The sequence below is a fragment of the Vibrio sp. Y42_MX_L11 genome (genome assembly GCF_024181785.1).
GTDB lineage: Bacteria > Pseudomonadota > Gammaproteobacteria > Enterobacterales > Vibrionaceae > Vibrio > Vibrio diabolicus.
Map to the genome: position 1 here is coordinate 57,672 of NZ_JAMZAP010000009.1, position 115,343 is coordinate 173,014.

The following is a 115,343-nucleotide window of genomic DNA, read 5'->3' on the forward strand; positions in this document are numbered from 1 at the left end:
GCAACGTCGCCAGCAGGAGTAGATGTACCGTGAGCATTCACATAACCTACTTGGGTGCCTGTGATGTTCGCGTCGCGCATTGCCGCTTCCATCGCAAGTGCACCACCAGAGCCATCTTCGCTTGGAGAAGTCATGTGGTAAGCATCACCAGACATACCAAAACCAACCAGTTCTGCATAAATCTTCGCGCCACGTGCTTTCGCGTGTTCGTACTCTTCAAGCACCATCATGCCAGCACCATCACCTAGAACGAAGCCATCACGGCCTTTATCCCATGGACGAGACGCTTTTTGAGGTTCGTCATTACGAGTAGATAGCGCTTTAGCTGCACCGAAGCCAGCCATACCAAGAGGCGTAGACGCTTTTTCTGCGCCACCAGCAACCATCGCATCTGCATCGCCGTACGCAATCATTCGTGCAGCATGACCGATGTTATGTAGGCCAGTAGTACATGCTGTAGAAATCGCGATATTTGGACCACGAAGACCACGCATGATAGATAGGTTACCTGCAACCATATTTACGATGGTCGAAGGAACAAAAAATGGGCTAACTTTGCGAGGGCCTTTTTCTACTAATGCAGTGTGACCTGTTTCAATCAGATCTAGACCGCCAATGCCTGAGCCGATAGCAACACCAACTCGAGCCGCATTTTCTTCGGTAATTTGTAAGCCAGAGTTATCAAGAGCTTGAATACCCGCTGCAATGCCGTACTGGATGAAAAGATCCATCTTACGAGCATCTTTCTTAGACATGTACTCTGTGCAATCGAAATCTTTAACAAGACCTGCAAAACGAGTTGAGAAGTTCGTAGCATCAAAGTGCTCGATATTCACGATACCACTTTGACCTTCTAGCAGGGCTTTCCAAGATGATTCTACTGTGTTGCCTACCGGTGACAACATACCCATGCCAGTGACAACTACACGACGCTTGGACACGATATAATTCTCCGGGAATTGAATATTTCTATGAGAGGATAGAAGAAGTTAGAAAGAACACAGGCGGTCTAGGAGACCGCCTGGGAGAGCTAATTACTGAGCGCTGTTTACGTAGTCGATTGCAGCTTGAACAGTAGTGATCTTCTCAGCTTCTTCGTCAGGAATCTCAGTGTCGAATTCCTCTTCTAGAGCCATAACTAGTTCTACAGTGTCTAGAGAATCAGCACCTAGATCGTCAACGAAAGAAGCTTCGTTTTTAACTTCTGCTTCGTCTACACCTAGCTGTTCAACAATGATTTTCTTTACGCGTTCTTCGATGTTGCTCATTTTTCTTTTCCTTTACAGATTTCGCCTAATGCGATGATTCCGTAGTTTATTCGAACTATTGAAAGTTGCAAGGGGGTCCTTGCTGGTCAAACCACAAAATTAGCGAATTTAACCGAATTTCAATACATTTTTGACTTAAATCATGCACAAATCTTGCGCATAAGCATGACAAGTTCATGACAGTTAACTGCAACTATAGGCTATTTTTCACAATGTAAAATAGCTTATTTTGCACAAACTGTCGCATTAAACCATGTACATGCCACCATTTACATGCAAAGTTTCACCAGTAATGTACGCTGCTTCAGGAGAAGCAAGGAAAACTACTGCTGATGCAATTTCACGTGGGTCACCTAAACGACCAGCTGGCACGTTCGACAACGTTGCCGCACGTTGCTCATCATTTAGTGCCTTTGTCATGTCAGTTTCGATGAAACCAGGGGCAACAGTGTTCACTGTTACACCACGAGACGCAACTTCACGAGCCATTGATTTAGTAAAACCAATCACGCCCGCTTTCGCTGCTGCGTAGTTAGTTTGACCTGCGTTACCCATGGTACCAACAACAGAGCCTACGTTGATGATACGACCCGCACGTTTTTTCATCATGCCGCGTAAAACCGCTTTAGACATGCGGTAGATAGGCGTTAGGTTGGTATCGATGATGTCGTTCCACTCATCATCTTTCATACGCATCAATAGGTTGTCACGAGTAATACCAGCGTTATTCACCAGAATATCGATCACACCAAATTCTTCGTTGATCGTTTTTAGTGTCGCTTCGATAGACTCGACATCAGTCACGTTCAGTGCCAGACCTTTACCGTTATCACCAAGATACTCGCTGATAGCAGCAGCGCCACTTTCAGAAGTAGCCGTACCGATAACCGTCGCACCGCGCTCTACAAGAAGTTCCGCGATCGCGCGGCCAATACCACGGCTTGCGCCGGTAACTAGCGCGATCTTACCTTCTAGATTCATCATGTTGTGTTTCCTTTTCTTATCGCAAGTTTTATCGCTTGATGGATTACTTCGCCGCGTCTAGCGACGCAACATCATTCACTGCTGCTGCAGTTAGCGTTTTCACGATACGTTTTGTTAGACCTGTTAAAACCTTACCAGGACCAAGCTCAAGAAGCAGTTCTACCCCTTGCTCGTGCATAAGCTCGACTGTTTCAGTCCAGCGAACTGGGCTATGTAGCTGACGAACAAGCGCATCTTTGATTTTTGCAGGATCTGTCTCAGCGACCACATCAACGTTGTTGATAACTGGAAGCTGTGGTGAGTTAAATTCGATAGACTCAAGAGCTACTGCAAGTTTTTCCGCTGCTGGCTTCATAAGCGCACAGTGTGATGGAACTGAAACAGGAAGAGGAAGCGCACGTTTCGCACCAGCTTCTTTACATAGCGCTCCCGCACGCTCTACTGCGTCTTTGCTACCCGCGATAACTACCTGACCAGGCGAGTTAAAGTTTACTGGAGAGACCACTTCACCTTGCGCTGCGTCTTCACACGCTTTTGCAATCGCATCATCAGCCAAACCGATAATCGCGTACATAGCGCCAGTACCTGCTGGTACCGCCTCTTGCATTAGCTTACCGCGTAATTCAACCAGCTTGATTGCTTCTTTAAAGTCAATCACACCCGCACATACAAGTGCTGAGTACTCACCTAGGCTGTGACCGGCTAGGTTTGCTGGTTGCTCTAAACCGAGCTCCTGCCATACACGCCAGATTGCAACAGATGAAGCTAGCAAAGCTGGTTGAGTGCGGAAAGTCTCGTTTAAATCTTCTGCAGGTCCATTTTGAACAAGCGCCCATAGATCGTAACCTAGTGCGTCAGATGCTTCTGCAAATGTTTGTTTTACTACGTCATATTGTTCGCCTAGTTCTGCAAGCATACCTACAGCTTGAGAACCTTGACCTGGAAATACGATAGCAAACTTGCTCATGTTGTTTTCCTTTAAGCAAAGTAAAAAGAAATAAGATGCAACAAGTGCACCTTAAATTTTGAATTCTCGTGAAACTTAGAACTTCACCAGAGCAGAGCCCCAAGTGAAACCGCCACCAAACGCCTCTAGCAATAAATTCTGCCCACGTTTAATGCGACCATCGCGCACAGCTTCATCCAGCGCAGACGGTACTGTCGCCGCAGAAGTGTTCCCGTGTCGGTCTAATGTCACTACGACTTGGTCTAAAGACATTGAAAGCTTTTTCGCTGTTGCCGAAATAATTCGATAGTTCGCTTGATGCGGTACTAGCCAGTCTAGTTCAGACTTATGCATGTTGTTGGCTTCAAGCGTATCTTTAACGAGTTTAGACAGTTGAGTTACCGCAACTTTGAATACTTCGTTACCTGCCATATGAAGCCATTTGTCAGCATCTTGACCACGCTCAGGTACAGGTAGGCTTAGTAGCTCACCGAATTGACCATCCGAGTATATGTGGGTAGAAATAATACCTGGCTCTTGGCTAGCGCCTACGACAACGGCTCCAGCACCATCACCAAATAGGATAATGGTTGAACGGTCTGTCGGATCACACGTTTTAGACAAAGCATCTGAACCAATAACAAGTACGTTTTTACACATACCCGATTTAATATGTTGGTCTGCAACAGATAATGCGTACACAAAACCAGAACAAGCAGCGGCTAAGTCAAAAGCTGGACAACCTTTAATGCCAAGCTTTGCCTGCACCTGACACGCAGATGAAGGGAAAGTATGGCTACTGCTCGTTGTGGCTACGATAATCAGGTCGATATCGTTTTTATCAATACCCGCCATATCGATAGCGTTTTCAGCTGCGTAGAATGCCATGTCCGCTACAGTCTCATTTTCTGCAGCAATTCGACGCTCTTTAATACCCGTGCGAGCAACGATCCACTCATCACTTGTATCTACCATTTTCTCTAGATCTGCGTTTGTACGCACCTGAGATGGCAGGTAGCTGCCAGTACCTAAAATTTTGCTATACATGAAGACTAATAATGCCTCTCGAGTAAAACCGCTTCCAAACGATCGCTAATACGGCTTGGTACTTGTCGTTTGACCTCGTGTACTGCCTCGCCAAGTGCATTGACAATCGCAGATACATCCGCACTTCCATGGCTTTTTATGACAATGCCGCGCAATCCTAGCAAACTTGCGCCGTTATACTGGTCGGGGTTCAGTGTTTTTAGTTCATTAAATAGCCGAGAAAACAACTTTCTAGCAATCCAACCCTTTATCGTTGACGCCATCATACTGGTTTTAATTTTTTCGATAAAAAGTTGAGCTGTTCCCTCACTGGCTTTTAAGCATACGTTGCCGACAAACCCATCACATACAATGACGTCTGCAACATCATGCAAAATTTGATTACCTTCAATATAACCAACAAAGTTAATCGCGTCGGTCTGAGAAAGCATTTCTGCGCAACGTTTGACTAAATCGTTACCTTTAATCTCTTCTGCGCCAATATTGAGTACAGCAACGCGAGGAGGACAACCTAAGTGTTCTTCTGCTAATGCACTGCCCATTACAGCAAATTGGAATAAACTATCAGCATCGCACGATACATTCGCACCTAGATCTAGCATCCAAGTACGCTTTCCAGTAATCGTCGGTAAAGCTGAAACTAAAGCAGGACGTTCAATACCAGGAAGTAACTTAAGAATGAAACGCGATAGTGCCATTAATGCACCGGTGTTGCCACCACTAACACAAGCATCCGCCTTCTGCTCAGAAACCAAATCGATAGCCATACGCATGGAACTATTTTGGCTATTACGTAGTGCCAATGAAGGTTTTTCTGAGTTCGAGATAACTTTCTCACTATGAAGAATAGTCAAGCGGGAACTGGTCGAGGTACCGAGTTGAGATAATTGAGACGTGATCAGAGATTGATCACCTATAAGAATCACTTTTAGCTCTGGGAAATGAGACAGTGCCTGCACGGCGGCAGGCACTGTTACGCGTGGACCGAAATCCCCGCCCATTGCATCAAGTGCAACGGTAATACTTTGCAAAGGTTCAACCTTACTTGTTGATAACCTTTTGACCACGGTAGTAACCTTCAGCAGTTACGTTGTGGCGTAGGTGAGTTTCACCAGAAGTCGCGTCTACAGATAGAGCAGCTGTAGTTAGCGCATCGTGTGAACGACGCATACCGCGCTTAGAACGAGTTTTACGGTTTTTCTGTACGGCCATTGACCCTACTCCTATACTATTGGGTTAAAAACCTGAAGAAGAATCGGTTACCACACCTATTACTTTTTCAGACTTTTCAAAACGTCGAATGGATTCGGTTTTTCTTCCTCAATTTCTTCAGGAATCTCACCAAAAACCATGTTATTTGAATCAACGCTACAATCCGCTTCATCGTGCATCGCAATTTGAGGTAATGCTAAGATGAACTCGTCTTCAACCAGTTGTATAAGGTCTAATTCACCATATTCATTTAGATCTACCAAATCATAAATTTCTGGTGCTTCCTGTTCTGTTTTCTCACCGTAGTAAGGAGTAGAAAGGAACTCAACTTCGCACTCATGTGCGAATACCTCATTACAACGCTGACACTCTAAATCGACTTCGATGTTAGCTTTACCAGAGATAACAACGAGTCGCTGTTCATCCATCCCAAATGACAATGAGACTTCTGCGTCGCGTTTTACGCCTTCAGTTGTTTCCGCTAAGCGCTTGAAAAGACTAGCTTGGATGATGCCATCGTAATCCAATCGTTTCTGTGCAGCTTTAGCTGGGTCAACCGTTCGCGGTATTTTTACCTTTTGCATAGGGCGCGAATATTATCTTCCAAATCAAAATTAGTCAAAGAAAAAGGCAAAAAAGTTGTACTTTTTTACGCTTAACATACAGAGCATTAGCCAGAATCATTTTTGATCGATTATCCTATTGGAAATGCTCCCACGAATTGTAATTCAAAATGAAAAATTACCAACTGGTTTTAGCCTCAACCTCCCCTTTTCGTAAACAACTGCTTGAAAAGCTTTCACTACCGTTCATTTGTTTATCACCTGATTGCGATGAAACACCGTTTGACCAGGAAACGCCTCTTGAACTGGTGCAAAGATTGGCCCAAGAGAAAGCAACATCTTGCCAGACGGATAAAGCAAGTTTAGTTATCGGCAGTGACCAGGTTTGTGTCATTAATGGTGAAATCGTTGGCAAACCTTTAAATAGAGACAACGCAATAAATCAACTTTTGTCTCAAAGTGGAAAAGTCATCACTTTCTATACTGGTCTTGCGGTACATAACACCGTCACAAACCATACAGAAGTCGGCTTTGATTCTTTCGAAGTACACTTTAGAGATTTGACGCTTGAACAAATCGAGCGCTACGTCGACAGGGAAGAACCTTTTTACTGCGCAGGCAGCTTTAAAAGCGAAGGAATGGGAATTTGTTTGTTTAACAAATTAGTGGGGAAAGACCCGAACACACTTGTCGGACTACCATTGATTGATTTGATTGATATGTTGCATGTTCAAGGACTCGATGTCCTTTGATCAAAATATGATAAAAGGGAGCCACAGGCTCCCTTCTTGCATCCGCGAGGAAAACATGGTTACGCGTTTCTTAAACCCGCCAACACTTTTTCTAGCTTCGGTTCCATCGGTGCGTTGATTTCCATCCACTCATCATTTGATGGGTGTTGGAACTTGATGTTTGCCGCGTGTAGGAACAAACGATCTAAACCAACTTGACCTGTGTAAGCATCAAAGCGGCGGTCACCGTAGCGATCATCCCAAGCGATTGGGTGGCCCGTATATTGTGTATGAACTCGGATTTGGTGAGTTCGACCAGTAATCGGACTCGCTTGAATCAATGTTGCTTGTTCAAACTTTTCCAAAATCTTAAAACGCGTTTCAGACGGCTTACCGTTAGGGTTAACACGAACAATACTGTTCACTTCGTTTTTAAGCAGTGGCGCGTTCACAACCTTACAACTGCTTTTCCATTGTCCCATGACAAGAGCTAAGTAAAACTTCTTCACTGTCTTTTCACGAAACTGGGCTTGCAAGTGACGAAGTGCAGAACGCTTCTTAGCAACCAGCAAGATACCTGAAGTATCACGGTCAATACGATGCACAAGTTCAAGAAAGCGAGCTTGAGGACGCAGAGCTCTAAGCGCTTCAATCGCGCCAAACTTTAAGCCACTGCCACCATGCACAGCGGTACCAGATGGTTTGTTTAGAATCAACATATGATCATCTTCGAAGATGATCATATCTTCCAACTCTGCGACTTTGTTTAGTTTCGTACTTGGCGCGACATCGTCATCTTTTTTCTCGACAGTCACCGGTGGAATACGAACGAGATCGCCTGCTTTTAACTTGTACTCTGCTTTTATACGCTTTTTATTTACACGTACTTCGCCCTTACGCACGATTCGGTAAATCATGCTTTTAGGGATGTCTTTTAATTGGTTGCGCAAAAAATTATCAATGCGCTGACCCGCCATATCTTCGTCAATGTCGACGAACTGGACTTTTGTTCTTATTTCGCTCATGGGCGGTATTGTAAACTCAATTTCGCGCGACTTCACATTATTCTTGTCGTAAAAGAAACACTTGATAGTACAAACTGGTCTAAATTTCGCCAACCTTTTGTTTAAATTATTAAAACTCTCAATCGAGTTCTCAATTTGTTTTCTGTCTTGATCAGTTTACACATCTCAATTGCTTATGAAACAGCCAGTTATAAATTAGAAATTTTGAGTTTAGCGGCAAATTTTCTATCGTTTGCGTGAAAGCAGATTGCTGATAGCCACGCGCACTGCTATAGTTCACAGCTGCTAAGGAAGGTTTGGTTACATTTTATTCATTACCAATCATTTATCCTCAAGCAATGTGAGTAGATCGTTGAAGGTCGAGTGCAGCATTGGCGTGAGACACATCGAATTCAACACTCTTGCCACCCTACTCCTCGCATATTCACGTTGAGTACCTACCGCCCAAATAGCGGGTCACAAGTCTACGTTTCCAACAGAAACCACAAGAGGCTTGTGATGACTGAAGTGCCCGAGAGCATCCCCTTCCAGCCGGGAGGCTGCAAAATACAAGCCATGGGATCAGGCACCGTGAAAGAGCGAAAAAACAGTGGCAAGTCGACAAGAAAGATATAAAAGAAAAGACAACGAGAATTTTCAATGAAAAGAATGTTAATTAACGCAACTCAAAAAGAAGAGTTGCGTGTCGCTCTGGTTGATGGCCAGCGACTTTTCGATCTTGATATCGAGAGTCCAGGTCATGAATCTAAAAAAGCGAATATCTACAAAGGACGTATCACACGTATCGAACCAAGCTTAGAAGCCGCATTTGTTGATTACGGCGCCGAGCGTCACGGTTTCCTCCCTCTCAAAGAAATTGCCCGCGAATATTTCCCTGAAGGTTACACCTACCAAGGTCGTCCAAGCATTAAAGAAGTGCTAACGGAAGGCCAAGAAGTTATCGTTCAAGTGGAAAAAGAAGAACGTGGAAGCAAGGGCGCAGCTCTTACTACTTTCATTTCTCTTGCTGGTAGTTACCTTGTTCTGATGCCTAACAACCCTCGTGCTGGCGGTATTTCTCGCCGAATCGAAGGTGACGAGCGTACTCAACTAAAAGCCGCATTAAGTACTTTGGAACTGCCTCAGGGCATGGGCCTAATTGTACGTACTGCTGGCGTTGGCAAGAGTGCTGAAGAACTTGAGTGGGATTTGAATGTACTACTTAACCACTGGGGTGCAATCAAAGGTGCAGCGGACTCTAACCCTGCTCCATTCTTAATCCACCAAGAAAGTAACGTTATCGTTCGTGCAATCCGTGACTATTTGCGTCGTGATATTGGCGAAATCTTAATTGACAGCAACACCATCTACGAACGTGCAAAAGAGCACATTCAATTGGTGCGCCCTGATTTCCTTAACCGCGTTAAGAAATATGAAGGCGAAGTTCCACTATTCAGCCACTACCAAATCGAAAGCCAAATTGAATCAGCTTTCCAACGTGAAGTGCGTCTGCCATCTGGTGGTTCTATTGTTATTGACCCAACCGAAGCACTAACGTCTATCGATATCAACTCTGCTCGTGCAACCAAGGGCGGCGATATTGAAGAAACAGCTCTAAACACGAACCTAGAAGCAGCCGACGAAATTGCTCGCCAGTTACGTCTACGTGACTTGGGTGGCTTAGTGGTTATCGACTTTATCGATATGACACCGGTTCGCCACCAACGAGAAGTAGAAAACCGTCTACGTGAAGCCGTTCGTCTTGATCGCGCTCGTGTACAAATCGGTCGTATTTCTCGCTTTGGTTTGTTGGAGATGTCACGTCAACGTTTAAGCCCTTCTCTAGCAGAAGCAAGCCACCACATCTGTCCTCGCTGTAGCGGTACTGGAGTCGTTCGCGACAACGAATCTCTAGCACTTTCTGTGCTTCGTTTAATCGAAGAGGAAGCACTGAAAGACAATACAGCGCAAGTTCTCGCAGTTGTACCTGTGCCAATCGCTTCTTACTTGTTGAACGAAAAACGTCGTTCAGTTAACCATATCGAACGCATTCAAGAAGTGAAGATTACGGTTGTTCCAAACTCTGGCATGGAAACGCCGCACTTCGAAGTTATCCGTGTTCGTGAAGGTGAAGAGTTCGATCTGATTTCTTATCTACTTCCTAAAAAACTGGAAGCAATGAAAGAAGCGGAAGGTAAAGAGCCAGCGGAAGTTGACGTAAAACCTAAACGAATCGAAGAACCTGTTCTTAAAGGCTTTGCGGCTCCTTCTCAAACGGCACCTGCACCAGCAGCTAAACCTGCCCCTGAGGCGAAGAAGAAAGAACAGAAAGTTGAACAAGAAGAAAAACCTGGACTGTTCAGCCGTTTGTTTAAAGCACTTGGTAGTTTCCTATTCGGCGGTTCTGAAGAAGTAAAAGAAGAACCGAAACCTCAGGAAGAGAAAAAGCCAAATCGCGATAATCGACGTAACAAACGTGATCGCAATGATCGTCGTCGCAATAACAACCAACGCGATAATCGTGAGAACCGCGACAATCGTGATAACCGTGATAACCGACGTCGTCGTAAGCCTCGTGATGAGCAAGCGAATGAGCAAAACGAAGCTCAACAACAAACCAATAAACAGCAAAACCGCAACCAAAAGCGTAAGCCTAAAGCTCAACAAGCAGACAAAGCCCAAGAGCAAAAAGCAAATGCAAAAGTAGCGGAAAAAGGCCTGCAGCTAGCGGCGGAAGCTCGAACTGAAACAAAACCAGAAGAGAGCAAACCAAAGCAACAAAACGCGAAAGCAGAAAAAGTGAAGGAGCGTCGCCAACGTCGCAAACTGAACAAGTCTGTACGCGTTAAAGACCAAGAAGCGGTTGAGAAGAAAGCAGAAGAAACGGCGGTTAAGACTCAAGAAACGGTTGAAACCAAAGTTGAGAAGCCAACAGAAGCAGCGGTAGAAGCACAACAAGACAACAAGCAAGCAGAGTCTAAGCAACGTCGTAACCGTCGTTCGCCACGTCACCTGCGTGCAAGCGGCCAGCGCCGTCGCCGTGGTCGCGATCGCCGTCCTAACCCGTTCCGCCTGCGTAAAGGTGGTGTAGCTTCTCCTGAGATGGCTATGGGTAAAGTAATGCCACGCTACATTCCGAAACCAGCACCTAAGAAAGAAGAGCAAGTTAAGGAAGAAACAGTAGCAGCAGTACCTACAATGCAAGGTGGTTTTGCTTGTCCAGAGATGGCTATGGGTAAAGTGATTATTCGCCGCGAGCAACCTGTTGTAACAGAAGCGCCAGTTGTTGAATCAAAGATTCAAGAAACAGTTGAAGCGAAAGTGGAAGCTCCTGTAGTAGAAGCACCTGTTGTGGAAGCAGTAATCGCAGAAAAAACTGAATCGGCAGTAGTAGAAACAGCTTCGGTAGAGCCTATCGTTGAAACTCCTGCGACTGAACCGGTTGATGCCATTGTAGAAACGGCACCTGCTGAAGAGCCTGTGGTTGAAGCAGCAAAAGAGATTGCAGCCGAAGCGCCAGTAGCTAAACCAGAGCCTAAAGTCGAAGCCATTAAAGTTGCGGCTAAGCTAAACGCTAGCGCACCGATGACGAAAGCACCTGGCCCTCAAGAGCTACGCGAAATCACTGTTGCAGCAGCACCGTTCAAAACCGAACGTTACCAAGCTAAAGGTGCGGGTAGCCAAGTGGCTAAAAACCGCGCATCGGCAGAGATGACAAAGCCTAACTTTAACTAGGCTAAATCATTACGTTCAACAGCTTAACGGCATAAATAAATTAAAGGCTACCATCTGGTAGCCTTTTTTATCTTCATATTTCCCCAATAAATTGTTCATATAAATACCAATTCGTGATCACATTTGTACGCCATTATTCGTATCATTCTTGAACTTAATCACACTTTTCGGTAGCATGCGCCGACTCAAGTTTTCGACACCATTCTGATGCTGCTCTTTTAATACTACGGTTTACACTGCAATGTTTGATTAGAAATCAACCACTCAGTGGCTTGTGCAAATACGAATATGTGTCGGGTTTAACTCATTGCAAAGAGAACTTAAAAACAAACATGTTCGAATTTCCCCAATTTTCTAAGCACTCCGTAAAAAATGATGTGCTATCAGGCTTAACCGTTGCGCTAGCATTGGTTCCTGAAGCTGTCGCATTTGCGTTCGTCGCAGGCGTAGATCCGATGGTCGGTCTTTACGCTGCATTCATCGTTGGTCTTATTACTTCCATTTTCGGTGGTCGTCCCGGCATGATCTCTGGTGCAACAGGTGCCATGGCAGTCGTAATGGTTTCGCTTGTCGCGACTCACGGTGTCCAGTACCTATTCGCAGCCATCATGCTCGCTGGTATACTTCAAATTGCCGCTGGTATGTTTAAATTGGGTAAGTTCATCCGTATCGTGCCTCACCCTGTGATGATTGGTTTTGTGAACGGTCTGGCTATTGTTATCTTCCTAGCTCAGTTGGGTCAGTTTAAAGCGCCAGATATCAACGGCATGCTTACTTGGCTACCACAAGACCAAATGCTGCTAATGCTTGGTTTGGTTGCGCTAACTATGGCAATCATTCACTTTCTACCAAAAATCACAACAGCTGTACCCTCTTCACTTGTTGCGATCGTAACGGTGACTGCTTTAGTGGTTGGCTTGGATCTGGAAACTCGCACTGTTGTTGACTTCCTGCGTACAATGTCTGGTGATGAAGCTGCAACACTCGCAGGTTCACTACCAACCTTCTCTATTCCTGCGGTACCATTTACACTAGAGACACTACAAATCATTCTTCCATACGCGATCATTCTCGCGGCAATTGGTCTAATTGAATCTCTACTAACGCTGACAGTTTTAGATGAGATGACGAACACTCGTGGTCAATCTAACCGCGAATGTATCGGTCAAGGTATGGCAAACATGACTTGTTCTGTGTTTGGGGCTATGGGTGGTTGTGCAATGATTGGTCAGTCGATGATCAACGTAAACTCAGGTGGTCGCGGTCGTCTATCTGGTATCGTTGCTGCTATCGCTCTATTGATGTTTATCTTATTCGCTTCTTCGCTAATTGAAATGATCCCACTCGCTGCTCTGGTTGGTGTGATGTTCATGGTTGTAATTGGTACATTCGAATGGGCAACATTTAAGCTAGCGCGCCGCGTACCGAAGCAAGACTTCTTCGTTATTGTTCTTGTGACCGTTGTTACTGTTCTTACTGACCTTGCTGTTGCCGTAGCAGTTGGTGTTATCGTTTCTGCATTAATGTTTGCATGGCAACACGCTAAGCACATCTATGCCGACACATGCTTAAACGAGGAAGGTTCAAAAGAGTACAAGATTCACGGTCCTATTTTCTTTGGTTCTGCCGCTAACTTCTTGGAGTTGTTTAACGCGCCTGAAGATCCAAAAGATGTGATTGTCGATTTTGCAGACTCTCGCGTGACTGATCACTCTGCAATTGAAGCGATTGAAACACTAGCAGAGCGTTACAATGCTCAAGGTAAAACGCTGCACCTTCGTCACCTAAGCCCAGATTGTCGTAAACTTTTGGACAAAGCTGGCAGCTTGGTTGAAATCAATGTGAAGGAAGACCCAAGCTACAAAGTGGCAACCGACATTTTAGCGGGTTAATACAAATAAAAAGGGATGGGCTCAGCTCATCCCTTTTCCTATTGTCTTTAAGCCCGGCGATTATAGCTTCTTCAAAATCTCCTCTGATGCCTCTTCGATTAAATCAAGCACCAGTTCAAAGCCATCTTTTCCACCGTAATATGGGTCTGGGACTTCATCGTAATCTGACCCAGAATGACTTAAAAATAACGATACTTTGTGTCGATACTTCAACGGACAAATATCCAATAAATCGGCTAAATTTGCTTTATCTGCGGCTAATATCAGGTCAAACTTTTCAAAGTCATCAATGGTAACTTGACGCGCACGCATTCCTTTAAAAGAGTAACCTCGCTGCTTTCCTGCGGCCATTGCCCTTGAATCCGGTGGGTTTCCTGCGTGGTAGCCAATCGTACCTGCCGAATCAACCTCCACGGCAATACCCAACTCTTGAGCTTTCGCTCTTAACACTGCTTCTCCGGTTGGTGACCGACAAATGTTTCCCATACAAACAACAAGTATTTTCTTCATTTTATTCCCTGAATTATCGGTGGTTTTTCTTCACGATATGTTGGTCTATCATAGCGAGATAAATCAATGAACCCAAATTAGCTTGGGCACAGCACGAAAAGGAATTGAGGAAGTATTATGTCTATCGAAGAAAATAAAGAAGCACGCCATAAGGCTCGCCAACAAAAAGTCAAAGAACAGGTAGACGCAAAAATTGCTGCTGCTCAAGAGGAAAAAGGTCTGCTACTGATCATTACCGGAAATGGTAAAGGTAAATCGACATCAGGGTTCGGTACGATAGCACGCGCAGTGGGTCATGGTTTGAATTGTGCTGTCGCGCAGTTTATTAAAGGTACTTGGGATAATGGTGAGCGCAACCTACTTGAGAAACTCGGCGTTGAATTCCAAGTAATGGCGACCGGCTTTACATGGGAAACTCAAAACAAAGCCGCTGATACCGAAGCAGCGCAAGGCGTATGGCAAGAATGTAAGCGCATGCTCAAAGATGAATCTATCGATGTGGTTCTTTTTGACGAGCTGACGTACATGGTGAGCTACGGCTACATTGATTTAGACGAGGTCGTTGAAGCGCTGAACAACCGCCCTAAAATGCAGTCGGTTGTCATTACTGGTCGTGGCGCTCATCGCACTCTGATTGAAATGGCTGATACCGTTTCTGAAGTGAAGAATGTAAAGCATGCATTTGAGTCAGGCATCAAAGCGCTGAAAGGTGTCGACTGGTAAAGCTCACCAGCAGAATTAAAAAAGGGTTGGCTAATGCCAACCCTTTTTGCTTTGGCTCGAATCTAATTGAATAGATTCTTTATCAAACCATCGACTGCTTCTTTGGTTTTTTCGTCTTTGATCTTGTCCGTTAGCTTCTCTACGCCACGATCGATTTCTTTCTGAGCTTTCTGCTTCAGAACATCATCGAATACGAGCTTGAATTTAGGATCCGCCCACTTACCAGACACATTGATTGGAATCGTGATGTCTTTCAGCTCATCTATATCTTTGCCGCCTTGGCCTTCTAGGCTACCTACGACTGATGTGCTGATAGTAAAGTTAACAGTTTCATTGATGTAGTTTGCGGTGCCTTTACCACGAACACGGAGCAATGGAGACTGAGCTTGCATATTATCCGTTGATACGACACCTTTATTGAGCTTCAATGTCGCCGTCATCGCACTAAAATCTGTTTTCTTAACTTCATTGGTGCCTTCGACTTTTTGCCCTTTAAATTTCGCGTAGTTTTCACGAATCAATTGAGCAACGTTGATGCCATTTACCGCACCGTCAGCAAAATTGATAACAACCGTACCAGAAAGATTCTTCTTGATACCGGTAGGCGTTAGACTCTTACCGGTAACATTCACATCAATGTTACCCGTCCCTTCAAGCTTGTCGTTATCAGCGACATCAATAAGTAACGGTTGAACTTTCACGCCTTTGATTGACTTTTTCACACTGTAAGTCGCTGGTGACTTGCGTGCATCTAACTTCGCTGTCGCTGAGATTGAGCCTTGGTACAACTTCGAACTAAATGATGTAAGCTCAAACACGCCACGATTTACAGTGAAGCTCGCTTTTACCGCTTCCATCTTCGCATTTGCCGCTTTGAATTTGTCGATGGTAATGTCACCCTTTACATCTAACGTTTTCAACGCAGACAAATCAGGCTCAACCTCAGGTCCGGCAGGAGCACTCTCGCCACCAGAAGCAGGCTTATTACCTTCAGCAGCTTGCTTATCTAACCCTAAGAACTCATCAAGATCGATATTTGGGCTATGGAGAGCAAAGCGTACTTTAGGAATATCACCGAGTGTCACATCTGCCTTACCATCTAAGGCGATAGCATTCGCTGTTAACTTCTCTAGGACAAAACTCAGGTGGTTTTTCGCTAGGTCGAAAGACAGATCAGACACCATGTCGACTTTCATCGGTGACTGAGGTAATGCATCACCCTCAAAAGTCGATTTAAGAGTTAACTTATCCAACTGCACGTTGCTGATAGCCTTGTCTACACTAAGTTGACCAACACCCTGCAAATCTAACTTCATACCACCAGCGTCGCCCTTCATGGCATAAGTCAGGTTATTTACTTTATCGAATTCAAACGTATCTAAACCGATCGTTGCCGATTCAATCTTATTGGCAGGGTCAGAGTATGTCGCATCAAAGTTGATGTTCTTTAGCGCGTAATTTGCCAAACCTTTTTCTAGCTTAAAGTCGGCCTGACCTTTCGCTGTGAACTTTTGGTCGTTCATTTCGCCCTTCACGCCAAAATCAGCCGTTGTCCAGTTGTCAAAAGCGAATTCGGAAAGGTTTAATGAAATATCATAAAGTTTGGTGTAACTACCGGCTTGCTTATCCTGCATTTCTAATGAACCGTTAGAAACCGTAACGCCAGCAAGATTAATACTCCAATCAGAACCAGAAGTTTGCGTTTCACCATTTTGCGTAGGCGCAGTATTGCTCTCTTGTTCTGCTTGTTGTGTTTGGGCTTTCGTCAATGCATCAATATTCTTGCTGCCATCTTTCTTGGTTTCAATATAGAACTCAGCACCATCAAGCGTGACGTTTCCAATTTCAAGCTGTTGACTAAAAAGTGGCATAACAGAGATGTCTACACCAACGGTATCAACTTTGAATAAATTGGGTTTACTAAAGCCTTGTGGGTTTCGCAATTCTGTATGTCCCAACTCAAAGCCGATCGATGGGAAAAATTGCCAACTGATATCTCCTTCAATCACTAGCTCTAAACCGGTTTGCTTTTGCGCTTGCTCAACAATAAGGGGCTTAAACTGGTTAGGATTGACGAAGATGGTTAACGCTAAAATTGCGACCAAAATGACCACAATAGGTATTGCTAGAATTAAGAGCAGTTTCTTCATTTGTTTTTCCTTGCTCGAGTGTTTTTACAATTATAAGCGCAGACTCCATTTACCGCTGACAGTTCCACAAAAGCGTGAAAAATGTCTGGTTTTAACCTGCAACTGACTAATTTAAAAACAAAAAAAGAAGTGGCACTTAAGGTGCCACTTCTTCTCTCAAAAATAAAGCGATATAGCCGTCTAAAGACTTAAGCTTTCAAAAGTCTTGCAATGTGAGCTTTTAATACATCGATTGCGATACGGTTTTTACCACCGCGAGGAACAATAATGTCCGCATATTGCTTAGAAGGTTCGATAAACTGCATGAACATCGGACGTACTGTTTGTTGGTACTGCTTGAGAACAGATTCCATAGTTCGGCCTCGTTCTTCCACGTCACGCTTAACACGACGAAGCAAACAAATATCTAACGGTGTATCCATAAATACTGTCGCGTGCATCAAATCACGAAGACGAGGGTCAGTAAGAAGAAGGATGCCTTCTAGAATGATCACCTTTTTAGGCGTCATTGTGGTCGTGTTACTTGTTCTTGTGTGCTCAGTGTAGCTGTACTCAGGTACTTCTACTGCTTCACCACGTACCAATTTTTCAAGGTGCTCACACAGTAGGTCGTGGTCCAACGCACTCGGGTGATCGTAGTTCGTCTTTACTCGCTCTTCCATGCTTAGGTGGCTTTGGTCGTTGTAGTAGCAATCTTCCGTGATGACACCGATTTGATGATCGCCTACTTTCGCGCGAAGCTCATTATAAATAGTGCTCGCGATCAGACTTTTTCCAGAAGCAGAAGCGCCAGCAATACCTACGATGACGCATTGATTATTATCAGACATTAGTTTGCACCCGATGATGATTTCTAGTCACATAAAAAGATAAACTGCCTGATTATAGGGAGTTCACCCCATAGTTACTAGCTGGAATTAGGGTTTAGTCATAAGTTTCTGCCTGCTCAGAGGATTAACCTCCGAGCAAACGTTAAAATGTGCAATTATCAACCAACAGGCATAGTAAACTTAGTTCACCATTGTAAAGCTAATCGCATCTGGTTTTGCTTTGCCTTGCCAAAACATCGTGCTACATACACGATCGGCAAGCTGCTTGTAATACCCTGCATGCTCACTTTCTGGGCGCCTTGCTACTGTTGGCACGCCAGCGTCAATATCTTCTCGCATAGAGATATGAAGCGGAATTTGTCCTAGCAGTGCTAAGCCAAACTCTTGCGACATTTTTTCTGCACCACCCATGCCAAAAATATGCTCTTTCGCGCCACATTGGCTACAAATGTGATAACTCATGTTTTCCACAACACCAATAACTGGGACATGGACTTTGTTAAACATTGCCGCTCCCTTTCTTGCATCGGCAAGCGCCAAGTCTTGCGGTGTAGTGACTAACACACTACCTGTCACCGGAATCTGTTGTGACAACGTCAACTGTATATCACCCGTGCCTGGCGGCATATCAATCACCAAATAATCTAAATCGGGCCAGTCTGTTTCCGTTAATAACTGCGACAACGCTTTTGAAGCCATTGGACCGCGCCATATTGCCGCTTCTGATTTGTCCACTAAATAGCCGATAGAGTGAGTATAGATGCCGTGAGCGAAAATGGGCTCCATCCACTTACCATCACGAACTTCTGGTTTTGCATCTTCTTGCCCTAACATCATAGGGACGGAAGGTCCGTAGATATCCGCATCCAACAATCCCACTTTCGCCCCAGATTGAGCAATCGCCAACGCTAAGTTAACCGCAGTCGTTGATTTACCGACCCCACCTTTCGCAGAACTAACGGCAATGATGTTCTTAACACCTTTAACCGGATTGGCCACTTGAGTTTCTAATGCTTTAACTCCAAGGCGAATATTGAATGGGAATTCAGCCACTTTACCTGCGGTTTGTTGCTGTTTAATCCAGTCATGCAATATAATTTGAAGCTCATTACTTGCGAATGGCAACGTTATCTCAACAGAACCTTGTGCCGTAATCGAAATTGCGCCATGAATATCTGCCCAATTTTCCACCAACTGTGGATGCTGGAATTGGTTAAACCAGTGACAAAAATCTTGTTTTGAAGTGAACTGATGCATAAGTCCTCCTTTTAGATGTCATGCTAACACCGTCCTGCCTCAACCAGAACCCCAAAAAAACTAAGGCATTCCGCAGTTTGACACCTTGGAGTTAGTGAGTTCATGGGGTAGTATTATCCATCAAAATTTATTTATACCTATCAAGAAAAGCGAATATTAAGTATGGCAAACGATCCAAGAAACTTTCCGTCAAGGAAAATGCTGGTAACTTGTGCCCTTCCGTACGCTAACGGTTCGATCCACCTTGGCCATATGCTTGAGCATATCCAAGCGGACATTTGGGTTCGTTACCAACGCCTACGCGGCAACACTGTAAACTTCATCTGTGCTGACGATGCTCACGGCACGCCAATCATGCTTAAAGCGCAACAGATGGGTATTACTCCTGAAGAAATGATTGCCGCAGTTAGCGAAGAGCACCAGAAAGACTTTGCTGGCTTTGATATCAGCTTTGATAACTACCACAGCACACACTCAGATGAGAACCGTGAGCTAGCGTCACACATTTATCTTGAGCTGAAGAAAAACGGCTTTATCTCTAGCCGCACTATCTCTCAGCTGTTCGACCCAGAAAAAGAGATGTTCCTACCGGACCGTTTCGTAAAAGGTACGTGTCCAAAATGTAAGTCAGAAGACCAGTACGGTGACAACTGTGACAACTGTGGTGAGACTTACAGCCCAACAGAACTGATCAATCCTAAATCTGCGGTTTCTGGTGCGACGCCAGTAATGAAAGATTCTGAGCACTTCTTCTTCGACCTACCTCAGTTTGAAAGCATGCTAAAAGAGTGGACTCGCTCTGGCTCGCTACAAGCTGAAACCGCGAACAAAATGCAAGAATGGTTCGAATCTGGTTTGCAGCAATGGGATATCTCACGTGATGCGCCATACTTCGGCTTCGAGATCCCAGGTGAGAAGAACAAATTCTTCTACGTATGGCTAGACGCACCTATCGGCTACATGGGCTCTTTCAAAAACCTATGTGACAAGCGCGACGACCTAGATTTCGACGAGTACTGGAAGAAAGACAGCTCAGCAGAACTGTACCACTTCATCGGTAAAGACATCGTTTACTTCCACAGCCTATTCTGGCCAGCAATGCTAGAAGGTTCAGGCTTCCGTAAACCAAACAACGTATTCGTACATGGCTACGTAACGGTAAATGGCGCGAAAATGTCGAAGTCTAAAGGTACTTTCGTCAAGGCAAGCACTTACCTAGAGCACCTAGACCCTGAGTGTCTACGTTACTACTACGCGGCGAAGCTAAACAGCCGTATCGACGATCTAGATCTTAACCTTGAAGACTTCACTCAGCGCGTAAACGCTGATGTTGTTAACAAGATCGTTAACCTGGCATCTCGTAACGCAGGTTTCATCGCGAAACGTTTTGAAGGCAAACTGTCTGACAACTTTGCAGAGCCTGAGCTTTACAACGAATTTGTTGCTGCGGCTGACCGTATCGCTGAGCTTTACGAAACACGTGAATTTGGTCGTGCAATCCGTGAAATCACTGCACTGGCAGACAAAGCTAACCAATACGTTGATGAAAAAGCACCGTGGGTTGTAGCAAAAGAAGAAGGCAAAGATCAGGAGCTACAAGACATCTGTTCTGTCGGTATTAACCTGTTCCGTGTACTGATGACTTACCTGAAACCAGTGATGCCTGCACTTGCTGCACGTACTGAAGCATTCCTAAACCAAGAGCTGACTTGGGAAAACATCGCTGCGCCACTCACAGGCCACGAGATCACTAAGTTCAAAGCACTCTTCAACCGTATCGATCCGAAGAATGTTGAAGCGATGATCGAAGCATCTAAAGAAGATGCGGCGGCAGAAATGGCGGCGAAAGAGAAAGCAGAAGCGGAAAAGAACAAGGCTAGCCAAACTGAGCTAGACAAAGAGCCAATCGCTGAAGAGATTGAGTTCGACGCTTTTGCAGCAGTAGATATGCGTATCGCTCGTATCATCTCTTGTGAAGAAGTGCCAAAAGCAAACAAACTGCTTAAGTTCCAACTGGACATCGGTGGTGAAACTCGTCAAGTGTTCTCTGGCATCAAGTCAGCGTACAAACCTGAAGAGCTAGAAGGCAAACTAACGGTAATGGTAGCAAACCTAAAACCTCGTAAGATGAAGTTTGGTATGTCAGAAGGCATGATCCTAGCCGCTGGCCCTGGTGGTAGCGACCTATGGATTCTTGAACCGCACGAAGGCGCTCAGCCTGGCATGCGCGTAATGTAAGTCGCATTCCAAATATAACACTATAAAATCCCTGCCAATTTGGCAGGGATTTTTTGATCATATTCACAACTTTGGTGAATCCATGCACCAATAACGACCGTCCAAAAAGAACATTTAATATAACCAATTGTTTTAATTTAATTTTTGTTTGGCATCAAAACTGCAAACCTTCCTTGCTAGGTCCAAACACTAACAAGGAGTTGGTTATGTTTGTTTTGATTTCCACATTATTGTCTATCGCTATTTTAGCCGGAATATATCACTTATCTTCTAAACGAGAGCAGCAACACGCGCGTAAATATCAGCTGTTAACATTATTGCGAGATGTTGTTCATCTGCTGAGACGCCATCGAGCTGCGACGCACTACTCACTTCAATTTCAACAAAATAACGAACAAGAATTAGAAGTCCTTCATAACGATCTCACCAACAAACTGCATCTTTTGGTCGAAACCTCACGCTTTGAAAATAAACCCATGTATCGCGTGCTGCAGATCAAAGTAGGAAAACTGCTTGAACAATGGAACGATCACAGTGTTGCAAGGAACCAGATGGAGCATGGTAAGTTAATTCGTCATTGCTTGTTCTTGATGGATGAAGTCACGATTGCTTGGTTAGCGGTAGAACAACGAGATGATCTACATAATGAGTACCACATGAACTGGCAAAACATCATGGATAGCTTAGAAACCCTGACTCAATTGAGAATTAGCATTCAAGACTTGGGAGAGCAAGGGGGGAATGAGCGTTTCAAAAATTACGCATCGGTTATGACACGTAAGCTAAATCAATTAGCAGTTATCGCTCCGCTTAGTATCGTTTCTCCTGCTTCCACACGCTCAATACAGACATTAAATAACTATGTGACAGGAAGTCATGTCGATTTAACAGAAGCAGAGCTTTATGGAGTCACATCAGACTTATCGTTGACCATCTTCAATACTTACGACCACGTCCTTTCAGACATCGTTGAAGCATTGTATCTACCGTTGCCCAAACTCTCTGTAGCAAGATAAGCTCTATACAATGCCGTGCCAATTGTCACAACAGGAACGTAACTGGTATCTATAGGTAAAAACAAAAAACCGCAGACCTTAGGTTCTGCGGTTTTTCATTCATCTAACTTCTCAGCGCTTAGCTGTCATCTTCTGTGAAGTTCGTTGGTAATTGCTTTTTCATCTCGTTCCAGATTAGCGCGCTTTCCATACCATAGTGACGAATCACAACTGGCAGTTGTTCACGCTGACCACTTTCACAAGTTTCTAGCAACTGATGGTAAAACTTCAGCGCTAGCTCACGAGAAGCTGGGTTTGAGAAGTAATAGCTACCAACGCGATCATAGAGCTTCTTCAAGCCATTAAAAATCAAACCGTAAATCTGATTCCCTGAATGGAATGCTAGGCGTTGGAACAACATGTAGTCGTAAAAGTTGAACGTTTTAGCAATCAAGATTTCTTGACGCTTCGCTTCATCTTTCTCGTTGTCTTCTTTCACGTTCTGTAAGACTTTCTCAGCATAAGGTGAAGAAGCGATGAAATCGTCCCAAGAAGCAGCATTCATTAAAGCTTCACAAGATTCAATTACATTCTTGATCGTGCGCTCAGAGTTCTCTTTATTTGCTTTAAATGCATAGCGCATAAAGATAGGGCTGATGTTGGTACGTGCTGCAAGCAAATCTTCTACAATGTTTGTTGCGTTATCTACGTCCAACGTCATCAACGTATCCAAAATATGCAGACCAGAGGTCTCCATAAATTGGTTTACCTTCGTTGGTTTACCGTGTTGGATTGTTAACCAACCATCACGGGCTAGTCGTTGAAGAACCTCTCGTAAAGTCGTTCGAGTAACACCAATTAGCTCAGACAGCTCGCGTTCAGCAGGTAAAATAGAGCCAGGAGGAAAACGGCCGTTCCAAATGCTCTCGATAATATATTTTTCTGCGAATCCCGCAGGGCTTTTCGCCTTTATGACCATTCTACTTTTTATCCAATATTGATTTCTGAGGGTCGATACTACTCATCATACCACTACTTAACGGTTTGAGAAAATTTACGGTCAATAATTGAAACGATTCCACAATATAGAGTTAATACTCTATATGTTATGTCAATCTAGGACGGTCTGACGTGCGAGTGAAAGCGGTAAAATCTGAATTTTCGTTTAATTAAACAGCTCACAAATTGCGGAGAAATAAAGACTACTGCGTCACAATTTTATATTCAAAATATGAAAAATTACTTTGTATATCACAGTTAATATTCTTTCTTAATTTGCCTTTTCTCGTCACTGACCGTCATTTAAAATCCAAGAGGATTTTTTTGAGCCTTTCATGATATAGTAACGCCGTTTTGATCGCGTTATTACATTTAAAAAGTCATTTTAGTCGGTAGCATCACGTTTTGTTATTGACTAATAAATGCCTGAGTGTAGAGTTTGCGGTCGAAAGTGAGCGGTGCTTGAGTTCAGGGGAAGTAACTTGGCAAGACTGCAATAAACAAAGGATTGTTGTTTTACTAAGTTATTGTTTTAAAAGACTAGTTAATAAGTCTAACAAACAGATACTTAAGCACTATTGTAGTGTCTATTCATAATTTTGTTATAAAGAGAATTATCATGCCGATATCGCTCGGAAACGCTTTTATCAAGAACTTTCTTGGTAAAGCGCCTGATTGGTACAAAGTTGCCATTATAGCCTTCTTAATAATTAACCCGATTGTATTCTTCCTAATAAACCCATTTGTTGCTGGGTGGTTGCTGGTTGCTGAATTTATTTTCACGCTTGCAATGGCATTAAAATGCTACCCATTACAACCTGGTGGTTTACTTGCTATTGAAGCCATCGCTATCGGCATGACTAGCCCTGCGCAAGTTAAGCACGAGTTGGTGGCAAATATTGAAGTATTACTGCTGCTGGTATTTATGGTTGCGGGCATCTACTTCATGAAGCATTTATTGCTGTTCATTTTTACCAAAATTTTACTTGGTATTCGCTCCAAAACCCTTCTATCACTTGCGTTTTGCTTTGCCGCTGCATTTTTATCTGCGTTTTTGGATGCTTTGACGGTTATCGCCGTTGTTATCAGTGTTGCGATCGGTTTCTACTCTATCTACCACAAAGTGGCGTCAGGTAACCCGATTGGTGACCATGACCACACACAAGATGACACGATCACTGAGCTAACGCGTGATGACTTAGAAAATTACCGCGCCTTTTTACGCTCATTGTTGATGCACGCTGGTGTAGGTACTGCGCTAGGTGGCGTAACCACTATGGTAGGTGAACCTCAAAACTTAATTATTGCAGACCAAGCGGGTTGGTTATTTGGTGAATTCCTAATCCGTATGTCTCCAGTGACGCTACCCGTATTTTTCTGCGGTCTCATTACTTGTGCTCTAGTCGAAAAGCTTAAAGTGTTTGGCTACGGTGCAAAACTTCCTAACAACGTTCGTCAAATCCTCGTTGACTTTGACAATGAAGAGCGCAAAACGCGTACCAATCAAGACGTTGCAAAGCTATGGGTTCAAGGACTTATTGCTGTTTGGTTGATCGTAGCATTAGCCTTACACTTGGCGGCGGTAGGCTTAATTGGTCTTTCAGTGATCATCTTAGCGACGGCTTTCACTGGCGTTATTGAAGAGCATTCCATGGGTAAAGCGTTTGAAGAGGCTCTGCCTTTCACTGCACTACTTGCGGTATTTTTCTCTATCGTTGCGGTAATCATCGACCAAGAGTTGTTTAAACCAGTTATCGACGCGGTGCTTGCCGTTGAAGATAAAGGCACTCAGTTAGCTTTGTTCTATGTCGCGAATGGCTTACTATCAATGGTGTCAGATAACGTATTCGTCGGTACGGTATACATCAATGAAGTAAAAACAGCACTCATTGAGGGTCTCATTACTCGCGAGCAGTTCGACTTACTGGCAGTTGCTATCAACACTGGTACTAACCTACCATCTGTTGCTACGCCAAACGGTCAAGCGGCATTCCTATTCCTACTCACCTCGGCTCTCGCTCCATTAATTCGTCTGTCTTACGGTCGAATGGTTATCATGGCGCTACCTTACACCATCGTTCTTGCGATTGTCGGGCTGATGGGCATTATGTTCTTCCTAGAGCCTGCAACGGCTTCTTTCTACGATGCAGGCTGGATTTTACCTCATAGTGGTGATCTGACTCCCGTAGTCTCCGGCGGTCACTAAAATTTGAGTTGATTAGGAAACTTATCCACGTTAAAAAGCTCTGAGTATTCAGAGCTTTTTCTATTTCAGACAGGAACAAAAACGTGACTATTTTAAATTCACTTAACCAGTTTTCGAAGGGACGCTTATCGTGGCTGCTGCTTCTGCTATTCGTCGTTTTCTTTGAAGCATGTGCCCTCTATTTTCAGCACGTCATGATGCTTGCTCCATGTGTCATGTGTATCTACGAACGAGTCGCGATGATGGGAGTGGGTGTCGCTGCAATCGTTGGTCTTATGGCACCAAATAACCCAGTTTTCCGTTGGCTAGGTTTGATTGGCTGGGGATTAAGCTCTTACAAAGGACTGTTGCTTGCTCAGCAGCACGTTGATTATCAGTTTAACCCATCACCATTCGCGACTTGTGATTTATTCGTAACATTCCCTAGCTGGGCTCCGCTTAATCAGTGGGTTCCTTGGATGTTCGAAGCATACGGCGATTGCTCGAAGATTGTTTGGCAATTCCTCGATTTATCAATGCCACAATGGTTAGTAGTTATTTTCGCGGGCAATTTAATTGCTTTAGCATTAATTGTGATCGCACAATTCTTCCCAGCAAGACGCACTAATCCGATTCGTTAATCCTTCCGAGAAATGATAACGAAAAAAGCCGACCAGATGGTCGGCTTTTTACTGAGTAAACATCGCGGCTCTTTAACTTAACCACGTTAACTCAACCACGTGATTGACCACAACACTGCTTGAACTTTTTGCCGCTCTCACAAGGACAAGGATCATTGCGCCCGATACCTTTGAATGGGTTTAGGCTTTGAGCCTTATTGCCTACCATCAACTCATCCGCGCCTAACGCCACTTCACCGACCATCAAATCAAGCTGGTCGATCAAGTCTGCTAGAGCAGGAGGCGTTTCAATACCGGCGTCGCGCATCTGTTGCTGCGTTGCCGACTCATCGATAGCCAGCATCAAAGTGGTCAGTAATGCTTGTAGCATACGCTGCAATCCATCATTGAGCTCAACGTCTTGCCATTGTTCTTCAATCATTGGCCAAACAGACATAAAGCCTTCGGCAAAATCAGCAAGTTGTTCAGGTTCTTTGCCTGTTAGCTCTAGCACGGAATATTCGTTTCGTTGAATTCGGTTGTGCTGCTTGTGAATTTGCTCTTCTACTGCCGGTTGAATCGCTTTGAATCCTTCACCTAATAGCGGCTCTAACCACTTTTCAGGAGCGAGTGGTTTTGTCGTCAGATTAGCAGCGAGCACTGCGCCTTCGATAAATAGGCAAGATTCATCGATGTGAATTTCGCCTTTCTCAATCAATGTGTATTGCATGACATCTGGTTTCCCATAAATTTGGCGGCATTATACCTCAGAGCATAAAAGCACGTAACCGGGAGTTGCGAGTTTGACTGTATTGAGTGCTTTGAGTCTTTTAATGACAAACTTAGCTGACATCGCTACAATCGCCCTCCTTTTTATCACCAAACTGTATTAGGCAAACTATGCGAGTTGTACTAGGCCCAATGGAAGGCGTTTTAGACCATTTGATGCGCCAAATCCTGACCGAGATAAACGACTATGACCTATGTGTTACGGAATTTGTTCGAGTCATCGACCAGTTATTGCCCGATCATGTATTTCACCGTTTATGCCCGGAGCTGTTGCAAGGTTCTCAAACCGCATCAGGTGTGCCAGTACATGTGCAATTGTTAGGACAAGAGCCAAACTGGATGGCTGAGAACGCAATTAAAGCGGCGAGCCTAGGCGCCAGAGGCATCGACATAAATTTTGGTTGCCCAGCCAAAATGGTCAATAAAAGTAAGGGTGGTGCTGCTCTACTTCAGCATCCTGAGCTAATTCACCGTGTGGTTAAAGCTTGTCGAGAAGCTGTTCCAGAGGCTATTCCTGTGACCGCAAAAATTCGTCTTGGCTGGGAAAACCCTGAAGATTGCTTTGAAATTGTTGATGCCATTCAATCTGCTGGTGCAAATGAACTCACCGTTCACGCTCGGACTAAGCAGGGTGGTTACAAAGCGTCTGAGATAAAATGGGATTACATCAACCAAATTCGCGAACGTTTTGATATTCCGCTTATTGCGAATGGCGAAATTTGGAATTATGAAGATGGTCAACGTTGCATTGAAACGACTGGCGTTGACTCTTTGATGGTGTGCCGCGGCGCTTTCAATATCCCTAACTTGGGCAACATGGTAAAACACAACCACCAGCCAATGTCATGGCCCGAGGTGGTTGAGCTACTGATCTACTACTCCAAGTTTGAGATGAAAGGCGACAAAGGCTTGTACTATCCAAACCGTGTAAAACAATGGTTCTCTTACTTACGTCAGGCCTATCCTGAAGCAAAAGATCTATTCAGAGAAATCCGAACGTTTAACAAAGCCGCGCCGATTGTTGAGCATATTCAACGTTATCGTGATGAGTTAAATTCTCAGGTTGCATAAAATCTGAGCATTGCAAAGGGCGAACTGCTCGCCCTTTAAGCGCTTAGATCTTCGTAGCAAATCTTATTTTTGCCTGTACTCTTGGCTTGATATAACTTTTCATCCGCCGCTTTAAATAACTCATCAAAGCTTTCCACTCGGTTCTCTTTACTGAACACCACACCGCCAGAGATCGTAAAGCCTTCTTTAGTCACGCGTGTCGAGCGTTCGTCTATGGCTTTTTTTACCCGCTCTAAAATTAGCTTAATGCCTTCCGAGTCTTCGTCGTAAATCGCCAACACAAACTCTTCGCCACCAAATCTTGAGGCGACATCTGTGTGGCGAATATTTTCACGTATACATTTTGCAACTAGCTGAATCGCAGAATCGCCGACATCATGACCATAGGTATCATTGATCTTCTTGAAGTTATCAATATCGAACACTGCTAATGCAACCTGTTTTTTCGTCATCTTATTGCGCCACACGGTTTGCATTCCTCGACGGTTCAACAAGCTCGTCATCGGATCTCTGGCGGCGAGATCTTTAAAATAACGTCGCTCACTATGCATATTCACATAGAACAATACGACTGTGCTCAAAACGTAAATAGAGATCGCAACAATAAGGCTGTATTTTTCGAACACCGCTAGGTTCTTAGCTTCATCCCAAAGGTTGTACTCGTAATACATGCTGTGATTCGCACTCAATCGCTCTAACTCGACTGGTTTGATTCGTGTACTGTTTGAAGGAATGGATTGTAAATTGGAAACCAAATGAAACTTACCAACAAGACCTAGCGACGAAGCCATCAACGCATTGACATCAAAATCAATGGACAGCACACCTTGATGCCTCCCTTTTTCGTAAACAGGCACTGTCAAACTAATGGTTTGACCTTCCATCGAATCCAACGTCGGCCCAGGTCCGGCCAAGGTGATGTTCACTTTATCTTGTGCGGTTTTTTGCCAAAATGGGCGCGCTTTTAGCGTTGACCAAAGCTCTCTAGTGAAGTTTTTCGCGTACGTGTCAGGAGACGAAATAACGTAACCACGCTTATCGATGTAATGAATACCAACGATGTGGGATTCAATATCGTGCAGAAAAGACAATGACGGTGCAAAACCCGCCTTTTGTTCAGCTGATTGGTTAATCGTTGAACCTTGCTGACATAAGCTTTCATCGCCCACTATCATGTAATCAAGATCAACCGCAGGTAACCCCTCACTATAGACACTCTCTAGCAACAAAACATCTATCGGCCAAATATAACAAATCCCCTTTTTGACTAAAGAATTGTGCTCTTCAGACAATGGGTTAGCGTAATTCGTATAATTAGTAAAGCTGTAATCTAAGGCGGTGAGAACTTTAATACCACGGGACATGGCACGATCAATACGTGCATACTCTGAATCAATATAGCGGTTAACCGCATCATAGTAATTTTTCGTTGTAACGAGTAAAATCACTACAAATAGTGCCAGAGGAAAAAAGATGACAAATGAGAGGCTAAATCGCCTTTGGTTTACCATTGAGTACCATGCATATGAAAGGTCAATAGTCTCTTACGACAGCTGTTAAATTGATACTCGTTATCTGGTGACGCATGCAATACAGCACCAGATAACAAGAGACCAAACAAATGAGTGCGCGCTGTTTGAGACCGTTTATATATTAAAGGAGTTTAATCAATATAGAGTGTGGTGTCACTTTAGTCGCCATAATTTGCAGCTCTGTGCCGACATATTGACAGAGATATGACTCTTATAATCAATAAGTTCGCGTCCATCCAGCAATGACGAAAGGTGGGCAGCCTCCAAACCAAGTTGCCACAGAGGCAAGTCAATTGAACACTCATCGCCACTTAGATTCATCACAACAACGATCGCTTCACTTCCAAGTACGCGCGCATAAGCCAGCTCGTTGGTATCGCAATGCAGCCATTGAATACTACCAGACTGTAAAGACTTGTACTGTTTACGTATCGAAATCCATTGCTTGTAAATCGACAGCCATGCTGAGTTTTCAATTTCATTCCAAGGGAAACAGCGACGATTATCCGGGTCCAGTCCTCCCTCTAGTCCGACTTCACTCCCATAGTAAATACAAGGTGTACCGACGTATGTCATGAGCAGAGCAAGTGCGATGTTCATTTTACGCTTATCACCATCAACCAGTGTGATAAAACGAGCAGTATCATGACTATCGAGTTGATTTAGCTGCGATAGCTGATTCGAAAATGGAATTTTTGCTCTGGCTTCGTCCAACCATGCTTTAAACTCCAAACCATCAATGTTGATTGGTTCATACATAATATCTTGCTGCGCGATAAAAGCTCGAACTGGATGAGCAAAACCGTAGTAGTTCATCGCCCCATCCTCTTGATCACCTTGCAGCCACTGTGTTGCTTCAAAAAAGTGCTCACCTAGCACATAGGCATTCGGATTGACTGACTTCGTCGCATGGCGAAACGCTTCAACATAATGAGCATTGTTTTTCGCTCCCTCTCCTTCGCCAAGCATATGAATAACATCAAATCGCCAACCATCGACTGAGTATGGTGGCTTAAGCCAGTGTTTAATGACAGATGCTTCGCTTTGATAGATATAGTCACGCACTTGTTCATTTTCGAAGTTCAGAACCGGTAAGTTACCAATGCCCTTCCAACCAATATAGTGATTGGTTTCGCCTTCAAAAAAGTAGTAATCGCGGAACTTTGACTGCGGATTGCTATACGCCCCTTCTCCTTTTTGTTGGATATCAAACCAAGGATGATGCACTGACGTGTGGTTAAACACCGCGTCTAAGACAATCTTCATATTCTTACCGCGAATCTTCTCACACAGTTCCGCAAACTGAGCATTGGTGCCAAACATAGGATCAACAGTGAAGTAATCCGTAGTGTCGTATTTATGATTACTTGGTGAAGAAAAGATCGGATTGAAATAAAGCGCAGTAACGCCGAGCTGTTCAAGATAGTCCAACTTTTGTTCTACACCTTTGAGGTCGCCGCCAAAGAATTCACGTGCCCCGGTATTTTGGTGAGAGCCTACCGCGTCTCCCCACGGCTTGACGATCGATGCAGAATCATACTGAGCATAAGCGTGGCGAATATCGGACTCACTTTTACTAGCAGAAAAACGGTCAGGAAAGATTTGATAGAAAACTTGCTCTTGCACCCAGCTTGGTGGTTGATGGTTTACATTCAACTTAAAGTGGAACTCTTTGGGTGGAATACGCTTTTGTACGCCTCGTGCATCGAGCCAGTATTGTTGTCCGTCTTTGAGGAGCTTAAACACATAATGTGTGACATCTCGATCTCGATTTGGTCGGAACGATGCTTCCCATAGTAACAATTCCCCAGTTGTTCCAATTTGAGCCATGTCGACCAGATATTCTTCATTGTCCGGCTCAAGACGCACATATACGGAATCAAAATCCAATGTCTCGGTTTTCAGTCTGACTGTGACTTGCTCTTGATTAAAAGCTAAACCATCAATAGTTTGACTATGAAAAATAAATGGCAGGTTCATTATGGGCACTCCTCGTCATCGGATATGCCACTATGTTATTGAAGAATGAGAGACAAGAAATCCTCCTTGCGAGTTGGCATATAAGCCAATTTTCCCAAGGAGGATCACACTTAGTAGGCGTAGTGACTTGTCGGATACCGCTTAGTTCAACAAGAGACTGTCATCTGCAAGCTCTTCACCACGCACTTTGGAGAACATATCCAACAAGTCTGGTACCTGCATGTTAGCGCGCTGCTCTCCAGCCACATCAAGCACAATTTCACCTTGGTGAAGCATTACGGTCCTATCGCCACATGCTAATGCGTCTTTCATCGAATGCGTCACCATCATCACGGTTAAATCGAACTCATCGACAATACGTTTAGTTAAGTCGATAACAAACGCCGCCATACGAGGATCAAGCGCAGCCGTGTGTTCATCAAGCAGTAACAACTGACTCTCCGATAACGTCGCCATCACAAGGCTAACGGCTTGTCGTTGTCCACCGGACAGTAAGCCAATGCTATCGCCCAGACGATCTTCTAAGCCAAGCCCTAGGATGCTAATTCGCTCTTGGAACAGCTTGCGACGTTTAGCTGAAAGCGCCAAACCCCAACTGCGTTTTTTACCACGCATGTACGCTAAAGCCATGTTCTCTTCTATCGTTAGCTCTCCACAGGTTCCGGCCAATGGATCTTGAAACACTCGTGCGCATTGCGTCGCACGCTGGGCTACCGTCTGCTTGGTGACGTCTTTGCCATCAATGATCACCTGACCACCTATCATCGGCGTCTCACCTGTCACCGCACCAAGCAACGTCGATTTTCCTGCGCCATTAGAACCAATCACGGTAAGAAATTGATGCTCTGGAACCTCTAAAGAGACGCCTTTCAATGCACGATTTTCTAAAATCGTCCCTGGGTTGAACGTGACCTGAATGTTATTAAGTTCAATCATAACGCCTCCCCCGAACCATTTTTTGATGCCGCTTGTTTAGCATCGGTAACGCGTTGTTTCGCTCTCATGCTCTGTTTTAGCTTTGGAGCAATAAGCGCCACAGCCACCAATACTGCGGTAACAAGGTTGAGGTCTGAAGCTTGTAAACCAAACATGCCAGAACTCAAAGCGAAAGCCACTGCAAGACGATAAAGTACCGAACCGATGATGACAGCAAATACCGCAACCCAAATTTTTCGCCCGGGAATAAGGGTCTGGCCCAAAATCACAGCAGCCAAACCAACCACAATGGTGCCCACGCCAGAGGTCACATCTGCAAAGCTGTTCGTTTGTGCAAACAACGCGCCTGCGAATCCGACAAAACCGTTGGATAAAGCCAACCCAAAGTAGGTATAAAAACCAGTGCTCGCCCCTTGCGCAGAAACCATACGCGCATTCACGCCCGTGGCTCGTAAACCAAGACCAAAGTCGCTGTTGAGCAAGCGAATCACAAAGAAAGCGGACAAAAGAACTAAGACCCCAACAACCAGAGGACGAATGAACATCGGATCGCCCAAGGCTTCAAACGGAGTGAGAATCGTATCCTCTCCAAGCAACGCCATATTAGGTTTGCCCATAATACGAATATTGATTGAAAATGCCGCGATCATGGTAAGAATGGAAGCCAACAGGTGCAAAATACCACACCGAACAGCCAGAAAAGCGGTTACCCACCCCGTCATACTACCAGCTATCATCGCCATTATTGTCGCAAGCCAAGGATTAATACCTGCGACAATCGCCGTTGCAGCCACCGCAGCTCCCATTGGAAAGCTGCCATCCACACTCAAATCGGGAAAATCGAGAACACGGAACGTAAGATACACACCCAGAGCGACTAGGCCATAAATCAAGCCAATTTCGAGTGCGCCAAAAAAAGCAAATGCAGACATAACTGCTCCTTTCTGCATGCTCAGGCTGGCTAATACCAACCTGAACTTAAGACTTCTAACGTATACTCCCCTTCTTCTCTAGCAGAATGCTCTACACGAGAAATCCGGCGAGTATCAATTTTGGGGCAAGCCTCTACCAACCAACGTGACAGGCTTAACCCCAAAAAGCGTTACTTATTGCATGCTTGTCGCACGTTCAACCACATAACTTGGCAGCTTGATACCGAGCTTAGATGCTGCGCTTTCATTAATTACAAGGTCAGAGCCCGTCGCGACTTTTACATCCAGCTTGCCTGGTTCTTGACCATCAAGAATCGCCGCAACGTAATCCGCGGTTTGTACACCAACCTGGTAGTAGTCAAAACCCAGACCGGCGATCGCACCTTTTTCGACATATGACGTCGCACCACCAAAGACAGGTTTTTTCGCTTGATTCGCTGCCACAATCATCCCTTCAATCGCACTTGCAACTGTATTGTCTGTTGGGGCGTAAAGAATGTCTGATTTCGCTGCAATCGCTTGAGTCGCAGACTGAACATCAGCACTTTTTAGTGCGGTCGCTTCAACCACTTGTATGCCTTTTGCTTCTGCGCTTTCTTTTAGCAGTTCAACCAAAGTCACGGCATTAGCTTCACCGGGATTAAATACAACCCCGATGCTTTTCACCTGAGGGAGAATTTCTTGGATGAGGTCGACATGCTGAGCAACGGGTGAAAGATCAGACAGGCCAGTTACGTTTTTGCCTGGTTGTTCCATCGACTTAACCAATTTCGCACCGACCGGATCTGTTACCGCAGTAAAGACAACAGGAATAGAGCGCGTTGCCGACACCAAGGCTTGTGCCGAAGGCGTCGCGATACCCACTAACACATCAGGATTTTCGCCGACGTACTGACGGGCAATTTGCACCGCAATCGCTGGATTACCCTGTGCGGTCTTATAATCAAATTCTAGATTTTTGCCTTCTTCGTAGCCTTTCGCTTTTAAACCATCAAGCAATCCTTGACGCGTCGCGTCTAACGCCGGGTGTTCGACAATTTGTGAAACTGCAACGGTTGCAGTGGCGGCCAGTACATTGGCAGAAGAGAAAATAGCAGTAGCAGATAGAACGGCTGTGGCTAATAAACGTTTCGTTTTCATCATAACTCCTTGATGTGACTTCGTCCTTGTTTCGCGAGCATTCAACATGAATATCGACTCGTGAATTCAAATGTTTGAAAGGGGTAATGTTGTGTTCGTATAACTGTGCACTTCTTGCGCATCTTGTTTTTATTATTACTACTAAGTCTTAGTAAAGAAAAGAAAGATTTAACACTAAAGCAACATTTGTGATCGGGGGACTTCTTCATCCGGAAAGAATCTTTGGTAAACAAAGCTTCGCTCGCTTCATCAACGACCGTCAAAGTAGGTAATAGAGGCAGGATCAAAAATGGAGCGGCTAGTGCACACTCCATTTCAAACAATTTAAATTAGAACCAACGCTCTAGTGACGATTTATCGAGCTGGCGAAACGCTCGGTTCAGTATTATCGCAAGCTCTTTATAACGAGGGCGAGCTTTAACAGGCTCTAGTGCAAAACCTGTTTCCACAATTTTTTGATGCAGCTCCCGATACCAAGATGCCAGAGAAGGCGGCAGTTTCGTGTTGGATCGAGCACCAAGCCACCAAATCCCTTGGAGTGGCAAGCTAATCGCAAACAAGGCGACAACAATAGACTGAGGTAACGCGTGGTAATTGTTGAATGCCATTTGAGTGAGTACGCTGATCGCAGCGACGGCTGGCATGACTTTAATGCCAAAGCGAGTCGCCTTAATGATACGCTGTTCCGGAAATATGGCGCTTAGCTCTTTACGAACCGGCCAGATCTCCATGTAATTCTGGCCATCTTTCAGGCTATGGATCAATCCGACTTTATTACTCATACCGCTCTCTCACTAAAAAATAGTTGAACATTTCAACTGAAGGTACAAAAAATTGATGAAAGTTAATATTCTTTCAAATTTTTTTTGTTATCATTGCTTATTATCGCTATCCTTTGCAGACCCTCAATCTCATTGTTGCTGTTATTTACAATTTAAGCAACTCCGAGATATCTATCTGCACGGATCGCATCATAGTGATGGATGGGTTCATCACTATTTCTTTATATGGAATTAGAACAATTTTTGACCAGGATTAGTACGCAGCCTTCTGGGTATCGGCTATTCTTGTGATTAATTTTTCATTCTTTAACTGATTTTTTATCAGACGAATAACAGGTAGTCATACATGTCTAAGCTAGTTTTAGTTTTAAACTGCGGTAGTTCTTCTCTTAAATTTGCCGTTGTTGATGCCGAGAACGGCGACGAGCACTTATCAGGTCTTGCTGAGTGTCTTCACCTTCCTGAAGCTCGCATCAAGTGGAAACTTGATGGCAAGCACGAAGCTCAACTAGGCAATGGTGCAGCTCACGAAGAAGCACTAGCGTTTATGGTAGAAACTATTCTTGCTTCTAAGCCAGAGCTTAAAGCTAACCTAGGCGCAATCGGTCACCGTATCGTTCACGGCGGCGAGCAGTTCACTCAATCTGCACTAATCACTGATGAAGTTCTAAAAGGTATTCAAGACGCTGCAACATTTGCACCTCTTCACAACCCTGCTCATATCATCGGTATCGAAGCGGCTAAGAAAAACTTCCCAGAGCTGAAAAACGTTGCTGTATTTGACACTGCGTTCCACCAAACTATGCCTGAAGAGTCTTACCTATACGCTCTTCCATACAACCTATACAAAGAACACGGTATCCGTCGTTACGGCATGCACGGTACTTCTCACTTGTTCATCACTCGTGAAGTTGCTGGCCTACTAAACAAACCAGTTGAAGAAGTAAACATCATCAACTGTCACCTAGGTAACGGCGCGTCTGTATGTGCAATCAAGAACGGTCAATCTGTAGACACTTCTATGGGTCTTACTCCACTTGAAGGTCTAGTAATGGGTACTCGCTGTGGCGACATCGACCCTGCGATCATCTTCCACCTACACGACGCTCTAGGTTACTCTGTTGATCAAATCAACACGATGCTAACTAAAGAGTCTGGTCTTCAAGGTCTAACTGAAGTGACTTCTGACTGTCGTTTCGTTGAAGACAACTACGGTGAGAAAGAAGAAGCAACACGCGCAATGGACGTGTTCTGCCACCGTCTAGCTAAGTACGTAGCTGGCTACACTGCTTCAATGGACGGTCGTCTAGACGCAATCACTTTCACTGGCGGTATCGGCGAGAACTCTGGCCCTATCCGTGAAATGGTTCTAAACCGTCTTGGCATCTTCGGTATCGAAGTAGATAGCGAAGCTAACCTTAAAGCTCGCTTCGGCGGCGAAGGCGTTATCACGACTGAAAACAGCCGTATCCCTGCAATGGTTATCTCTACTAACGAAGAGCTAGTCATCGCTGAAGACACTGCACGCCTGACAGGTCTTTAATTGAATTACTGGCTAGCCACTCGGCTAGCCAGATTTTCATTCAAACGAATTTCTTAGGGGCTCAACTCCTATTCTTCGAGCTTCATGGAATAAGAGTTGAGCTTTTATCCCCCAAATAGCTAAAGGTACTCTACGAATGTCTCGTACTATTATGCTTATCCCTACTAGCGCAGGCGTTGGCCTAACAAGCGTTAGCATGGGTGTTCTTCGCGCTATGGAGCGTAAAGGCGTTAAAGTTTCTTTCTACAAGCCAATCTGTCAGCCACGTTCAGGTGGTGATCAGCCAGATCTGACTTCAACTATCGTTGGCCACAACAGCGATATGAAGATCGGTGAGCCAATGGCGATGTCTGTTGCTGAAAGCCTAATCGGTAACGACAACATGGACGAGCTGCTAGAAACCGTTGTTGAACGTTACAACCAAATCAACAAAGACGCAGACGTTACGCTAATCGAAGGTCTTGTACCTACTCGTAAGCACCCATTTGCAAACCAAGTAAACGCGGAAATCGCGGCAACACTTGGTGCAGAAATCGTGCTAGTTGCGACTCCAGGTACTGATAACCCAGCGCAACTGAAAGAGCGTATCGAAGTAGCATGTTCTAACTTCGGCGGCACTAAGAACAAAAACATCTCTGGCGTTATCATCAACAAGCTAAACGCTCCTGTTGACGAAGCTGGCCGTACTCGCCCTGACCTATCTGAAATCTTTGACGATGCAGATAGCGCGAAACAAAACGAATTGAAAGTGATGGAAATCTTCAACACTTCTCCAATTCGTGTACTAGGTTGCGTGCCATGGAGCATTGATCTGATTGCGACTCGTGCAATCGACATGGCTAAGCACCTGAAAGCAGATATCATCAACGAAGGTGACATCAACACTCGTCGCATCAAGAGCATCACTTTCTGTGCACGTTCTCTGCCAAACATGATTGAGCATTTCAAACCTGGCTCTCTACTTGTTACTTCTGCAGACCGTCCTGATGTTATCGTTGCTGCTTCTCTTGCTGCAATGAACGGTGTGGATATTGGTGCTGTACTGCTAACTGGCGGTTACGACATCCCTCGCGAAATCGAAGGTCTATGTAAACCAGCGTTCGACACTGGTCTACCTATCTTCAAAGCGCAAGGTAACACTTGGCAGACATCTCTAAACCTACAGAGCTTCAGCATCGAAGTACCTGCAGACGATAAAGAGCGTATCGAGTTCATCAACGAGCACGTTGCTGGTCACATCGACGGTAACTGGATCGAGTCAATGACTGAAGGTACTCAGAAGTCTCGTCGTCTAAGCCCACCAGCGTTCCGTTACCAACTAACTGAACTTGCTCGTAAAGCAGGCAAGCGTATCGTTCTTCCAGAAGGTGACGAACCACGTACTGTTAAAGCGGCAGCCATCTGTGCTGAACGCGGCATTGCAGACTGTGTGCTTCTAGGTAACCCAGATGAAATCCGTCGTGTAGCAGCTCAACAAGGCGTTGAGCTAGGTACTGGCGTAACCATCATCGATGCCGATGCTGTTCGTGAAAACTACGTTGCTCGTCTAGTTGAGCTGCGCGGTGCGAAAGGCATGACTGAAGTTGTGGCTCGTGAGAAGCTACAAGATTCAGTATTCCTAGGCACAATGATGCTTGAGAACGACGAAGTTGACGGCCTAGTTTCTGGTGCTGTTCATACTACAGCGAACACTATCGTTCCTCCGTTCCAAATCATCAAGACTGCACCAAATGCGTCTATCGTATCTTCAGTATTCTTCATGCTTCTGCCTGATCAAGTACTGGTTTACGGTGACTGTGCGATCAACCCAGATCCAACCGCTGAACAGCTTGCTGAAATCGCTATCCAATCTGCTGATTCTGCAGCAGCATTCGGTATCGACCCTCGCGTTGCTATGATCTCTTACTCTACTGGTGAATCAGGTAAGGGTGCAGACGTTGATAAAGTACGTGAAGCAACTCGCATCGCGAAAGAGAAGCGTCCTGATCTAGTGATCGACGGTCCTCTGCAGTACGACGCAGCTATCATGGAAAACGTGGCAGCGTCTAAAGCGCCTAACTCTCCAGTAGCAGGTAAAGCGACAGTATTCGTATTCCCAGACCTAAACACGGGTAACACGACTTACAAAGCGGTACAACGTTCAGCTGACCTAGTTTCTATCGGTCCAATGCTGCAAGGTATGCGCAAGCCTGTAAACGACTTGTCTCGTGGCGCGCTAGTAGACGATATCGTGTACACAATCGCTCTAACAGCAATCCAAGCAGACCAAGAAGCTAAATAATCGCTTCTAACATCTAGTTGGACAACTATCCAAAGCCCTCGATTCGTCGAGGGCTTTTTCTATTGTTGGCCACACAGCAAAGAGGCTATGAGCAATAGCACTAATACGCTCTTATCAATATAGCGCCATAAATACCCCAGCCCCAACCACAACACAACCTGTCATCACTGGTGCGATTCGGTGCCAAAGCTTCTTATCCCCTATCGCGATGACCATCCCCATTTTCACAATGGTATTAACCGAAGCGGCAATCAAAATGCCTAACGCAGCAGTGGTCACGCTCAATGTTTGCGTACTTTGACGCCCGAGGGTTAACGAGATCGCATCAACGTCAGTAATCCCTGATAAAGCAGAAAGGATCAACACACCCGCGTTGCCGAACCAGTCAGACAAAGCATGAGCAAGCAGCATAATCACCGCCAACACGAGGCCAAAGAACAGTGCCGACTGCAAAGCAAGAGGGTTCGTTTGCTTATTTGATTGCTCAATCTGCTCAACTTCACTTCTGCGCCAAATCCACCATGCCGGAATGTACAGCGCAACCATCATCGCCATCACAATTGGCCAAAGCAGTTTCACTAATTGTGGATTGATAACAGACAGTACGATAAGTAAACGAGGGAACATGGTTCCGCAGCTCAAAAGAATACCACTAGCGAGTAACGGGCTGATGCTCGCTTGCTCACGAGAAAGATGGGAAAACTGCAATGTTAATGCTGTCGAAGAGCTAAGCCCCGCAAATACAGACGTAAACAAAATACCTCGCTTCGCCCCGCCGATCTTTATCGCAAAATAACCGACAAAAGAGATACTAGCGATCAGCACAACCATCCACCAAATCTCATACGGGTTAAGTGCATTCCAAGGGCCGTAAGATTGATTTGGTAACAGTGGTAACATGACTATCGAGATAAGTAATAAACGCAGTGCTGCGTCTAACTCATACTCTTGCAGTTTTTGTAGTGCTTGATGTAGCTCTCTTTTGTTATCGAGCACCACAGCGGTTATGACGGCCGCTGCTGCAGCTAAAACAGCCTCACCCGACACGGCAAGGTTACCCAGAACAAACACCACCATGATACTAACCACGCCAGTGATGCTCACATCTCCGCTCTTTTTCTGCTGTATAACAAAAGCGATGCAAGTGAGGATGACTAAAGCGATAAGCGCAAAACCAATGAGTAAAGGTGTATAGATGTTGGCGAGAATGCCAACTAAACCACCGAGTAAACCGACTAAAGAAAAAGTACGAATGCCTGCTACACGACTGCCTTCTACGCTATTGCGCATCACCCAGCCACGTTGGGTGCCAACAATTGCCCCCAGTAATAGAGCAATAAGCAGATTCCAAATTAGATGCTCGCCACTGACAAACTCATTGATATCCATGCATCACCCCGTTAAAAAGCGGTTGTTATATCATTAGTTTATTTGAATATGGGTAAGAAGCTGTGACGATGAGAGGATAATCAGAAAATGGCCCCGGTTCCCTGCTTACCATTGCGTCTTATAATTTCATTATTCTTTTACTTACCACCAAAACGTAATAAAACGAAGCGATCCTCCCTGTTCCATTTATCAGCATTATTTACATTTCAACTGAACTTTCTTACTCGAACTACGTAACGAAAATGGACTGCTATTAAGCAAACTCACACATAAGTAAGGAATACATATGAACAACTCCATCAACAACTCACTGCTAAAGCTTGGTTTAGCTGCAATTCTGTTCAGTTTTTCTTCATTCAGCTTTTCAGCCCCAAGCATTAAAGGCGTTGATCAAGATATGTCCGGAGGAACGGTAACCGCAAAAATGGCTCATGCTGACGACAACGGATGGATGGTCGTACACCGAACAGACGAATCAATGAAGCCTGGCCCTGTTATCGGCTATACCCCACTAAAGATGGGACAGAATGAGAACGTGAATGCAATTTTGATGGAACCGGTTGAGTCTGGCGACATGCTGATGCTAATGGTCCACGGAGAAAAAGGTGGAATGAAGACTGGCGTATTTGAATATACACTAGGAGCCAAAGAAGATGGCCCTGTAAAAGTCGACGGAAAACTAGTGATGGACGTCGTACGCGCTAAGTAAGACGTACGCACACTTAAAAGTCACTCTCCTACTCCTAGTATTTAGTTGGCATAAAAGTACTTAACGACATTGCTAACCGTTAAGTACTTTTTTATTTCTGATAGAGGCAGCAAACTAGCCAATTATTTCTCTTCCATGAGGAGAGTTTAAGTCTAAATCAGGCCCTTTGGGTACGACTTGCGTCGGGTTAATACCAGTGTGGCTGAAATAATAGTGACGTTTAATATGGTAGAAATCCGTGGTTTCTTCGACGCCTTCGACTTGATACAACTCTTTTAAGTATCCTTGAATATTTTCGTAGTCTGCGATGCGCTGCTTGTTACATTTGAAGTGACCTACATACACGACATCGAAACGGATCAGAGTCGTAAACAAACGCCAATCAGCCTCAGTAATAGTATTCCCCGCTAAATAACGATGCGTCGCTAGGTGCGAATCGATTTTATCTAGCGCAGCAAATAAAGAATCGAATGCTTCTTCATATGCCTCTTGCGTGGTCGCAAAACCACAGCGATACACTCCATTATTGACGTTTGGATAAACAAAATCGTTCCATTCGTCAATAACATGCTTTAGCTGTTCTGGATAATAGTCATCGTGGTTTCCTGTTAACGCATTGAACTCCGAGTTAAACATACGAATAATTTCTGACGACTCATTCGACACGATCGTATTGGTCTTTTTATCCCAAAGCACAGGCACAGTTACACGGCCTGTGTAATCTGGTTTGGCCTGCGTGTAGATTTGGTGCATACGAGTGTGACCAAATAGTGGCTCAGGAAGCCCCATTTGCCAGCCTTGGCTTAACATATCAGGGCAAACAACCGTGACATCAATATGGGGCTCTAAGCCTTTCAGCTTGCGGAAGATGAGCGTTCGGTGTGCCCAAGGACAAGCAAGAGAGACATACAAATGGTATCGACCAGACTCTGGTTTAAACTCCGCATCAGGTTCGTTTTTAACCCAGTTACGGAATCCTGCATCTTCACGCACAAATTTGCCACCATTTGATTTTGTGTCATACCAGACGTCATGCCAAACACCTTCGACCAACTTACCCATGATTGCGCTCCTCTCATTCTGTTTATGTCTATATTAGCGTTTCCTATCAAACAGAAAATCACTGAACTTAGGACATCATGTTCAAGAAATTCGAATGTATAAATCAGATGCATAAAAAAAGCGCGACCCGATGAAGGTGTCGCGCTTAAGCCCGTCACAGGCTGAATTTATACACTAACGTGCAAACAAGATACCGCGTGAACGTCGTTACCTTGAATCGTTGGCTTCGTCTTCGCACACTCTTCGGTTGCTTGTGGGCAACGAGTGCGGAACACACAACCCGATGGTGGGCTGATCGGCGAAGGAAGGTCGCCTTCCAGCATTTGGATTTTCTTACTGCGTTCAATGTTCGGGTCCGGAATCGGAACCGCTGACATCAATGCGCGTGTATATGGGTGCTTAGGATCAGCAAACAGCGCCTCCGCCTCACCGAGCTCGACAGCATTACCCAAGTACATGACCAAAACACGGTCTGAGATGTGTTTAACCACTGACAAATCATGCGCAATGAATACCAGAGAAAGGCCTAGTTCTTTTTGAATCTCTTTAAGCAGGTTAACAACCTGAGCTTGAATAGATACATCAAGCGCCGATACTGGCTCGTCACAAATGATCATCTTAGGCTTAAGGATAAGCGCACGCGCAATCCCGATACGCTGACACTGACCACCCGAGAACTCGTGTGGGTAACGGTTAATAACGTTAGGTAATAGGCCAACTTTCGCCATCATCTCTTTAACGCGGTCTTTCACTTCCTGCTTAGACAGTTCTGGGTAGAACGTTTCAAGAGGCTCAGCAATAATGTCGCCAACCGTCATACGTGGGTTAAGAGAAGCCAAAGGATCTTGGAAAATCATTTGGATTTCTTTACGCGTTTCACGACGTTGGACGTCTTTCATCTTAGTTAGATCTTGACCCAACCAAACTACTTCTCCATCCGTCGCTTCAACAAGACCGATGATGGCGCGCGCAAACGTCGATTTACCACAACCTGACTCACCTACTACACCAAGCGTTTCCCCTTCGTATAGTCGAACGTTCACCCCATCAACCGCTTTTAGGCTTGAAGGCTTTGACCAAGGCCATGCCGATTTTGACGCAATGCTGAAGTGAACTTTCAGCTCTGAAATGTCCAGAATTAGCTTTTTATCTACTGCGTTCATTTGTTCCAAGCCTCCCATTCAGAAAAACATGCGCGCTGACGGCCATCACCAAATGGAGTCAGAATTGGCGCTTCACGCTTACAACGATCCATCACTCGGTGACAACGCTCTTGATAAGGGCAGCCCGGTGGTAGACGAAGCAAGTTTGGTGGATTACCAGGAATGGTTGGCAGAATTTCACCTTCCGTATCAAGGCGAGGGATCGCTTTCAACAGACCCTCTGCATAAGGGTGGCTTGGATTATAGAAGATTTCGTTTACGTTGCCGTACTCCATCGTACGACCTGCATACATCACCAGCACTTTGTCACACGAACCTGCAACAACACCAAGGTCGTGCGTGATCATGATGATCGCCGTGTTGAACTCGTCTTTAAGCTCATTAAGCAGGTCCATGATCTGTGCTTGAACCGTCACATCAAGTGCTGTTGTTGGCTCATCGGCAATAAGCAGTTTAGGACGACATAACAACGCCATCGCGATCATTACACGTTGACGCATACCGCCTGAAAACTCATGCGGGTACATCGTGATACGCTTACGCGCTTCAGGGATTTTCACCGCTTCCAGCATGCGTACTGATTCTTCAAATGCTTCCGCTTTGCCCATGCCTTTATGCAGCATAAGCACTTCCATCAACTGGTCACTTACCTTCATGTAAGGGTTCAGCGATGTCATTGGGTCTTGGAAGATCATTGCGATCTGTTCAGCGCGAACTTTGTTCAGTTCTTTTTCTGGTAAGTTTAAGATTTCTTTGCCTTCAAACTTTGCGCTACCAGAGATAATACCGTTTTTAGCCAAAAGGCCCATGATTGCGAATACGGTTTGAGATTTACCTGATCCCGATTCTCCAACGATCCCTAAGGTTTCGCCTTGGTTGAGAGAGAAGTTCAAATCGTTTACTGCGGTTACGATACCATCTTGCGTGGTGAATTCGACGCGCAGATCTTTGACATCTAATAAGCTCATCATTGCTTCCTTAATCTTATCTTTTAATTATCTGTCTTTTGGATCCAGCGCATCGCGCAGGCCGTCACCAACGTAGTTGAAGCAGAATAGCGTCACAACCATGAACACGGCTGGGAATGCCAGCTGCCAGATTGCCACTTCCATTGTCTGTGCACCTTCTTGTAGAAGGGCTCCCCAACTTGTCATCGGTTCCTGAACACCAAGACCAAGGAATGATAGGAATGACTCCGTCAGGATCATGCTCGGGATAAGTAGCGTAGAGTAAACCGCTACGATACCCAGTACATTCGGCACGATATGACGAGTGATAATTTTCCAGTTGCTAACACCACACACATGTGCAGCTTCGATGAACTCTTTGCTACGTAAGCTGAGTGTCTGACCACGTACGATACGCGCCATATCTAGCCATGCGATAGCACCAATCGCGACAAAGATCAGCATGATGTTACGACCGAAGAATGTCACAAGTACGATAACTAGGAACATAAACGGTACCGCGTACAAAATCTCTAGAATACGCATCATCACACGGTCAACTTTACCGCCTATAAAACCAGATGCTGCGCCATAGAGCGTACCAATCAGTACGGCTACAAATGCACCCATGACCCCCACCATCAACGAAATACGACCGCCGATTAGCGTGCGTACGTATAAGTCACGACCTAAGCTGTCGGTACCAAACCAATGGTCAGCATTCGGTGCAACGTGCATCGCGTACCAGTCAGTATCATCAAAGGTGTGCGGTGCGACCATTGGCAGAATAATCACCGCCAACGTCATTAGAACAAGAAGGAATAAGCTCACCATTGCCGCTTTGTTGCGCATAAAACGGATACGAGCATCTTGCCAAAGACTGCGACCTTCAATCTCCAAGTTTTCGGAGAACTTCTCAATCGCTTCTAGGTTTTCTTTTTTCGTTAACATAACCAAACGTCCCTGTTAGTAGCGAATTTTCGGGTCAATCATTGCAAGTAGAATATCTACAATCGCATTGAATAAAATGAATAGGAAACCAATCAGGATGGTTACACCCATTACTAGCGAGTAGTCACGGTTAAACGCAGCGTTAACGAATAGCTTACCAATACCTGGTAGACCAAAAATGGTTTCGATAACAACAGAACCGGTGATGATACCTACGAAAGCAGGACCCATGTAAGAAACAACAGGGAGAAGTGCCGGCTTAAGAGCGTGCTTGATGATAATGTAACGGTAGCTTAGACCTTTAGCACGAGCCGTACGAATAAAGTTACTGTTCAGTGTCTCGATCATCGAACCACGCGTAATACGAGCGAAGGTTGCAACATAGAGTAGTGACATACCAATGACAGGAAGCACTAAATACTGCCAGCTACCATCTTGCCAACCGCCCGCAGGGAAGATATTCCAGTGAAGCGAGAACAGATAGATAAGAGCAGGTGCCAATACAAAAGAAGGCATTACCACGCCGAGCATCGCTGTCGACATGATGGTGTAATCAATCCAAGTATTCTGCTTGAGCGCAGCAATGGTACCGACGGTAACCCCCATAATCAGGGTAAAGATAAAGGCGATGAAGCCCACTTTAGCCGAAACCGGTAAGGCAACCGCGATCAGCTCGTTAACCGAGTAATCAAGGTATTTAAATGACGGCCCGAAATCCCCTTGGATAACATTGGTCAAATACGTGGTGTATTGTTCAAATACAGGTTTATCTAAGCCATATTTAGCTTCGATATTTGCCATTACTTCGGGTGGCAATGGACGCTCTGTCGAGAAAGGGTTTCCCGGTGCAAAGCGCATAAGAAAGAAAGATACGGTGATCAAAACCAACATTGTTGGGATCGCCTCAAATATCCTTTTTGCGATGAATTTAAGCATAAACTCACTCTTTCAGTCTGTGACAGTTAAATTAAAGAAGTCGTCCAATTCTTTTGGACTAAAGATAGGCGCTACATGCAATTTCTCACATGTAGAGCCTCATTTTTATAGTTCTATCGAGTTACGAATTACTCTGTGATGTAGAGATCTTTAGAGTAAATCTTGTCTTCCGCGTTATTGACTGGGAAGCCACCAACTTTCGGTGATAGTAGACGTGATTTCACGTACTGGTAGATAGGTGCGATTGGCATATCTTTTGCCATCAACTTCTCTGCTTCTAGGTAAAGCGCTTGACGCTCTTCGTCAGAAGTTGAAGCAAATGCTTTGTCCATGATTGCATCGTACTCTTTGCTGTCGTAGTGAATACCACCAGTAGTGTTATTACTCATCATCAGCGTTAGGAAAGATGAAGCTTCGTTGTAGTCGCCACACCAACCTGCACGAGCAACCTCAAAGTTGCCAGAATCTTTGGTAGATAGGTAAGTTTTCCACTCTTGGTTTTCTAGCGTAACGTCTAGACCAAGCGTCTTCTTCCACATTGAACCCAGTGCAACCGCAAGTTTCTTGTGGTTCTCTGACGTGTTGTATAGAAGGTTAAATTCAAGAGGGTTGTCTGCGCCGTAACCCGCTTCTTCCAATAGACGCGCCGCTTCAGCGTTACGCTCTTCTTGCGTCATTTTGCCGTATGCAGGGATTTCTGGGTTGAAACCCGCCGTGATTTCAGGCGTTAGGAAATAAGCTGGCTTTTGACCCTGTGCTAGGATCGCATCAGTCACGATATTACGGTCAATCGCATAAGAAATCGCTTTACGTACGCGAACATCATCAAACGGCTTTTTCTTCGTGTTGAAGATGTAGTAGTAAGTACACAAGTTACCCGATACAGACACGTCTTCTGGATGCTCTTGCTTCAAACGCTTGAAGTGCTCTGTAGGCAGTTCATTCGTGAAGTCGATTTCACCTGCTAGGAAGCGGTTCATTTCCGCTACTTGGTTTTCGATTGGTAGGAAAGTAACTTGATCAAGCGTCGTGTTTTCGTTGTCCCAGTATTGTTCGTTACGTTTTAGAACTAAACGCTCGTTTACAACCCAGTTGTCAACAACATAAGCACCGTTACCTACAAAGTTCTCAGGCTTCGTCCATTGATCGCCGAACTTTTCAACGGTTGCTTGGTGAACAGGCTTCACTGTTGTGTGGCCCATCATCATCACAAAGTATGGTACAGCAGTGTCTAGCTCAACCACTAACGTGTGGTCGTCAACCGCTTTAACACCCAACTCACTCTTGTCTTTTTTACCCGCAACAATGTCTTTTGCGTTCTTCATCTTGGTGTATTCCATGTACCAAGCGTATGGAGAAGCGGTTGCTGGGTCGACTGCGCGTTGGAAGCTGTATACAAAATCACCTGCAGTAACAGGATCACCGTTAGACCATTTTGCGTCTTCACGTAGGTGGAAAGTGTACGTTTTGTTGTCTTCAGTTTCCCAAGATTTTGCAACACCAGGGATAGTGTTACCGTCCGCATCTTGGTTTACTAGGCCTTCAAGAAGATCGCGAATCACGTGGGACTCTGGAACACCTTGAGATTTATGAGGGTCTATTGTCGCAACTTCTGTACCGTTACCACGCACCAATTCTTGAACAGCAGCAAGTTTTGGCTCTTTAGAATCAGATTTAGCTTCAGGGGCTGGAGCCGGAGCAGGCTCAGCAGCTTGTTTCTCTGCAGGCTTTTCGCCACAACCAGCTAAAGCGAGAGAAAGACCAGCACCAATAAATAAAGCGCGCGTGATTTTATTCTTATACATGCGTAAAACTCCAAATTTTTTCGTTAGCATCCATGACTTCTTTGTAAGGGCCTGGAACGGTCAGAGTTTTAGATTTTTTTAGTGCGTTTTCTGAGCACAAAAGCCTAAAACCTTACAAAGACTGCGGCACACATTAGCAATCATTGAAGTAATTTGCCATAAAAATGTAGCAAAAAAACCAATAATCCTGACTAAACCACACATATCTAGCAGTAAACTCTAATCAAAAAGTATTCACCAGCCAAATGGAGACCAGAAGCGACATTCCACAGACAGAACTTTCGATTAATCTACATTTAAACCATTTGATAGCATCTTATGCTAGATATTTACATATTATTTAACATTTATGACAAATGAAGTCTAACAAATAATTGTTTATATATTGGGCTAAAAACTTTTATTGTGAAGAATATCACCAGAGCGAGTAAGGGTTGTGTTGAAGTCAAATGAGCAGAATTATGAAGATAAGTACAAAAAAAGCTAAGTGCCATTGACACTTAGCTTTTTTCACTAGAATGAGGAGTGGGTTCTATTTTTCCCAACGCTGCGCAGCTTGGTGATCAGTATCGCGCGACTCAATCCAACGATCTTCACTCGTCGTGCGTTCTTTCTTCCAAAATGGTGCTTTGGTTTTCAAGTAATCCATAATGAACTCGCAAGCATCAAATGCTGCTCCACGGTGTGCACTTGAAACACCAACAAAGACGATTTGATCACCGCTATCCATATCACCAACGCGATGAATCACGCGTACGCCCAATAATGGCCAACGTGATTCAGCTTGATCGCAAATGTCGCTCAAGCTCTTCTCAGTCATGCCTGGGTAGTGTTCCAAGTGCAAACCAACAACATTATCGCCAAGGTTCATATCTCGAACTTTACCAATGAATGTTACGACAGCACCAGCAGCCGTACCTTCGGATAAACGTTGATATTCGTGATCAACGGAAAAGTCTTCAACTTGTACAGAGACGCGTGGGTCCATCTTAACCTCCGGTTACCGGTGGGAAAAATGCAACTTCATCCCCCGCTTTTACTTCGGTATCAAGTGGGACAATAGATTGATTAACAGCAGCAAGTAGCTTTCCTGGCTCTAAAGCCAAATCCCACTTACCATTTTTATCAGCGCCCTCTTCCACGAGATGTGCGCGAATCGCTTCAACCGTTTCAAATTGATCATCTAATTCGACACTGTCGATACCAATCAGCTCACGAGTCTGAGCAAAAAAAAGTACTTTAATCATGATTCCGCCTTGAAGTGTCCAGATTTTCCACCCGTCTTTTCTAGGAGACGAACTTGACCGATAACCATGTCTTTTTGCACCGCTTTACACATATCGTAAATCGTCAGTGCAGCAACAGAAGCCGCCGTGAGCGCTTCCATTTCTACGCCCGTTTTACCTGCAAGCTTACAAACAGATTCAATACGAACTTTGTTTTCTGACTCAATAGCCTCCAACTGAACTTCGACTTTAGAAAGCAACAGAGGATGACAAAGTGGAATCAAATCCCACGTTTTCTTTGCAGCTTGGATACCAGCAATTCGAGCCGTCGCGAACACATCACCTTTATGATGCTGACCGGAAACAATCAGTTGCAAGGTTTCTGGGGCCATGTGAACAAATGCTTCTGCACGTGCTTCACGAACCGTTTCAGCTTTTGCAGACACGTCGACCATGTTAGCTTCGCCAGACGCGTTGATATGGGTAAATTGAGTCATTGTTTTTCCTTCGCTTTTAGGAAAGGTTATACAGATAGGTGCGGCATGAAGTTACAAGGGCGATGGCTTGCATCTAACTGCTGCTTGATGATCTTCGTCCAGCCAGTGCGGCACGCGCCTGTTGAACCAGGCATTGCGAAGATAACTGTATGGTTAGCAAAACCTGCAATTGCACGCGATTGGATCGTTGACGTACCAATTTCTTCGTAAGACACCATGCGGAATAACTCACCAAAACCTTCTACTTCTTTATCAAACAGAGGCTTCAGCGCTTCTGGCGTGCTGTCACGTGACGTGAACCCTGTACCACCAGTAATCATGATCGCTTGAACATTGTCGTCCGCAATCCACTGAGAAACAATTGCGCGAATTTTGTACATGTCATCAATAACAATTTGCTTATCGACAACATTGTGACCCGCTTCTTGAGCGTGTTCAACAAGGTAGCGACCAGAGGTATCGTTTTCTTCGGTACGAGTGTCAGATACCGTTAGAACGGCAATATTTGCAGGTTGAAATTTGCTTTCAGCGTGACCCATGTGTTCACCTATTCTCTTTTAACTTTGATACGTTTGGTATCGATTCTAGAAAAGCGAGGGAAAGCTAGCCTATAAATAAGCTTTCCCTACAAAATTTGAGTTGATTTAGCCGCCGATAGACGCCAGATGCGGCGTCATACCCGTATTACCATCGTGCAAGAAGTGGCTCACCGACTTAGTTTGTAACTGCGCTTGGATGCGTTCAATAAGCTCACTTTCTTGCTCATCACGTTCCAGTAGATCACGCAGTTCTACACCGTGGTCTCCAAACAAACACAGATGCAGCTTACCCATCGCAGAGACGCGTAGTCGGTTGCAGCTCTCACAAAAGTCTTTTTCATAAGGCATGATTAGACCAATTTCACCCTTGTAATCTGGATGAACAAACACTTGCGCGGGGCCGTCATTATGAGAGCGCACTTTAAGCAGCCAACCGTTCGCAATCAACTGATTACGAATTGCTACGCCGGACACATGATGCTTATTGAATAAATCATCCATCTCACCCGTTTGCATCAACTCGATGAAGCGCAGTTGGATTGGACGATCTTTTATCCAGTTGAGAAATGCTGGCAGTTCTTGATGGTTAAGATCTTTCATCAAAACCACATTAACTTTGACTTGCTCATAACCAACTTCAAACGCACGCTCGATACCATTCATCACCTCAGTGAACTTATTTTCACCCGTGATTTGATGGAACATGCGCGGATCAAGGCTGTCCACGCTAACGTTGATGTGAGTTAAGCCCGCTTCACGCCAGTCTGCGACTTGCTTCGCCATGCGGTAACCATTGGTCGTCGTTGCAACTTTTTGGATACCAGGCGTCGTCGCCACTGAGTGGATAATGTCGGTAAAATCTTTGCGTAAACTTGGTTCACCGCCAGTAATGCGCACTTTTGACGTGCCACAATCAGCAAACGCTTTTACGACCCGTTTGATTTCAGGAAGAGATAAAAAAGACGAGTTTTTATTGCCCGAAGGCTTATAGCCATCAGGAAGGCAATAGGTACATTTGAAATTACATACGTCGGTCACAGACAGACGCAAGTAATAGAACTTACGATGAAATTTGTCTTCGAATTGTTGCGCCACGGAACACCTTTCCAAACACGGGAGGCATGGCCATTTCCAATCATGCCCTTGTGACAGTACGCCACTGGCTCAAAACGCTTATCCTCGGACTTAGCAATAGTGAGCTCGGAGTTATGGCAACCAGAGATATGAAACCTCTGATAGCTTTGCGGTGTAAAATACTTAATATTTGTACTGGAATCCAGACTTGAGTGATAAAAAACTCTCTAGAGACACAATTTACCGCTAAGTGAGTACCTTTCAAGCACTCCTTAAGATAAATTGTAGCCGTTTTTTAAAAGATTATTAGAAGAACGTAATGAATATCTACACGGATAAAAAAGTGGTCGCTGTTGGCGGTGGTCATGGCTTAGGTCGAATGTTGGCCGCACTACGGGATTTTGGCGGCAATGCAACTGGCATTGTCGCCACAACAGACAATGGTGGCTCAACAGGAAGAATTCGTCACTGCCAAGGTGGAATCGCCTGGGGCGACACACGGAACTGCATTAATCAGCTGATCACAGAGCCGTCGATCAGTTCAATGATGTTTGAATATCGCTTCAAAGGTACTGGCGAGCTTGATGGTCATAACCTCGGTAACTTGATGCTTACGGCGCTCGATAACTTATCGGTCAGACCGTTAGATGCCATCAATCTGATTCGAAACATGTTAAAAGTCGACGTTAACATTCTTCCTATGTCTGAACACCCTTCCGATCTTTCCGCGTTATCCGTGGATGGAAAATGGGTCACGGGAGAAACGAATGTAGACGAGATGGACACCGATTTACGTCGTCTCGATCTATCACCAGAAGTTCCTGCAACTAAAGAAGCAGTGACTGCACTGGCAGAAGCAGACGCTATTATTCTTGGTCCTGGCAGCTTTTTAACCAGCATCATGCCTCCTTTGCTGTTGCCTGAGCTCGGCAAAGCCATTGCCGCCAATGAGAAAGCAAAAGTCATTTTCGTTGCCAACTTGAGCCCGGAGTACGGCCCAGCCGGACGAATGACCATGGCACAAAAATTAGAATGGTGTGAGCGTGCCTGCCAAGGTAGGAAGATAGACGTGGTTCTAGCAGAGGAAACCGAGCAAGAAGTCTTGAGCCAGTGGAATGTAGTGACGGAATCGTTAGCTTCGTCGAACCGAGATTGGCGTCACGACCGAGATAAACTCAAGCTCGCTATTGAAAGCCAGCTAAGGCTTTCGATTTAAAAAAACGCCCTCTAAAGCTAGGGGATAGCTTCAAGTTTACTCGCTGTCAACAATGAAAAAACCCTTCACGTACGTGAAGGGTTTTGTGTAAGAGCCTCATCAGAACAATGCATTACTGCTGCCAATCACGATAAGCGTCGCGTGTTTCGTGCAAAAGATCGAACATCGTTTTTAACTCGTCTGACTCTTCAGCTAACTCACCTGCTTTGGCTTTTTTATCTATCGACATCGCCAATTGACAAAGACGGTCTGCTCCAAAGCTCGCTGCACTGCTTTTTAACGCGTGACTGATTTCTTTTAGGTAACGCAATCGCTCTGTCCCTTGAAACTGAGATAAATTCTCGATGTAGGTATCCATCTCCCCTAAGAAAATATCGAGTAAAACAGGAACATTATCACTGCCAATCTCCATCGACAGTTCATCGATTTTTTGCTGATTTAATACATTCACACTCATACTTTTTGCCGCTCTTCCTTGCCATTCCAAGCCTGTAACTTGCGGTAAATCGTCGACGGACTGACATCAAGGTATCCCGCCGCTCGGGGGATATTGCCATCACACGCTTCAATCGCTTGCTCTATCGCCATTTTTTCTGTCATCCACAACGGCATAATCTCAGACGCAGTCATCACTTTCGGCTCAATGAATTTCGCCACAGAAGACGGACGGTCAAGCGGTTGATTCAGCGGTGGCGGTAACATATCCAACGTGATTTCTTTACCGTTGTTTAGAACAACGATATTGCGCAGCACGTTTTGTAGCTGACGAACGTTGCCTGGCCACTCATAGCTATTAAATCGGTCGATTACATCAGGCGCAAAACGCACGAAGCTTTTTCCTTCTTCGTGCGACATATAGCCTAACAGTGAGTATGCAATTTCAATGACATCTTCACCTCGTTCACGTAAAGGTGGCAAATGCAAAGGAATGACATACAAACGATAGTACAAATCTTCACGGAATCGACCTTCTTGTACCTCTTTCCATGGGTCACGGTTAGTTGCACAAACAAAGCGAACATCCACGCTCTTCATTTTTGAAGAGCCCACTTTTTGGAACGTGCCGGTTTGAATAAATCGTAGCAATTTGGTTTGCAAATCTAAGTCCATCTCACACAGTTCATCAAGGAAAAGTGTGCCACCATCCGCTAATTCCGCTGCACCCTGACGATCATTTGCTGCGCCGGTAAAAGCACCTTTCACGTGACCAAACAGTTCACTCTCAATCAAATCTTTTGGAATTGCAGCACAGTTAATCGCAATAAAAGGCTTGTCACCACGCTTGCTTGCCGCATGGATTGCCTCGGCGCATACCTCTTTACCCGTGCCACTTTCACCAGTGATGAAGATGCTCGCTTTACTGCTCGCTGCTGAATCAATCGTACGGTAGACCTGTTGCATAGTTTGGCTGCTGCCAATAAAGCCTTGATAACTTTGATTACCCGGGTTATCAGCCTCGTTTTTTAACTTAGTCGCTTTACGAATCGCATTGTTAACCGTGACACGTAAGCGGTCAGCTTCACACGGTTTGATCAAAAAGTCTTGAGAGCCATGACGCATTGCTTCTACCGCGGTATCGATAGAACCGTGAGCGGTCATAAAAATAATAGGTACGTCTGGATGACTCTTTTTAACAGCGTGTAAAACGTCCATCCCCGTCATATCTGGCAGACGAAGATCGAGCAGAATAAGATCTGGAATTCTATGGTTAAGACTTTCAATGGCATCCCTACCTGTACCGACAATATTGATATCTATACCAAGTGGTGTCAGGTATGAGCGGTACAGTGCCGCAACAGATGCGGTATCCTCAACCATTAAAAGGTAACGAGATTTAGGACCTTCAGATTTTTGTTGCATAACCTAGCTAATATTTTGTTGTGTTTTAAACAATAATCGCATTACGCTTTGCATTTTGCAAATAACATTAGCTAAATTATGGGTAAAAGAAAGGATTCAAAAATAATATCAATTATTTAAAAAATGGCATAAACCATGCTGATAGTTTAGTGACCCCTCGGGTCACCTAGCCAACTGACGTTGTTAGTGAACGTGATGTTCACAAAACAAGCCAATAGACCCGACTGCCTATTGGCTTCTTTTTTTCTGCAAGCAATCTAAAACACTTGGCTAAGCTAGATCATTAAGCTTACTTTTAACTATTTGCGATGAACTGCGCTCTTAGTTTTTCAATCTCGTCACGCTTTTGCGCCGCCAATTCAAACTCTAAATCTTGCGCGTGCTGATACATTGCCGCCTCAAGTCGACTGATTTCTTTTTCCAACTGTTGAGGAGACATGACCTCGTATGTTTGCGAAGGCTCCGCCACTTTCGACAACGGTACCTGTTTAGTATTACGCTGACGTTTAGACTTGGTAATATCGCCCAATTCCATAATATCTTTGATATTTCGTTTGAGCGCTTGCGGCGAAATGCCCATTTCTTCGTTGTACGCTTTCTGCTTCTCGCGGCGGCGGTTGGTTTCATCCATCGCCTTTTTCATGGAGTTGGTGATTCGGTCAGCATACAAGATCGCCTTACCTTCAAGATTTCGCGCAGCACGACCAATGGTCTGAATCAGTGAACGCTCGGAGCGCAAGAAGCCCTCTTTATCTGCATCCAATATTGCAACCAGCGAAACTTCAGGCATGTCCAAGCCTTCTCGTAGCAAGTTAATTCCCACCAGCACGTCAAACTCGCCAAGACGAAGATCACGGATGATCTCCACACGTTCTACGGTATCAATATCTGAGTGTAAGTAACGTACCCTAACATCATGTTCGTGCAAGTACTCGGTGAGATCTTCGGCCATTCGTTTGGTCAATGTTGTCACTAGAACTCGCTCATCTTTAGCAGAACGGAGGCGAATTTCAGACAACAAGTCGTCTACTTGGGTCGCTACTGGGCGAACTTCCAATTCTGGGTCAAGCAAGCCTGTTGGACGAACAACTTGATCCGCTACATCGCCTGAAGATTTTTCTAGTTCATAATTTCCTGGCGTCGCAGAGACAAAAATCGTCTGCGGTGCTAACGCTTCAAACTCTTCAAACTTGAGCGGACGATTATCTAACGCAGAAGGTAAGCGAAAACCAAACTCCACCAGCGTTTCTTTACGAGAGCGGTCACCTTTATACATGGCACCAATCTGCGGCACAGTCACGTGGGATTCATCGATGATCAACAAACCGTCATGAGGCAAGTAATCAAACAATGTCGGTGGCGGCTCGCCTTCCGATCGTCCGCTGAGATAGCGAGAATAGTTTTCGATACCTGAGCAAAAACCTAACTCATTCATCATCTCGATATCGAATTGAGTCCGCTGGCTAATACGCTGTTCTTCCAGTAGCTTGTTGTTGTCTAGAAGCTGTTTTTTGCGTACTTCTAATTCAACCTTAATATTTTCAATCGCTTCAAGAATACGATCTCTTGGTGTCACGTAGTGCGTCTTAGGATAAATGGTGTAGCGTGGTAAATCTCGCTGTTTCACCACACCAGTCAATGGATCAAAAACACTGATGCAGTCAATTTCATCATCAAACATTTCGACACGAACTGCGTCTTGGTCAGATTCCGCTGGAAAGATATCAATCACTTCGCCACGAACCCGAAACTGTCCTCGCTCAAATGCCACGTCATTTCTTGAATATTGTAGCTCTGCCAAACGTCGTAGCATGTCCCGTTGATCAATCACGTCACCACGACGTAAATGCAACATCATTTGCAAGTAAGATTCTGGGTCACCCAAACCATAGATAGCAGAAACAGACGCAACGATAATCGCGTCTTTACGTTCCAATAGTGCTTTCGTTGCGGAAAGGCGCATTTGCTCTATGTGAGCGTTAACTGATGCGTCTTTTTCAATGAAAGTATCCGTCGTCGGGACATAAGCTTCAGGCTGGTAGTAATCGTAGTAGGAAACAAAGTATTCCACCGCATTATTGGGAAAGAATGATTTCATCTCGCCATATAATTGCGCTGCGAGCGTTTTGTTTGGAGCAAGTAATATTGCAGGTCGCTGGGCTTGAGCGATAACATTCGCTAGTGTGAACGTTTTACCCGATCCCGTTACCCCCAATAGTGTTTGATGTGCCAGTCCAGCATCGAGCCCCTCAAGCAGCTGCTTGATCGCTCCCGGCTGGTCACCCGATGGCTGATAATCGGAGACCAATTCATAGACTTTACTCATACCCTTCCTCAACTTTACTGCGCTTTGGCTGTATATATATACACCTTAGCCAATGAAATCTACGTCTATCGAAAATTTACCCACCATTGTTAATAAATTTTCTTGTTTGTCTAGAATGCTATAGCCATACAAAACCTACTCTGATATAGTACTTCGCCCTAGCTGAAGAGCCACACCCATTCTTCACATTGCAGTTTCCACAACTTTTCCCCAAAAATTGGCCTAAACACTCTTTATCCCCAAAAGCTAGATTTTTATCCACCTTGAATACATTTTGCTTAATATCAATAAATCTATGTTTTAATTGCATATTCTCTGTATAACCCTGATTAAAAATTCACTGAATAAAAACCAGGTTGCATATAAAAGATCTTTACTCAGATCTCATCAACATAGTTATCCACAAAATTAGTGGATAAGTAACCTCACCCCTTTACTGACAAGCAGTACAGAAAAGTAAAGCCCTTCCCCCAATATTTTTTGCTAAAAATGTATTTTTTTACTGTTGACAGTAGTTTGGCTGCTCGGTAAGATTCGTTCCGCTTTCAAGCAAAGCAATTCCTCCTTAGCTCAGTTGGTAGAGCGACGGACTGTTAATCCGCAGGTCGCTGGTTCGAGCCCAGCAGGAGGAGCCAAATTCCAGAAAAGCCGTGTCGCAAGACACGGCTTTTTCGTTTTGAAATCAAAAACTTATTTCACCATCAATATCTCAAGTGACGACTTAAAATTACTCGCTAAATGTAATTCCCGCCTTCTGAGCAAAAGATTCTTTGAGGAAAGACAGCACCGGCGTCTTTGTAAAATCCATTCAGCAAACTGTTCAATTTCTTATTAATTCATCAAAATACCTCACATAGACGACTATTTTTCCATCGTGTATGTAAAACCACATCGTTCACTGGTTGTTATTGGTGTCACAAAACACGATAATATCAAGATCGGATTTTAAGAACGTAATAACTATGACCGAATATGTTTTGTTGTTGGTCGGCACTGTGCTGGTGAACAACTTTGTACTGGTGAAGTTTTTGGGCCTATGTCCTTTTATGGGTGTGTCCAAAAAACTGGAAACAGCAATAGGTATGGGCTTAGCGACAACTTTTGTGCTAACGCTCGCGTCAGTGTGTGCGTATTTAGTGGAAAGCTACATTCTTCGTCCACTGGGTATTGAGTACCTTCGAACCATGAGTTTTATTTTGGTGATAGCCGTTGTGGTGCAGTTCACCGAAATGGTTGTGCACAAAACAAGTCCAACACTTTATCGCTTGCTTGGTATTTTCTTACCGCTGATCACTACAAACTGCGCGGTATTAGGCGTCGCGCTTCTTAATATTAATGAGAACCATAACTTTATCGAATCGATTATCTACGGCTTCGGCGCCGCTGTTGGTTTCTCATTGGTGTTGATACTTTTTGCATCCATGCGTGAGCGCATAGCTGCCGCCGACGTACCAGTGCCTTTTAAAGGTGCATCGATTGCAATGATTACAGCGGGTTTAATGTCACTAGCCTTTATGGGCTTTACAGGTTTGGTGAAGTAAACAATGAGTACGATTTTAATTGCGATCATCGCGTTAGCGGTTCTTGCTGCGATTTTCGGCGCGATACTTGGTTTTGCTTCTATTCGCTTCAAAGTCGAGGCAGACCCAATTGTGGATCAAATCGACGCAATCTTACCTCAAACTCAATGCGGTCAATGTGGCTATCCTGGTTGCCGCCCTTATGCTGAAGCGATTGCAAATGGCGACCACATCAACAAATGTCCGCCAGGCGGTCAGGCAACAATCGAAAAGCTCGCCGACTTAATGGGTGTTGAGCCAGAAGAATCTGCGCACGATCTCGACAGCAAAATTCCAACCGTTGCGTTTATCCATGAAGATATGTGCATTGGCTGTACTAAGTGTATTCAAGCGTGTCCAGTGGATGCAATTGTAGGCGGTACAAAAGCGGTCCATACCGTAATTAAAGACGAATGTACGGGGTGTGACTTATGTGTTGCACCATGTCCAACTGATTGTATTGAAATGATTCCTGTGGCAACCACCACGGAAAGCTGGAAGTGGCAACTTAACTCCATTCCAGTACTCAACATTACGGATGCTGCCGACGATGCAGCGAACGTGAAAGATTCAATTAAGTAAGGTTTCGCATGTTGTCTTTGATTGAACAAATTCGTACAGGCTCGCTTTGGGATTTCCCTGGTGGTGTGCATCCGGCAGAAAACAAAAAGCAGTCCAACAAAACTGAGCTCGTTCACGCGGCTATCCCATCAGAAATTGTATTACCGCTAAAACAGCACATTGGTAAGGCTGGTAACTTATTGGTTGCCGAAGGTGACCACGTATTAAAAGGTCAGCCATTAACGCAATCCGAAACTGGTTTTACCGTTCCAGTGCATGCTCCTACATCGGGTACGATCACCGCAATTGAGCCCAGAACCGTTGCTCACCCTTCAGGTCTGAGTGAACTCTGTGCGGTCATTACCCCTGATGGTAACGATACATGGTGTGACAGAAAACCCGTCGCGGATTACAAACAAGAAACACCTGACGCACTGATCGATATTATTCGTCTCGCAGGCATTTCAGGTATGGGTGGCGCAGGTTTCCCTACCGCAAAAAAAATCCAATCAGGTTTTGCTCGCACAGAGATTCTTATCGTCAACGCGGCTGAGTGTGAGCCATACATCACATCAGATGACAAGCTCATGCAAGAGCATGCCGAAGAGCTCATCCAAGGTATCGAGATTGTCGAACATATCCTGACACCAAAGCTCACGATTATTGGTATTGAAGATAACAAACCAGAGGCAATTAAAGCGTTAGAAGCTGCGGCTCTAAACAAAGATATCGTCATTCGCGTTATCCCGACTAAATACCCTTCTGGTGGTGAAAAACAGCTGATCAAAATTTTGACCAATAAAGAAGTACCAAGCGGCGCAATTCCAGCCGATATTGGTATTTTGGTTCAAAATGTCGGTTCTCTTTACTCAATCAAACGCGCAATCATCGATGGTGAACCGATGATAAAACGCGTGGTGACTCTCACCGGTAAAACATTCAAACAACCACGCAATGTTTGGGCATTATTAGGTACACCAGTACAGGCGTTATTGGATGAGTTTGGCTATAAAGCCGATAAGAAGTTACAACGTTTAATCATGGGTGGACCAATGATGGGCTTCACCCTTCCCCACTCTCAAGTGCCGATTACCAAGACAGCAAACTGTATCCTTGCCCCGACTCGTCGTGAGATCTCTCCACACCAACATGAGATGGAATGTATTCGCTGTAGCCAATGTGCTGAAGCTTGCCCTGCTTCACTGCTACCTCAGCAACTGCAATGGCATGCAAAAGCTGAAGAGTATGACAAACTCGAAGAACTAAACTTAAAGGATTGTATCGAGTGCGGTGCTTGTGCGTTTGTGTGTCCAAGTGAAATTCCTCTCGTACAGTACTACCGCCAAGCAAAAGCGGAAATTCGCACCAGAACACAAGAAGCGGAAGCTGCTGAGCGAGCGAAGCTGCGTTTTGAAGAGAAGAAAGCGCGCATGGAGCGCGAAAAAGCAGAACGTGAAAGTCGCTTTAAGAAAGCAGCCGATCAGCGCCGTAAAGACATGAAATCTTCTGGTGGTGATGATGCGATTGCAGCAGCGATCGCACGAGTGAAAGCTCAGAAGACAGAAACAACAGAAAAAGCAGAGCCAGCCGTGAAACCTGCCGTCGCTGCAGCCATTGCCAAAGCGAAGGCAAAACAGGCCGCAGCCGCTAAAGCAGGCTCTAGTGAACCTGATAACTCAGAAATGGCAAAACTGCGCGAAGAACGCAAACGTCTAGCCCGCGAACGTAAAGCACAAAAAGAACAAGGCGAAACGCCAGATAACAACGCTGATGATAAGAAATCGGCAGTTGCAGCAGCCATCGCCCGAGCTAAAGCGAAAAAAGCACAACAAGAAGATTCAACTGAATCTGTAGAATCAGAAACGTCTGCACAGCAAGACGGCGATCCGAAAAAAGCCGCGGTTGCTGCTGCGATTGCACGTGCCAAAGCGCGTAAAGCGAAGCAAGCAGACTCAACTGAAGCGGAAGAAGCTCAAGCACCTGCTGAGCAAACCGACGATCCGAAGAAAGCCGCGGTTGCTGCTGCCATTGCACGTGCCAAAGCACGTAAAGCGAAACAAGCAGACTCAACTGAAGCGGAAGAAGCTGAAGCACCTGCCGAACAAACCGACGATCCGAAAAAAGCCGCCGTGGCTGCTGCGATTGCACGTGCCAAAGCGCGTAAAGCGAAGCAAGCAGACTCAACTGAAGCGGAAGAAGCTGAAGCACCTGCTGAGCAAACCGACGATCCGAAAAAAGCCGCAGTTGCCGCTGCAATTGCTCGAGCCAAAGCGCGCAAAGCGAAGCAAGCAGACTCAACTGAAGCGGAAAAAGCTGAAGCACCTGCCGAGCAAACCGAAGATCCGAAAAAAGCCGCCGTGGCTGCTGCCATTGCACGTGCCAAAGCGCGTAAAGCGAAACAAGCAGATTCAACTGAAACGGAAGAAGCTGAAACGCCTGCTGAACAAACTGAAGATCCGAAGAAAGCCGCGGTTGCTGCTGCCATTGCGCGTGCCAAAGCGCGTAAAGCTAAGCAAGAAGAACCAGCCGAAACGGTAGAAGCTGAAGCGCCTGCTGAACAAACTGAAGATCCGAAGAAAGCCGCGGTTGCTGCGGCTATTGCGCGTGCCAAAGCGCGTAAAGCTAAGCAAGAAGAACCAGCCGAAACGGTAGAAGCTGAAACGCCTGCTGAACAAACTGAAGATCCGAAAAAAGCGGCTGTCGCTGCTGCTATTGCGCGCGCGAAGGCTCGCAAAGCGCAGCAAGAAGCTAATAAAAATAATACTGAGGAGAACGAGTAGTGTCGTTTTTTATTGCCAGTTCACCGCATACCCACAGCCGTCGTAGTACACCTGACTTAATGAAATGGGTGGCACTTTGTGCTCTCCCAGGTTTAGCGGCTCAGACCTACTTCTTTGGGTGGGGAACGCTTATTCAGCTGATTTTTGCCATCGCAGTCGCTGTATCACTTGAAGCCTTAGTTATGGTCTTCCGTAAACGTTCGCCGATGCGAGCACTACGTGATAACAGTGCGATCGTTACCGCTTGGTTATTAGCCGTGGCTATCCCACCATGGTCTCCGTGGTGGATTATGGTGATCGGACTTATTTTCGCGATCGTAATCGCTAAACACCTATATGGTGGCCTTGGTCAAAACTTATTCAATCCTGCCATGGTCGCTTATGTGGTCTTGTTGATCTCATTCCCAGTGCAAATGACGAGTTGGAGTGCCCCGACGTCACTCATACCTGATCACGTAAATTTTGCAGATACACTCTCTTTAATTTTTACGGGCTATGATTATGACGGCTTATCGCTTCAGCAAGTTCGAACGGGGGTTGACGGCGTGACAATGGCGACGCCACTTGATGCATTTAAAACTGGTATTCATACAGGTGCAACCCCAAGCGAAGTACTGTCGCAGCCAATATTCGATGGCTTAGCTGGCATTGGTTGGCAATGGGTAAATCTTGCCTACTTGCTTGGTGGTTTAGTGATGATCAAAAAACGCATCATCCAGTGGTATATCCCAGCAGGTTTCCTAGTGAGCCTGACGCTATTTAGCCTCGTGTTCAGCTTACTCACCCCAGGGGAAACTGCGTCGCCAATCTTCCACTTGCTATCAGGTGCAACCATGCTTGGCGCATTCTTTATTGCAACCGATCCCGTGTCGGCGTCGACAACCGTTAAAGGACGTTTGATCTTTGGCGCGCTTATTGGTGCTTTGGTCTTTATCATTCGCAGTTGGGGCGGCTTCCCTGATGGTGTTGCATTCGCAGTGTTACTTGCAAATATGTGTGTGCCACTGATCGATTACTACACCAAACCTAGAACTTACGGTCACTGAGGTAAACATGTTAACCGCTATTAGAAAAAATGGTCTGACACTTGCGATCTTTGCCTGTGCAACAACCGGATTAGTCGCCTTTACTCAGTACCTAACAAAAGACCAAATCAAGATACAAGAACAACAACAATTGCTTTCTGTTTTGAATCAAGTCATTCCAGAAAACATGCATGACAACGCACTCACGCAAGCCTGCACTATGGTCACGTCACCAGAACTGGGGACATTACGTGCGATGCCAGCCTACCTCGCCACGAAGAATGGTGAACCGACAGCAATCGCAATAGAATCCATCGCGCCAGATGGCTACAATGGTGAGATAAAAGTTATTACTGGGATTGACAATCAGGGCAATATTTTGGGGACACGCGTCTTAAGCCATCAAGAAACCCCTGGCCTGGGCGATAAAATTGATCTTCGTGTCACCGACTGGATCCTGAGCTTTACGGGCAAACAAGTCACGGAAAGTAACTGGAACTCATGGAAAGTTCGTAAAGATGGTGGTGATTTCGATCAATTTACTGGTGCAACGATCACACCTAGAGCCGTCGTAAAAGTGGTGCGAAATACCGTTAACTACGTAAACCAGTCTCGTGAAGACATTCTTAGCCAGCCGTTAGGCTGTGAAGGAGAGCAGTAATGAGTGAAAATAAATTGCTGATGAAAAACGGTATGTGGAGCAATAACCCTGCTCTCGTACAGCTGCTGGGTCTGTGTCCACTACTAGCGGTTTCTTCCACGATAACCAATGCCTTAGGTCTTGGTATTGCAACCTTATTAGTGCTGGTCGGCTCCAACGTCACGGTTTCTCTTATTCGTAATTACGTACCAAAAGAGATCCGCATTCCTGTGTTCGTGATGATCATTGCCTCTCTCGTTACCTGTGTTCAGTTATTGATGAATGCCTATGCGTATGGTTTATACCTGTCTCTTGGTATCTTTATTCCTCTGATTGTAACCAACTGCATCATTATTGGTCGAGCTGAAGCATACGCTTCAAAAAATGATGTTGCGCCTGCAGCATTAGACGGTTTATGGATGGGTCTTGGTATGACAAGCGTTTTGGTCGTGCTAGGTGCCATGCGTGAGTTAATTGGTAATGGCACGCTATTCGACGGGGCAGATCTGCTATTAGGAGACTGGGCATCCGCTCTCCGCATTCAAGTTTTCCAATTTGACAACAGCTTTCTGCTAGCGCTTCTTCCACCCGGTGCATTTATCGGCGTTGGTCTGTTGATAGCGCTTAAAAATGTCATCGATAATTCAGTCCAGGCACGTCAACCAAAAGAAGAAAAACCAACCATAGAACGTGCTCGCGTCACTAACGCATAACAAGATAAGGCTCTGTCATAGGAGCCTTTTTCATAAACCGCAGAGACGGTATTGGAAGTCAGCAATGAACAAAATAAAAAGAATCGAAATTCTTGAGCGATTACGAGAAAACAATCCGAATCCTCAAACTGAGCTTAACTGGAGCTCCCCTTTTGAGCTGCTAATCGCGGTATTATTATCAGCGCAAGCAACCGATGTAAGTGTCAATAAAGCCACCGACAAACTTTTCCCTGTCGCTAATACACCGCAAAGTATTCTCGATTTGGGAGTTGATGGCTTAAAAGAATACATAAAGACCATCGGTTTGTTTAACTCAAAGGCAGAAAACACTATCAAGACTTGTAAGATCTTGTTGGAAAAACACAATGGTGAAGTTCCTGAAGATCGTGCAGCGTTAGAAGCGCTACCAGGCGTAGGTCGCAAGACCGCAAACGTCGTGCTCAACACCGCTTTTGGTTGGCCAACCATTGCCGTCGATACGCACATTTATCGCGTGTCGAATCGTACTAAGTTTGCAATGGGCAAAACGGTTGATGATGTCGAGCAAAAGCTATTAAAAGTTGTGCCAAAAGAGTTCAAACTCGATGTGCACCACTGGCTCATTCTTCATGGCCGCTACACGTGCTTGGCGAGAAAGCCTCGCTGCGGTAGCTGCATTATTGAAGATTTGTGCGAATATAAAGAGAAAGTATATCCAGATAGCTAACGCTATTTGAAAATCAAAGCTAGGAGCAAAAAATGTCAAATGGTCGAATTCTCCACACTATGCTTCGCGTAGGTGATCTAGACAAATCCATCAAGTTTTACACTGAAGTTATGGGCATGCAGTTGCTTCGTACGAACGAGAATAAAGAGTACGAATACACACTGGCGTTTCTTGGCTACGGTGACGAATCCCAAGGTGCTGTGATCGAGCTAACTTACAACTGGGGTAAAACTGAATATGACCTAGGTACTGCTTTTGGTCATATCGCCATTGGTGTTGATGATATCTACACAACTTGCGACGCTATCAAAGCGGCGGGCGGTAATGTGACGCGTGAACCAGGTCCAGTAAAAGGCGGAAGCACGCACATTGCATTCGTAAAAGACCCAGATGGTTATATGATTGAGCTTATCCAAAACAAGCAAGCTTCAGCTGGTCTTGAAGGCTAAGCGGCACTTCTAATAATCACTTGTACTGCAAGTTGAACATCGATTACAGGCAGGTCTGCGATCTGCCTGTCCTTTTATAAACAAAACACTTTACTTGATAATAATTATCGTTTAGATTTGTTCGCAACTTCGAGATGCGGGATTACGATAATGATCAGTGAATGGGAAAAACACACACTTCTAGCCGATACGGCACTTCAACTAGATGACCCTGTTCGCAGCATTCTTCATTACCAGCAAGCCCTAAGCCTGAGTGAAGATATTAGCGAATGTGTGGAAATTGAAGCAGACGAGCGATTATTAATTTCTGTGATTTCTTGTCATAACTTAGCTCAGTTCTGGCGTTGGGCCGGAGACACTGACTATGAACTCAAATACCTTCAGCTGGCTTCAGAGAAAGTCTTAACACTCATCCCACAATGCCCAAATAAAGAATGTGCAAGCTTTATCGACTCAATAGGATGTTGCACTAAAGCATTAATAGACTTCATGAAACGTCATCCTAATCCGGCTATTGCCAAACAGGTTGAAAAAATAGATACCGCAACCAATTGCGAAGTCATTGCCAAATTCCGATTAAACTAACATCCAAATTATACAGCCGGAATCACCGAAAGGTACTTAGCAAAATCCCATTAAAATATTATTAACAACGTCAGTAAATTAAAAACGCCGAAGCTTTCAGCTTCGGCGTTTTTATATGCATTACACTTGGGTTCGCCCGAGTGATATTACGACTCGGCGGTTTTTGTCTTTTCCTATTGGCGAGCCATTATCTGCAATAGGACGACGCTTGCCGTACCCTTGCACTTGAATTCGATCTTCCGGTAGCCCTAGAGACTGAAAATAATCACGAAGTGACTCTGCACGTCGCTCAGATAAACTTTGGCTCGCACTTTTGCCATCGGTTGAATCGGTGTACGTCGCCACCAGCACGAGATCGATATCTTGATTATGTCGGATATAATCTGCAATTTGTGATAAACGCTTTTTGGAAGCCTTGGTTAACTGATCACCTTGTCTTTCGTAGTGCAAAATCGTAAAGGCAATGTCTTCAAAACTGTATTTCAATAAATTGGAAATACAGTCGCTAAACGCGTTGTACTTATTTTGAAACAGCACGGATGACAATGCGACTTCAATTCTCTGATCTCGGCTCTGCCAATCCTGATAACTAAAGGTCGGATAACGCCCTTTTTCCAGCTCAGACAAAATGCCCCATGCTGTTTGCCCTCCGACATAACCATCAAACTGTTTAAAAAACTTTAGGTTTGTAATTCGATCGGCGTGTTCACCTGGTCGCCAAGGTGGCGGCATAGAGATGAGACTGACGTTACGTGTTTCTCCCATCGGACGACGCATTTTTAACTCAAAGTCTAAATTGATTTTTTTATTCGCACGAGATGAAAATACCGCATCTCCAAAACTTGGAATAGGGTGAACAAGTTGGCATTCTAACGGTGTGTTGACCACCATTTCCCATTGAGATTGCTGTGGAGTGGCAACATAACGTTTGCCCATCACAGCACAACTGCTTGTGCTAAACAACGAAAATACAACGCCACTAGTAATCAGCCATTTCTTCATCTAAGTACTGTCTCTTAAACGGCAGTCTGTTGCCGTCAATTTGAATCAATAGAACCACTTCACCTGGCATGCAAAAACCTCGCCAACGTGCGAAATATCGTGATATTACGATTAACGTTAATCATGGTAACTCAATCACCCGAAATGCGATCGAGCGTATTGATGAGATGCAAAATAGAATTCCGTTTTTCTCCTAAATTGCGGTTTTTCTCGTCGGTATAATCTGCAATAATGCAGCCTTCGTCACACAAAAATAAGCCGACATGACAATAGAAAATGAAGCTCTGACCTTGAAAAAACGCTTTCGTGGTTATTTCCCTGTGGTAGTAGACGTTGAGACCGCAGGTTTCAATGCTCAAACTGATGCACTTTTAGAAATTTGCGCCGTTACGTTAAAAATGGACGAAGATGGCGTGTTGCATCCGGCCTCCACCATTCATTTTCATGTTGAGCCATTTGAGGGCGCTAACTTAGAAAAAGAAGCGCTAGAATTCAATGGTATTCGTGACCCATATAGCCCTCTTCGTGGTGCAGTTTCTGAGCAAGAAGCGTTAAAAGAGATTTATAAACTTATTCGCAAAGAACAAAAAGCCGCAGATTGCTCGCGCGCAATTATGGTTGCCCATAACGCAGCATTCGACTTAGGTTTTGTAAATGCAGCCAATGAGCGCTGTAAACTAAAAAGAGTCCCTTTTCATCCCTTTGCTACTTTTGACACGGCAACATTGAGTGGCCTTGCTTATGGTCAAACGGTTCTCGCGAAAGCATGCAAAACGGCCGGGATGGAATTCGATAATCGTGAAGCACACTCAGCGCTTTACGATACACAAAAAACAGCAGAATTATTCTGCGGTATTGTCAACAAATGGAAGGCCCTCGGCGGTTGGCCGCTTGCTGACGAAGAATAATAAGTAAACACAACATATTAGGAAAAGTATGAATCCTGTCGTTATATCAGTGTGCGTCATGCTCGTGTTAGCATTGATGCGCGTAAACGTGGTGGTTGCCCTCACGTTTAGTGCCATCGTTGGTGGCCTTGTCGCAGGCATGAGCCTTGGAGACACAGTTGCCGCGTTCGAAAGTGGTTTAGGTGGCGGTGCGACTATCGCTCTGAGCTACGCAATGTTAGGTACTTTCGCCGTTGCCATCTCTAAATCCGGCATCACGGACCTACTGGCAAAAAGTGTTATCAAGCGCTTAAACGGTAAAGAAAACTCGGCGTCGACTACCGGGTTAAAGTACGCGGTGTTAGTCGCGCTCGTTCTTGTCACTATGTCATCTCAGAACGTAATTCCGGTCCATATCGCCTTTATTCCAATTTTGATTCCACCTCTTTTGGGCGTATTTGCGAAACTTAAGCTCGATCGACGTTTGGTCGCGTGTGTTCTTACCTTTGGTTTGATCACACCTTACATGATCTTACCTGTTGGTTTCGGCGGTATTTTCTTAAACAACATTCTATTAAAGAACCTACATGACAACGGTTTGGAAAACGTGGTTGCAAGCCAAGTTCCAACTGCAATGTTACTGCCAGGTGCTGGTATGTTGTTTGGTCTATTGCTGGCGATCTTTGTTAGCTACCGTAAACCGCGCATCTACGAAGAAACGGAATTGACTGTCGTTCACGAGACAGATCATGCTATCAATAAAAAGCACATCTTGGTGGCCGCTCTTGGCATTGTCGCCGCATTGGGTGTTCAGCTTTACACTGGCTCAATGATTATTGGTGCTCTAGCTGGCTTTATGGTGTTTACTTTTGGCGGTGTGATTGCTTGGAAAGAAACGCACGATGTCTTCACAAAAGGCGTGCATATGATGGCTATGATTGGTTTCATCATGATCGCTGCCGCAGGTTTTGCTGCGGTAATGAAGCAAACAGGTGGCGTTGAGACATTAGTACAGTCTCTCTCTACCAGCATTGGTGATAATAAGCCGCTTGCTGCGCTATTAATGCTAATTGTTGGTCTGTTGGTAACAATGGGTATCGGTTCATCGTTTTCAACCATCCCAATCTTGGCGACAATCTACGTTCCACTCGCGTTGGCATTTGGTTTTTCGCCAATGGCAACAATCGCGCTAGTTGGTACTGCTGCCGCTTTGGGTGATGCTGGTTCTCCAGCGTCCGACTCGACGTTAGGCCCTACATCTGGTCTAAATGCCGACGGTCAGCATGAGCACATTTGGGAAACGGTTGTTCCAACCTTTATCCACTACAACATCCCACTGATCATCTTTGGTTGGATTGCTGCAATGGTGCTTTAGTACCGTTGTTTGATGGATATACTTAGTTACGAAAAAGCCGCTCATTGAGCGGCTTTTTGTTATTTGAAATCGCGATTATTGCGCTGGCATATTGTCAATAATACGCTCACGTATCAGTTTCAAGGTAGGCTCTGTTGACAGATAATCCACGGCAATCGGGAAATAAGCGTCGTTAATTTGAAGAACCAAGCTAGGGTAAGAATCCACGCCTAGGCTCTTTGCAAGACTCAGTTGATCTTGGAACACACCTTCTAAGAAAGAGCCGTCCATATCGTTCTTGAACTGCTGAACATTCAAACCAATTTCTTTAGCTAGCTGCAAGTGAGTTGCTTCTTCATGGGGAGGCATCGCACGTAAGTAATACGCATGTTGAATCGCTTCTAGCATCTGCTCATAAGAATCTTGAAAGCCCGCTGCGATAACTGCGCGACAAGATTGGTAAGTGCTTCTTACTGGCGTACAAAGCTTCCAGAAATCGTAGTTAAACTTGGTGCCCAACTGACGCTCAATCTGCTTCCAAATACCTTCGAGTTTTTGTTGCATCTCTGGTGGCATCGGCAAACTAGTATCTGGCGCAAGACCACCCACCACATACTCAAACTGAATAACGCCTGGCAGTTGCTGTTTCAATTTATCAAGCGTCGGTTTGTAACCCCAACACCAACTGCACATTGGGTCATGCACGTAGTAAAGCTTTATGTTCATTCCACTAACCTAAAAAGAAAAAGGAGCCAGTACGGCTCCTTCGTATTCTATCGCTAAATGTGAGTATTTACGAATTACTCAGCTTGATCTTCAGCGCGCGCTGCAGCTTCTTTGATTAGAGGCTGAAGTTCACCTTTTTGGAACATTTCTAGAATGATGTCGCAACCGCCGATAAGCTCGCCTTCAACCCATAGTTGAGGGAATGTTGGCCATTGTGCGTATTTTGGTAGCTCAGCACGGATATCTGGGTTTTGCAGAATGTCTACGTAAGCGAACTTCTCACCACATGCCATTAGAGCCTGTGACGCTTGAGAAGAGAAACCACAGCTTGGCAGTTTCGGTGATCCTTTCATGTACAGCAGGATTGAGTTTTCAGAGATCTGCTGTTTGATTTTGTCGATAGTTTCCATCGCTTCCTCATTCATGGGTTTGAACTTTGTTTATTTGCCACATTCTACTCAATAACGACAGAATAAAAACCATATAATTAATAAGGCTTAAATTCAGGTTGCTTGATGGCGAACAATTCAGCACTTCACAGCCGCTAACCCCTTAAAATATTTTCATATCGGGGTTTTAATAAAGTAAAAACTTGCTAAAATACTTAGCAAGTCAGCCTTAAAGGCTACATAGCTATAAAAAACACTGGAAGCAATCGAAAGGTCATCCTTTCAAATCAATGGAGAATCGAGTAATGGCATTTGAACTACCAGCTCTTCCTTACGCGAAAGACGCACTAGAACCACACATCTCAGCAGAGACTCTAGACTACCACCACGGTAAGCACCACAACACTTACGTTGTTAAGCTAAATGGTCTTATCCCTGGCACTGAGTTCGAAGGCAAAACTCTAGAAGAGATCATCAAGACTTCTACTGGTGGCGTATTCAACAACGCAGCGCAAATCTGGAACCACACGTTCTACTGGCACTGTCTTGCTCCAAACGCGGGCGGCGAACCAACTGGCGCAGTTGCTGACGCAATCAACGCAGCATTCGGTTCTTTCGAAGAATTCAAAGCGAAGTTTACTGATTCAGCAATCAACAACTTCGGTTCTTCATGGACTTGGCTTGTTAAGAAAGCTGACGGCTCTCTAGAGATCGTTAACACTTCTAACGCTGCTACTCCTCTAACAGAAGAAGGTACAACACCACTTCTAACTGTTGACCTGTGGGAACACGCATACTACATCGATTACCGCAACGTACGTCCTGATTACATGAACGGCTTCTGGGCACTTGTAAACTGGGACTTCGTAGCTGAGAACCTAGCGAAGTAATTTTACTTCCCCCTAAGTTCAATTTAGTCTTATTTTAAAAGCTCGCTGAACCAGCGAGCTTTTTATTTTTCGCTTAAAAACTCCAATTTAATCTCTTCTTTTTCCTAAAGTTCTTCTCAGACACGCCGTTAAAATGGCATCGAGCGAGGAACATCATGCAAATTCATACTTTAGACAAAGCGGCAATTATTAACGAACTTCAGTTCGGCAATGGTATAAACCATGCTGTCCACGAAGGACGTCGTGCCGATTTTGCACTGATTTTGTCGATGTTTTCTAACGATGTACGCGACGTTGTACCTGTAGAGGAAATCAAAGAAGTAGCCACCAGCGAAGATATACTCCGTCAACAACTTGAATTGTCAACGCCTCAAGCTCTTCGTTCTGATAGCAGCAGCTATGAGCTAGCAGCACAGCAAGCAAAACAATTCCACGGTGCAGGTCTACCCTCAGCGAAACTGAGTCACTACTTGAAACCAGACGCCCTGACCTACTTGCCGGAAGATACGTTTAATCTTCCTGAAGACGTTTATCACAACCTATCCGGTCATGAGCGACGCAAATTGGGCGAGCGCAACAAAAACCTCATCCCAGATGCAGGGCTATACAATCAACTAGTGACGGCTCAACGTCAGTATCAAATTCAACTGCAAGTATAGAGATCATTGTTCAACCAACAGCTTGCAGTATCCACAGTCAGAAATGTGACGCCTTACAAATTACCGCACAATAGTCCTCATCCAAAAGCGTTAGTTTGAAGTCTTTCACACTGAGCCTTTCTAATTTCAACCATGCTAATAGCACAAACCACTGGTGTATTTTTTTTCACACAGGGATACAGTGAAGGTGTTATGGATATTAAAGAATCAATTATTCTCGTCACGTCTGCAGGTTCTGTTATAGGAAGGACTTGTGCTAGTCACTTTGCTCACCTTGGAGCGACGTTGATTCTTTGTGACCAAAACTCTAGCGCTCTAAAATCGAGCTATGAGCAGATTAGTGCCTTCACAGATAAAGTCTATGCGATGAATGTGTGCAGTGATAACACAACGTCCATTAACTTACTGTTTGATCAGATAGAATCGCAGCTGCGTGCGACACCAGACGTGATAGTCAATTGCTGGACGAGCTCTCCCATGCCAGGCTTGATGGCTCCCGAACCTATGAGTACTTACATTGATCACTTGTCTTCTGCAGCACGTTTCCTCTACACCTATGGCCAGGTGGGAGCCGAACGATTTCGCGCTAGAAATAAGAAAGGGGTAATTGTTAACGTCATTTCCCATGACAGCCATGAAGATTTAACGGGAGTCGAAAGCATGGCTGCTTTGGTGTCAGGTTTTACTCACAGTTGGGCAAAAGAGCTCACTCCATTTAATATTCGGGTTGGTGGCGTCATTCCTTCGGTAAACCATACAAGAGAAGAACTTAACGAAAGACACTGGGCCGAGATCCAAGATGAATTGGTTCGCAATACCGCATATATCGTATCAAATGAGTATTTTAGTGGCAGAGTGGTTGCTACAGAAGTATGAATGGACAACGTGTTTGTTGCGTAAACGGATCGCTATTACTCAACTCTTTCAACAAAAAAAGCCCCAGTCAAATGACTGGGGCTTTACTTTTTCCCGGTTAAGGTTTCGTGCTAGCGAAAACCTTACTCACACGACTCTTAATTACGCGTCAGCTTTTTCTTTCTTTGCTTTAGGCGCCGCTTTCGCTGCTTCTTGGTCTGCTTTCTTCTTGATAACTGTTGTACCTTCGAAAGTTTCACCTTCAACGAATGCTTTACCGTAGTAAGAAGCCATTAACACATCTTTAAGTTCGCTAATTAGTGGGTAGCGAGGGTTCGCACCAGTACATTGGTCATCGAACGCTTCAACTGCTAGCTCATCAAGTTTCGCGATAAAGTCTGCTTCAGCTACGCCTGCCGCTTGGATAGACATTGGGATGTCTAGGTTCACTTTTAGCTCATCCAACCATGCTAGTAGACGTTCAATTTTCTGAGCAGTACGGTCACCAGCTTGGCTTAGACCTAAGTGGTCAGCAACTTCAGCGTAACGACGACGTGCTTGTGGGCGGTCGTATTGAGAGAACGCTGTTTGTTTAGTTGGGTTATCGTTCGCGTTGTAACGTACAACGTTAGAGATAAGTAGTGCGTTTGCTAGGCCATGTGGAATGTGGAACTCAGCACCTAGTTTGTGCGCCATTGAGTGACAAACACCTAGGAATGCGTTAGCAAATGCCACACCAGCGATAGTTGCGGCGTTGTGTACTTTCTCACGAGCGATTGGGTCGTTAGCGCCGTTCGCGTAGCTTGAAGGTAAGTATTCTTTTAGCATCTTAAGTGCTTGTAGAGCCTGACCATCTGAGTATTCGTTCGCAAGAACAGATACGTAAGCTTCTAGAGCGTGAGTTACTGCATCGTAACCACCAAATGCTGTTAGAGACTTAGGCATGTTCATCACTAGGTTAGCATCAACGATAGCCATGTTTGGCGTGATTTCGTAGTCAGCTAGTGGGTATTTAGCACCAGTCTTGTCGTCAGTAACAACCGCAAATGGTGTAACTTCTGAACCAGTACCTGAAGTTGTAGTGATACATACAAGCTCAGCTTTTTGACCCATTTTAGGGAACTTGTAAATACGTTTACGGATGTCCATAAAGCGCATTGCTAGTTCTTCGAAGTGAGTTTCTGGGTGCTCGTACATTACCCACATGATCTTCGCAGCATCCATTGGTGAACCACCACCTAGCGCTAGGATAACGTCTGGTTGGTAGCTAGCCATTTGAGCCGCACCTTTCTCTACTACAGAAAGCGTTGGGTCAGCTTCAACATCGAAGAATGTTTGAACTTCCATGCCTTGAGCTTTAAGTAGGCTTACTACGTCATCTGCGTAACCATTGTTGAATAGGAAACGGTCAGTTACTAAGAATGCGCGCTTCTTACCTTCTAGGTCGCCTAGAGCAATTGGAAGGCTACCACGACGGAAGTAGATTGACTTAGGTAGTTTATGCCACAACATGTTTTCAGCTCGCTTCGCTACAGTTTTCTTGTTGATTAGGTGTTTAGGACCTACGTTCTCAGAGATAGAGTTACCACCCCATGAACCACAACCTAGAGTTAGAGAAGGCGCAACGTTGAAGTTGTACAAGTCACCGATACCACCGTGAGTAGTCGGGATGTTGATTAGGATACGAGCTGTCTTCATCTTGTCACCGAAGTAACGGATACGGTCAGCGTTAGTATCTTGGTTAGTGTAAAGACCAGATGTGTGGCCGATACCACCAATCTCAACCATAGTTACCGCTTGAGCAACCGCGTCTTCGAAGTTGTCAGCACGGAATAGACCTAGAGTTGGAGATAGTTTCTCGTGAGCGAATGCGTCATCGTGAGACACTTTACCTAGACCTTCACCAACAAGGACTTTCGTGTCTGCTGGAACTTTAACGCCTGCCATTTCAGCGATTGCCGCTGCTGGCTGACCTACGATTTTCGCGTTTAGCGCGCCATCGATAAGAAGAACTTTACGAACTTTTTCAGCTTCTGCTTTGCTTAGTACGTAAGCTTTGTGAGAAGCAAAACGCTCTTTTACTTCGTCGTACACTTCATCAACGACGATTGCAGCCTGCTCAGAAGCACATACTACGCCGTTGTCGAAAGTCTTAGACATCAGGATAGAAGCCACTGCACGTTTGATGTCAGCAGTTTCGTCGATAACAACAGGAACGTTACCTGCACCTACACCGATTGCTGGTTTACCAGAAGAGTAAGCTGCTTTAACCATGCCTGGGCCACCAGTTGCAAGGATAAGAGCAATGTCATCGTGTTTCATAAGAGCGTTAGAAAGCTCAACAGAAGGTTGGTCGATCCAACCGATGATGTCTTTTGGTGCACCCGCTGCTACTGCTGCGTCTAGAACCAGTTTCGCTGCGTCGTTAGTCGAGTTTTTCGCACGTGGGTGTGGTGAGAAGATGATACCGTTACGAGTCTTCAGAGAGATTAGAGATTTGAAGATCGCTGTAGATGTAGGGTTAGTCGTTGGTACGATACCGCAGATGATACCTACAGGTTCAGCGATAGTCATAGTACCTAGGTTGTCATCCTCTTCTAGGATGCCACACGTTTGTTCGTCTTTGTATTTGTTGTAGATAAACTCAGAAGCGAAGTGGTTCTTGATTACTTTATCTTCAACAATACCCATACCAGATTCTTCAACCGCTTGTTGAGCTAGCGGGATACGGGCTTGGTTAGCTGCAAGCGATGCTGCACGGAAGATTTTGTCTACTTGCTCTTGAGAGTAAGTAGCGAACTCTTCTTGCGCTTTCTTAACGCGAGCAATCATTGCATCTAGTTCAGCCATATTAGTTACAGGCATAGGGAATCTCCTAAAATTAACAAATATTAAAAACTTTTTACTAAGGCTATTACTTATCGTTTTTACTGTTTATCAGTCACTTAGAAAACAAACGTCTTAGTAAATTGCTTTCAGGACTGAGTATAATATTTCAGGGTGTGAAAAAAATTGACTTGGATCAGTTCTCACGACCTAAATACCACCAAAGTGGTGCCCCATCACACTAAAACGACATAACTCACTGATAAACAAATAAATTAATCTTCACTTTTCATTGAACAAAAAAGAAGCAAATAGACAAATAAATAAAAGAAACTACAACAATCTGTAAAAAAGTTTCATTTTTAGCCAACAAAATTACATGTAGGCCCAATTCCTTGTGCTACTGAGAGTATATCGAACCGAATACATCTCTCTACAAACCACCTTAGTTTTTATCAAAAGTGTGCGAATGTTAACGTTTATGTAAAACAGCACGCTTTGACAGCAACTTTATACGCAACAATTCTTTTCCAGATTAGATACAGTTTATTAAAGAATTAGTTTTTCTCACTAAAACAGTAGGAAATGCGTTAGTTTTTTTCATTTCTTCCAACCCAACTTTTGCCTTACATTACGCCCAAATTACCCCTTCGCCTTTTCACTAATGTGAACTTTAATGAGTACGCAACATGCAAACTTTTGAACTTGCTATCTTCTTGCAGTTTTTTCTTGGTTTGGTCGCCGCAGTAAACCCTGTTGGTATCATGCCTGTGTTTGTGTCACTAACCGGACATATGACACCAGACGAAAAGCGCAATACGGCAACCACAGCGAACGTGGCTGTTGCGATCATCCTGATCATTTCGCTCTTTGCTGGCCAGTTACTATTAGATATGTTCAGCATTTCTCTGGATTCGTTTCGTGTTGCAGGTGGGCTACTGCTGCTTAGCATCGCGTTCTCGATGATGAGCGGTAAACTGGGGGAAGATAAACAAAACAAACAGGAAAAATCAGAATACGTGAGTCGCGAGCAGATCGGTGTTGTTCCTCTTGCGATGCCGCTAATGGCAGGACCAGGCGCAATCAGTTCGACTATTGTTTACGGTGCACGCTACCCAAGCATGTTTGATACGGTAGGCATCAGCATTACAATTGGCTTGTTCTGTCTATGCTCGTGGCTGTTGTTCCGCTCTGCCCCACTGATCGTGCGATTTTTGGGCCAAACTGGTATCAACGTCATTACCCGTATCATGGGTTTGATATTAGGCGCATTGGGTATTGAGTTTATCGCCAATGGTTTACGCAACTTATTTCCAGGATTAGCCTGAGTTTCTATAAAATTGTATGATAGAGCGATTCAACAATGGATCGCTTTGTCATGACGACTGACTCTCTCAAACATACTCTTTATGTCACCATTTTTGGTACTCATACCAAAGCTGGTCGAACCTTCGATATTGCACTCATTATCGCGATTATCAGTTCTCTAATCGTGCTGGTATTAGACTCAATACCATCCGTACGCGCCGAGTGGGCAAAAGAGCTGAAATACTTGGAGTACACTTTTACCGGTTTATTCACTATTGAGTATTTTCTCCGGCTTTATTGCTCTCCAAAACCAGCCGCCTATGCGAAAAGCTTTTATGGCGTCGTTGATTTACTCGCGATTTTACCTACTTACTTAGCACTGTTTTTCCCTTCTGCCTCCTTTATGGGCGTAATAAGAGCACTACGAGTCATGCGAATATTCCGCATACTCAAGTTGGTCCGCTATCTTCAAGAGTCCAACATCCTCTTACGCTCTCTACTGATGGCGCGCAGAAAGATTTTTATCTTCTTTAGCTCTGTCGCCATTATGGTCACGATCTTTGGGTCACTGATTTTTGTCATTGAGGGGCCTGAAAACGGATTTACTAGCATTCCGAAAAGTATTTATTGGGCTATTGTGACCATCACTACGGTTGGATATGGTGACTTGGTACCTCAAACAGATCTCGGAAAAGGACTTGCCTCACTCACCATGTTGTTGGGTTATTCAATTTTGGCGGTCCCTACTGGTATTTTCACAGCAGAGCTTCACCAAGAAATGCAATCGCACAAAGTATTAGTGAAGTGTCCTAACTGTTCTCACGCCGGGCACGACTCTGATGCGACTTACTGTAAACACTGTGGTAGTGAACTGGCCGATCCTGACAAACGCGTTGTTCGTGGAGAAGACGAAGCATAAAAAAGAGCTCCCTAGGGAGCTCTTTTATTTTGTCATCAAACAAAGATTGATGTGATTATGCTTTCTCAGAAAGAATAATGCGTAACGTACGACGCAATGGTTCTGCTGCGCCCCAAAGTAGTTGGTCACCAACAGTGAAAGCATTTAGGAAGTCATCACCCATTGCCATCTTACGTAGACGACCTACTGGTACGGACATAGTGCCTGTTACTTTTGCAGGTGTAAGTTCTTGCGCAGTAATGTCACGATCGTTAGGAATCACTTTAACCCAGTCGTTATGAGTGGCGATGATTTCTTCGATTTCATCCATTGGGACATTTTGCTTAAGCTTGATAGTGAGAGCTTGAGAGTGACAGCGCATCGCACCAATACGGACACAAGTACCATCAATTGGCACAGGCGAGCTTTGTGAGCCCAAGATTTTGTTTGCCTCTGCGCCCGCTTTCCACTCTTCTTTACTCTGACCGTTATCACGTTTCACATCGATCCACGGAATAAGCGAGCCAGCTAGTGGTACACCGAATTTATCGGTAGGGAAAGAACCGCTGCGCATTGTGTCTGCAACTTTTTTATCAATATCTAGGATAGAGCTTGATGGGTTTGCAAGTTCGGAACTTACAGAGTCATTGATAACGCCCATTTGCGAGATCAGTTCACGCATGTTTTGCGCGCCAGCACCAGAAGCGGCTTGGTACGTCATTGCGCTTGTCCACTCAACAAGGCCTTTCTCGAATAAGCCACCTAGACCCATTAGCATTAAACTAACCGTACAGTTACCACCAACAAATGTGTTCGTGCCACCGTGGATGCCTTGTTGGATTTGCTTTAAGTTCACAGGATCAAGCGTGATGATGGAATCTTCCGCCATACGTAACGTAGATGCTGCGTCAATCCAGTAGCCTTTCCAACCGGCTTGTCGAAGTGCTGGGTAAACTTTTTCTGTGTAGCTACCACCTTGACATGTAATTACCGCATCAAGCTGTTTTAAGCTTTCAATATCATACGCGTCTTGCAGTAAGCCTGCGTCTTTTCCTAAGTTAGGAGCAGGAATACCAACTTGAGAAGTACTGTAGAATACTGGTTCGATTAGGTCGAAGTCTTTCTCTTCAACCATACGCTGCATAAGGACTGAACCAACCATACCGCGCCAACCAACTAAACCAACTCTCATCGTATTAACTCTCCATGTATTAAAAAACCTACCCCATAGTTAATTTTTCGCATCAAAATCTCAACCCCTATTTTGTAAATAAGCCTATTTTTTAACCTTTTCCTATGAAAATTCGTGTTAAACGAGATTTTTTAGTGTTTGGTTTGCGATTTCGGCCATTTTTCAAGTAGGGAAAGCCCTGTTACTCCAAATTGGTCTTACCACTCAGTGATAAAATAACACACGAAGCACAATAATTTCACATTACACAACATTTAAAACCAAAAAAGTTAAAACAAACTAACAGTTAATTTCACAAGCAAACGTTTTTGCCGACGAACATCAAGATAAAACACCAAATATTCGAAATATAATTTTTGTTAATGTATGTTATGCGCGATTACAACAAGGAGCGCCTTCCTCTATTGCTCCAAGATTGACAGAGGCACATATGAAGCAAGTTACACCACGCCTACCAAGCTTGATACAGGTATTTATCTCGCTCGGTTTATTTCTACTGCTGGCATTTTCGTTCACTGCCAAGCTAGACCTACCGATCCAGCTAGCGCTGTACATCGGTTGGTTCATTATCATGATATTAGGCATTAAGCTTGGTCATCAGTACAAAGATCTGGAAAAAGCTGCACTAAATGGCATTTCCAATGGACTTGGAGCCGTCTTAATTCTTCTTGCCGTTGGCGCGCTTGTTGGTACGTGGATATCTGGTGGTATTGTTCCAACCATTATTTACTACGGCCTTAAAGCAATTCACCCTTCTATCTTTTTGCTCGCAACCATGATCATCTGTTCATTGACTGCGCTAGCGACTGGCACCTCTTGGGGCGCTGCTGGTACTGCTGGTATTGCGATGATGGGTATTGGCCAAGGCCTTGGCGTTCCTGCACCAATTACAGCTGGTGCGGTGCTTTCAGGTTGTTACTTTGGTGACAAAATGTCGCCTCTATCAGATTCTGTGATTCTTGCTTCATCGATGTCTAACGTTGAAGTGATGGAACATATTAAAGGCATGCTGCCGATCGCACTCATTAGCTATATTATTACAGGCATTATGTTTACTGCATTTGGCTTCCACTACGCAGGTCAAGTTGACATGAGCCAGGTAGACTCTGTAATTAAAGCGATGGAGCAGCAATTCTACATCACCCCTTACTCATTTGTTCCTGTGATCATCGTATTGTCACTTCTAGCAATGCGTATGCCTTCATTCCCAGTGATCAGTTTTGGTTCTCTGCTCGGTATTATTTGGGCAGTAATGATTCAAGATGTGGACTTCCTAACCGCGTTCAACACCGCTTGGGCTCCGTTTGCGATTTCTTCAGGCGTAGATTTCATTGACTCCATTCTTAACCGTGGCGGCATGTCTTCAATGCTTGGCTCAGTAGCAGTTATCGTATTCGGCCTTGGTTTTGGTGGTCTACTAGATAAAGTGGGGGTGTTAGAAACTATCGCTAAGCTGTTTGAAAAACGCGTTCAAAGTGCAGGTTCACTGGCAACAAGTACAATCGGTACAGCCTTTATGGGGAACGTATTTGGTTCAGCGATGTACGTTTCACTTATCCTGACACCAAAAATCTGTGCGAAGAACTACGATCGCCTAGGCTACAAACGTAAGAACTTGTCTCGTAACGCAGAGTTCGGCGGCACATTAACATCTGGTATGGTTCCATGGAGTGACAACGGTATCTACATGGCAAGTATTCTGGGTGTTGCGACACTGTCTTATGCACCGTTCATGTGGCTAAGTTTTGTATGTATCATTGTGACCATCATCAGTTCCTACATGGGTTGGTTTGTTGATAAATGCGAGCCAACGGCGGAAGCAGTTGAACAAGCAGAAGGCGAACTGAAGCAGCAAACCGCTTAAGTTCGCATAGATAGGAAGAATCTCTCTTCCGAGTGAGAGACAAAGAAAAAGAGCGCATGAGCGCTCTTTTTTATATCTCAACCAAACGTTAACTTTGTTTGACTTGCGCTTTCACTGCTGCACGCTTACCAAACCAATAGCCCAAGCCAAGTGGTGCAAAGAATATAACGGCAATGAACAAGATGAAGTAGATAATGGTACTTTTAACGAGCTCAATCAGCTTAGTCATCGCTAAACTGACCACTTCCTGAGAGACTCGGTCCATATCTTGAGCAAATTTCTCACGCTCATGGGTAATGATCTGCGCGATTTCTTGGCGCTCTCTGGCTACCATCAACTCTAAAGCTTGGCGCTCCTCACCCAATTGAGATAAACGCGCTTGCGTTTTTTGGTCAATATCGTCAACCAAAGGTTGTAACTCTACCGCCATTTGCTCTGCCAAATAGCGCATGTACTCTGGATTGTTATCAATAAAGTCCTTCATCGAATCCGCCGTAACTTGTAAGCTATTTAGCGCAGCATTAACTTTTTCGATGCTGGCAGAGCTATTTAATGCTAATAACTGCGCCTTCCAAGTCATAATTTTGGGGGTCTGTTCTGATACAAGGCTTAGACGATCCGAGACATCACCTAATGCTTCTGGCATTGTACCTAGCGTAGTCACTGCCTCTTCCTCGCTAATTTGATTCGCATCTAACCACCCACGGTAAGCTGGCGTCCTGATCATACTTAAGTCCGCGAATGGATGTTGCTTAACGAACTCTGCAACAAACGCTTGTGTCTTGATGTACGCTTCTTGTTTCAACAGAGATTGAGCCAGTTTATCCACCTCTTTCGCTAAGTGAGCAGAAACTAACTTTGCCTCCTCTGTCGCAAACAGTTCATGACCAAGGCCAGTCGTAAAGAATTGATCCATCTGTAGCGTAAAAGTCCAAGTATCAATCAGTGCTGCCATTGGCGAGACTTGGTATGCTGCTGCTTGAAGACCTTCTTCAGCATTTATCTTCCAAAGCAAAATATAAGATTGATGGACTTTATCATGCGGCTCATATTGATCGTGCAATGCATCAGCAGCTTGCTCTACCTGAGCAAAAAACTGTTGCGCATACTCACGAGTCAGGAGACGCATATTAAGCTCTTGTTTGGTAAGAGGGACGGTTTGACTCTCGATTTTCACTTCTAACAGGGAGCACCCTGAAAGCATCACAACCAACCCTATCAACATCATTGAAGACAATCGACGAACGGACATGAAAGTACCTTTAACAAATTGTATGGAACAGGAATAAAGCGAACTAAGTCATATAGTTCGGGCCTTTAATACCCCAACTCTGATGATTGTAAGTCAGAGCAATATCAATCTGTTAGCGCTTCTTGTATCTTTTCACTATTGAGAACGTGGTTAGCGAAAAGTATGGTTTGCTTTAGGACATCATCTAAACGTGTCAGTTTCTCTTCCGGCACTTTTTGCCCTTGTTTAATCAACAGTTCAATATCACCCGAAATGCAGTGCAATGGCATTGCCCCTAAACTTCCCGAGACCCCTTTAAGACTATGAGCCGCTCTTTGCGCTTGCTCTTTATCCTCTTCTAATAGCCGATGCATTTTTGAACCATCGCCAGAGTGATCCTGAATAAAGACTTCAAGTAACATTCGCACCGCGCTTTCATCTCCCGATAGCGAGTCCAGCATCTTATTGATATCTATATACGGCTCACGTTCCACGACTTCCACTTGTGATGTGTTAGGCTCATTATGACTCTGTTCGTTAACTTGGCCGTTTTGAGCGCTTTCAGACTGAGCAGAAAAAACAACGTAAGACCCATCAGCTTGCTCAGACTCTTTATCTTCTGCTCTTGATGGTATTAGCGGCTGAACGGTTCTTTGGGAGAAAAGCCCCCATGAAAAAAGAGAAAGAAATAAACCACTGATTACTGACAACCAAGTAACAAAGGTCATCAACTTTTGTTCCAACTGGTCATTTATCGAAGTCAACTGGTTCGGGAAATCAGGATTAAGCAGTTGATTAACTAGATAGCTGCCTTGCGCCTTGGCAGATAGCGCGCTTGAAGTCTGGGCAAGTTGACGCTGAAAAGCACTTCGCTCTTGAGGAGAAAGCGTGTCCGACTCGATAAAGAGTCGGTCTAAATCACGATAAGTATCGCTATTCGTTGCTGAGTCACTAAAAATAGACTCCAAAACAAGTGCGCCTAAGCGATAGTACATTGATTGAATTTGCTCAGAGTTTTCATCTCGGGAGCGGCTTCTTCGCAACTGTTCAGCCAATGATACAAGCTCACTGTCACTCCCTACAAAGGCTCGAGCACTTTCTAAAAATCGATCGGTCGCATAAAGCAATTGAGTAATATCTGGTGTGATTTTTCCTTCAGAAAACTCACTTTCAAGCTGTAAGCGAACTGCATAGGCTAACTGAAGTTTTAGTGAAACTTGGTCGACGTGCTTAACACGATAAGGCAGATCGAAGTTAAAAAAATGTCTGACTTCTTCGACTTTGCTTCCTAGCTCATTCACTGTTGAAATGGTTTGAATCGTTTGTTTGGCTTGCAACCAAATCCCTAGCGCTAAAACACACCATAAAACGAACCAGAACCAAACAAACCGCCTCATTCCTTCTTTTAGCTTCAGCAACACTCGCCCCTCGCATATCTCCATTAATTACAAGCATATACTATGGATGTTTCTTATTCACATAAAAAAAGAGAGCCATTGGCTCTCTTAATTTGACGATATGGTTTTAGTTGCGACTCAACTGATCTTTTAGATTTGGTGGCGTACCTTTAATCGTTAAGGTATCCGTCTCTGGGTCATAAAAAATACGCTCGCCAAGCAATAGGCTATCAAAGCTAATATTCAAGCCACCACCAGCGCCAACAAATTTAGTCAGTTTGCGAACCGTCGCACGGTCACCTGGGAAAGATTCTTCAAGTTCGTACCCTTGCTCTTTGGTGAAATCCATAAAGCTTGTGCCATCTTGGCTTGGAGGAAGCTCTCCAGAAAGCTCTGAGATTTGAACCTCATCACCGGATTTAATTTGCTCATTGCAGTAATCGTAAACTTGTTTCTTGTACTCTTTCACTTCTTGCTTTTCTAGCTTCGAGTCAGCACAAAAATCATCCACTGCCTGCATCAACACTAAGTTTTGTTGTTTCGTATCTAAGCCGATGTCCGCTTGCAGGAAATCTAGGAAGAAATCCGCCACTTTACGGCCAACGCGTCCCTTGATGTATTGCAAGTAACGATTAGATTCCTTGTCAGTGTCGTAGCTCGACAAGTCAATGCGTGCCGCAATATCCATTTTGGTGATATCTAGGTAATCCGTCGCACTGATGTCCAAACCTTCGGTCACTTTTAAACTTTGGTTCATTGGTAAGATACCGATGAACAAGTAGTCCGTTGCTAAACTCTGATACTCAGCGAAAACCAAAATACCTTCATCCGCAAATGGGTACTTAATCAACTCTTCTTTCAAGCGATTTGCACTAATTTGTGAGAAGTCGTAAAAATCTCGCTCTCCTTTGCGCATTTCTTGAAGCCAAAATTGAAATTCGCTGTCTGACTGGAAAGATCCAAAACCTTTACCAGCTTTAGAATGGAATACTCGGTGAAGCTCAGCGACTAAGTTTTCAGTAGATGCATCGTTCTCTAATGATGCTGGACGAAAGTTTACAACTAGCTCGTCCTGATCGTTTTTGCACAGTTGATGCAGAATAACGTTTGAAAGATGAAGGCTCATAGTGATTTTATCTTGCTACAAGGTTTTAGTTGATGGGCATTGTAGGTTATCATAAGCCGCTTTTACTATCATTATTAGAGTCTTTATGCCGATTACATCTAAATATACTGACGAGCAAGTAGAGAAAATTCTTGCTGAAGTAGCAACAGTTCTTGAAAAACACGCTGCTTCTCCTGAGTTGACGCTAATGATTGCCGGAAATATCGCAACCAATGTCTTAAATCAACGTGTTGCTGCTTCACAACGCAAAGCGATTGCTGAAAAATTTGCTCAGGCGCTGATGTCTTCTTTAGAAACACCAAAAACACACTAATAACGGACAATAGAACACATACATGGTAGACAGCGGAAACTCATACGGCGAACGTGTATCTCGACTGGTTGGTTGGGGTCACTGGTTTGCATTCTTCAATATCGTCGCATCGATGTTGATAGGCACACGCTACATTGTTCAGTCTCCTTGGCCCGAGACGTTACTTGGTCAGTTTTATCTGGCGGTTTCTTGGGTTGGTCACTTTGGCTTTCTAGTTTTCGCGCTTTACTTGCTCGTTCTATTCCCGTTAACGTTTATCCTGCCATCGCGGAAATTGTTCCGTTTGGTGGCAGTGATTTTCGCGACCGTTGGGCAAACCATATTATTGATTGATACCCAAGCGTATCAGTCGATCAATTTGCACTTAACTCCTGTCGTTTGGGAGTTACTATTCAGCGAAGATAAAAGTGCACTCAGCACTGATCTACAACATCTGTTTGTTGTAATGCCGCTGATCTTCCTTATTCAGCTCGCTCTATCCGAATGGGTATGGCGAAAACAGCGCAAACTTTCTCATAAGCACGTAGGACGTCCTCTAGCAGCTGTATTTTTCCTCAGTTTTATGACCAGCCATTTGGTTTATATTTGGGCAGATGCATACTTCTACAACCCAATTACCAGTCAGCGTTCAAACTTCCCATTGTCTTACCCGATGACGGCGAAGAGCTTTATGGAAAAACATGGTCTACTTGACCGTGAGGAATACCTAAAACGCTTAGCGGAAAATGAAGGCAACGTAGAGTTAGTCAATTACCCTCTAGAAAAGCTAGAGTTTAACCGTCGAGTCAATAAGCTCAACGTGTTGATGATCAGCGTAAATAACCTGCGTGCAGACGCGCTGAATCCAGAAGAGATGCCTAACCTCTATGAGTTTGCCGAAAACAATCAGAACTTCCGTAATCATTACAGTTCAAGTAATGATACTTACGGGGCTTTTGGTTTGTTCTACGGCTTACCAACCAGTTACGCCTCAAGCATCAAGGCGCAAGGTGCTTCGCCAGTGTTACTCGATGTACTGAAAGATCAGGGTTACAACTTCGGCTTATTCAGTGGCAGCGGGTTTGAAGATGATCTCTACTCAGAGATTATTTTCCGCGACTTAAAACTAGCGGAAGACCTCGATGGCACACAAGCTCATACCGATAAGCAATCTATCGCGAACTGGAATACATGGTTAACAGAGAAAGCGAGTCAACCATGGTTTAGTTACATCGAAGTCACCACCGTTGATAATTTTGAATCGATCCCTTCAAATAATGACGAAGAAATGTCCGCAAGTGATCGCTTCAAAAAAGCTTATGAATATGCGGTGAAATCAGCGGATAAAACCGTCGCTAGTATTATTGATGAGCTTGAAAAAAATGGACTATTGACAAACACCATCGTGATTATCACTTCTAATCACGGTAGTGAGTTTAACGAAACCAATACGAACAGCTGGGGCGCAAACAGCAACTACAGCCGTTATCAGTTACAAGTTCCTATGGTAATCCAATGGCCAGGAATGTTGGCTGGTGAATTTAATCACAGCACAAGCCACTTGGACCTTTCGGTCACGCTGTTGCAGGATATGCTCGGTGTATCTTCCAACCCATATGATTACAGTAGTGGTCGTAACCTATTTGACGAAAGTCGTCGCCGTTGGATCCTAGCGGGTGACACTCGTGAGCTTGCCTTAATTACTAGCTCACAAACCACAGTGATCGATAAGTTTGGCAACTACAAGTTGTATGACAGAAATTACAAACGACTTCGAGATGATGCACCGAAGTTGCCAGTTTTGATGCAAGGTTTAACTGAGTTACAGCGTTTTTATTCTAAAAACGATTAATACCTAGCAATCCATATACTATTCAAACTCCCCTTTTTGGGGAGTTTTTGTTTATTTAAACAACACAAACCACAAATTTGCGCAGTAAACATCCAATCAGTTCAACTAGGGGTTTACAACATTTTCAAAGCCTTATATTATGCGCCTCAACAACGGAGAGATGGCTGAGTGGTTGAAAGCACCGGTCTTGAAAACCGGCATACGTTAATAGCGTATCTAGGGTTCAAATCCCTATCTCTCCGCCACATTTAGAAAAAGCCCGCTAAGAAATTAGCGGGCTTTTTCGTATATCCAGATTTGAAAAGATTTGTACAAATCCCTCCTTGAATACAAGCCAAGCAATCGCCACATTCAGAAAGAACCCATTAGAAAATTAGCGCCCTTTTCGTTCCAGTGTCCCGTTATGAATCAGGTTGATACTCACGTCTAGTTGTATTTACTTACCAACAAAAACTTCTTTAGCGGCATTAATGAGCTGTAAATGGATTGGGACGAGGTCTGAATGATTCGTTCGATATCCACCTCCGACGACAGCTGCGACAGGGATACCTCGCGATTTCATTGTTTGCATTAAAAATCTATCACGCTCTAAAATCCCTTGCGTCGACACATCAAAATATCCAAGCTCATCGTCTTGATGTATATCAACACCAGCATCGTAGACAACCAAATCAGGACGATGAAGATTAAGCGCCATATCGACCACTTCCTTAAACGCTATTAAAAACCCCTCATCACCTGTTCCTCGCACCAAAGGCACATCTAGATCAGACTGAGGCTTTCTAGCCGGGAAGTTTTTGTCACAGTGGAAAGAAAGCGTGATGATATCTGGCTCATCGTGACACAAAGTTGCTGTTCCATCCCCATGGTGAACATCACTATCAATGATCAATACTTTATCGACATGTTCGACTTCGAGCGCTTGCCTGGCCGCGATCACTAAGTCATTAAATAAACAAAAACCACTGCCAAACTCTTTGTGTGCGTGGTGATACCCGCCACTCAAATGAATGGCAACACCATACTCAAGTGCTTTATTTGCGGTCAAAGCCGTGCCCGCTGCTGAAGTTAGCGTTCTGGTAATGAGAGACTCACTCCAAGGAAAACCTATTCGGCGCATCTTCGCAGCTGGCATGTTTCCATTCACAAGTAAGTCGACGTATTCCTGGTCATGAACACGTTTTACTTCCTCAACAGTTAATGCTTCTGGCTGGAAAAACTGCACGTGTTCTTTCCAGTTATCTTTCTCCATATGTACCAATACCGATTCATAGAGGTACTGGTACTTCATAATTGGGTAACGATGCCCCTCTGGCAACTCAAGTTGAGAATAAATCGGGTGGTAGATAAATGGCAGCATGAGAAATTCTTAATAACAATGGTAACGAAATAGTATCAACTTCAAGGGTTGAATAAAATGCAATTTAATTGATAATGATTTTCAATATTAATTAAATTTAATATACATATGAATTCTACTTTCTTTGCTATTCTCGGCGCACTGTTTGGCTCTCTTTGTGCTCTGTCCCTATTTTCATCTTTCGTTGTTGGTGCGTGGTGGCTGGTTGATTTTATTGCGCTTAGCTAACACAATGACTTTCAACTGAAATCAAAAAAATATAGGTGTTTGTATGAGTCAAACCGTCTTTATTACCGGAGCAAATCGCGGCATTGGCCTTAGCTTAACTGAGCTGTACCTGAAGCAAGGCCATCAAGTACACGCTACTAGCCGTTCCTTAGAGAACAGTTCTGAACTACAAACTCTAGCCTCACATTACAGCAATCTAGTTTTGCACGAACTGGATGTTACTCACTACGAACAAGTCGCTCTGCTTGCAGATAAGCTCCCCGCCATCGACTTACTCATTAACAATGCAGGATATTACGGCCCCAAGGGATATGGCTTTGGAAACACTGACGTAGAAGAATGGCGTAAAGTCTTCGAAGTAAACACCATTGCACCGTTAAAACTGGTTGAGCACTGTTACCCTCGCTTACAACAAGGCAAGATGAAAAAGATTGCTTGTATCTCATCAAAAGTGGGGAGCATGACCGAAAATACGTCCGGTGGCGGTTATATTTATCGTTCATCGAAAGCGGCGCTAAACTCGGTTGTTAAAAGCTTGAGTAATGATTTAACACCTGAAGGATTTACCGTTTTAGCGCTTCATCCTGGTTGGGTAAAAACGGCAATGGGCGGGCCAAATGCATTGATCGATACGCAAACCTCCGCGCAGGGCCTAGCGAACGTGATAGAGCTGAGTACACCGCAACTTTCAGGTCGATTTATTAACTACGATGGTACTGAGCTACCTTGGTAGCGGCGTTAAGAAACAACCATCAATAAACCAAATAACACCTAAGCTAGGCTTCATAATCGTGACTTGGTTGGCAAACATAATGTTCATCGGCGATCTACCAGCATAATTCGCGCAATCTAACTTGAATTTATCTATATCCAATCCAGACTTATGAAAAAGTAGAACAATTAAGGAGAAGGCACGATGGCAGCAGATAGGGATTTGGTTAATTTTAGCGAAGAGCACGAGCTAAACTACTGCTTGAGAAGTGCTGGTAAACGCCAAACTCAAGCGAATCGAGATACATTAGTTGACTTGGGCAAGCAGGTGAAAGAGGTACTGGACAAACGCGTGTTAACTCAAGGAGAAGTAAGAGGCGCGATCCAAAACCACGGTGACCTGTTCGAGTAATCTATTTTCAAGCATGCGCGGTGTTTAATTACGCCGCGCTTGTCCTATGCCCGCTTACCTTTGGTTGCACGAGATTTAGCCGCGCCACCACTCTTTGAATAACTACGCTTTTTACGTTTAAACGCTGGACGTTCCACCTTGGGTAGATGACGTAATGAATCAGGGATCGGCCCTGCTTTTACTTGTGCCATCAAACCATCAATGCGTTGCTCTAGTGCTTGCATAAACGGCTGATATGCCTGATTTCTCTCTGCCATACCTTGTAACTGGTGCTCCCAATGAGCCGTCATATCTGGGTACGTTGAATCCTGTGGCAAGGCATGAATGAGACCTCTTCCCGCAGGAGAGCTGAGAATTGATTTACCTTGACGCGTGAGCAGTTGGCGTTTGAACAGCGTGTCCAAAATACCAGCGCGAGTCGCTTCCGTACCTAGCCCATCAGTATCACGAAGGATTTTTTTCAGTTCTTTATCCGCAACGTAACGGGCGATCCCGGTCATCGCTTGCAACAGCGATGCTTCGGTAAAGTGCTTTGGTGGCTCGGTTTTTCGGTCTTTTATTTCCCCTTCACGACAAGTTAACACGGTGCCTTCGGGTAACGGTGGAACGGCATCAATACCTTCATCTTCCTTGTCAGTTTTGCCCATTAGCGCTTTCCAACCCGGCGAAACTAACTGACGACCTTTCGCGATAAACGTACCACCAGCGATATCGAAAACCAATTTCGCTTCTGCGTAAACCGCCGCCGGATAAAACTGCATGAGATACTGGCGCGCAATCAATTGATACACTTTCATCTCATTACCCGAAAGCGAATTCACATTAGCTTGTTTTGGTGTAGGGATAATCGCATGGTGCGCATCCACTTTTTTATCATTCCAAGCTTTGGACTTTAATGTTAAGTCTGCTCCCTGAACGGCACCTTGCAGCTCTTTTGCGTTATTCGCAATAGCTGTTGTCACCGTCCCTGCTTGTGAGTAGTGTTCCATCGGTAAATAGCGACAATCTGAACGTGGATAAGTGATCAGCTTGTGCTTTTCATACAATGCCTGACAAGTATCTAGTACTTGTTGCGCACTCATACCATAGCGCTTCGCTGCATCGATCTGTAAAGCAGATAATGAATAAGGTAGTGGTGCGGATTGCTTGGTTTGCTTTTGTTCCGACTCCGTCACTTTCGCGGGTTGATTTGCAATGCGGTTTGCAACGTTTTCCACTAACTTACGGTTTAACACTCGCCCTTCTTCATCCTGCCAAGGCTTGCATGCCTCACTTGGCTTCCAACGAGCACGAATATCAAAAGTACCATTGGCATCTTGATACGGAATCAGAGCATGTAGGGTAAAATAGTCCTTCGGGACAAAGTTTTCGATTTCCTCATCACGACGCACCACTAAGCCAAGAACTGGCGTTTGCACTCGCCCTACCGAGAGAACACCTTGATACCCTGCTTTTTGACCAAGCAAGGTATAAGCACGAGACATGTTCATACCATACAGCCAATCAGCCCGAGAGCGAGCCAATGCAGAAACTGAAAGTGGGATAAACTCTCGATTACTGCGCATAGAACTGAGTGCACGTTTAACCGCAGGTAAGTTCAAGTCGGAAATCAGCAAACGCTGTGTGGATTCCTTCTTGGTTTTAGATAACTTGCAATAGTCGAGAACTTCATCAACTAACAGCTGACCCTCGCGGTCAGGGTCTCCTGCATGAATGACTTCGTTAGCTTCTTTGAGCAATTTGCGAATCACTGTTAATTGCTTACTTGCGCTTTTCCTCGGTCTGAGCTGCCATTGCTGCGGAACAATTGGTAAATCTGCCATATTCCACTTTTTATAACGCTCATCGTAAGCGTCAGGTTCGACTTGTTCGAGCAAATGGCCGATACACCAAGTAACGATATCCCCGTTCCCACAGCGGATGAATCCTTGATCTTTCTTTTGAGGGTTTGGCAGTGCTGCGGCAATCGCACGGCCTAAGCTTGGTTTTTCAGCAATAAACAGACGAGACATAACGTTTTGGAAATAAATATAATTAGGGCCACATTAACGAATGTAGCCCTAATAAATCAAGAAAAACTGTATAAATAAACAGTCAAGTTTGTTTAAGTTTTCAGTTATAGAAATTCAACAAACTGAGAAAGGTCACGCTCAGGAACTTTCATCGGTGTGCAACCAGGCGTACCTAGGTACAAGAAACCAACAATCTCATCGTCACCTTCTAAACCAAACGCTTGATGAACTTCTGGATGGAACATCCACTTACCTGAGCGCCAAAATCCTTGAAAGCCTTGCGCTACCGCTGCCATCTGCATGGATTGTACGGCACATCCCGCAGATAAGTGTTGCTCTAGTGCAGGCACTTTCTCATGTTCCGTTACTTTAGCAATCACCGTGATCACCATTGGCGCACGAAATGGCGCATTTTTCACCTTTTCGACCACCGCTTCATCACTATTTTCAGCTTCTGCCGCTTTTACCAAGATATCTGACAGTTTTTTCAAACCATCGCCCTGTGCGATAACGAAACGCCAAGGGGTTAATCCCGCATGGTCAGGCGCACGAAGGCCTGCACGAATGATGTTCTCAAGCGCTTTACCTTCTGGTGCAGGCGCAGATAACTTCGCGATAGATCGGCGATTGAGCAAAAGATCGAGAGCGTCCATGAAAGAATCCTTATCGAATATCGTTGTTATTTTGTTTACGCCACTTTAGCACAATCTGTTCCTACGAATAACAACCGGTTTTCTGTGGGCTTGATAACGTGCTTCACTTAACATCAAACTGGATTTAATGTTAATTTATTCGCGAAATGAATAAGTTGAACATAGGCAGGTTGATGAACAAGGACAAACAAAACAGCATTTACGAAAAGATCGTTAATGACGAAGATGCCCGTGCCTGTAAGGCGATTCCTGAATCAGCTTGTCATCAAGTTCCCGGCAACTTTCTTAAAATCATTCTTGCTCAGTTTTTAACGAAGGTCGGCGATGCGTTAATCAATCCCAAAGTCACGTTGCCGTGGATACTACAAAGCCTCGGGGCACCGGTTTACTTAATTGGTTGGCTCGTTCCTATTCGTGAATCAGGTTCCCTTATCCCACAACTTAGCATCGCGCACTACATCCGACGCATTCCAGTAAGAAAATGGGTCTGGGTAATTGGCAGCATCTTGCAGGCTCTTTCCATATTTGCAATCGGAGTGGTCGCATTAACTCTGACAGGAGCTGCTGCGGGTTATGGTGTAATTGCATGTCTTGTGATCTTCAGCCTCTCACGCGGTTTAAATTCCGTCGCATCAAAAGATGTGTTGGGCAAAACCATCCCTAAAAACCAACGAGGTCAAGTCAACGGCTGGTCTTCAAGCGCTGCTGGCCTTGTTACACTACTTTTCGCTAGCCTTCTGGCACTAGCCTGGTTATGGGATGTAGAGCCGACAGAGCGCTTTTACGGTCTGAGTTTAGGCTTAGCGGGCGTCATATGGCTCATCGCGGCATTAGTCTATGCGCGAATTAATGAGTATGCCGGTGAGGTAGACGGTGGTCGAAATGGCGTCCTCGAAGCATTTAAACAACTCGCGTTACTTAAGACAGACGTGACCTTTCGTCGATTCGTTATCACGCGGACACTATTTTTATGTTCTGCGCTGAGTGCACCGTACTACGTTGTGCTGGCACAGCAATCTCTGGGTGGACAGCTCTGGGTGCTAGCTCTCTTTATGTTTGCGAGTGGCTTAGCCTCCTTTGTGTCAGGTCCTTTCTGGGGAAGAATGTCCGATCGATCTAGCCGCAGTGTTATGGTCATCGGCGCAACGATGAGCGCGCTACTTGGCGTTGTTTTATTTGTTTACGATACTTGGATAATCGCCAGCACAAGCTTCCTATTCGTGATTCCTCTGCTCTACTTTTGTGTGTGCATTGCCCACGACGGAATACGAGTCGGACGAAAAACCTACTTAGTTGATATCGCAGAAGGTGACAAACGGACAAGCTATGTAGCCGTGAGTAACACGGTGGTTGGGATAATGCTGCTTCTAATGAGTTCTCTTGGTGTCATGTCGAACTTTTTGAGCCTTTCAGCTGTGGTGTTAGTGTTCTCTTTTATTACTCTTTCTGGCGTGGTAATGGCCAAACAACTGCCAGAAATCAGTGACTAGTTCTATACAAAAAAGCTGCGCTCAAAGCGCAGCTTTCATAGTAAACACACCTTGAAAGACTAGAGTTTTACCGCCAATTTAACGCCTTGACGAATCGCACGCACAGCATCAAGTTCACCCGCATGGTCAGCTCCGCCAATGATATGAATCTTCTCTCCAAGTTCAGACCATTTATCTTCAAATGGACGAACAGACTCTTGCCCCGCACAAATGACGACTTTGTCCGCGTTCAATAATTGTTCTTTTCCATCTACATGAATGTGCAAACCTTGATCATCAATTTTATCGTAAGACACGCCACCAACTAAATGTACGCCCCGTTTTTCAAGGGTACGTTTATGGATCCAACCTGTTGTTTTACCCGGACCTTTACCTACACGACCTTTACGACGCTGAAGCACCCAGACTTCTTTATCGCTGACCGCATCAGGGTAAGGGTATAAACCACCCGGTTGAGACATCTCTTTGTCGATTCCCCATTCATGCAACCAGTCATCCAACGTTTGTCCAACTGGCTCTGTGAGCATGGTCGCGACATCTACGCCAATACCACCAGCACCAACGATAGCCACTTTCTCACCGACTGGCGTTTTGTCTCGAATGAGTGTTTGATAGTCGACGACTTTCTCTGGGTTATCAATTCCATCAATATTGATTTTACGTGGCTCAACACCCGATGCCATCACTATCTCATCGTATTCTGTGAGTAAGTCATAGTTCGCTTCCGTCGATAAGTGCAGATTCACGCCTGTTTCATCAATACGGTTAGCGAAATATCGTATCGTCTCTCGAAACTCCTCCTTACCAGGGATCTGCATCGCAAGACGGAACTGACCGCCGATGCGGTCGTTCTTTTCGAACAAATCAACCTTATGGCCACGTTCAGCCAGTGTAGTCGCACAAGCCAAGCCCGCCGGACCTGCTCCGACAACGGCAATGTTTTTCTTCTTAAAGGCTGGTTCAACAACAATTTCGGTTTCATAGCACGCAAGTGGGTTCACTAAGCAACTGGCGCGCTTACCTTTAAACACGTTATCTAGACACGCCTGATTACAACCAATACACGTATTGATAAGCTGCGCTTTTTCCTGTTCGGCTTTAGCAACAAAGTAAGGATCGGCCAAGAATGGGCGCGCCATCGAAACCATGTCAGCATGACCTGAAGATAGAATACGTTCTGCTTCGTCTGGCGTATTTATTCGGTTACAAGTGATGATAGGAACCGAAACGTGAGGCTTAACTTTTTCCGTAACCCACGTAAACGCACCGCGTGGTACTTGAGTCGCAATGGTAGGAATTCGAGCCTCGTGCCAACCAATGCCAGTGTTAATAATCGTGACGCCAGCCTCTTCAAGTGCTTTCGCCAATTCGATAACGTCTTCAAAAGTGCTGCCCTGCTCGACAAGATCCAGCATAGAGAGACGGAAAATGATGATGAACTTGTCACCCACCGCCTTACGAACCGCTTTGACAATTTCTAGCGGAAAACGCATACGTTTTTTGTAACTGCCACCCCATTCGTCGTAACGCATGTTCGTGCGCTTACATAAGAATTGGTTTATCAGGTAACCTTCCGAGCCCATTAACTCGACGCCATCATAACCAGCAAGCTGGGCCAACTCAGCGCTGTTCGCAAAGGCATCAATGGTTTTCTTAATCTGGCGGTCGCTCATTTCACTCGGAGCAAACTTTGCAATTGGCGCTTTAATGCCAGACGCACTTTGCGAGAATGGATGCATGGCATAACGCCCAGCATGGAGAATTTGTAGGGCAATTTTGCCACCGTGCTTGTGCACCGCTTCTGTCACAACTTTGTGGGCCTTGGCATGCTTTGGCTTGCTGAACTCAGCACTCAATGGGTGCAAACGACCGCGTAAGTTAGGAGAAAAACCTCCGGTTACAATCAGTCCAACACCGCCTTTCACGCGTTCTTCATAGAAAGCCGCGAGCTTCTGTAATCCTTCTTTGTGCTCTTCTAAGCCCGTGTGCATTGATCCCATCAGGACTCGGTTTCGTAATTGTGTAAAACCGAGATCCAGTGGCTTTAATAGGTTTGGGTACATGGCAGACATCACTTAACATCCATTGTTATTATCATGGTCTGACCAGATTAAGCCCGCTCAACCAAAAAATCAAACAAGCGTTTACATTTTTGTAACACCGATCAATCTCGCGTGAAAATATGCCAATTGTTGAGTGGTCGTGATAAGCTAAAAAAATGTTATCTTTTGAGATCTTAGAGATAAGAACCCATACTTTGTTAGACTCGGCGTAACTATCTCGTTATGGAGACAAGATGAAAAAACTCTTCAAATTTATTGGTTTGATATTTAAAGGGATATGGAAGAGCATCACCTTTATCAGACTCGCACTGGCAAACCTGATCTTCTTGCTGATGATTGCCGTTTTCTACTTTGCTTTTACTTATACCGGAGACGGTCAACCCGTCGTCGAAAAAGAGTCGGCATTGGTGATGAATCTTTCAGGTCCGATTGTCGAACAAAGACGCTATGTAAATCCAATGGACTCTTTTGCTGGTTCCCTTTTGGGTAATGAGTTACCGAAAGAAAACGTCCTTTTCGATATCGTTGATACTATTCGCTACGCGAAAGACGATCCTAAAGTGTCTGGATTAGTGCTAGCACTGCGAGACATGCCAGAAACAAATCTCACGAAATTACGTTACATCGCGAAAGCGTTGAACGAATTTAAAGCGTCAGGTAAACCCGTTTACGCCGTAGGTGATTTCTACAACCAAAGCCAATATTACTTGGCAAGTTACGCTGATAAAGTTTACCTGGCACCTGATGGCGGCGTATTGATTAAAGGTTACAGTGCCTATTCAATGTACTACAAAACGTTATTGGAAAAGCTTGATGTTTCTACTCATGTTTTTCGCGTAGGTACTTATAAATCCGCTATCGAACCGTTTATTCGTGATGACATGTCCGATGCGGCGAAAGAGTCTGCAACACGCTGGGTTACTCAATTGTGGAGTGCTTTTGTTGATGACGTAACGACAAACCGAAATATTGATGCGAAAGTGCTTAACCCAACCATGGATGAGCTGATTGACGAAATGAAGTCAGTGGACGGTGATCTTGCTCAGCTCGCGGTTAAACTGGGCTTGGTTGATGAACTCGCGACACGCCAAGACATTCGCACTCTATTTGCAAAGCAGTTTGGTAGTGACGGCAAAGACAGCTACAACGCGATTGGTTACTACGACTACCTTGCAACGATTCGCCCTGATTACACACTACCTCAGCACGATATCGCCGTTGTTCTAGCCAGTGGCGCGATTATGGATGGTCAACAACCTCGTGGTACTGTCGGAGGTGACACCGTCGCAAGCTTGTTGCGTCAAGCACGCAATGATGAAAAGGTGAAAGCGGTCGTGTTGCGAGTAGATAGCCCTGGGGGTAGTGCCTTTGCCTCTGAAGTGATTCGCAACGAAGTAGAAGCACTGAAACAAGCAGGCAAGCCAGTTGTTGTATCCATGTCGAGTTTAGCCGCTTCTGGTGGTTATTGGATTTCAATGAGCGCAGACAAGATCGTTGCTCAGCCAACAACACTGACGGGTTCCATTGGTATTTTTAGTGTCATCACCACGTTTGAAAAAGGCTTTAGCAAGTTAGGCATTAATACTGATGGCGTTGGCACATCGCCGTTCTCTGGTGACGGTATTACCACTGGCCTTTCTGACGGCGCGTCTCAAGTATTCCAATTAGGTATCGAGCACGGTTATAAGCGCTTTATTTCTTTGGTTGGCGAGAATCGCGATATGTCTCTAGAGGAAGTCGACAACGTCGCTCAAGGTCGAGTTTGGACAGGACAAGACGCCCTATCCTTTGGTCTTGTTGACCAAATGGGTGACTTTGATGATGCCGTAGAACTAGCGGCGAAACTGGCGAATGTGACCGATTACGGCATTTACTGGGTAGAAGAACCGCTTTCTCCCACTGAACTATTTTTACAAGAGTTCATGAAACAGGTGAAAGTCTCTCTAGGTATTGATGCAACCAGCTTGCTACCAAAAAGTCTTCAACCCGTAGCTCAACAGTTTGAACAAGACGCAAGCTTGCTACAAAGCTTTAACGATCCTAAAGGTCAATACGCATTTTGTTTGAACTGCCAAGTGCAGTAGCTTTTTCATTAATATTACAAAGGGTACCTCTACTTGAGGTGCCCTTTTTATTACGCTCAACATCTCCTCAGATGACTTTCTGATGCTGTTCGCATAGCCTCGCATCTCAAGGTTATTTAGGTATATAATCCCCGCCTCTGTTCCCCTACATGAAAGAAAAAACGATGACTAGAAAACACATCTACATCGCTTACACCGGTGGCACCATCGGAATGCAAAAATCGGATCACGGCTATGTGCCTGTTGCTGGCTTTATGGAAAAGCAACTAGCAAGCATGCCAGAGTTTCACCGTCCTGAAATGCCGGATTACACTATCCACGAATACGATCCTCTGATTGACTCATCAGATATGACGCCTGCCGACTGGCAGCAGATTGCGGATGATATTCGTGACAACTATGACAAATACGATGGTTTCGTCATCCTACATGGTACTGACACCATGGCATACACAGCATCTGCATTGTCTTTCATGCTTGAAAACCTTGGCAAGCCAGTGATTGTTACGGGTTCACAGATCCCTCTCGCAGAGCTGCGTTCTGACGGTCAAGCAAACCTATTGAATGCTCTGCATATTGCCGCAAACTACCCGATCAACGAAGTTACTTTGTTCTTCAATAATCAGTTGATGCGTGGTAACCGCAGCACAAAATCTCATGCGGACGGTTTTAATGCCTTTACTTCACCAAACCTTCCTCCACTACTGGAAGCCGGGATCAATATTCAAGTAAGCAACAGCGTAACCGTTGGTGCACAACCAGAAGGTGAATTTAAGGTTCACAACATCACACCACAACCAATCGGTGTGATCACCATGTACCCAGGCATTTCACACGAAGTTATCCGAAACACGCTTCGTCAGCCCGTGAATGCGATGATTCTTCTGACTTTTGGTGTGGGCAACGCGCCTCAAAACCCTGAGCTACTGGGCCACCTAAAAGAAGCCTCTGAGCGCGGCGTTATTGTCGTGAACCTAACTCAATGTTTGGCAGGTAAGGTGAATATGGGCGGCTACGCCACGGGTTGTGCACTGGCAGACTCTGGAGTTATCAGCGGCTTTGACATGACGCCAGAAGCGGCACTAGCAAAACTGCATTACCTTCTAAGCCAAAACCTTTCTTACGAAGAAGTGAAAGAGAGAATGCAGCAAGTACTGCGTGGTGAGATGAGCCTGTAAATTCAAGCTTACTACGATCTAAAAAGCCCAATAGAGATTGGGCTTTTTTCTTTTAAAGTCAAAGTGGTAGCGGTAAACGACACCCTGTAAAAATCAAAGGTTCACTTAATCAATGTTTGGATTGACACGAACAATGTCGCTCTCTTCTCCGCTAAATTGTTTTTTAAGTTCTTGCTTCGATTTAAAGCTGATTTCACCGCCGGCTGCAACCGTCATATGCTGCGCATCAGTATTATGTTTTGATTGATACAACATCACAGCTTGCATACACGAATCTCGCTGCTCTTTAGAAAGTGTTGTACCCTCAGGCCATCTTCCCGTTTCTACTGCATAGACTAAGCGATCATAAACTTCTGGAGTCATCGCTTGTAATAGTTGTTCTGCGTCCATAATGTACCTTCTTATTACATTCTGTTTACAGAACATAACGGGTTAAGAAACTGAGTCAAGAATACGAAAATGAATTGGTGTAACGGATCACAAGCAAAGCCATGAAAAGAACACACTGGTTACTTCTCAGCCTCACAAGTCTCGCACTAACGGGCTGTTTCGAAGGTAACGTGACAACCGAAGAGTTGTGCCAAAAAACACCAGAGCTGCGCTGCGAACAGCTCAATATGGATGACGGGCAATGTCGAGTTCCCAGAACAAACTTAGTATGGCATCGGTTTGAGCAACTGAAATATCCATCAGAAGCCAATCAAATTATCGAATACGGTCTGGTCGCTGAATATAGGAAATGCTTAGAACTCGCCTCTCAGATCACACCTATTGATCAAAGTGCTCTCAAGAGACAGCGTTTTAACGCTTTGGTACACAGTATTGATGAGCTAGAACGCATCGTAAACGAGTTAAAAGGCTCAGAAGACCCCGCTACTTTGTATTTTTTGTGGTCTCAAACGGGTGACATCCAAGCTCGTCGCGCATTTTTACAAATGGAAGGCTCACCCAAGTTAAATACTGCTGAGATGCAATATGCATTAGCTACTTTCTATACTAATCGAGATGCCAAGAAAACGTTAATACTGCTGAATAAAGCGTTGTCTTTATCGGATGAAGACAACCTTAATCCGATCATTCTCAAATCAATGGCAAGCATTCATCAAGGGCTTGGAGAAAAAAAGCGCGCGTATCTGTGGGCAATGGTTGCAAAAAGATTCGACGTCCCGCTTGCTGATGAAAAGCAGCTCAAGCGTATGTTTAATTTTAGTCATGCAGAGCAATATCAGCAGCTAGATGAATTAGCTGAATCGGTGGCAAAAGCGATAGAGAGAGGGAACTACTCTCCAGCAATGATACCCAAAGAGATATAAACGAAAAAACTCCCGCAATTGGCGGGAGTTTTTCTTTGGGCAAACTACACTCTATTTTCTACTTACAACAAATCGTATTGAAAGGATAAAACACTATCGAGCACAATTTTGTCGTTATTGTTCTGATTTGTTGAAAATTAACGACACTGAATTAACACAAAAACGCTCACCCGTGGTCTGTGGGCCATCTTCAAAAACGTGCCCTAGATGGCTATCACATGTGGCACAACGAATCTCTGTACGTACCATTCCGTGACTCAGATCTTCTAAATAGCGCACCGCTTGATCATTGATGGGCGCATCAAAACTTGGCCAACCACAGCCAGAGTCATACTTGTTATCAGAGACAAAGAGAGGGGCATTGCAACAGGTACAAGCATAAACACCCGTCTCTTTATTATGCAGTAGTTTACCGCTGAAAGGCGGTTCTGTACCTTGCTCTCGGCAGACACGAAACTCTTCTTCAGAAAGTTGCTCACGCCACTGCTCATCTGACCTCGCCACTTTTTTCCCGTTTTGTTCCACGACTTTCTGCTCCTTCTTTACTGTTTTTGGTATTGACTTTTTTAGCAAAAAACTTGCTTCTCTTAACAGTTGTAGCACATACTTTCTCACCAGGACACCATGCGTAATTAATTTGATAAGAGCACTTATCTCACCAGTTATATTACGCCAACTGGACTACAGAAGAATCAGTTAAAAGTTTAAAAAACGAACATTTGCGAAGAATTGTTAAAAAAAGCGTCGCTTTTTTTTGACTTTAAACAAGTTAAGTCCGATTATCACTTGCAGATGTTTACTGGATTCTGTAATTTTACTACCAGTTATCTTTAATCAGAAATTAAGTTGTGGAGCAACTATAATGACTATCAAAGTAGGTATTAACGGTTTTGGCCGTATCGGTCGTTTCGTATTCCGTGCAGCGCAAGAGCGTGCTGACATCGAAGTTGTAGGTATCAACGACCTTATCGACGTAGATTACATGGCATACATGCTTAAGTACGACTCAACTCACGGCCGTTTCAACGGTACTGTTGAAGTTGAAGGCGGTAACCTAATCGTTAACGGTAAAACTGTACGTGTTACTGCAGAGCGCAACCCAGCGGACCTTAAGTGGGACGAAATCGGTGTTGACGTTGTTGCAGAAGCAACTGGTCTTTTCCTAACTGACGAGACTGCACGTAAGCACATCGAAGCTGGCGCGAAGAAAGTTGTTCTAACTGGTCCTTCAAAAGACGCTACTCCAATGTTCGTAATGGGCGTTAACCACGCGACTTACGCTGGTCAAGACATCGTTTCTAACGCTTCTTGTACTACTAACTGTCTAGCGCCTATCGCTAAAGTTCTTAACGACAAGTTCGGTATCGAATCTGGTCTTATGACTACAGTTCACGCTACTACAGCAACTCAAAAAACTGTAGACGGTCCTTCTGCTAAAGACTGGCGCGGTGGTCGTGGTGCTTCTCAAAACATCATCCCATCTTCAACTGGTGCTGCTAAAGCTGTAGGCGTTGTTCTTCCAGAACTAAACGGCAAACTAACTGGTATGGCTTTCCGCGTACCAACAGCTAACGTTTCTGTAGTTGACCTAACAGTTAACCTAAAAGAAGGCGCATCTTACGAAGCTATCTGTGCAGCAATGAAAGAAGCTTCTGAAGGCGAGCTAAAAGGTGTTCTAGGTTACACTGAAGATGCAGTAGTATCTCAAGACTTCATCGGTGAAGTTCAAACTTCTGTATTCGATGCTAAAGCTGGTATCGCTCTAACTGATAACTTCGTTAAAGTTGTATCTTGGTACGACAACGAAATCGGTTACTCAAACAAAGTTCTAGACCTAATCGCTCACATCTCTAAGTAATTAGATAGTTAGCAATTAGCGAATAACTTCGTTAAAGAAAAGGCGGCTCTAGAGTCGCCTTTTTTGTATCTGGAATTTGAGAGAATACCTCGGCGCTGTTGCATTGTATTTGCGACGGATGTCGAAACCCTATTTTCCCCAATGATAGGAAACAGCACATGGATTTAAAAACTCTCCCAGCTCTAACCGTGTTATCTGATAACGTTACTGTCGTTGAAATTGATCAGGTCAAAGTAGTACGTGTTATTCATGAGAAAGCGACAGCAGGCATCTCCTTACATGGTGGTCACGTTGTTTCGTTCACTCCTGCTGGTCATGAAGATTTGATTTGGATGAGCGAGAAGGCGATTTTCGACGGGAAAAAAGCCCTGCGAGGCGGCATTCCCGTTTGCTGGCCATGGTTTGGGCGTATTGCAGCACCGGCTCATGGTTTCGCACGTACTGCTGAATGGGAGCTGGTTGAACATCGCGAGAACGATAACGGCGTGATTGTTGAACTTGCTCTGTTCCCGACAGAAGAAATCCACGATATTTGGCCACATATGTTTGACGCTCGTTTGGTGGTTGAAGTTGGCGATGAGCTAAAAGTGACACTCAAAGTCATGAACATCGATGACGAAGCTTGGACCTTCTCTGGCGCGTTACATACTTACCTAAACGTTGGAGACATTAAGCAAGCACAAACGACAGGCATGGGTGCCGAGTACATTGATAGCTTGAAAACTGATGCGGTATGCCAAGGTGGTGATGTTCTGCAACTCACAGACACCATTGATCGCGTTTACACGCAACCAGAAGCGAAAATTTTGGTAAAAGATCCGGAACTGAATCGTACATTAAGCGTGGAAAACCATGGTCATAACTCCGCGGTACTTTGGAACCCTTGGGCAGAAGGTGCACAAGGTATGGCTGATATGGCTGACGATGGTTACCAAACCATGCTGTGTGTTGAATCTACTGTTCACGCTCCAAGTATCGAGCAAGGTAAAACGCTCCAGCCAGGTGAGACTCATGAACTTGTCACTGTAATTTCAGTGCAGTAGTTGTAACCAGCTCAAAGGTCGGGGATACCCGGCCTTTTTTGTAATAAAAGCCCCACTTAGATGGTCCTCTCTCAACTAACTTATTGGTTATCAGTCACTTTTGACTATTTCATTAATAAATATCAAAAAATTCGATCATATAAACCGATAGCATGCCGATACAAAACTCATAAATAATAAAAATATCAGGAACTGTTCTATGTTAGAGAGATACCGAAATCAAAGTGTCGGATTCCAGTTAAAGCTGGTTATCACTTTGTGTCTATTCATTGCTTTCAGCAGTATTGCTGTGCTTGTTTACCGTAACGCTTCCGATGTTCTATTGGAAAGCACCCTTAAAGAGCACCAATCTAAAGTAGAGTCGATGGCTAAAACCATTGCTGGCCAATTCGATGCTTATCTGCATACCGCTAAAGTGCTCGAGTCCACTTTTCGTAATGGTTACCTTGCCGGTGTTTATGTCGAAAACTATACCGTTGATTTCATGGGTCATGAAATACCAAACATCACTCAATACAGTGAAAGCTTAATTAACGACACAAAGCTGGTCGATAGCTTCACACGTGATACCGGTGCTATCGCGACTTTATTCGCGCCTTTGGGAGATGACTTTATTCGAGTATCTACCTCACTAAAAGATCCTCAAGGTCAACGAGCAGTGGGAACCACACTAGGTCTCGACCACCCAGGTTATCAGCAACTAAAAGCTGGTCAGCCATATTACGCTCAAATAAAGTTGTACGGCGAACGCTACATTACCTATTACTCTCCAATTAAAGATGCAACAGGAAAAGTTGCAGGGTTATCGTTTATTGGTTTGCCCGTAGATCAAGCAACACAAACGCTATTCGATGCGCTAGAAGAGATTAAATGGGGCGATACTGGCTATACCATCATTGTCGACAACGACGACAACAATCTTGGTAAGTACCTACTCCATCCGACCAAAAGTGCAACCGACCCTTCAATCACAGAAGTTCGTGACTACGAGGGTAATAAGCCTTTCCATAAAATTTTTGAACAAAAGAGCGGATTAATTCTATACCCTTACCAATTCGGCTCAACAGTCGGCGAAAAGTACTTAGTGTTTACCGAAGTACCAGGCTGGAACTGGAAACTACTGGGTGGTACGTTTATCAAAGAAGTGACCAAAGGCAGTGATACACTACTTAAACTTATCGCCATCATTTCTTCGGTAGCGGCAATCATTACTTTTGTTGTACTGACACTTTTCTTGAATCGCAGCTTAAAACCTCTGACCGTTCTAAACTCCTATATGACTCGCTTGGCGGGCGGCGAGGTCAGCTTGAACGTCCCATCGTCTCGTAAGGCATCAAAAAATGAAATTACGAACCTGAATACGGGTGTCGCCAGTATGGCAAGTCAACTCAATGAACTTGTTGGTAAGATCCGTTCCACAAGCGACTTAGTAGAGAGCAACTCCACCAGCGTTGCCAATGATGCCCATAGCAATTTAACCCAAGCTGACCGCCAACAAGAAGAAGTAGAACAAGTGGTAACAGCAATCGAAGAGATGGCCTCTTCTGCTCAATCGGTTGCCCAACAAGTCGAAAGTATTGCGGAAAACGTACGCTCAGCGAATACCGATAGTCAATCTGGTCTCGCGATTGTTGAAGGCGTATGTATCGATGTTGCTCAACTCAACGATCAATTGGATCAATCAGCAGCGGCTATCGAGCAAGTCAATCGCGATAGTGAGAGTATTCAAACCGTCACGAAGATGATTGATGAGATTGCAGAGCAAACCAACCTACTTGCGTTGAATGCAGCCATTGAAGCCGCACGAGCAGGTGAGCAAGGTCGTGGCTTCGCAGTTGTAGCAGATGAAGTGCGTACACTTGCGCACCGTACACAAAGCTCAGTTCAGGATGTAGTTGAAATTATTGAGAAGCTAAAAGGCTCTACTCACAATGCAGTTAATATGATGACCGACAGCCAACGCAGTGCCAATCAGGTCTTAGACAAAGCACAAGACGCAGGTACAGCATTAGAGGCCATCGCAGTACAAGTCCAGTCGATAGCGTCTCAAGCCGACGCCATTGCTGCGACCTCAGAAGAGCAAGCGCAAGTATCCCAAGAAATTGCTGAAAATGCCCATTCTATCAGTGAGCTAAACCGAGAAAGCCGCGACACCAGCGCGAAAACCTCGCAAAGTGCCATTGAGCTGCAACAACAAGCTCGGAACTTGAAAGAGCAAGTCGACTTCTTCCACTAATACTGAATAAGAGCCGATTCCATCGGCTCTTTTTGTTTCACTTGAGACCACGCTTTTTGATAGAATTTGCCGCCCTACTTTCTGTTCGAGATCGTCATGAACTATCAATGCCCTTTATGCCACCAAACTCTAGCGTTAAATGAAAATACGTTTAAGTGCGAAAACAATCATCAGTTTGACTTAGCGAAAGAAGGCTACGTTAACTTGATGCCAGCGCACCACAAACGTTCTAAAGATCCTGGTGACAATAAAGAGATGATGCAAGCTCGTCGTCGATTCCTTGAGGGGAATTACTACAACCCAATGCGCCAAGAGGTTGCGCAGCTGTGTGCGAAATACACAGAGGGAACCGATCATCAATTATTAGATATTGGTTGCGGCGAGGGTTACTACACGGATCAAGTGCAGAAAACGATACAAACGCAAACGGACGATGCGACGATATATGGATTGGACATTTCAAAAGTTGCGATTCGTTATGCGGCGAAGCGCTACACACAGTGTCACTTTAGCGTCGCTTCTAGCCATCGGCTTCCTTTCGCGAATGAATCCTTAGATGCTATTTTGCGCATTTATGCCCCTTGCAAGGCAGAAGAGCTTCAGCGCGTTGTAAAAGAGAACGGTGTGGTCATCACGGTGACACCTGCAAGCCGTCACTTATATCAACTACGTGAACGCATTTATCAAGATGTTCGTCTTCACAGTGAAGAGCCAGAACACATTGAAGGATATGAATTAGAGCATCAACAACATCTTAACTATGTTATGAATTTGAAGAACGGGGCCGCATTCGATTTATTGCAAATGACGCCATTCGCATGGAAAGCAACCGATGCACTTCGTGAAGAGTTGAAGTCCGCTACACTCTATCAGTGTGAGGCTGATTTTATGCTGCGCGTATATCGCAAAAAGTCCACTCAGTAATAATAGTGGCAGTCAATAAACGCAAATAGTTATCATTTATATTGATTCATTGCTCAGCCTCCATTAATATCATCCGGACATTTTTGGAGGCTTTTCAATGCGCTTTTCTATTTTAAGCTTGCTCTTTGCTGGCTTACTTACTGGTTGTTCTTCTGTTCCATCAACCAACTCTCACCCTACCTCTGCGGAAGTCACTACTTTTTACGACTACCAACTTTACACCCCTTCTGGCGAGCACATCGCTCTAAGCAAACTACCAAAAGAGCTGCGACAAGCAGATGTTATTCTTATTGGTGAATGGCACACACATGCCGGCGTTCATCGCTTTCAAACCGATATGCTCAAACAACTTTCATCTTATGATCGCCCACTCGCGTTATCAATGGAACAATTTACCCGCGACAAACAACCTGTTGTTGACGCTTACCTGCGTGGGGAAATCGGTGAACAGTACTTGATGAAACAAGCCAATGCTTGGCCCAATTATGAGAGCGACTATCGCCCTCTCGTTGAGTTTGCTAAGCAGAAAAATCTCCCGGTGATTGCAGCGAATGCACCAAAGGGCATTGTCCGATGTATTGGTCGTCAGGGGATAGACTACGTTAACAAGCTCGATGATGAGCAGCGAACGTTTATTGCAGAATCCATCAACACGGCCAGTAGTCCATACAAAGAGAAGTTTATGGCATCCATGCATCATGGGAAGCCAGAACAAACCGAGAAACAGTTTGCAGCTCAAGTAACTTGGGATGAAACCATGGCAGAGTCTATTGTTAACTACCTAAACGCCAAACCAGGTGCTCAGGTTGTTCATGTCGCGGGTAAGTTTCATACCGAGCAAGGGTTAGGTACGGCTACATCCATCTTAAGCCGCAATCCGAGCTTAAAAGTGGTTGTAATTAGCCCAACAGATAATGTGCTTGCCGATAATACTGACTATCAGTTAGAGGTTCTTGCACCACCAGTACGGTATGTACAAGATGCTCACCGCATGGCGGCATATCAACACCTCACTAAGCGCAATAGCGACCTTCAATGTAAGTAGCTGGTCTTCAATTTAAGTTACTACCTTGTCGTTGCGTTGCATCATCACAGTGCTCCGAGTTCATAGAGTGACAACGGTCTGCTTCCTGCTGGTCTATTTTTTGCTAATGATCACGAATAGAAACCAGAAGCGGCAAAAGCAGACCTGTTTTTATCCAAATAGCTTCAGAAATAGACTTTGCCGCCGATAGTAATATAACTGCTTTTTACCCGCACTCAGTGACCGAGTGTCGATGTTCCAAGGAGTATTCGATGAATCCAGTAGGAAGCACTTCTGTTAATAGCTATGCCAAACAATCTGTCGCCTCTAAGCAAACAAGTATTGCACAAGAGGAAGGCAACGCTTCGCCGCTAAAAGTCGAACACAATAAGGTGACACTGTCTACGGAGGGCAAAGCACTCCTCGCCGCTCTGCAGCAAATCGAACACGACAGTAAGAGAGTAGAAGCAGAAGATAAATCTGTTGGTGAAAAAGTGGAGTCCTTTACACATGGCGCACTTGGCATGGATCACCCTGACAAAATCGAGGAAGAAGAAGACGGCTCATACTCTGCGGGTCAATACCTTTCTGCGGCCCTCACTGTCGGTGGCATCATATTAGCGTTGGTCTAATAATCGTTACGACAATAAATCCTATTTGAATAAATCACTAACTGCAGCCCATAATTTGATACGTCAAAGAACGATATGTCGTAAACGTAGGTTATATACTCCTCAATTCGACCGCTCTTATGACCTTAGAACGCATACTCGTTTATTGCTCCCTAAACTAGGTTTCTTGTGAAGGCACTGAATGGATAACTTTAGTCCATGCTTTCAACTCCTAAGCGTAATCCAAGCCCACGTTTGTGGGCTTTCTTCTTTCTAAATTCACAAACGTTAGAGGTTGATTCACTTTTTCTACAAACCCAAGCAAAGACGACAATTTAGTTAAACTTTTATTACCGACACAAAATCGTCATAAATCATTGTTTTAATGCCAGCGCTTTCAATAAACAAGGAAAATATAATGAAGCGCTTAGTATCTCCAATCGTTACCGCAGTGGCAGCATCAACCCTCTCTTTTAATGCACTCTCGGCCGAAATCAAAAACGTTATTTTGATGATCGGCGATGGCATGGGGCCTCAACAAGTTGGTCTACTAGAGACCTACGCCAAACACGCACCTAACTCGATTTACAAAGGCGAAACTACCGCTTTGTATAAACTCGCTCAAGAAGGTGTGATTGGATCATCACTGACTAATCCAGAAGACGCGATTGTCGTCGACTCTGCGTGCTCCGCAACGATGCTAGCAACAGGAATACCTACCGCTTCTGAAGTCATTGGCATTGATAGCCAAGGCAACCACGTTGAAACCATTTTGGAAAAAGCCAAAAGCAAAGGTAAGGCTACGGGTCTCGTCTCTGATACACGTATGACTCATGCAACGCCAGCCGCATTTGCCGCTCATCAACCACACCGTTCTCTAGAAAACAGTATTGCGGCGGACATGCTAGAAACTGGCGTTGACGTGATGATGTCTGGCGGACTTCGTCATTGGATTCCAAAGTCGACAAACGACAAGGGAGAGACATACGAGCAACTTGAAAAGCTCACTGAAGGTAATGTCTACCTAAAGTCGAAACGTAAAGATGAGCGCAACTTGCTTACTGAGGCGCAAGACCAAGGTTACAACCTGGCTTTCAGCCGCGATATGCTCACACAAGCTAAAGGTGACAAATTACTTGGACTTTTTGCTTACTCTGGCATGAACGATGGTATTGCCTACAGTCAAAGCAAAAACGATCCAAAACGTACGCAGCCATCACTGGAAGAAATGACCACCAAAGCAATCGACATTCTTTCAAAAGACAAAGACGGCTTTTTCTTAATGGTTGAAGGCGGTCAAATTGACTGGGCTGGCCACAGTAACGATGCGGGTACGATGCTGCATGAAATGATCAAGTTCGACGAAGCGGTAGACTCGGTTTATGAGTGGGCAAAAGGCCGTGATGACACACTGATCATTGTTACCGCTGACCACGAGACCGGTTCTTTCGGCTTTAGTTACTCATCAGCAAACTTGCCTAAACCGCAAAAACGCGACGGCGAAGCATTCAAAAATCAAGATTACGCGCCAAACTTCAACTTTGGTCAGTTCGAAATCCTCGATGGTTTATACAACCAGAAGAAAAGCTACTACGGTATGATCAGCGAATTCCAAGCGCTTGATAAGAAAGCTCAAACACCAGAGAAGTTTGCAGAAATTGTGAATGCAAATAGCGCTTTTTCGATTACGCCTGAGCAAGCAGAACGCGTATTAGCAAGTAAACCAAATCCATACCGACTCGCTGGACACAAATACTTAAGCGAAGAGAACGTTCCTACAATCAATGACTTTGATGCGTTCTTTCCTTACAACGACCGTGGCAACTTGCTAGCGCGTGAGCATGCAACAAAGCAAAACACAGTATGGGGAACGGGTACTCATACGCATACCCCAGTCAACGTATTTGCTTGGGGACCGGCAGAAACTATCCTTCCAGTATCAAAAATCATGCACCACTCTCAGTTAGGTGAGTACTTAAAGCAACAAATCAAATAATCGGCTTGCACTTACTTCACGACTCGTGAAGTTCAAACGCTCTCGTAAGGGAGCGTTTTTTTATGCATGAAAATAGTTGACGTTTTAAACAAAAAACCTCAATAATTATAGGTCTTTGATTATATGAATGAAGAAAATGTGCGAAATATTTGCTAAACAGCCCCAAGACAACTATCAGTTCATCACCCGCTCTATCCGTATTGATGGTCACGCCACAAGTGTAAAACTTGAAGCAAGCTTTTGGACGATTCTTGAGGAAATTGCTAACGCTCAAAACATGACTGTTCCTAAGTTTATTAGTACGGTCTATCAAGAAGCGCTCGAATACAATGGTGAAGTAAACAACTTTGCCTCCCTACTCCGCTGCGCCTGTCTCACTTACGCTCGCCAGCCTAAAGAGACGATTCGTCAAGCACTGACACAACTAAACACTTAATAACAACCAACCACTGACCAACCTACCAATAACCCTCATAGGCTATGCAACAGAGTTGTAAGCCATTGAGCATGTTCTAATTTGTCGTACTAGAGTACTACCCAGACTCCTTTTGAACTCGCTAACCTATGCGGACTATCAAGGAGTACCCATGACAAAAATGATTCACACCATGATCCGAGTCTGCGATCTGGACCGTTCTCTACAATTTTACCGCGACGTACTTGAGCTAGAAATCAAAGACCAATACATCTTTGATGGTTTTTCTCTGACCTATCTAGCCAACGAAGAAACTGGCTTTGAATTAGAGCTAACACACAATCACGATCAAACTGAGCCTTACACTCACGGCTCAGGCTACGGTCACCTTGCTGTCAGCGTAGAGGACATCGAACAAACTCACAAACGCATTAAATCTCTCGGTATTGAAGCGGGTGACATCAAAGCTTTTGATCACCAACAAAAGCATTTGGCAACGTTCTTTTTTGTGACTGATCCTGATGGTTACAAAATTGAGTTCTTACAACGCCAAGGGCGTTACCTATAACAAAAAGAGTAAACATCATGATTCACTTGACTGCTACCTTTCACGCACAACCGGGAAAAGAACAAGAACTGAAAGCAGTGCTCACCCGAGTACTTGAACCCACTCGCAATGAGGAAGGTTGTGTTCGTTATCAGTTATTCCAAGATAAAGACAATGCGTGCCACTTCGTTTTTCAAGAGCAATTTAAAGACCAACAAGCGTTCGATCTTCATGGTAAAACAGAACACTTTTCTCTTTTGATTAGCCAAATCGACAACTTGTTAGAATGCGAACCGAAATTGGCGTTCTTTAACGAACTGTAAAAACACCGCTTAATGCAAATAAAAAGGCACTCTTTACTAGAGTGCCTTTTCGTACTGTTGTGGCTGTGATTACGCGTCTTGCTTCTCTACCATGTGCAAATGCACATCTTGTTGTGGGAAAGGAATCGAAATGCCTTCTCGGTCAAAGCGCAGTTTCACTTCTTTTGTCACATCCCAATACACGTCCCAATAATCATCAGTTTTTACCCAAGGACGAACAATAAAGTCTACAGATGATGTGTTTAACGTATGCACTTTGATCATCGGCTCTGGTGTACGAAGTACTGCAGGGTGAGAAGTAATGATATCAGACAGCACTGACTCGGCTTTCAGCAAGTCATCCGCATAGCCAATGCCAAACACCATATCCACACGGCGAATGCGCTCGTGTGTGACGTTCTTAATCACATCTCCCCAAATTTTACTGTTAGGTACAATAATAATTTGGTTATCAAACGTACGGATTGTGGTGTTCACCAAACTCATATGGCTTACCTTACCATCCACACCACCAGCATACACAAAGTCACCAACATCAAATGGGCGATAAATAAGCAACATCATACCCGCCGCGAAATTGGACAAGGTGTCTTGTAAGGCGAAGCCGATAATCACACCAGCAATACCAAAACCGGTTAGGATCGGTGCTAGGTTCAATCCGAGCTGAGATAGGCCCACCATGATACCAATCACCCACACGAACTTGCCGGACATTGAGATAAAGAAATCCTGCATCAAGTGTGAGAGTTTTAAGTTTTTCGATGAAACCGCCTTGCTGACCACTTTGCGCGTTAACTTCGCGAGCCCACGAGCGATCAATAAAATCAGCGCAAATACAAACAACTGGAAAATGTGCTGCGGCGCATTTTCGGCAAACCAGTCTAGCGCAGAGTTGGACCAATGGCTCAGTATTGACCACACTACTTTGGTATTCAGCAAGTCATGGGTGATATTCCCTGTCACTTCGAAAATTTGGCGTTTGTATTCGGACGTTTCTAAACCGACTTTATCGCCAATCGAAATTAAATTGCGTAGGCTTTCCGTCGCAATATTCAGTCTTTGTTTAGTAATAAGCTGACTAAGCTGCAGTGACGCTTTTTCCGATTCAGGGCTTGACGAAAGTTGAGAGCCGATGATTTCACTTTGCTGGCTCAAGTACTCAATTGAGGCAGACAGCAAACGCATACGTTTATCAACTTTATCCTTTAGTTCCGCTTCTGCGCGCTCATTTTGAGCCCCTAACTCTTTCAGCCAAGCAAGGTTTTGCCAACTTGAATCGAAGCTGACATCGAGGTAATGCTGTAACTCTCGGTAATCATTAACAAGAGCAAGTTTCTCTTCATCCTTGGCTTTATTTAAATCTTCAACGACTTTCTTTATTTTTTCCGACAGATAGTTTGTGGCGTCCTCAGAGTATTTTTCCTGCTTTTTAACCAAGGAGATCAATTTGTCGCGAGGGATAGTTTCACGTTCAATCGCTGATGCTAACTGACTTCTTAACTCTTCATTTTTTTGGAACAGCTGCAGTTGAAGCGCGTCGCGCTCATCACCACTCGCTTGCGAGAGACCTTGGGATAAATCCACAATTTCTCGATTCAAGTTATCAATAGAAGTTTCGGCAGCAGAGGGTTCTGGCGTATCCTGAATATCTTTCGCATTGATGACCATCGGCGCCATCATACCGAGGATGAGCGCGAATAATGCCACCCAAGATGTCAGGCGTATTTTCTGGGGGAAATGAAACGTCATGTTTACCTCTTAGGGAACAGTTCTGATCAAAACGACCAAGAATAGAAGTGTAAAGCCTTGAAATTATATACCTAAGTTTACAACACTAAATAATAAACTGAGCAGCATTTCGTTAGTTGGGCGTCAAAGTTGAGAAACCCAATAACAAACAAGCCTTTCATTATTAGATGAAAGGCTTGTGTACATTTAACTACTGGCGATTGGGGTGATTCAGAAATCGCAAGAATTAATTTTTGTTTTTATGAATCATGAGAGAGGCCAGTAATACCAATGGATTCACAACTTTCTCTACAAGAAGGTCTTTCTCTAACCAAAACCTGAGAAAATCACCCAAAAATTCTCAACTATCCCGTCAACCCGATCTAAGCAAGTCTCGAAATTTTATTGCTAGTCAGCGCTCTACTATACGAGAAAGTACTCGGCCTAATAGCTACTCCTTTGTATCATACAGCCATAACCCCACATAACAAATTTTTGGACATAACTTTGTCAGTGACTTTGCTAAATTAGTAAATCAGTAATAACTACAGGTATGGAAAATTGCGAAGCTCGGTGTCCAGTATTGATGGTGCAGATCATAACTCCTACAGGTATTCCTCATGACTAATAAGCCATCTTTAACGCTTTGACGGTCAACTGTAAGGGAAATGTGGAGTTGTTCAAACCATGTACAACGGATGTTCGGCTAAATTTTAATCTGCCCTACAATTGTTAGTATCAACATAGACAAAAGGTTTATATGTGATGCGCTGGCCCCTTATCCTCATATTTCTATCTGCAACCAATGCCTTTACAAAGACACTTCCTGAGTCTTTAGTCCCCATTTTCGAAGACGTGGCTTCGAAGGAAAATTCATCGCTTGCCTCGATCTCATTTCATACTGGCGACTACAACTATGACGGTATCGAAGATGTACTGGCGCTTTACACTCTAGAAACCATTGGCGGTAATGCCTATTCGCAATATACAGCGTTAATGGTTGGTGAAGTTACAGGGGGCTACCGTGTCTATTTTACCGAGGTCGGTGACAAAACTACTCGTACAGTGACTTACAAATACTTTAAAGATGGAGTCTTTCATTTTGACACAAACTACATAAAAGATGATGACCCATTTTGCTGTCCATCTGGTGTTGGTGTTCTATTCATGACTTTTGTACCAAACGAACTAGCATTGCATGATACTGACCACGCAGCTAGGATGACTCAACTTCTCTATCTTCATAGTAGGATTGAAGTAGAGAAAAACACTCTGCTAACCAATAAAACTTCATATTCTCGAATGATGTGTCACGTTGCAAATTTCATCCCCTACAATGCACTATTCACCCAATTTAAATTTCAAAGCAATGTGAACTTTCCGTTCAATTCCCCTCCAACACCTGCCAATTTATACGGATACTTTGCGTCTTCTAACTATCCTGAACAACTAAAGTTCGTGGATGATGTAATTGACGCCATAGAGCAAACTCCTAATCTCATTGGAGGAAGAGGGTGTTCCGCTCACCTATTAGACGTACTTAACAAAACATTCTGATCACAGAATAGAAACTCGTATGCTATTTGGTACTAACAAACTATCCTATGATCGAAGCGATCCGAGATTGAGAAATAGTCCCCATATAGGCCAATATAGTTCTTTGGTGTTTAGTCTAAAATGTCGGTTCATCAAGCATGATTAATGACCGTTAGTAGGAGATCCATATGCTATTTGAAAACAATCCATTGCTCTCTGACTATAGAAAAAAATTTAAGACTCGGCACCGATTCAGAGTCTTGATCTACGTTTTGATAGCTTTGTGTGGCATAGGTTGGGCAACCAATTGGTATTACAGTGAGAGCGTCGTCAATGCGCTGCTCACAGTTTTTTCCATAATCTATTTGCTAACCAGTTTCCCAACACGAAAGTCATTGTTAAAGCAAGACGCGGAAAACCCCAAGTATAAAGTATTCGCCAAGATACTCATTACAGAGTGTGAGCACGACGTTATACGCAAGCATAATCTTGAAGAAGAAAATTTGAAGGAACTAGAAGAATATCTATCAAAACTTAGTGAAGATCAAAAGAAAGATTTATAAGCACACAACCAGAAATGCATCTGACCGTATAAATAAAGCGTTCTTTTTAACGCAAATTCCCCAATTCTAATTCACTAGGAACTGCATAGATTAGAAAAAGTAGTTTAAATACCTTTCCGTAACCAGAACAATTAGCAGTGAATTAGACAACGACTACTAAGTTCCTATTATATTTAATTGCTTAATTGCCCTACTATCATCATGTTCTTCAATAGCTATCAGTGCCAAGACTTCCGCATGATTGAAAGTGAAGTCGTCCGTTGAAAAATACAAAACAGGCCCTCGGCATGGGGTAAGAACAAAACCATCTACACATGCTTCTAGAACGGCAATGGAAGACCAAGTGAAACGCTTTGCCTTATACTCATTGGTGAAGATGATAGCTTGATTTGAAATAGTAACTCGCCCCACACCATCTGCTATTATGTCTTGTTGCCTATAAAAGCGGCCAACACCAACGTGATAGCTTAGCCCTTTGGCTAATTTGAGCCTATAACGAAGCGCATGTGCGGCAATCACTCCCGTTGATTTATATTTGTGTGCCATAAATGGTGCGCTGGCGAAAATTACTTCTCCCTTTTTAGAGCGTAGATTCGACTTGATTGGCTCAATACCATAATCTAGGTAAACCGACATCTGAGAGGCTATCTTGTGAAGTCGATTTTCATTTTCTTGCTCTTCGTTTCTTCGCCCT

The 115,343-nt window shown here is 44.5% G+C and carries 101 protein-coding genes, 2 tRNA genes and 1 riboswitch (2 of these 104 cut by a window edge); of the genes, 51 read left to right on the forward strand and 52 right to left on the reverse strand.

Annotation, left to right across the window (positions count from 1 at the left end; translation table 11 throughout):
* The 8 genes from fabF to yceD form a co-directional block, all read right to left on the reverse strand.
* Positions 1–941, reverse strand: the 5' portion of a protein-coding gene (gene fabF, locus NL643_RS11170) for a beta-ketoacyl-ACP synthase II (protein WP_005396984.1). It extends 310 nt beyond the left edge of the window; the window shows 941 of its 1,251 coding nt (coding positions 1–941); it begins with the start codon at positions 939–941; its stop codon lies off the left edge, out of view.
* Between the two features lie 93 nt (positions 942–1,034).
* Entirely contained in the window at positions 1,035–1,268 is a 234-nt protein-coding gene (acpP, locus tag NL643_RS11175; protein WP_004406112.1) for an acyl carrier protein, read from the reverse strand.
* A 246-nt stretch (positions 1,269–1,514) separates the two neighbouring features.
* Complete coding sequence (fabG, locus tag NL643_RS11180; RefSeq protein ID WP_031780596.1) at positions 1,515–2,249, reverse strand: 3-oxoacyl-ACP reductase FabG; 735 nt, start codon at positions 2,247–2,249, stop codon at positions 1,515–1,517.
* Between the two features lie 46 nt (positions 2,250–2,295).
* Positions 2,296–3,219, reverse strand: coding sequence for an ACP S-malonyltransferase (gene fabD / locus NL643_RS11185; protein WP_225462061.1), 924 nt, complete (start codon positions 3,217–3,219; stop codon positions 2,296–2,298).
* Between the two features lie 75 nt (positions 3,220–3,294).
* The gene (locus tag NL643_RS11190) at positions 3,295–4,245 is read right to left on the reverse strand and encodes a beta-ketoacyl-ACP synthase III (RefSeq protein WP_225462060.1); all 951 of its coding nucleotides are present in this window, start codon (positions 4,243–4,245) and stop codon (positions 3,295–3,297) included.
* A 5-nt stretch (positions 4,246–4,250) separates the two neighbouring features.
* Positions 4,251–5,276: a phosphate acyltransferase PlsX gene (plsX, locus tag NL643_RS11195; protein WP_012841590.1), complete on the reverse strand. Its 1,026-nt coding sequence runs from the start codon at positions 5,274–5,276 to the stop codon at positions 4,251–4,253.
* A gap of 10 nt (positions 5,277–5,286) precedes the next feature.
* Entirely contained in the window at positions 5,287–5,457 is a 171-nt protein-coding gene (gene rpmF / locus NL643_RS11200; RefSeq protein ID WP_005396978.1) for a 50S ribosomal protein L32, read from the reverse strand.
* Between the two features lie 59 nt (positions 5,458–5,516).
* The gene (yceD, locus tag NL643_RS11205; RefSeq protein ID WP_005396977.1) at positions 5,517–6,041 is read right to left on the reverse strand and encodes a 23S rRNA accumulation protein YceD; all 525 of its coding nucleotides are present in this window, start codon (positions 6,039–6,041) and stop codon (positions 5,517–5,519) included.
* A 149-nt stretch (positions 6,042–6,190) separates the two neighbouring features.
* On the opposite strand from yceD, the gene NL643_RS11210 reads away from it, so the two are divergent.
* Positions 6,191–6,772, forward strand: a complete 582-nt coding sequence (locus NL643_RS11210) for a nucleoside triphosphate pyrophosphatase (protein ID WP_005396976.1) — start codon at positions 6,191–6,193, stop codon at positions 6,770–6,772.
* A gap of 59 nt (positions 6,773–6,831) precedes the next feature.
* Here NL643_RS11210 and rluC read toward each other — a convergent pair whose 3' ends face one another.
* Positions 6,832–7,776, reverse strand: a complete 945-nt coding sequence (rluC, locus tag NL643_RS11215; RefSeq protein WP_005396975.1) for a 23S rRNA pseudouridine(955/2504/2580) synthase RluC — start codon at positions 7,774–7,776, stop codon at positions 6,832–6,834.
* A gap of 639 nt (positions 7,777–8,415) precedes the next feature.
* Here rluC and rne point away from each other — a divergent pair.
* A complete protein-coding gene (gene rne / locus NL643_RS11220; RefSeq protein ID WP_253644414.1) occupies positions 8,416–11,490 on the forward strand; it encodes a ribonuclease E in 3,075 nt (1,024 codons plus the stop codon).
* Positions 11,491–11,822: 332 nt separating this feature from the next.
* Positions 11,823–13,382 carry a SulP family inorganic anion transporter gene (locus tag NL643_RS11225; RefSeq protein WP_005380840.1) on the forward strand — a complete coding sequence of 520 codons (1,560 nt, stop codon included), beginning with the start codon at positions 11,823–11,825 and terminating at the stop codon, positions 13,380–13,382.
* A 60-nt stretch (positions 13,383–13,442) separates the two neighbouring features.
* Here NL643_RS11225 and NL643_RS11230 read toward each other — a convergent pair whose 3' ends face one another.
* The gene (locus tag NL643_RS11230) at positions 13,443–13,892 is read right to left on the reverse strand and encodes a low molecular weight protein-tyrosine-phosphatase (RefSeq protein ID WP_046874419.1); all 450 of its coding nucleotides are present in this window, start codon (positions 13,890–13,892) and stop codon (positions 13,443–13,445) included.
* A 117-nt stretch (positions 13,893–14,009) separates the two neighbouring features.
* Here NL643_RS11230 and cobO point away from each other — a divergent pair, with 117 nt between their 5' ends.
* A complete protein-coding gene (cobO, locus tag NL643_RS11235; RefSeq protein WP_253644415.1) occupies positions 14,010–14,615 on the forward strand; it encodes a cob(I)yrinic acid a,c-diamide adenosyltransferase in 606 nt (201 codons plus the stop codon).
* 62 nt (positions 14,616–14,677) lie between these two features.
* Here the strand turns inward: cobO and NL643_RS11240 are convergent, their stop codons facing one another.
* The 3 genes from NL643_RS11240 to apbC all read right to left on the reverse strand — a co-directional run bounded on the left by NL643_RS11240 (position 14,678) and on the right by apbC (position 18,852).
* A complete protein-coding gene (locus tag NL643_RS11240) occupies positions 14,678–16,765 on the reverse strand; it encodes an AsmA family protein (protein ID WP_253644416.1) in 2,088 nt (695 codons plus the stop codon).
* 188 nt (positions 16,766–16,953) lie between these two features.
* Entirely contained in the window at positions 16,954–17,595 is a 642-nt protein-coding gene (gene udk, locus NL643_RS11245) for a uridine kinase (RefSeq protein ID WP_005396962.1), read from the reverse strand.
* Between the two features lie 180 nt (positions 17,596–17,775).
* Complete coding sequence (gene apbC, locus NL643_RS11250; protein WP_074191583.1) at positions 17,776–18,852, reverse strand: iron-sulfur cluster carrier protein ApbC; 1,077 nt, start codon at positions 18,850–18,852, stop codon at positions 17,776–17,778.
* 162 nt (positions 18,853–19,014) lie between these two features.
* On the opposite strand from apbC, the gene metG reads away from it, so the two are divergent.
* Both metG and NL643_RS11260 read left to right on the forward strand, forming a co-directional pair.
* On the forward strand, positions 19,015–21,090 hold the full coding sequence (gene metG / locus NL643_RS11255; RefSeq protein ID WP_046874415.1) for a methionine--tRNA ligase: 2,076 nt from the start codon (positions 19,015–19,017) through the stop codon (positions 21,088–21,090).
* A 206-nt stretch (positions 21,091–21,296) separates the two neighbouring features.
* Positions 21,297–22,106: a hypothetical protein gene (locus NL643_RS11260; protein ID WP_046874414.1), complete on the forward strand. Its 810-nt coding sequence runs from the start codon at positions 21,297–21,299 to the stop codon at positions 22,104–22,106.
* Positions 22,107–22,224: 118 nt separating this feature from the next.
* On the opposite strand, the gene fadR is transcribed toward NL643_RS11260, so the two are convergent.
* On the reverse strand, positions 22,225–23,064 hold the full coding sequence (gene fadR, locus NL643_RS11265; RefSeq protein ID WP_005396954.1) for a fatty acid metabolism transcriptional regulator FadR: 840 nt from the start codon (positions 23,062–23,064) through the stop codon (positions 22,225–22,227).
* A gap of 639 nt (positions 23,065–23,703) precedes the next feature.
* Here fadR and nhaB point away from each other — a divergent pair.
* Together nhaB and dsbB are read left to right on the forward strand one after the other, a co-directional pair.
* Positions 23,704–25,290 (forward strand): Na(+)/H(+) antiporter NhaB, encoded by a 1,587-nt coding sequence (gene nhaB / locus NL643_RS11270; protein WP_005396952.1) that lies wholly within the window; start codon positions 23,704–23,706, stop codon positions 25,288–25,290.
* 83 nt (positions 25,291–25,373) lie between these two features.
* A complete protein-coding gene (gene dsbB / locus NL643_RS11275) occupies positions 25,374–25,910 on the forward strand; it encodes a disulfide bond formation protein DsbB (RefSeq protein WP_005396949.1) in 537 nt (178 codons plus the stop codon).
* Between the two features lie 91 nt (positions 25,911–26,001).
* Here the strand turns inward: dsbB and NL643_RS11280 are convergent, their stop codons facing one another.
* Positions 26,002–26,619 (reverse strand): YecA family protein, encoded by a 618-nt coding sequence (locus NL643_RS11280; RefSeq protein ID WP_048625767.1) that lies wholly within the window; start codon positions 26,617–26,619, stop codon positions 26,002–26,004.
* Positions 26,620–26,789: 170 nt separating this feature from the next.
* Here NL643_RS11280 and dusC point away from each other — a divergent pair, with 170 nt between their 5' ends.
* Positions 26,790–27,749 carry a tRNA dihydrouridine(16) synthase DusC gene (gene dusC / locus NL643_RS11285; RefSeq protein WP_006742820.1) on the forward strand — a complete coding sequence of 320 codons (960 nt, stop codon included), beginning with the start codon at positions 26,790–26,792 and terminating at the stop codon, positions 27,747–27,749.
* Between the two features lie 35 nt (positions 27,750–27,784).
* Here the strand turns inward: dusC and NL643_RS11290 are convergent, their stop codons facing one another.
* The 6 genes from NL643_RS11290 to yfbV form a co-directional block, all read right to left on the reverse strand.
* Positions 27,785–29,260: a sensor domain-containing diguanylate cyclase gene (locus NL643_RS11290; RefSeq protein WP_109169755.1), complete on the reverse strand. Its 1,476-nt coding sequence runs from the start codon at positions 29,258–29,260 to the stop codon at positions 27,785–27,787.
* A gap of 174 nt (positions 29,261–29,434) precedes the next feature.
* Entirely contained in the window at positions 29,435–31,261 is a 1,827-nt protein-coding gene (malZ, locus tag NL643_RS11295) for a maltodextrin glucosidase (RefSeq protein ID WP_253644417.1), read from the reverse strand.
* A 141-nt stretch (positions 31,262–31,402) separates the two neighbouring features.
* A complete protein-coding gene (locus tag NL643_RS11300) occupies positions 31,403–32,197 on the reverse strand; it encodes an ABC transporter ATP-binding protein (protein WP_253644418.1) in 795 nt (264 codons plus the stop codon).
* Positions 32,194–33,129, reverse strand: coding sequence for an ABC transporter permease (locus tag NL643_RS11305; protein WP_054574798.1), 936 nt, complete (start codon positions 33,127–33,129; stop codon positions 32,194–32,196). The genes NL643_RS11300 and NL643_RS11305 overlap by 4 nt, the downstream gene beginning before the upstream one ends.
* A 174-nt stretch (positions 33,130–33,303) precedes the next feature.
* On the reverse strand, positions 33,304–34,269 hold the full coding sequence (locus NL643_RS11310) for an ABC transporter substrate-binding protein (protein WP_253644419.1): 966 nt from the start codon (positions 34,267–34,269) through the stop codon (positions 33,304–33,306).
* Positions 34,270–34,598: 329 nt separating this feature from the next.
* A complete protein-coding gene (gene yfbV, locus NL643_RS11315) occupies positions 34,599–35,051 on the reverse strand; it encodes a terminus macrodomain insulation protein YfbV (protein WP_005380809.1) in 453 nt (150 codons plus the stop codon).
* A 346-nt stretch (positions 35,052–35,397) separates the two neighbouring features.
* Here yfbV and NL643_RS11320 point away from each other — a divergent pair, with 346 nt between their 5' ends.
* On the forward strand, positions 35,398–36,594 hold the full coding sequence (locus NL643_RS11320; RefSeq protein WP_005396635.1) for an acetate kinase: 1,197 nt from the start codon (positions 35,398–35,400) through the stop codon (positions 36,592–36,594).
* Between the two features lie 136 nt (positions 36,595–36,730).
* A complete protein-coding gene (gene pta, locus NL643_RS11325) occupies positions 36,731–38,875 on the forward strand; it encodes a phosphate acetyltransferase (protein ID WP_005396636.1) in 2,145 nt (714 codons plus the stop codon).
* A gap of 114 nt (positions 38,876–38,989) precedes the next feature.
* Here the strand turns inward: pta and NL643_RS11330 are convergent, their stop codons facing one another.
* Positions 38,990–40,264, reverse strand: coding sequence for a DUF4010 domain-containing protein (locus NL643_RS11330; RefSeq protein ID WP_253644420.1), 1,275 nt, complete (start codon positions 40,262–40,264; stop codon positions 38,990–38,992).
* A 286-nt stretch (positions 40,265–40,550) separates the two neighbouring features.
* Here NL643_RS11330 and NL643_RS11335 point away from each other — a divergent pair, with 286 nt between their 5' ends.
* A complete protein-coding gene (locus NL643_RS11335; protein WP_253644421.1) occupies positions 40,551–40,973 on the forward strand; it encodes a hypothetical protein in 423 nt (140 codons plus the stop codon).
* 114 nt (positions 40,974–41,087) lie between these two features.
* On the opposite strand, the gene NL643_RS11340 is transcribed toward NL643_RS11335, so the two are convergent.
* The 11 genes from NL643_RS11340 to moaA all read right to left on the reverse strand — a co-directional run bounded on the left by NL643_RS11340 (position 41,088) and on the right by moaA (position 51,194).
* A complete protein-coding gene (locus tag NL643_RS11340; RefSeq protein ID WP_253644422.1) occupies positions 41,088–42,035 on the reverse strand; it encodes a glutathione S-transferase family protein in 948 nt (315 codons plus the stop codon).
* A 167-nt stretch (positions 42,036–42,202) separates the two neighbouring features.
* The gene (gene oppF, locus NL643_RS11345; protein ID WP_006742812.1) at positions 42,203–43,216 is read right to left on the reverse strand and encodes a murein tripeptide/oligopeptide ABC transporter ATP binding protein OppF; all 1,014 of its coding nucleotides are present in this window, start codon (positions 43,214–43,216) and stop codon (positions 42,203–42,205) included.
* Positions 43,195–44,166 (reverse strand): ABC transporter ATP-binding protein, encoded by a 972-nt coding sequence (locus NL643_RS11350; protein ID WP_005396641.1) that lies wholly within the window; start codon positions 44,164–44,166, stop codon positions 43,195–43,197. The genes oppF and NL643_RS11350 overlap by 22 nt, the downstream gene beginning before the upstream one ends.
* 27 nt (positions 44,167–44,193) lie before the next feature.
* Positions 44,194–45,096, reverse strand: a complete 903-nt coding sequence (oppC, locus tag NL643_RS11355) for an oligopeptide ABC transporter permease OppC (protein ID WP_253644423.1) — start codon at positions 45,094–45,096, stop codon at positions 44,194–44,196.
* Between the two features lie 15 nt (positions 45,097–45,111).
* On the reverse strand, positions 45,112–46,032 hold the full coding sequence (oppB, locus tag NL643_RS11360; protein WP_006742810.1) for an oligopeptide ABC transporter permease OppB: 921 nt from the start codon (positions 46,030–46,032) through the stop codon (positions 45,112–45,114).
* Positions 46,033–46,160: 128 nt separating this feature from the next.
* Positions 46,161–47,837, reverse strand: a complete 1,677-nt coding sequence (locus NL643_RS11365; protein ID WP_253644424.1) for an ABC transporter substrate-binding protein — start codon at positions 47,835–47,837, stop codon at positions 46,161–46,163.
* Positions 47,838–48,369: 532 nt separating this feature from the next.
* Positions 48,370–48,825 carry a molybdopterin synthase catalytic subunit MoaE gene (moaE, locus tag NL643_RS11370; RefSeq protein WP_048625774.1) on the reverse strand — a complete coding sequence of 152 codons (456 nt, stop codon included), beginning with the start codon at positions 48,823–48,825 and terminating at the stop codon, positions 48,370–48,372.
* 1 nt (position 48,826) lies between these two features.
* A complete protein-coding gene (gene moaD, locus NL643_RS11375) occupies positions 48,827–49,084 on the reverse strand; it encodes a molybdopterin synthase sulfur carrier subunit (protein WP_005396646.1) in 258 nt (85 codons plus the stop codon).
* The gene (gene moaC, locus NL643_RS11380) at positions 49,081–49,560 is read right to left on the reverse strand and encodes a cyclic pyranopterin monophosphate synthase MoaC (RefSeq protein WP_005396647.1); all 480 of its coding nucleotides are present in this window, start codon (positions 49,558–49,560) and stop codon (positions 49,081–49,083) included. Before moaC ends, moaD begins: the two co-directional genes overlap by 4 nt.
* Before the next feature lie 26 nt (positions 49,561–49,586).
* A complete protein-coding gene (moaB, locus tag NL643_RS11385; RefSeq protein ID WP_005396648.1) occupies positions 49,587–50,099 on the reverse strand; it encodes a molybdenum cofactor biosynthesis protein B in 513 nt (170 codons plus the stop codon).
* A gap of 105 nt (positions 50,100–50,204) precedes the next feature.
* Positions 50,205–51,194 (reverse strand): GTP 3',8-cyclase MoaA, encoded by a 990-nt coding sequence (gene moaA / locus NL643_RS11390; protein WP_005396649.1) that lies wholly within the window; start codon positions 51,192–51,194, stop codon positions 50,205–50,207.
* Positions 51,183–51,317: riboswitch (molybdenum cofactor riboswitch) on the reverse strand. Its footprint overlaps the gene before it by 12 nt.
* A 175-nt stretch (positions 51,318–51,492) precedes the next feature.
* On the opposite strand from moaA, the gene NL643_RS11395 reads away from it, so the two are divergent.
* The gene (locus tag NL643_RS11395; RefSeq protein WP_006742807.1) at positions 51,493–52,389 is read left to right on the forward strand and encodes a YvcK family protein; all 897 of its coding nucleotides are present in this window, start codon (positions 51,493–51,495) and stop codon (positions 52,387–52,389) included.
* A 112-nt stretch (positions 52,390–52,501) separates the two neighbouring features.
* Here the strand turns inward: NL643_RS11395 and luxU are convergent, their stop codons facing one another.
* The 3 genes from luxU to uvrB all read right to left on the reverse strand — a co-directional run bounded on the left by luxU (position 52,502) and on the right by uvrB (position 56,575).
* Positions 52,502–52,846, reverse strand: a complete 345-nt coding sequence (gene luxU / locus NL643_RS11400; protein ID WP_012841577.1) for a quorum-sensing phosphorelay protein LuxU — start codon at positions 52,844–52,846, stop codon at positions 52,502–52,504.
* Entirely contained in the window at positions 52,843–54,249 is a 1,407-nt protein-coding gene (luxO, locus tag NL643_RS11405; protein WP_005396653.1) for a quorum-sensing sigma-54 dependent transcriptional regulator LuxO, read from the reverse strand. The genes luxU and luxO overlap by 4 nt, the downstream gene beginning before the upstream one ends.
* A 295-nt stretch (positions 54,250–54,544) precedes the next feature.
* Positions 54,545–56,575, reverse strand: a complete 2,031-nt coding sequence (uvrB, locus tag NL643_RS11410) for an excinuclease ABC subunit UvrB (protein WP_065646646.1) — start codon at positions 56,573–56,575, stop codon at positions 54,545–54,547.
* Between the two features lie 559 nt (positions 56,576–57,134).
* Between uvrB and NL643_RS11415 the strand changes: the two genes are divergently transcribed.
* From NL643_RS11415 to NL643_RS11460, 10 genes are all read left to right on the forward strand, one after another.
* A tRNA-Asn gene (locus tag NL643_RS11415) sits at positions 57,135–57,210 on the forward strand.
* Positions 57,211–57,537: 327 nt separating this feature from the next.
* Positions 57,538–58,116 (forward strand): electron transport complex subunit RsxA, encoded by a 579-nt coding sequence (rsxA, locus tag NL643_RS11420; protein WP_005380762.1) that lies wholly within the window; start codon positions 57,538–57,540, stop codon positions 58,114–58,116.
* 3 nt (positions 58,117–58,119) lie between these two features.
* Entirely contained in the window at positions 58,120–58,716 is a 597-nt protein-coding gene (rsxB, locus tag NL643_RS11425) for an electron transport complex subunit RsxB (RefSeq protein ID WP_005396655.1), read from the forward strand.
* An 8-nt stretch (positions 58,717–58,724) separates the two neighbouring features.
* Positions 58,725–61,475, forward strand: a complete 2,751-nt coding sequence (gene rsxC, locus NL643_RS11430; protein ID WP_253644425.1) for an electron transport complex subunit RsxC — start codon at positions 58,725–58,727, stop codon at positions 61,473–61,475.
* A complete protein-coding gene (gene rsxD / locus NL643_RS11435) occupies positions 61,475–62,521 on the forward strand; it encodes an electron transport complex subunit RsxD (protein ID WP_005396545.1) in 1,047 nt (348 codons plus the stop codon). The genes rsxC and rsxD overlap by 1 nt, the downstream gene beginning before the upstream one ends.
* 7 nt (positions 62,522–62,528) lie before the next feature.
* Positions 62,529–63,161: an electron transport complex subunit RsxG gene (gene rsxG, locus NL643_RS11440; RefSeq protein WP_006743364.1), complete on the forward strand. Its 633-nt coding sequence runs from the start codon at positions 62,529–62,531 to the stop codon at positions 63,159–63,161.
* On the forward strand, positions 63,161–63,853 hold the full coding sequence (locus tag NL643_RS11445) for an electron transport complex subunit E (RefSeq protein ID WP_005396543.1): 693 nt from the start codon (positions 63,161–63,163) through the stop codon (positions 63,851–63,853). The genes rsxG and NL643_RS11445 overlap by 1 nt, the downstream gene beginning before the upstream one ends.
* Positions 63,854–63,917: 64 nt before the next feature.
* A complete protein-coding gene (nth, locus tag NL643_RS11450; protein ID WP_042522463.1) occupies positions 63,918–64,559 on the forward strand; it encodes an endonuclease III in 642 nt (213 codons plus the stop codon).
* 32 nt (positions 64,560–64,591) lie between these two features.
* A complete protein-coding gene (gene gloA, locus NL643_RS11455) occupies positions 64,592–65,008 on the forward strand; it encodes a lactoylglutathione lyase (protein WP_005380739.1) in 417 nt (138 codons plus the stop codon).
* A gap of 150 nt (positions 65,009–65,158) precedes the next feature.
* On the forward strand, positions 65,159–65,593 hold the full coding sequence (locus tag NL643_RS11460) for a DUF2753 domain-containing protein (protein ID WP_005384886.1): 435 nt from the start codon (positions 65,159–65,161) through the stop codon (positions 65,591–65,593).
* 120 nt (positions 65,594–65,713) lie between these two features.
* On the opposite strand, the gene NL643_RS11465 is transcribed toward NL643_RS11460, so the two are convergent.
* Positions 65,714–66,595, reverse strand: coding sequence for an OmpA family protein (locus NL643_RS11465; protein WP_253644426.1), 882 nt, complete (start codon positions 66,593–66,595; stop codon positions 65,714–65,716).
* A gap of 263 nt (positions 66,596–66,858) precedes the next feature.
* Here NL643_RS11465 and rnt point away from each other — a divergent pair, with 263 nt between their 5' ends.
* A complete protein-coding gene (gene rnt / locus NL643_RS11470; protein ID WP_005396536.1) occupies positions 66,859–67,503 on the forward strand; it encodes a ribonuclease T in 645 nt (214 codons plus the stop codon).
* A gap of 28 nt (positions 67,504–67,531) precedes the next feature.
* Entirely contained in the window at positions 67,532–68,857 is a 1,326-nt protein-coding gene (locus NL643_RS11475; protein WP_005396535.1) for a Na+/H+ antiporter family protein, read from the forward strand.
* 75 nt (positions 68,858–68,932) lie between these two features.
* Here the strand turns inward: NL643_RS11475 and NL643_RS11480 are convergent, their stop codons facing one another.
* Together NL643_RS11480 and NL643_RS11485 are read right to left on the reverse strand one after the other, a co-directional pair.
* Entirely contained in the window at positions 68,933–69,562 is a 630-nt protein-coding gene (locus NL643_RS11480; protein WP_005396534.1) for a DsbA family protein, read from the reverse strand.
* Positions 69,563–69,636: 74 nt separating this feature from the next.
* A complete protein-coding gene (locus NL643_RS11485) occupies positions 69,637–69,972 on the reverse strand; it encodes a Grx4 family monothiol glutaredoxin (protein WP_017635833.1) in 336 nt (111 codons plus the stop codon).
* Positions 69,973–70,256: 284 nt separating this feature from the next.
* On the opposite strand from NL643_RS11485, the gene sodB reads away from it, so the two are divergent.
* The 3 genes from sodB to NL643_RS11500 all read left to right on the forward strand — a co-directional run bounded on the left by sodB (position 70,257) and on the right by NL643_RS11500 (position 72,376).
* Positions 70,257–70,841 carry a superoxide dismutase [Fe] gene (gene sodB / locus NL643_RS11490; protein WP_005396533.1) on the forward strand — a complete coding sequence of 195 codons (585 nt, stop codon included), beginning with the start codon at positions 70,257–70,259 and terminating at the stop codon, positions 70,839–70,841.
* 155 nt (positions 70,842–70,996) lie between these two features.
* The gene (locus tag NL643_RS11495) at positions 70,997–71,500 is read left to right on the forward strand and encodes a VC2046/SO_2500 family protein (RefSeq protein ID WP_012841566.1); all 504 of its coding nucleotides are present in this window, start codon (positions 70,997–70,999) and stop codon (positions 71,498–71,500) included.
* A 132-nt stretch (positions 71,501–71,632) separates the two neighbouring features.
* The gene (locus NL643_RS11500; protein WP_053808810.1) at positions 71,633–72,376 is read left to right on the forward strand and encodes an SDR family oxidoreductase; all 744 of its coding nucleotides are present in this window, start codon (positions 71,633–71,635) and stop codon (positions 72,374–72,376) included.
* A gap of 141 nt (positions 72,377–72,517) precedes the next feature.
* Here the strand turns inward: NL643_RS11500 and adhE are convergent, their stop codons facing one another.
* Positions 72,518–75,220, reverse strand: coding sequence for a bifunctional acetaldehyde-CoA/alcohol dehydrogenase (gene adhE, locus NL643_RS11505; protein WP_012841564.1), 2,703 nt, complete (start codon positions 75,218–75,220; stop codon positions 72,518–72,520).
* Positions 75,221–75,870: 650 nt separating this feature from the next.
* Between adhE and NL643_RS11510 the strand changes: the two genes are divergently transcribed.
* Entirely contained in the window at positions 75,871–76,509 is a 639-nt protein-coding gene (locus tag NL643_RS11510) for a YchE family NAAT transporter (RefSeq protein WP_005396528.1), read from the forward strand.
* A gap of 35 nt (positions 76,510–76,544) precedes the next feature.
* On the forward strand, positions 76,545–77,408 hold the full coding sequence (locus tag NL643_RS11515) for an ion transporter (RefSeq protein ID WP_005396527.1): 864 nt from the start codon (positions 76,545–76,547) through the stop codon (positions 77,406–77,408).
* A gap of 55 nt (positions 77,409–77,463) precedes the next feature.
* Here the strand turns inward: NL643_RS11515 and asd are convergent, their stop codons facing one another.
* A complete protein-coding gene (gene asd / locus NL643_RS11520) occupies positions 77,464–78,579 on the reverse strand; it encodes an aspartate-semialdehyde dehydrogenase (RefSeq protein ID WP_005396526.1) in 1,116 nt (371 codons plus the stop codon).
* A gap of 430 nt (positions 78,580–79,009) precedes the next feature.
* On the opposite strand from asd, the gene nhaC reads away from it, so the two are divergent.
* Positions 79,010–80,443, forward strand: coding sequence for a Na+/H+ antiporter NhaC (nhaC, locus tag NL643_RS11525; RefSeq protein WP_005396525.1), 1,434 nt, complete (start codon positions 79,010–79,012; stop codon positions 80,441–80,443).
* Positions 80,444–80,531: 88 nt separating this feature from the next.
* Here the strand turns inward: nhaC and NL643_RS11530 are convergent, their stop codons facing one another.
* The 3 genes from NL643_RS11530 to yejK all read right to left on the reverse strand — a co-directional run bounded on the left by NL643_RS11530 (position 80,532) and on the right by yejK (position 84,197).
* The gene (locus tag NL643_RS11530) at positions 80,532–81,695 is read right to left on the reverse strand and encodes a chemotaxis protein (RefSeq protein ID WP_243328270.1); all 1,164 of its coding nucleotides are present in this window, start codon (positions 81,693–81,695) and stop codon (positions 80,532–80,534) included.
* A gap of 104 nt (positions 81,696–81,799) precedes the next feature.
* Positions 81,800–83,116: an Hpt domain-containing protein gene (locus NL643_RS11535; protein ID WP_253644427.1), complete on the reverse strand. Its 1,317-nt coding sequence runs from the start codon at positions 83,114–83,116 to the stop codon at positions 81,800–81,802.
* A gap of 82 nt (positions 83,117–83,198) precedes the next feature.
* Positions 83,199–84,197, reverse strand: a complete 999-nt coding sequence (gene yejK, locus NL643_RS11540; protein WP_253644428.1) for a nucleoid-associated protein YejK — start codon at positions 84,195–84,197, stop codon at positions 83,199–83,201.
* An 85-nt stretch (positions 84,198–84,282) separates the two neighbouring features.
* Here yejK and NL643_RS11545 point away from each other — a divergent pair, with 85 nt between their 5' ends.
* The 3 genes from NL643_RS11545 to NL643_RS11555 all read left to right on the forward strand — a co-directional run bounded on the left by NL643_RS11545 (position 84,283) and on the right by NL643_RS11555 (position 86,586).
* The gene (locus NL643_RS11545; RefSeq protein WP_005380722.1) at positions 84,283–84,510 is read left to right on the forward strand and encodes a YejL family protein; all 228 of its coding nucleotides are present in this window, start codon (positions 84,283–84,285) and stop codon (positions 84,508–84,510) included.
* 22 nt (positions 84,511–84,532) lie between these two features.
* Positions 84,533–86,341 (forward strand): DUF3413 domain-containing protein, encoded by a 1,809-nt coding sequence (locus NL643_RS11550; protein WP_006743278.1) that lies wholly within the window; start codon positions 84,533–84,535, stop codon positions 86,339–86,341.
* A 154-nt stretch (positions 86,342–86,495) separates the two neighbouring features.
* Positions 86,496–86,586: transfer RNA gene (locus tag NL643_RS11555), tRNA-Ser, on the forward strand.
* A gap of 191 nt (positions 86,587–86,777) precedes the next feature.
* On the opposite strand, the gene NL643_RS11560 is transcribed toward NL643_RS11555, so the two are convergent.
* Positions 86,778–87,701, reverse strand: coding sequence for a histone deacetylase (locus tag NL643_RS11560; RefSeq protein WP_253644429.1), 924 nt, complete (start codon positions 87,699–87,701; stop codon positions 86,778–86,780).
* A 271-nt stretch (positions 87,702–87,972) separates the two neighbouring features.
* Between NL643_RS11560 and NL643_RS11565 the strand changes: the two genes are divergently transcribed.
* The gene (locus NL643_RS11565; RefSeq protein WP_005396517.1) at positions 87,973–88,662 is read left to right on the forward strand and encodes an SDR family oxidoreductase; all 690 of its coding nucleotides are present in this window, start codon (positions 87,973–87,975) and stop codon (positions 88,660–88,662) included.
* Between the two features lie 183 nt (positions 88,663–88,845).
* On the forward strand, positions 88,846–89,052 hold the full coding sequence (locus NL643_RS11570; RefSeq protein WP_114323304.1) for a hypothetical protein: 207 nt from the start codon (positions 88,846–88,848) through the stop codon (positions 89,050–89,052).
* 44 nt (positions 89,053–89,096) lie between these two features.
* On the opposite strand, the gene NL643_RS11575 is transcribed toward NL643_RS11570, so the two are convergent.
* Positions 89,097–91,064 carry a DNA topoisomerase III gene (locus NL643_RS11575; RefSeq protein ID WP_253644430.1) on the reverse strand — a complete coding sequence of 656 codons (1,968 nt, stop codon included), beginning with the start codon at positions 91,062–91,064 and terminating at the stop codon, positions 89,097–89,099.
* Positions 91,065–91,168: 104 nt separating this feature from the next.
* Positions 91,169–91,717, reverse strand: coding sequence for an NAD(P)H nitroreductase (locus tag NL643_RS11580; RefSeq protein WP_005396515.1), 549 nt, complete (start codon positions 91,715–91,717; stop codon positions 91,169–91,171).
* A 173-nt stretch (positions 91,718–91,890) separates the two neighbouring features.
* Between NL643_RS11580 and NL643_RS11585 the strand changes: the two genes are divergently transcribed.
* Entirely contained in the window at positions 91,891–93,207 is a 1,317-nt protein-coding gene (locus NL643_RS11585; protein ID WP_253644431.1) for an MFS transporter, read from the forward strand.
* A gap of 59 nt (positions 93,208–93,266) precedes the next feature.
* Here the strand turns inward: NL643_RS11585 and NL643_RS11590 are convergent, their stop codons facing one another.
* On the reverse strand, positions 93,267–95,279 hold the full coding sequence (locus NL643_RS11590; RefSeq protein ID WP_253644432.1) for an NADPH-dependent 2,4-dienoyl-CoA reductase: 2,013 nt from the start codon (positions 95,277–95,279) through the stop codon (positions 93,267–93,269).
* Positions 95,280–95,503: 224 nt separating this feature from the next.
* On the opposite strand from NL643_RS11590, the gene sppA reads away from it, so the two are divergent.
* A complete protein-coding gene (gene sppA / locus NL643_RS11595) occupies positions 95,504–97,354 on the forward strand; it encodes a signal peptide peptidase SppA (protein ID WP_012841560.1) in 1,851 nt (616 codons plus the stop codon).
* A 164-nt stretch (positions 97,355–97,518) separates the two neighbouring features.
* Positions 97,519–98,532: an asparaginase gene (ansA, locus tag NL643_RS11600; protein WP_046874512.1), complete on the forward strand. Its 1,014-nt coding sequence runs from the start codon at positions 97,519–97,521 to the stop codon at positions 98,530–98,532.
* Between the two features lie 105 nt (positions 98,533–98,637).
* On the opposite strand, the gene NL643_RS11605 is transcribed toward ansA, so the two are convergent.
* Positions 98,638–98,922, reverse strand: a complete 285-nt coding sequence (locus NL643_RS11605) for a YeaC family protein (protein WP_005380700.1) — start codon at positions 98,920–98,922, stop codon at positions 98,638–98,640.
* Positions 98,923–99,023: 101 nt separating this feature from the next.
* On the opposite strand from NL643_RS11605, the gene NL643_RS11610 reads away from it, so the two are divergent.
* Positions 99,024–99,845 (forward strand): DUF2989 domain-containing protein, encoded by an 822-nt coding sequence (locus NL643_RS11610; RefSeq protein ID WP_005396509.1) that lies wholly within the window; start codon positions 99,024–99,026, stop codon positions 99,843–99,845.
* A gap of 114 nt (positions 99,846–99,959) precedes the next feature.
* Here NL643_RS11610 and msrB read toward each other — a convergent pair whose 3' ends face one another.
* Positions 99,960–100,370, reverse strand: coding sequence for a peptide-methionine (R)-S-oxide reductase MsrB (gene msrB, locus NL643_RS11615; protein WP_253644433.1), 411 nt, complete (start codon positions 100,368–100,370; stop codon positions 99,960–99,962).
* Between the two features lie 337 nt (positions 100,371–100,707).
* On the opposite strand from msrB, the gene gap reads away from it, so the two are divergent.
* From gap to NL643_RS11665, 10 genes are all read left to right on the forward strand, one after another.
* Positions 100,708–101,703, forward strand: coding sequence for a type I glyceraldehyde-3-phosphate dehydrogenase (gap, locus tag NL643_RS11620; protein ID WP_012841556.1), 996 nt, complete (start codon positions 100,708–100,710; stop codon positions 101,701–101,703).
* Positions 101,704–101,861: 158 nt separating this feature from the next.
* Complete coding sequence (locus tag NL643_RS11625) at positions 101,862–102,746, forward strand: D-hexose-6-phosphate mutarotase (protein WP_253644434.1); 885 nt, start codon at positions 101,862–101,864, stop codon at positions 102,744–102,746.
* 199 nt (positions 102,747–102,945) lie between these two features.
* Complete coding sequence (locus NL643_RS11630; RefSeq protein WP_253644435.1) at positions 102,946–104,982, forward strand: methyl-accepting chemotaxis protein; 2,037 nt, start codon at positions 102,946–102,948, stop codon at positions 104,980–104,982.
* Between the two features lie 96 nt (positions 104,983–105,078).
* A complete protein-coding gene (rlmA, locus tag NL643_RS11635; protein ID WP_253644436.1) occupies positions 105,079–105,906 on the forward strand; it encodes a 23S rRNA (guanine(745)-N(1))-methyltransferase in 828 nt (275 codons plus the stop codon).
* A 97-nt stretch (positions 105,907–106,003) separates the two neighbouring features.
* The gene (locus NL643_RS11640) at positions 106,004–106,951 is read left to right on the forward strand and encodes a ChaN family lipoprotein (RefSeq protein ID WP_199804079.1); all 948 of its coding nucleotides are present in this window, start codon (positions 106,004–106,006) and stop codon (positions 106,949–106,951) included.
* Positions 106,952–107,202: 251 nt separating this feature from the next.
* Complete coding sequence (locus tag NL643_RS11645) at positions 107,203–107,562, forward strand: hypothetical protein (RefSeq protein ID WP_047010122.1); 360 nt, start codon at positions 107,203–107,205, stop codon at positions 107,560–107,562.
* A gap of 397 nt (positions 107,563–107,959) precedes the next feature.
* Positions 107,960–109,537 carry an alkaline phosphatase gene (locus NL643_RS11650; RefSeq protein ID WP_167426352.1) on the forward strand — a complete coding sequence of 526 codons (1,578 nt, stop codon included), beginning with the start codon at positions 107,960–107,962 and terminating at the stop codon, positions 109,535–109,537.
* A 136-nt stretch (positions 109,538–109,673) separates the two neighbouring features.
* Positions 109,674–109,973 (forward strand): ribbon-helix-helix domain-containing protein, encoded by a 300-nt coding sequence (locus tag NL643_RS11655; protein ID WP_031780613.1) that lies wholly within the window; start codon positions 109,674–109,676, stop codon positions 109,971–109,973.
* Between the two features lie 151 nt (positions 109,974–110,124).
* Positions 110,125–110,520 (forward strand): VOC family protein, encoded by a 396-nt coding sequence (locus NL643_RS11660; protein WP_054868006.1) that lies wholly within the window; start codon positions 110,125–110,127, stop codon positions 110,518–110,520.
* 17 nt (positions 110,521–110,537) lie between these two features.
* Positions 110,538–110,822: a putative quinol monooxygenase gene (locus NL643_RS11665; RefSeq protein WP_053808794.1), complete on the forward strand. Its 285-nt coding sequence runs from the start codon at positions 110,538–110,540 to the stop codon at positions 110,820–110,822.
* Between the two features lie 69 nt (positions 110,823–110,891).
* Here NL643_RS11665 and NL643_RS11670 read toward each other — a convergent pair whose 3' ends face one another.
* Entirely contained in the window at positions 110,892–112,571 is a 1,680-nt protein-coding gene (locus NL643_RS11670; RefSeq protein WP_053808793.1) for a mechanosensitive ion channel family protein, read from the reverse strand.
* 741 nt (positions 112,572–113,312) lie between these two features.
* On the opposite strand from NL643_RS11670, the gene NL643_RS11675 reads away from it, so the two are divergent.
* Entirely contained in the window at positions 113,313–114,107 is a 795-nt protein-coding gene (locus NL643_RS11675) for a hypothetical protein (protein ID WP_253644437.1), read from the forward strand.
* 698 nt (positions 114,108–114,805) lie between these two features.
* On the opposite strand, the gene NL643_RS11680 is transcribed toward NL643_RS11675, so the two are convergent.
* Positions 114,806–115,343, reverse strand: partial view of a hypothetical protein gene (locus NL643_RS11680; RefSeq protein WP_253644438.1) — the 3' portion only. The gene runs 71 nt beyond the window's last position; the window shows 538 of its 609 coding nt (coding positions 72–609); the start codon falls outside the window, past its right edge; it ends in the stop codon at positions 114,806–114,808.

Excerpts from the sequence above, each read along its gene's own strand:
- acpP (WP_004406112.1), bottom strand. The coding sequence starts at position 1,268 with ATGAGCAACATCGAAGAACGCGTAAAGAAAATCATTGTTGAACAGCTA.
- fabG (WP_031780596.1), bottom strand. The coding sequence starts at position 2,249 with ATGAATCTAGAAGGTAAGATCGCGCTAGTTACCGGCGCAAGCCGTGGT.
- fabD (WP_225462061.1), bottom strand. The coding sequence starts at position 3,219 with ATGAGCAAGTTTGCTATCGTATTTCCAGGTCAAGGTTCTCAAGCTGTA.
- NL643_RS11190 (WP_225462060.1), bottom strand. The coding sequence starts at position 4,245 with ATGTATAGCAAAATTTTAGGTACTGGCAGCTACCTGCCATCTCAGGTG.
- rpmF (WP_005396978.1), bottom strand. The coding sequence starts at position 5,457 with ATGGCCGTACAGAAAAACCGTAAAACTCGTTCTAAGCGCGGTATGCGT.
- yceD (WP_005396977.1), bottom strand. The coding sequence starts at position 6,041 with ATGCAAAAGGTAAAAATACCGCGAACGGTTGACCCAGCTAAAGCTGCA.
- NL643_RS11210 (WP_005396976.1), top strand. The coding sequence starts at position 6,191 with ATGAAAAATTACCAACTGGTTTTAGCCTCAACCTCCCCTTTTCGTAAA.
- rluC (WP_005396975.1), bottom strand. The coding sequence starts at position 7,776 with ATGAGCGAAATAAGAACAAAAGTCCAGTTCGTCGACATTGACGAAGAT.
- rne (WP_253644414.1), top strand. The coding sequence starts at position 8,416 with ATGAAAAGAATGTTAATTAACGCAACTCAAAAAGAAGAGTTGCGTGTC.
- NL643_RS11225 (WP_005380840.1), top strand. The coding sequence starts at position 11,823 with ATGTTCGAATTTCCCCAATTTTCTAAGCACTCCGTAAAAAATGATGTG.
- NL643_RS11230 (WP_046874419.1), bottom strand. The coding sequence starts at position 13,892 with ATGAAGAAAATACTTGTTGTTTGTATGGGAAACATTTGTCGGTCACCA.
- cobO (WP_253644415.1), top strand. The coding sequence starts at position 14,010 with ATGTCTATCGAAGAAAATAAAGAAGCACGCCATAAGGCTCGCCAACAA.
- NL643_RS11240 (WP_253644416.1), bottom strand. The coding sequence starts at position 16,765 with ATGAAGAAACTGCTCTTAATTCTAGCAATACCTATTGTGGTCATTTTG.
- udk (WP_005396962.1), bottom strand. The coding sequence starts at position 17,595 with ATGTCTGATAATAATCAATGCGTCATCGTAGGTATTGCTGGCGCTTCT.
- apbC (WP_074191583.1), bottom strand. The coding sequence starts at position 18,852 with ATGCATCAGTTCACTTCAAAACAAGATTTTTGTCACTGGTTTAACCAA.
- metG (WP_046874415.1), top strand. The coding sequence starts at position 19,015 with ATGGCAAACGATCCAAGAAACTTTCCGTCAAGGAAAATGCTGGTAACT.
- NL643_RS11260 (WP_046874414.1), top strand. The coding sequence starts at position 21,297 with ATGTTTGTTTTGATTTCCACATTATTGTCTATCGCTATTTTAGCCGGA.
- fadR (WP_005396954.1), bottom strand. The coding sequence starts at position 23,064 with ATGGTCATAAAGGCGAAAAGCCCTGCGGGATTCGCAGAAAAATATATT.
- nhaB (WP_005396952.1), top strand. The coding sequence starts at position 23,704 with ATGCCGATATCGCTCGGAAACGCTTTTATCAAGAACTTTCTTGGTAAA.
- NL643_RS11280 (WP_048625767.1), bottom strand. The coding sequence starts at position 26,619 with ATGCAATACACATTGATTGAGAAAGGCGAAATTCACATCGATGAATCT.
- dusC (WP_006742820.1), top strand. The coding sequence starts at position 26,790 with ATGCGAGTTGTACTAGGCCCAATGGAAGGCGTTTTAGACCATTTGATG.
- NL643_RS11290 (WP_109169755.1), bottom strand. The coding sequence starts at position 29,260 with ATGGTAAACCAAAGGCGATTTAGCCTCTCATTTGTCATCTTTTTTCCT.
- malZ (WP_253644417.1), bottom strand. The coding sequence starts at position 31,261 with ATGAACCTGCCATTTATTTTTCATAGTCAAACTATTGATGGTTTAGCT.
- NL643_RS11300 (WP_253644418.1), bottom strand. The coding sequence starts at position 32,197 with ATGATTGAACTTAATAACATTCAGGTCACGTTCAACCCAGGGACGATT.
- NL643_RS11305 (WP_054574798.1), bottom strand. The coding sequence starts at position 33,129 with ATGTCTGCATTTGCTTTTTTTGGCGCACTCGAAATTGGCTTGATTTAT.
- NL643_RS11310 (WP_253644419.1), bottom strand. The coding sequence starts at position 34,269 with ATGAAAACGAAACGTTTATTAGCCACAGCCGTTCTATCTGCTACTGCT.
- yfbV (WP_005380809.1), bottom strand. The coding sequence starts at position 35,051 with ATGAGTAATAAAGTCGGATTGATCCATAGCCTGAAAGATGGCCAGAAT.
- NL643_RS11320 (WP_005396635.1), top strand. The coding sequence starts at position 35,398 with ATGTCTAAGCTAGTTTTAGTTTTAAACTGCGGTAGTTCTTCTCTTAAA.
- pta (WP_005396636.1), top strand. The coding sequence starts at position 36,731 with ATGTCTCGTACTATTATGCTTATCCCTACTAGCGCAGGCGTTGGCCTA.
- NL643_RS11330 (WP_253644420.1), bottom strand. The coding sequence starts at position 40,264 with ATGGATATCAATGAGTTTGTCAGTGGCGAGCATCTAATTTGGAATCTG.
- NL643_RS11335 (WP_253644421.1), top strand. The coding sequence starts at position 40,551 with ATGAACAACTCCATCAACAACTCACTGCTAAAGCTTGGTTTAGCTGCA.
- NL643_RS11340 (WP_253644422.1), bottom strand. The coding sequence starts at position 42,035 with ATGGGTAAGTTGGTCGAAGGTGTTTGGCATGACGTCTGGTATGACACA.
- oppF (WP_006742812.1), bottom strand. The coding sequence starts at position 43,216 with ATGGGAGGCTTGGAACAAATGAACGCAGTAGATAAAAAGCTAATTCTG.
- NL643_RS11350 (WP_005396641.1), bottom strand. The coding sequence starts at position 44,166 with ATGAGCTTATTAGATGTCAAAGATCTGCGCGTCGAATTCACCACGCAA.
- oppC (WP_253644423.1), bottom strand. The coding sequence starts at position 45,096 with ATGTTAACGAAAAAAGAAAACCTAGAAGCGATTGAGAAGTTCTCCGAA.
- oppB (WP_006742810.1), bottom strand. The coding sequence starts at position 46,032 with ATGCTTAAATTCATCGCAAAAAGGATATTTGAGGCGATCCCAACAATG.
- NL643_RS11365 (WP_253644424.1), bottom strand. The coding sequence starts at position 47,837 with ATGTATAAGAATAAAATCACGCGCGCTTTATTTATTGGTGCTGGTCTT.
- moaE (WP_048625774.1), bottom strand. The coding sequence starts at position 48,825 with ATGGACCCACGCGTCTCTGTACAAGTTGAAGACTTTTCCGTTGATCAC.
- moaD (WP_005396646.1), bottom strand. The coding sequence starts at position 49,084 with ATGATTAAAGTACTTTTTTTTGCTCAGACTCGTGAGCTGATTGGTATC.
- moaC (WP_005396647.1), bottom strand. The coding sequence starts at position 49,560 with ATGACTCAATTTACCCATATCAACGCGTCTGGCGAAGCTAACATGGTC.
- moaB (WP_005396648.1), bottom strand. The coding sequence starts at position 50,099 with ATGGGTCACGCTGAAAGCAAATTTCAACCTGCAAATATTGCCGTTCTA.
- NL643_RS11395 (WP_006742807.1), top strand. The coding sequence starts at position 51,493 with ATGAATATCTACACGGATAAAAAAGTGGTCGCTGTTGGCGGTGGTCAT.
- luxU (WP_012841577.1), bottom strand. The coding sequence starts at position 52,846 with ATGAGTGTGAATGTATTAAATCAGCAAAAAATCGATGAACTGTCGATG.
- luxO (WP_005396653.1), bottom strand. The coding sequence starts at position 54,249 with ATGCAACAAAAATCTGAAGGTCCTAAATCTCGTTACCTTTTAATGGTT.
- uvrB (WP_065646646.1), bottom strand. The coding sequence starts at position 56,575 with ATGAGTAAAGTCTATGAATTGGTCTCCGATTATCAGCCATCGGGTGAC.
- rsxA (WP_005380762.1), top strand. The coding sequence starts at position 57,538 with ATGACCGAATATGTTTTGTTGTTGGTCGGCACTGTGCTGGTGAACAAC.
- rsxB (WP_005396655.1), top strand. The coding sequence starts at position 58,120 with ATGAGTACGATTTTAATTGCGATCATCGCGTTAGCGGTTCTTGCTGCG.
- rsxC (WP_253644425.1), top strand. The coding sequence starts at position 58,725 with ATGTTGTCTTTGATTGAACAAATTCGTACAGGCTCGCTTTGGGATTTC.
- rsxG (WP_006743364.1), top strand. The coding sequence starts at position 62,529 with ATGTTAACCGCTATTAGAAAAAATGGTCTGACACTTGCGATCTTTGCC.
- NL643_RS11445 (WP_005396543.1), top strand. The coding sequence starts at position 63,161 with ATGAGTGAAAATAAATTGCTGATGAAAAACGGTATGTGGAGCAATAAC.
- nth (WP_042522463.1), top strand. The coding sequence starts at position 63,918 with ATGAACAAAATAAAAAGAATCGAAATTCTTGAGCGATTACGAGAAAAC.
- gloA (WP_005380739.1), top strand. The coding sequence starts at position 64,592 with ATGTCAAATGGTCGAATTCTCCACACTATGCTTCGCGTAGGTGATCTA.
- NL643_RS11460 (WP_005384886.1), top strand. The coding sequence starts at position 65,159 with ATGATCAGTGAATGGGAAAAACACACACTTCTAGCCGATACGGCACTT.
- NL643_RS11465 (WP_253644426.1), bottom strand. The coding sequence starts at position 66,595 with ATGAAGAAATGGCTGATTACTAGTGGCGTTGTATTTTCGTTGTTTAGC.
- rnt (WP_005396536.1), top strand. The coding sequence starts at position 66,859 with ATGACAATAGAAAATGAAGCTCTGACCTTGAAAAAACGCTTTCGTGGT.
- NL643_RS11475 (WP_005396535.1), top strand. The coding sequence starts at position 67,532 with ATGAATCCTGTCGTTATATCAGTGTGCGTCATGCTCGTGTTAGCATTG.
- NL643_RS11480 (WP_005396534.1), bottom strand. The coding sequence starts at position 69,562 with ATGAACATAAAGCTTTACTACGTGCATGACCCAATGTGCAGTTGGTGT.
- NL643_RS11485 (WP_017635833.1), bottom strand. The coding sequence starts at position 69,972 with ATGGAAACTATCGACAAAATCAAACAGCAGATCTCTGAAAACTCAATC.
- sodB (WP_005396533.1), top strand. The coding sequence starts at position 70,257 with ATGGCATTTGAACTACCAGCTCTTCCTTACGCGAAAGACGCACTAGAA.
- NL643_RS11495 (WP_012841566.1), top strand. The coding sequence starts at position 70,997 with ATGCAAATTCATACTTTAGACAAAGCGGCAATTATTAACGAACTTCAG.
- NL643_RS11500 (WP_053808810.1), top strand. The coding sequence starts at position 71,633 with ATGCTAATAGCACAAACCACTGGTGTATTTTTTTTCACACAGGGATAC.
- adhE (WP_012841564.1), bottom strand. The coding sequence starts at position 75,220 with ATGCCTGTAACTAATATGGCTGAACTAGATGCAATGATTGCTCGCGTT.
- NL643_RS11510 (WP_005396528.1), top strand. The coding sequence starts at position 75,871 with ATGCAAACTTTTGAACTTGCTATCTTCTTGCAGTTTTTTCTTGGTTTG.
- NL643_RS11515 (WP_005396527.1), top strand. The coding sequence starts at position 76,545 with ATGGATCGCTTTGTCATGACGACTGACTCTCTCAAACATACTCTTTAT.
- asd (WP_005396526.1), bottom strand. The coding sequence starts at position 78,579 with ATGAGAGTTGGTTTAGTTGGTTGGCGCGGTATGGTTGGTTCAGTCCTT.
- nhaC (WP_005396525.1), top strand. The coding sequence starts at position 79,010 with ATGAAGCAAGTTACACCACGCCTACCAAGCTTGATACAGGTATTTATC.
- NL643_RS11530 (WP_243328270.1), bottom strand. The coding sequence starts at position 81,695 with ATGTCCGTTCGTCGATTGTCTTCAATGATGTTGATAGGGTTGGTTGTG.
- NL643_RS11535 (WP_253644427.1), bottom strand. The coding sequence starts at position 83,116 with ATGGAGATATGCGAGGGGCGAGTGTTGCTGAAGCTAAAAGAAGGAATG.
- yejK (WP_253644428.1), bottom strand. The coding sequence starts at position 84,197 with ATGAGCCTTCATCTTTCAAACGTTATTCTGCATCAACTGTGCAAAAAC.
- NL643_RS11545 (WP_005380722.1), top strand. The coding sequence starts at position 84,283 with ATGCCGATTACATCTAAATATACTGACGAGCAAGTAGAGAAAATTCTT.
- NL643_RS11550 (WP_006743278.1), top strand. The coding sequence starts at position 84,533 with ATGGTAGACAGCGGAAACTCATACGGCGAACGTGTATCTCGACTGGTT.
- NL643_RS11560 (WP_253644429.1), bottom strand. The coding sequence starts at position 87,701 with ATGCTGCCATTTATCTACCACCCGATTTATTCTCAACTTGAGTTGCCA.
- NL643_RS11565 (WP_005396517.1), top strand. The coding sequence starts at position 87,973 with ATGAGTCAAACCGTCTTTATTACCGGAGCAAATCGCGGCATTGGCCTT.
- NL643_RS11570 (WP_114323304.1), top strand. The coding sequence starts at position 88,846 with ATGGCAGCAGATAGGGATTTGGTTAATTTTAGCGAAGAGCACGAGCTA.
- NL643_RS11575 (WP_253644430.1), bottom strand. The coding sequence starts at position 91,064 with ATGTCTCGTCTGTTTATTGCTGAAAAACCAAGCTTAGGCCGTGCGATT.
- NL643_RS11580 (WP_005396515.1), bottom strand. The coding sequence starts at position 91,717 with ATGGACGCTCTCGATCTTTTGCTCAATCGCCGATCTATCGCGAAGTTA.
- NL643_RS11585 (WP_253644431.1), top strand. The coding sequence starts at position 91,891 with ATGAACAAGGACAAACAAAACAGCATTTACGAAAAGATCGTTAATGAC.
- NL643_RS11590 (WP_253644432.1), bottom strand. The coding sequence starts at position 95,279 with ATGTCTGCCATGTACCCAAACCTATTAAAGCCACTGGATCTCGGTTTT.
- sppA (WP_012841560.1), top strand. The coding sequence starts at position 95,504 with ATGAAAAAACTCTTCAAATTTATTGGTTTGATATTTAAAGGGATATGG.
- ansA (WP_046874512.1), top strand. The coding sequence starts at position 97,519 with ATGACTAGAAAACACATCTACATCGCTTACACCGGTGGCACCATCGGA.
- NL643_RS11605 (WP_005380700.1), bottom strand. The coding sequence starts at position 98,922 with ATGGACGCAGAACAACTATTACAAGCGATGACTCCAGAAGTTTATGAT.
- NL643_RS11610 (WP_005396509.1), top strand. The coding sequence starts at position 99,024 with ATGAAAAGAACACACTGGTTACTTCTCAGCCTCACAAGTCTCGCACTA.
- gap (WP_012841556.1), top strand. The coding sequence starts at position 100,708 with ATGACTATCAAAGTAGGTATTAACGGTTTTGGCCGTATCGGTCGTTTC.
- NL643_RS11625 (WP_253644434.1), top strand. The coding sequence starts at position 101,862 with ATGGATTTAAAAACTCTCCCAGCTCTAACCGTGTTATCTGATAACGTT.
- NL643_RS11630 (WP_253644435.1), top strand. The coding sequence starts at position 102,946 with ATGTTAGAGAGATACCGAAATCAAAGTGTCGGATTCCAGTTAAAGCTG.
- rlmA (WP_253644436.1), top strand. The coding sequence starts at position 105,079 with ATGAACTATCAATGCCCTTTATGCCACCAAACTCTAGCGTTAAATGAA.
- NL643_RS11640 (WP_199804079.1), top strand. The coding sequence starts at position 106,004 with ATGCGCTTTTCTATTTTAAGCTTGCTCTTTGCTGGCTTACTTACTGGT.
- NL643_RS11645 (WP_047010122.1), top strand. The coding sequence starts at position 107,203 with ATGAATCCAGTAGGAAGCACTTCTGTTAATAGCTATGCCAAACAATCT.
- NL643_RS11650 (WP_167426352.1), top strand. The coding sequence starts at position 107,960 with ATGAAGCGCTTAGTATCTCCAATCGTTACCGCAGTGGCAGCATCAACC.
- NL643_RS11655 (WP_031780613.1), top strand. The coding sequence starts at position 109,674 with ATGTGCGAAATATTTGCTAAACAGCCCCAAGACAACTATCAGTTCATC.
- NL643_RS11660 (WP_054868006.1), top strand. The coding sequence starts at position 110,125 with ATGACAAAAATGATTCACACCATGATCCGAGTCTGCGATCTGGACCGT.
- NL643_RS11665 (WP_053808794.1), top strand. The coding sequence starts at position 110,538 with ATGATTCACTTGACTGCTACCTTTCACGCACAACCGGGAAAAGAACAA.
- NL643_RS11670 (WP_053808793.1), bottom strand. The coding sequence starts at position 112,571 with ATGACGTTTCATTTCCCCCAGAAAATACGCCTGACATCTTGGGTGGCA.